At 63.2% G+C, this 114617-nt stretch carries 98 protein-coding genes and 2 tRNA genes (2 of these 100 running past the window's edge); 43 read left to right on the top strand and 57 right to left on the bottom strand.

The features are described from left to right. On the top strand, positions 1-391 hold the 3' end of the coding sequence (locus LZ538_RS06850; RefSeq protein ID WP_249831245.1) for a TonB-dependent receptor plug domain-containing protein. It extends 2672 nt beyond the left edge of the window; 391 of the gene's 3063 nt are visible here — the last part of the coding sequence; its start codon lies off the left edge, out of view; its stop codon occupies positions 389-391. A 55-nt stretch (positions 392-446) separates the two neighbouring features. Here the strand turns inward: LZ538_RS06850 and LZ538_RS06845 are convergent, their stop codons facing one another. After that, a complete protein-coding gene (locus LZ538_RS06845; protein ID WP_249831244.1) occupies positions 447-2303 on the bottom strand; it encodes a winged helix-turn-helix domain-containing protein in 1857 nt (618 codons plus the stop codon). A 127-nt stretch (positions 2304-2430) separates the two neighbouring features. Between LZ538_RS06845 and LZ538_RS06840 the strand changes: the two genes are divergently transcribed. Next, on the top strand, positions 2431-3702 hold the full coding sequence (locus tag LZ538_RS06840; RefSeq protein WP_249831243.1) for a calcium-binding protein: 1272 nt from the start codon (positions 2431-2433) through the stop codon (positions 3700-3702). Positions 3703-3959: 257 nt separating this feature from the next. Here LZ538_RS06840 and LZ538_RS06835 read toward each other — a convergent pair whose 3' ends face one another. The 3 genes from LZ538_RS06835 to LZ538_RS06825 form a co-directional block, all read right to left on the bottom strand. Next, positions 3960-4355 carry a DUF6632 domain-containing protein gene (locus LZ538_RS06835; RefSeq protein ID WP_249831242.1) on the bottom strand — a complete coding sequence of 132 codons (396 nt, stop codon included), beginning with the start codon at positions 4353-4355 and terminating at the stop codon, positions 3960-3962. A 31-nt stretch (positions 4356-4386) separates the two neighbouring features. Continuing rightward, complete coding sequence (locus LZ538_RS06830; RefSeq protein ID WP_249831241.1) at positions 4387-4983, bottom strand: carbonic anhydrase; 597 nt, start codon at positions 4981-4983, stop codon at positions 4387-4389. Positions 4984-5053: 70 nt separating this feature from the next. Further along, the gene (locus LZ538_RS06825; RefSeq protein WP_249831240.1) at positions 5054-5512 is read right to left on the bottom strand and encodes a MarR family winged helix-turn-helix transcriptional regulator; all 459 of its coding nucleotides are present in this window, start codon (positions 5510-5512) and stop codon (positions 5054-5056) included. Between the two features lie 121 nt (positions 5513-5633). Here LZ538_RS06825 and LZ538_RS06820 point away from each other — a divergent pair, with 121 nt between their 5' ends. Next, positions 5634-6656, top strand: a complete 1023-nt coding sequence (locus tag LZ538_RS06820) for a medium chain dehydrogenase/reductase family protein (protein ID WP_249831239.1) — start codon at positions 5634-5636, stop codon at positions 6654-6656. Positions 6657-7065: 409 nt separating this feature from the next. Here the strand turns inward: LZ538_RS06820 and LZ538_RS06815 are convergent, their stop codons facing one another. Then, entirely contained in the window at positions 7066-7971 is a 906-nt protein-coding gene (locus LZ538_RS06815) for a LysR family transcriptional regulator (protein ID WP_430741957.1), read from the bottom strand. Between the two features lie 105 nt (positions 7972-8076). Here LZ538_RS06815 and LZ538_RS06810 point away from each other — a divergent pair, with 105 nt between their 5' ends. Further along, the gene (locus LZ538_RS06810; RefSeq protein WP_249831237.1) at positions 8077-8628 is read left to right on the top strand and encodes a carboxymuconolactone decarboxylase family protein; all 552 of its coding nucleotides are present in this window, start codon (positions 8077-8079) and stop codon (positions 8626-8628) included. A gap of 68 nt (positions 8629-8696) precedes the next feature. Then, positions 8697-9458 (top strand): SDR family NAD(P)-dependent oxidoreductase, encoded by a 762-nt coding sequence (locus tag LZ538_RS06805; protein WP_249831236.1) that lies wholly within the window; start codon positions 8697-8699, stop codon positions 9456-9458. Positions 9459-9567: 109 nt separating this feature from the next. On the opposite strand, the gene LZ538_RS06800 is transcribed toward LZ538_RS06805, so the two are convergent. Genes LZ538_RS06800 through LZ538_RS06780 form a run of 5 tightly spaced genes read right to left on the bottom strand, consistent with a single transcriptional unit; the run spans position 9568 to position 12629 of the window. After that, positions 9568-10350 carry an isocitrate lyase/PEP mutase family protein gene (locus LZ538_RS06800; RefSeq protein ID WP_283937652.1) on the bottom strand — a complete coding sequence of 261 codons (783 nt, stop codon included), beginning with the start codon at positions 10348-10350 and terminating at the stop codon, positions 9568-9570. Positions 10351-10353: 3 nt separating this feature from the next. Beyond that, a complete protein-coding gene (locus tag LZ538_RS06795; protein WP_249831591.1) occupies positions 10354-10779 on the bottom strand; it encodes a DoxX family protein in 426 nt (141 codons plus the stop codon). Between the two features lie 29 nt (positions 10780-10808). Then, on the bottom strand, positions 10809-11531 hold the full coding sequence (locus LZ538_RS06790; RefSeq protein WP_249831234.1) for an HvfC/BufC N-terminal domain-containing protein: 723 nt from the start codon (positions 11529-11531) through the stop codon (positions 10809-10811). After that, positions 11521-12348 (bottom strand): MNIO family bufferin maturase, encoded by an 828-nt coding sequence (bufB, locus tag LZ538_RS06785; protein WP_249831233.1) that lies wholly within the window; start codon positions 12346-12348, stop codon positions 11521-11523. The genes LZ538_RS06790 and bufB overlap by 11 nt, the downstream gene beginning before the upstream one ends. A gap of 2 nt (positions 12349-12350) precedes the next feature. Beyond that, on the bottom strand, positions 12351-12629 hold the full coding sequence (locus tag LZ538_RS06780; protein ID WP_249831232.1) for a BufA1 family periplasmic bufferin-type metallophore: 279 nt from the start codon (positions 12627-12629) through the stop codon (positions 12351-12353). A 187-nt stretch (positions 12630-12816) separates the two neighbouring features. On the opposite strand from LZ538_RS06780, the gene LZ538_RS06775 reads away from it, so the two are divergent. Next, positions 12817-13767 carry a LysR family transcriptional regulator gene (locus LZ538_RS06775; protein WP_249831590.1) on the top strand — a complete coding sequence of 317 codons (951 nt, stop codon included), beginning with the start codon at positions 12817-12819 and terminating at the stop codon, positions 13765-13767. On the opposite strand, the gene LZ538_RS06770 is transcribed toward LZ538_RS06775, so the two are convergent. The 3 genes from LZ538_RS06770 to LZ538_RS06760 all read right to left on the bottom strand — a co-directional run bounded on the left by LZ538_RS06770 (position 13708) and on the right by LZ538_RS06760 (position 15831). Beyond that, positions 13708-14103 (bottom strand): carboxymuconolactone decarboxylase family protein, encoded by a 396-nt coding sequence (locus LZ538_RS06770; RefSeq protein WP_249831231.1) that lies wholly within the window; start codon positions 14101-14103, stop codon positions 13708-13710. The two genes, LZ538_RS06775 and LZ538_RS06770, sit on opposite strands and share 60 nt — an antisense overlap. Beyond that, positions 14100-15293: an MFS transporter gene (locus LZ538_RS06765; RefSeq protein ID WP_249831230.1), complete on the bottom strand. Its 1194-nt coding sequence runs from the start codon at positions 15291-15293 to the stop codon at positions 14100-14102. Before LZ538_RS06765 ends, LZ538_RS06770 begins: the two co-directional genes overlap by 4 nt. 88 nt (positions 15294-15381) lie before the next feature. Beyond that, the gene (locus LZ538_RS06760) at positions 15382-15831 is read right to left on the bottom strand and encodes a cupin domain-containing protein (RefSeq protein ID WP_249831229.1); all 450 of its coding nucleotides are present in this window, start codon (positions 15829-15831) and stop codon (positions 15382-15384) included. Between the two features lie 233 nt (positions 15832-16064). On the opposite strand from LZ538_RS06760, the gene LZ538_RS06755 reads away from it, so the two are divergent. The 6 genes from LZ538_RS06755 (at position 16065) to LZ538_RS06730 (ending at position 20922) form a co-directional block, all read left to right on the top strand. Next, a complete protein-coding gene (locus tag LZ538_RS06755) occupies positions 16065-16889 on the top strand; it encodes a 3-hydroxybutyrate dehydrogenase (protein ID WP_283937651.1) in 825 nt (274 codons plus the stop codon). 1 nt (position 16890) lies between these two features. Then, complete coding sequence (locus LZ538_RS06750) at positions 16891-18036, top strand: patatin-like phospholipase family protein (protein ID WP_249831228.1); 1146 nt, start codon at positions 16891-16893, stop codon at positions 18034-18036. A 2-nt stretch (positions 18037-18038) separates the two neighbouring features. Continuing rightward, positions 18039-18632 carry an NADPH-dependent FMN reductase gene (locus LZ538_RS06745; protein WP_249831227.1) on the top strand — a complete coding sequence of 198 codons (594 nt, stop codon included), beginning with the start codon at positions 18039-18041 and terminating at the stop codon, positions 18630-18632. Positions 18633-18731: 99 nt separating this feature from the next. After that, the gene (locus LZ538_RS06740) at positions 18732-19247 is read left to right on the top strand and encodes a DUF302 domain-containing protein (RefSeq protein ID WP_249831226.1); all 516 of its coding nucleotides are present in this window, start codon (positions 18732-18734) and stop codon (positions 19245-19247) included. Positions 19248-19249: 2 nt separating this feature from the next. Beyond that, a complete protein-coding gene (locus tag LZ538_RS06735) occupies positions 19250-19417 on the top strand; it encodes a hypothetical protein (protein ID WP_249831225.1) in 168 nt (55 codons plus the stop codon). Continuing rightward, positions 19414-20922, top strand: coding sequence for a hypothetical protein (locus LZ538_RS06730; protein WP_249831224.1), 1509 nt, complete (start codon positions 19414-19416; stop codon positions 20920-20922). Before LZ538_RS06735 ends, LZ538_RS06730 begins: the two co-directional genes overlap by 4 nt. A gap of 102 nt (positions 20923-21024) precedes the next feature. Here the strand turns inward: LZ538_RS06730 and LZ538_RS06725 are convergent, their stop codons facing one another. From LZ538_RS06725 to LZ538_RS06700, 6 genes are all read right to left on the bottom strand, one after another. After that, complete coding sequence (locus LZ538_RS06725; protein ID WP_249831223.1) at positions 21025-21240, bottom strand: hypothetical protein; 216 nt, start codon at positions 21238-21240, stop codon at positions 21025-21027. A gap of 108 nt (positions 21241-21348) precedes the next feature. Continuing rightward, entirely contained in the window at positions 21349-23424 is a 2076-nt protein-coding gene (locus LZ538_RS06720; protein WP_249831222.1) for a response regulator, read from the bottom strand. Positions 23425-23426: 2 nt separating this feature from the next. After that, the gene (locus LZ538_RS06715) at positions 23427-28802 is read right to left on the bottom strand and encodes a HAMP domain-containing protein (protein ID WP_249831221.1); all 5376 of its coding nucleotides are present in this window, start codon (positions 28800-28802) and stop codon (positions 23427-23429) included. Positions 28803-28925: 123 nt separating this feature from the next. Continuing rightward, on the bottom strand, positions 28926-29996 hold the full coding sequence (locus tag LZ538_RS06710; RefSeq protein WP_249831220.1) for a PrsW family glutamic-type intramembrane protease: 1071 nt from the start codon (positions 29994-29996) through the stop codon (positions 28926-28928). Between the two features lie 14 nt (positions 29997-30010). Then, positions 30011-33115: a hypothetical protein gene (locus tag LZ538_RS06705; protein ID WP_249831219.1), complete on the bottom strand. Its 3105-nt coding sequence runs from the start codon at positions 33113-33115 to the stop codon at positions 30011-30013. Between the two features lie 36 nt (positions 33116-33151). Next, the gene (locus LZ538_RS06700; protein ID WP_249831218.1) at positions 33152-34867 is read right to left on the bottom strand and encodes a hypothetical protein; all 1716 of its coding nucleotides are present in this window, start codon (positions 34865-34867) and stop codon (positions 33152-33154) included. A gap of 237 nt (positions 34868-35104) precedes the next feature. On the opposite strand from LZ538_RS06700, the gene LZ538_RS06695 reads away from it, so the two are divergent. After that, a complete protein-coding gene (locus tag LZ538_RS06695) occupies positions 35105-35368 on the top strand; it encodes a hypothetical protein (protein WP_249831217.1) in 264 nt (87 codons plus the stop codon). 9 nt (positions 35369-35377) lie between these two features. Here the strand turns inward: LZ538_RS06695 and LZ538_RS06690 are convergent, their stop codons facing one another. Genes LZ538_RS06690 through LZ538_RS06680 form a run of 3 tightly spaced genes read right to left on the bottom strand, consistent with a single transcriptional unit; the run spans position 35378 to position 48606 of the window. Then, entirely contained in the window at positions 35378-38449 is a 3072-nt protein-coding gene (locus LZ538_RS06690) for a CHAT domain-containing protein (protein ID WP_249831216.1), read from the bottom strand. Between the two features lie 12 nt (positions 38450-38461). Then, entirely contained in the window at positions 38462-46903 is an 8442-nt protein-coding gene (locus LZ538_RS06685; RefSeq protein WP_249831215.1) for a beta strand repeat-containing protein, read from the bottom strand. Continuing rightward, positions 46900-48606 (bottom strand): ShlB/FhaC/HecB family hemolysin secretion/activation protein, encoded by a 1707-nt coding sequence (locus LZ538_RS06680; protein ID WP_249831214.1) that lies wholly within the window; start codon positions 48604-48606, stop codon positions 46900-46902. The genes LZ538_RS06685 and LZ538_RS06680 overlap by 4 nt, the downstream gene beginning before the upstream one ends. Before the next feature lie 496 nt (positions 48607-49102). On the opposite strand from LZ538_RS06680, the gene LZ538_RS06675 reads away from it, so the two are divergent. From LZ538_RS06675 to LZ538_RS06660, 4 genes are all read left to right on the top strand, one after another. Continuing rightward, positions 49103-49906: a COG4705 family protein gene (locus tag LZ538_RS06675; RefSeq protein ID WP_249831588.1), complete on the top strand. Its 804-nt coding sequence runs from the start codon at positions 49103-49105 to the stop codon at positions 49904-49906. A gap of 108 nt (positions 49907-50014) precedes the next feature. After that, on the top strand, positions 50015-50149 hold the full coding sequence (locus LZ538_RS06670) for a KGG domain-containing protein (RefSeq protein WP_249831213.1): 135 nt from the start codon (positions 50015-50017) through the stop codon (positions 50147-50149). Positions 50150-50303: 154 nt separating this feature from the next. Continuing rightward, positions 50304-50996, top strand: a complete 693-nt coding sequence (locus LZ538_RS06665) for an energy transducer TonB (RefSeq protein ID WP_249831212.1) — start codon at positions 50304-50306, stop codon at positions 50994-50996. 15 nt (positions 50997-51011) lie between these two features. Beyond that, on the top strand, positions 51012-51713 hold the full coding sequence (locus tag LZ538_RS06660) for a 6-phosphogluconolactonase (protein ID WP_249831211.1): 702 nt from the start codon (positions 51012-51014) through the stop codon (positions 51711-51713). A gap of 1 nt (position 51714) precedes the next feature. On the opposite strand, the gene LZ538_RS06655 is transcribed toward LZ538_RS06660, so the two are convergent. Genes LZ538_RS06655 through LZ538_RS06620 form a run of 8 tightly spaced genes read right to left on the bottom strand, consistent with a single transcriptional unit; the run spans position 51715 to position 60139 of the window. Further along, on the bottom strand, positions 51715-53370 hold the full coding sequence (locus LZ538_RS06655) for an MFS transporter (RefSeq protein WP_249831210.1): 1656 nt from the start codon (positions 53368-53370) through the stop codon (positions 51715-51717). A 47-nt stretch (positions 53371-53417) separates the two neighbouring features. Continuing rightward, positions 53418-53873: a DUF3833 family protein gene (locus LZ538_RS06650; RefSeq protein ID WP_249831209.1), complete on the bottom strand. Its 456-nt coding sequence runs from the start codon at positions 53871-53873 to the stop codon at positions 53418-53420. Then, complete coding sequence (acs, locus tag LZ538_RS06645; RefSeq protein WP_249831208.1) at positions 53870-55792, bottom strand: acetate--CoA ligase; 1923 nt, start codon at positions 55790-55792, stop codon at positions 53870-53872. The genes LZ538_RS06650 and acs overlap by 4 nt, the downstream gene beginning before the upstream one ends. 56 nt (positions 55793-55848) lie before the next feature. Next, a complete protein-coding gene (locus LZ538_RS06640) occupies positions 55849-56676 on the bottom strand; it encodes an HpcH/HpaI aldolase/citrate lyase family protein (protein WP_249831207.1) in 828 nt (275 codons plus the stop codon). Further along, on the bottom strand, positions 56673-57125 hold the full coding sequence (locus LZ538_RS06635; protein ID WP_249831206.1) for a MaoC family dehydratase: 453 nt from the start codon (positions 57123-57125) through the stop codon (positions 56673-56675). Before LZ538_RS06635 ends, LZ538_RS06640 begins: the two co-directional genes overlap by 4 nt. Before the next feature lie 9 nt (positions 57126-57134). Then, entirely contained in the window at positions 57135-59447 is a 2313-nt protein-coding gene (locus LZ538_RS06630) for a transketolase (RefSeq protein ID WP_249831205.1), read from the bottom strand. A 57-nt stretch (positions 59448-59504) separates the two neighbouring features. Beyond that, positions 59505-59759: a YdeI/OmpD-associated family protein gene (locus LZ538_RS06625; protein ID WP_249831204.1), complete on the bottom strand. Its 255-nt coding sequence runs from the start codon at positions 59757-59759 to the stop codon at positions 59505-59507. 2 nt (positions 59760-59761) lie between these two features. Next, a complete protein-coding gene (locus LZ538_RS06620; RefSeq protein WP_249831203.1) occupies positions 59762-60139 on the bottom strand; it encodes a winged helix-turn-helix transcriptional regulator in 378 nt (125 codons plus the stop codon). A gap of 126 nt (positions 60140-60265) precedes the next feature. On the opposite strand from LZ538_RS06620, the gene LZ538_RS06615 reads away from it, so the two are divergent. Both LZ538_RS06615 and LZ538_RS06610 read left to right on the top strand, forming a co-directional pair. After that, the gene (locus tag LZ538_RS06615; protein WP_283937649.1) at positions 60266-60820 is read left to right on the top strand and encodes an FMN-dependent NADH-azoreductase; all 555 of its coding nucleotides are present in this window, start codon (positions 60266-60268) and stop codon (positions 60818-60820) included. A 143-nt stretch (positions 60821-60963) separates the two neighbouring features. Next, positions 60964-61206: a DUF6582 domain-containing protein gene (locus tag LZ538_RS06610; protein WP_249831202.1), complete on the top strand. Its 243-nt coding sequence runs from the start codon at positions 60964-60966 to the stop codon at positions 61204-61206. Between the two features lie 9 nt (positions 61207-61215). Here LZ538_RS06610 and LZ538_RS06605 read toward each other — a convergent pair whose 3' ends face one another. Genes LZ538_RS06605 through LZ538_RS06595 form a run of 3 tightly spaced genes read right to left on the bottom strand, consistent with a single transcriptional unit; the run spans position 61216 to position 64795 of the window. Continuing rightward, the gene (locus LZ538_RS06605) at positions 61216-62514 is read right to left on the bottom strand and encodes a dihydrolipoamide acetyltransferase family protein (RefSeq protein ID WP_249831201.1); all 1299 of its coding nucleotides are present in this window, start codon (positions 62512-62514) and stop codon (positions 61216-61218) included. Continuing rightward, entirely contained in the window at positions 62514-63518 is a 1005-nt protein-coding gene (locus LZ538_RS06600) for an alpha-ketoacid dehydrogenase subunit beta (RefSeq protein ID WP_283937714.1), read from the bottom strand. The genes LZ538_RS06605 and LZ538_RS06600 overlap by 1 nt, the downstream gene beginning before the upstream one ends. An 8-nt stretch (positions 63519-63526) precedes the next feature. Further along, complete coding sequence (locus LZ538_RS06595; RefSeq protein WP_249831199.1) at positions 63527-64795, bottom strand: thiamine pyrophosphate-dependent enzyme; 1269 nt, start codon at positions 64793-64795, stop codon at positions 63527-63529. 110 nt (positions 64796-64905) lie between these two features. Between LZ538_RS06595 and LZ538_RS06590 the strand changes: the two genes are divergently transcribed. Further along, the gene (locus tag LZ538_RS06590; protein WP_249831198.1) at positions 64906-65385 is read left to right on the top strand and encodes a phosphoglycerate mutase family protein; all 480 of its coding nucleotides are present in this window, start codon (positions 64906-64908) and stop codon (positions 65383-65385) included. On the opposite strand, the gene LZ538_RS06585 is transcribed toward LZ538_RS06590, so the two are convergent. Next, positions 65382-68768 carry an amidohydrolase family protein gene (locus tag LZ538_RS06585; RefSeq protein WP_249831197.1) on the bottom strand — a complete coding sequence of 1129 codons (3387 nt, stop codon included), beginning with the start codon at positions 68766-68768 and terminating at the stop codon, positions 65382-65384. The genes LZ538_RS06590 and LZ538_RS06585 overlap by 4 nt on opposite strands. A 130-nt stretch (positions 68769-68898) precedes the next feature. On the opposite strand from LZ538_RS06585, the gene LZ538_RS06580 reads away from it, so the two are divergent. The 6 genes from LZ538_RS06580 (at position 68899) to LZ538_RS06555 (ending at position 71586) form a co-directional block, all read left to right on the top strand. Then, positions 68899-69186 (top strand): DUF3297 family protein, encoded by a 288-nt coding sequence (locus LZ538_RS06580; protein WP_249831196.1) that lies wholly within the window; start codon positions 68899-68901, stop codon positions 69184-69186. A gap of 415 nt (positions 69187-69601) precedes the next feature. Further along, the gene (locus LZ538_RS06575) at positions 69602-69742 is read left to right on the top strand and encodes a hypothetical protein (RefSeq protein WP_249831195.1); all 141 of its coding nucleotides are present in this window, start codon (positions 69602-69604) and stop codon (positions 69740-69742) included. After that, positions 69735-70505: a PspA/IM30 family protein gene (locus tag LZ538_RS06570; RefSeq protein WP_283937648.1), complete on the top strand. Its 771-nt coding sequence runs from the start codon at positions 69735-69737 to the stop codon at positions 70503-70505. The genes LZ538_RS06575 and LZ538_RS06570 overlap by 8 nt, the downstream gene beginning before the upstream one ends. A 19-nt stretch (positions 70506-70524) precedes the next feature. Then, positions 70525-70920, top strand: coding sequence for a PspC domain-containing protein (locus LZ538_RS06565; RefSeq protein ID WP_249831194.1), 396 nt, complete (start codon positions 70525-70527; stop codon positions 70918-70920). Then, positions 70920-71150, top strand: coding sequence for a hypothetical protein (locus LZ538_RS06560; protein WP_430741956.1), 231 nt, complete (start codon positions 70920-70922; stop codon positions 71148-71150). Before LZ538_RS06565 ends, LZ538_RS06560 begins: the two co-directional genes overlap by 1 nt. 118 nt (positions 71151-71268) lie before the next feature. Then, positions 71269-71586: a hypothetical protein gene (locus LZ538_RS06555; protein ID WP_249831193.1), complete on the top strand. Its 318-nt coding sequence runs from the start codon at positions 71269-71271 to the stop codon at positions 71584-71586. On the opposite strand, the gene LZ538_RS06550 is transcribed toward LZ538_RS06555, so the two are convergent. After that, the gene (locus LZ538_RS06550) at positions 71583-73685 is read right to left on the bottom strand and encodes a TonB-dependent receptor (protein ID WP_283937647.1); all 2103 of its coding nucleotides are present in this window, start codon (positions 73683-73685) and stop codon (positions 71583-71585) included. The genes LZ538_RS06555 and LZ538_RS06550 overlap by 4 nt on opposite strands. A gap of 120 nt (positions 73686-73805) precedes the next feature. Here LZ538_RS06550 and LZ538_RS06540 point away from each other — a divergent pair, with 120 nt between their 5' ends. The 3 genes from LZ538_RS06540 to xth all read left to right on the top strand — a co-directional run bounded on the left by LZ538_RS06540 (position 73806) and on the right by xth (position 77059). Beyond that, complete coding sequence (locus tag LZ538_RS06540) at positions 73806-74711, top strand: cation diffusion facilitator family transporter (protein WP_249831192.1); 906 nt, start codon at positions 73806-73808, stop codon at positions 74709-74711. Beyond that, a complete protein-coding gene (locus tag LZ538_RS06535) occupies positions 74711-75910 on the top strand; it encodes a threonine synthase (RefSeq protein ID WP_249831191.1) in 1200 nt (399 codons plus the stop codon). Before LZ538_RS06540 ends, LZ538_RS06535 begins: the two co-directional genes overlap by 1 nt. 357 nt (positions 75911-76267) lie before the next feature. Further along, positions 76268-77059, top strand: coding sequence for an exodeoxyribonuclease III (gene xth, locus LZ538_RS06530; protein ID WP_249831190.1), 792 nt, complete (start codon positions 76268-76270; stop codon positions 77057-77059). Between the two features lie 3 nt (positions 77060-77062). Here the strand turns inward: xth and LZ538_RS06525 are convergent. From LZ538_RS06525 to LZ538_RS06510, 4 genes are all read right to left on the bottom strand, one after another. Next, positions 77063-77138: transfer RNA gene (locus tag LZ538_RS06525), tRNA-Thr, on the bottom strand. A gap of 17 nt (positions 77139-77155) precedes the next feature. Beyond that, entirely contained in the window at positions 77156-78010 is an 855-nt protein-coding gene (locus tag LZ538_RS06520) for a hypothetical protein (protein ID WP_249831189.1), read from the bottom strand. Next, complete coding sequence (locus LZ538_RS06515) at positions 78007-79305, bottom strand: mechanosensitive ion channel (RefSeq protein WP_249831188.1); 1299 nt, start codon at positions 79303-79305, stop codon at positions 78007-78009. The genes LZ538_RS06520 and LZ538_RS06515 overlap by 4 nt, the downstream gene beginning before the upstream one ends. A gap of 28 nt (positions 79306-79333) precedes the next feature. Next, on the bottom strand, positions 79334-80674 hold the full coding sequence (locus LZ538_RS06510) for a replication-associated recombination protein A (RefSeq protein WP_249831187.1): 1341 nt from the start codon (positions 80672-80674) through the stop codon (positions 79334-79336). 97 nt (positions 80675-80771) lie between these two features. Here LZ538_RS06510 and LZ538_RS06505 point away from each other — a divergent pair, with 97 nt between their 5' ends. Then, the gene (locus tag LZ538_RS06505; protein WP_249831186.1) at positions 80772-81404 is read left to right on the top strand and encodes a PadR family transcriptional regulator; all 633 of its coding nucleotides are present in this window, start codon (positions 80772-80774) and stop codon (positions 81402-81404) included. Between the two features lies 1 nt (position 81405). Here LZ538_RS06505 and LZ538_RS06500 read toward each other — a convergent pair whose 3' ends face one another. Further along, positions 81406-82575 (bottom strand): glycosyltransferase family 4 protein, encoded by a 1170-nt coding sequence (locus LZ538_RS06500; RefSeq protein ID WP_249831185.1) that lies wholly within the window; start codon positions 82573-82575, stop codon positions 81406-81408. 24 nt (positions 82576-82599) lie between these two features. Here LZ538_RS06500 and LZ538_RS06495 point away from each other — a divergent pair, with 24 nt between their 5' ends. The 9 genes from LZ538_RS06495 to LZ538_RS06460 all read left to right on the top strand — a co-directional run bounded on the left by LZ538_RS06495 (position 82600) and on the right by LZ538_RS06460 (position 86693). Then, the gene (locus LZ538_RS06495) at positions 82600-83097 is read left to right on the top strand and encodes a DNA-deoxyinosine glycosylase (RefSeq protein WP_249831184.1); all 498 of its coding nucleotides are present in this window, start codon (positions 82600-82602) and stop codon (positions 83095-83097) included. A 34-nt stretch (positions 83098-83131) separates the two neighbouring features. Further along, complete coding sequence (locus LZ538_RS06490; RefSeq protein WP_249831183.1) at positions 83132-83437, top strand: hypothetical protein; 306 nt, start codon at positions 83132-83134, stop codon at positions 83435-83437. A 72-nt stretch (positions 83438-83509) separates the two neighbouring features. Beyond that, positions 83510-83767 carry a DUF4396 domain-containing protein gene (locus tag LZ538_RS13230; RefSeq protein WP_283937645.1) on the top strand — a complete coding sequence of 86 codons (258 nt, stop codon included), beginning with the start codon at positions 83510-83512 and terminating at the stop codon, positions 83765-83767. Next, positions 83671-83982, top strand: coding sequence for a DUF4396 domain-containing protein (locus tag LZ538_RS06485; protein ID WP_283937644.1), 312 nt, complete (start codon positions 83671-83673; stop codon positions 83980-83982). The genes LZ538_RS13230 and LZ538_RS06485 overlap by 97 nt, the downstream gene beginning before the upstream one ends. A gap of 34 nt (positions 83983-84016) precedes the next feature. Continuing rightward, complete coding sequence (locus LZ538_RS06480) at positions 84017-84337, top strand: hypothetical protein (protein ID WP_249831182.1); 321 nt, start codon at positions 84017-84019, stop codon at positions 84335-84337. A gap of 35 nt (positions 84338-84372) precedes the next feature. After that, the gene (locus LZ538_RS06475; RefSeq protein WP_249831181.1) at positions 84373-84600 is read left to right on the top strand and encodes a hypothetical protein; all 228 of its coding nucleotides are present in this window, start codon (positions 84373-84375) and stop codon (positions 84598-84600) included. A gap of 60 nt (positions 84601-84660) precedes the next feature. Then, the gene (locus LZ538_RS06470; protein WP_249831180.1) at positions 84661-86097 is read left to right on the top strand and encodes a hypothetical protein; all 1437 of its coding nucleotides are present in this window, start codon (positions 84661-84663) and stop codon (positions 86095-86097) included. Between the two features lie 12 nt (positions 86098-86109). Beyond that, positions 86110-86571 carry a YybH family protein gene (locus LZ538_RS06465; RefSeq protein ID WP_249831179.1) on the top strand — a complete coding sequence of 154 codons (462 nt, stop codon included), beginning with the start codon at positions 86110-86112 and terminating at the stop codon, positions 86569-86571. Positions 86572-86617: 46 nt separating this feature from the next. Further along, positions 86618-86693 (top strand) — tRNA-Glu (locus LZ538_RS06460). Positions 86694-86792: 99 nt separating this feature from the next. On the opposite strand, the gene LZ538_RS06455 is transcribed toward LZ538_RS06460, so the two are convergent. The 7 genes from LZ538_RS06455 to LZ538_RS13360 form a co-directional block, all read right to left on the bottom strand. Continuing rightward, complete coding sequence (locus tag LZ538_RS06455; RefSeq protein WP_249831178.1) at positions 86793-89264, bottom strand: TonB-dependent receptor; 2472 nt, start codon at positions 89262-89264, stop codon at positions 86793-86795. 156 nt (positions 89265-89420) lie between these two features. Beyond that, positions 89421-91013 (bottom strand): long-chain fatty acid--CoA ligase, encoded by a 1593-nt coding sequence (locus LZ538_RS06450; protein WP_249831177.1) that lies wholly within the window; start codon positions 91011-91013, stop codon positions 89421-89423. 27 nt (positions 91014-91040) lie between these two features. Then, entirely contained in the window at positions 91041-92042 is a 1002-nt protein-coding gene (locus LZ538_RS06445; RefSeq protein ID WP_249831176.1) for a YeiH family protein, read from the bottom strand. A gap of 3 nt (positions 92043-92045) precedes the next feature. After that, positions 92046-93293, bottom strand: a complete 1248-nt coding sequence (locus LZ538_RS06440; protein WP_249831175.1) for an MFS transporter — start codon at positions 93291-93293, stop codon at positions 92046-92048. Continuing rightward, positions 93290-94342, bottom strand: coding sequence for a beta-keto acid cleavage family enzyme (locus tag LZ538_RS06435; RefSeq protein ID WP_249831174.1), 1053 nt, complete (start codon positions 94340-94342; stop codon positions 93290-93292). Before LZ538_RS06435 ends, LZ538_RS06440 begins: the two co-directional genes overlap by 4 nt. Before the next feature lie 12 nt (positions 94343-94354). After that, positions 94355-95203 carry a TauD/TfdA dioxygenase family protein gene (locus tag LZ538_RS06430; protein ID WP_249831173.1) on the bottom strand — a complete coding sequence of 283 codons (849 nt, stop codon included), beginning with the start codon at positions 95201-95203 and terminating at the stop codon, positions 94355-94357. Beyond that, a complete protein-coding gene (locus tag LZ538_RS13360; RefSeq protein ID WP_249831172.1) occupies positions 95200-96180 on the bottom strand; it encodes a quinone oxidoreductase family protein in 981 nt (326 codons plus the stop codon). The genes LZ538_RS06430 and LZ538_RS13360 overlap by 4 nt, the downstream gene beginning before the upstream one ends. Positions 96181-96285: 105 nt before the next feature. Here LZ538_RS13360 and LZ538_RS06420 point away from each other — a divergent pair, with 105 nt between their 5' ends. After that, positions 96286-97317, top strand: coding sequence for an AraC family transcriptional regulator (locus LZ538_RS06420; RefSeq protein ID WP_249831171.1), 1032 nt, complete (start codon positions 96286-96288; stop codon positions 97315-97317). Here the strand turns inward: LZ538_RS06420 and wecB are convergent. Next, positions 97314-98417, bottom strand: a complete 1104-nt coding sequence (wecB, locus tag LZ538_RS06415; RefSeq protein ID WP_283937708.1) for a non-hydrolyzing UDP-N-acetylglucosamine 2-epimerase — start codon at positions 98415-98417, stop codon at positions 97314-97316. The genes LZ538_RS06420 and wecB overlap by 4 nt on opposite strands. Before the next feature lie 71 nt (positions 98418-98488). After that, on the bottom strand, positions 98489-98770 hold the full coding sequence (locus tag LZ538_RS06410; RefSeq protein WP_249831170.1) for an NADH dehydrogenase ubiquinone Fe-S protein 4: 282 nt from the start codon (positions 98768-98770) through the stop codon (positions 98489-98491). A gap of 110 nt (positions 98771-98880) precedes the next feature. Between LZ538_RS06410 and LZ538_RS06405 the strand changes: the two genes are divergently transcribed. Beyond that, positions 98881-99483 (top strand): hypothetical protein, encoded by a 603-nt coding sequence (locus tag LZ538_RS06405; protein WP_249831169.1) that lies wholly within the window; start codon positions 98881-98883, stop codon positions 99481-99483. 50 nt (positions 99484-99533) lie between these two features. On the opposite strand, the gene LZ538_RS06400 is transcribed toward LZ538_RS06405, so the two are convergent. The 3 genes from LZ538_RS06400 to LZ538_RS06390 form a co-directional block, all read right to left on the bottom strand. Then, positions 99534-100547, bottom strand: a complete 1014-nt coding sequence (locus LZ538_RS06400) for a polyprenyl synthetase family protein (protein ID WP_249831168.1) — start codon at positions 100545-100547, stop codon at positions 99534-99536. Positions 100548-100580: 33 nt separating this feature from the next. Next, complete coding sequence (locus LZ538_RS06395; RefSeq protein ID WP_249831582.1) at positions 100581-101900, bottom strand: sensor histidine kinase; 1320 nt, start codon at positions 101898-101900, stop codon at positions 100581-100583. Positions 101901-101995: 95 nt separating this feature from the next. Continuing rightward, positions 101996-102673, bottom strand: coding sequence for a response regulator transcription factor (locus LZ538_RS06390; protein WP_249831167.1), 678 nt, complete (start codon positions 102671-102673; stop codon positions 101996-101998). A gap of 191 nt (positions 102674-102864) precedes the next feature. Between LZ538_RS06390 and LZ538_RS06385 the strand changes: the two genes are divergently transcribed. Continuing rightward, on the top strand, positions 102865-104217 hold the full coding sequence (locus LZ538_RS06385) for a S41 family peptidase (RefSeq protein WP_249831166.1): 1353 nt from the start codon (positions 102865-102867) through the stop codon (positions 104215-104217). Between the two features lie 9 nt (positions 104218-104226). Here LZ538_RS06385 and LZ538_RS06380 read toward each other — a convergent pair whose 3' ends face one another. Then, on the bottom strand, positions 104227-104526 hold the full coding sequence (locus LZ538_RS06380) for a hypothetical protein (RefSeq protein WP_249831165.1): 300 nt from the start codon (positions 104524-104526) through the stop codon (positions 104227-104229). A gap of 122 nt (positions 104527-104648) precedes the next feature. On the opposite strand from LZ538_RS06380, the gene LZ538_RS06375 reads away from it, so the two are divergent. After that, positions 104649-106448: an ABC-F family ATP-binding cassette domain-containing protein gene (locus LZ538_RS06375; protein WP_249831581.1), complete on the top strand. Its 1800-nt coding sequence runs from the start codon at positions 104649-104651 to the stop codon at positions 106446-106448. Here the strand turns inward: LZ538_RS06375 and LZ538_RS06370 are convergent, their stop codons facing one another. From LZ538_RS06370 to prsR, 4 genes are all read right to left on the bottom strand, one after another. Beyond that, the gene (locus tag LZ538_RS06370) at positions 106449-108224 is read right to left on the bottom strand and encodes a DUF885 domain-containing protein (protein ID WP_249831164.1); all 1776 of its coding nucleotides are present in this window, start codon (positions 108222-108224) and stop codon (positions 106449-106451) included. Positions 108225-108301: 77 nt separating this feature from the next. After that, entirely contained in the window at positions 108302-110119 is a 1818-nt protein-coding gene (locus LZ538_RS06365; RefSeq protein WP_249831163.1) for a DUF885 domain-containing protein, read from the bottom strand. A gap of 157 nt (positions 110120-110276) precedes the next feature. After that, on the bottom strand, positions 110277-114338 hold the full coding sequence (locus LZ538_RS06360) for a DUF11 domain-containing protein (protein ID WP_249831162.1): 4062 nt from the start codon (positions 114336-114338) through the stop codon (positions 110277-110279). A gap of 172 nt (positions 114339-114510) precedes the next feature. Then, on the bottom strand, positions 114511-114617 hold the 3' end of the coding sequence (prsR, locus tag LZ538_RS06355) for a PEP-CTERM-box response regulator transcription factor (RefSeq protein ID WP_249831161.1). Its footprint extends 1252 nt past the window's final position; 107 of the gene's 1359 nt are visible here — the last part of the coding sequence; its start codon lies beyond the right edge, outside the window; it ends in the stop codon at positions 114511-114513.

The following is a 114617-nucleotide window of genomic DNA, read 5'->3' as shown; positions in this document are numbered from 1 at the left end:
CTTTGGCTTTCCCTGTCCGACGCCGTTTCCCCGATGGCGACACACGGCTCGGGTGACTTGGGAGCCCGCGAGCCACTTCTCGCTTTCCCTCAACTGGCGCCACATAGCCGCGGTCGACCTCGCATCGATCAAGCTCCGGCCAGAGGAGCCTTTCTATCCGGGCGACGCGACCATTGGTGCGCAGAACTATCTCGATCTCGCGACGCTGTTCCGCATCACTCCGAATTATGAGCTTCGGTTGGGCGTCAATAATCTGCTCGATAGATCCCCACCGGTCCTCGGCGGAACCGCGAATACAGCGTCAGGGCAAGGCACCAACGGCAACACCTATCCCAGCCTCTACGATGCGTTAGGCCGTTATTTCTTCGTAGGCGTCGCCGTGAACCATTGAAGCATCTCGCGATGATCAATCTCGATCTCGGTGGCAAGCGGACGTTCGGATGCGTCTAGAGGGCCTTGGCCCGTCGCGGAGAAACCTTAGCAAGCTCTTCCTTGCAGTCGTAGGGTAGACCCGGCTCGAAACAAAAGTCCGGTAGTGTGCCACTCCGTCGCCAATAGTCTGCCACCCCGAAATTCTGGGCGATCTGCATGAAGCGACGGTCCCGCCGTACCTCTCGCAAGGAAGGCCGAAAGAGCATCTCGGCCCCGTCACCGGACTCACTGCCATACGGATAGTTCAGGAGCAGCTGGATCACATCGTTGGGGCGGCCGAACTCGCCAAGGGCCTGCGCCAGAAGGCCTGGTTCGAGGGGATCCGCCCGATATTGTGCCGTAAGCTCTGCGACGGCGCGATCGATGTTTTCCTTGGTTGGGTTCGCTTTCGCGTCGAGGAAGCTGATCATCGGCTTGTCGACCACCCAATCGCCGCTACGCGCCATCGCGAGCGCTCGTTTGGCATCACCGTAGCGCATTTCCAGACGCCACCGAGCTCCGATCAGGTTCGGCGCATCGGGTGAAATCCGCTCAGCCTTCGCAAGCACGGTCCGCGCTGCGTCGACCCGACCGGACTGTATCAACGAATTGACATATTCGGTGCTGGCCGCGGACGATCTCGGGTATAGTTCCGCTGCGTTCTGGGCAGCGGTCGCGGCCTCGTCCATGCGCCCTACCTGGCGAAGCATCCACGACCTGCCCATCAGATAGCCGATGTTTCGTGGATAGCGCGCAAGCGCCGCGTCGCTGAGGGCAATCCTTTCGAACCGCGCATTGGGAGGGAGCAGCGCGGCTCTTGCGCCGTAGATTTCGGGGATGTCGATGCCGTGAGCCAACGCGCTGCGTATATCTTTTCGAAGGCTCTCCTTCAGGTCGACAGGCGGATAACCCTCAATGGCTTCTGACTTGCTAATGAGCAGCTTGGCCCACGCTCCGCGCAATTTCGGCGCTTGCTCGGTCACGCGTTGGAAGGCCGCCACGAGCAGCTTAAGCTCCGCTCCTGACCAGCTTTCAAACTTGGCGCACGCATCAAGGTATAATTTTACTGTCATCTCGTCGGCGAGGGCGCGGCCGTTCGCCCGCGTCTCGGCGGCACAAACGACGACCATCGCTCCCCTGGTCTCGGCCGCTCGCTGAACTGGACCCGCACCATCCTGCGATTGGCGCGCGGACCAGTTCCAAAGCACGGATTTATCGACGTTAGATATCAATGTGAGATCCACGGTCGGATCGCCGGCGAGCACGCCTTCACGCACTCTCAGGACGAAATCGGCCGAGTGACGGTCGTGGTCGGCCTCATCTAACAGCCTAAAGTCGGTGTCGAACTCTGTCGCCTTTTCGGTAGCCGCAATGCCTATGCTGCGTGCCAAGGCGAGAGATCGAGGATCTGCCGCCGCGAAGGCGACGGTAGGCTCCTTCGGCCAGCGATCCATCAGGAAACAATATAGCCCGGTAAGCGCGAGCACGGCTGAGAGCGTCGCGGCGGTTATTACTCGTTTCTGGGACTCTGCGATGAGCCCGGACGAACACTCGTTGATCTCCTCGTGGACGACGAGCCGATAGCCGGTTCGGGGGATGCTTTCGATCGTGAAGGCGCCGGGTCCAACCTTCGCGGCGATGCGGCGCACCATCGTGATGACGCGGTTCAGGCTGTAGTCGCCGACATGCACCCCGCCCCAGCATTCATCATAGAGGTGGTTACGGGTCACGACTTGGCCCGCGGCGTCTGCAAGCACCACGAAGACCTGCATAGTTAAAGGCTCAACATGGATTTCGCCGGCAGGACCTCTAACCAACCGCCGAGCTGGGCTTACGAAGAGTGCCCCGAGTGAGAAGTCCTCCCGCATGGCGAGGTCGGCGAGTTTCAGCACGGACTCCCCCATTTGTCCCGTGTGATCAGCAGATCATAAGCTAATCATAAGCACATCCCAATCGCGGATGTGTCAGGAGGCCCCCTTTGATCGAATAGAAGCGTGCGCTGCGCGCGGGGGTACGACCATGCCGACGCTGACCTTCACTGATGGTGCGGATAACTATGTCTCTTCCGGCTCAACCAATCCGGATGATCCGCTGATACTCAATTTCCTTGGCGGCAATGACAGCCTCCGAATCATTTCAAACTACACGGTAGCGCACATGGGGGACGGCGATGATTATGCGCGATTTGACGCAGTCGCCGCCGCCTACGGCGACGCAGGGAGCGATCAATTCGACGTCTATGTGCCGTTCGGCACCTATGAAGGCGGGATCGGAAATGATGTCTTCAACTTCTATCGGAAAGGCATTTACCTCCATGTGAATGGGGATGCCGGAGATGACATCTTCAATTTCTCGGTGGACATGCCTTGGTTCGCGGATCTGTTCGGTGGGCGCCGCAACACCTTTTCCGGCGGCGATGGCAATGATACGTTCTACGCCAACGGACATGAAGTGGCATGGCTCAACGGGGGTGCCGGCGACGATTGCTTCATCGGCCTGATATGGCGAAGTTCGGAAGGTGCGGGCGCCATAGGCGGCACTGGCAATGACACCTATTATGTTGACCCCGCGTCTCCTTACCCCATCGTCGAGAACGCTGGGGAAGGGACAGATACAATCGTCTTGCTTTACGCCTCTGCGCTTTACGCAAAACCGGCGAACGTCGAAAACGTCATCGTTCAAGACTCTTCACCACCGCCCCCGCCCCCGCCTCCGCCGCCGCCGCCACCTCCAGGCACCATCACGGGAGACAATCTCGACAACGCATTGACAGGCACATCCAGTGCGGACGCGATCTACGGCCTCGGCGGAAACGACACGCTTCGCGGCTATGCCGGCGACGACCTCCTCGATGGTGGTACCGGCAATGACCGGTTGTTCGGAGGAACCGGCGCAGACAAACTCTATGGCGGCGACGGCGCGGACCTACTGCGCGGCGATGCTGGTCGCGATGAGATGTGGGGTGGAGCTGGCGCGGATAGCTTCATTTTTGATGATTCACACTTTGGAGGAGCCAGTGCCGCAACGTGCGACGTCATCCATGATTTCAGCGCGGCGCAGGGCGACAAGATTCGTCTGAACCTTGTTGACGCAAACAAGGGCTTGGTCGGCGACCAGGCCTTCGCCTTCATCGGCACGGCTGCCTTCGGCCACGTCGCCGGTCAGCTGCGTTACGAGCAGATCGGCGGGAATACCTACGTTCAGGGCGACGCGAATGGGGATGGGGCGGCGGACTTCTGGATCGGGTTGGACGGCGCTCAGAACCTTAGTGCATTGAACTTCGTCCTATAAGACCGTCCACGGACCCGCGCCTCGTAGCCGACCAATGTCCGAAATGGGTCGAAAGCGGACATTCGCGGTGAGGAAGCGCTAAGTTCAGATCTGCGGGTCCTGGGGAGGCGGACGCCCAAAATCGAGGTTGTCGTAAGCACCGGGCAACCATTCTTGCTTTCGAGTGATGATTTGCCCTGACTGTCCGCGGCACAGGGACAAAAAGAGGCTCGCCGTCCCCCGAGAACGGCGAATTCTCTCTCAACCAGCACCAGCCTTCACGCGATCGCTGGACGCCGAGCAGGCTCGCGCTTCATCAAAACGGCGAGCACGCCGGCAATGATCACAAGCGCCGGGACGTCGCCAATCAGGTGGCCGATCATCATGGGCGTCCGGAATGACTCCCAGCCCATGACCGCCGCATGGGCGAGGCTCGACCATATAACGAACCAAATCAGGGAGCTGTGAGCACTCGGATCCTTGGCTGCGCGGATCATGAAGATGCCAAGCGTAATGTAAACGAAGCAGATCATCATGAAATAGTCATTCGCGGCGGGACTGCCGTGGTGCCATGCCCAGCCCGAAGGCCAGATGAGCAGCATCGGATAAAGTAGGCAGTACAGAGCGCCGAAGACGATCAGGGCAACGGATAGAAGCGGATTGGTCTTGGACATGGGGAATTCCTTTCGATCGTAGTGCGGAATTTCATTTCGAGCGACGCGTACGACCGACATTCTCGGCAACCAGGGTCAGCACCCCGGTATCGATCTCGTAGAAATAGCCGAAGATGTTCGCGGACTTGGGCGTGCCGGGATGGTCGCGGATCAGGGCGACGTCGCTTTTCAGCGACTCCTCGTAATCGGCGATGCACAAAGCCTCGCGCGGGAAGGCATGCGAGATGTCGCTATGCTGCTCGTGGTGGAAGGCATCGATAATGCCGTCGGCGGTGAAGGTCGTCGCGCCGCACTGCGAATGGTGGACGACCACGATATTCTCGATGCCGAACAGGTGCTGGGCGACGGCGATCGAGCGTAGGGCGTCCAACGCTCGTCCACCTGCGACGACGATGGGGAATACGGTCGCGGTAGAGGCAACCTTCCGTCCCTCATCGTCCAGCAGAACCGTCCCTGGATAGGTATCGCCAAGCCGATCGGCGACGATTTCCGGAATCTGGGCGGCCCGCGGGTCGTAACAATAGACGACGACGGTTCGCAGCGGCACGGCATTGGCGAAGGCCTTGCGGATGGCCACCTCGTCAAAGCCGTCGGCGGCGCTGAATGCAAAAGTAGAAAAGCTATTCATGGTCATATCCAATCTAGTGTATATACACATAAGTCGACGCAGCACTGAGAGATATATGCGGCCGGCGACGTCAGCCCGCGGCTCGAGACGCGGATTTGGTGATTGCGGCGATTGCCTTGCGAACGGGTGCTACACCCACCGCACCCAGGCTTTGTTCGAGCGACGTCTGGGCTTGCTCCCATCGGTCTGCAGCCAAGCCAAGCATCGCCTCGCCGGCAGGCAACAAGCTCACAAGTCGGGTACGATGCCGACCTTCCGCAGAAACTGCCAGCAGCCGGCGATCCTCGAGGGGGCGGAGGTTGCGGGTGAGGGTGGTCCGATCCATTTCGAGCTCGTCAGAAAGCGCGCTGATCGACAGTTCACCTTTCGCGGCCACAGTGGCGAGTACGACCGCCTGCGTCGCCCGCAGACCGATCGACCGGAGCTCATTATCGTAAAGCCGAGTGACAGCGCGCGCCGCCGCCCGTGTGCGCTGGAACAAGCAGCGATCGAGCATTCCCTGGGCGGTACGGGACAGGTCGGAAGCCATATCATGTGCATATGCACTATTGCAAAAATTAGGTCAATTACAAATCCAGGGGGCGAAACTCGGCGCTTCGGCGTAAGCTACGCGCGTCTCCGGCTGGTCGCTCCGGAAAGGAGGACGGCAAATGGGCGAGCCACTCAACAGGGTTGTGCAGCTGAGCAAATACGGCGGCCCGGAATGTCTTCGGATCGTTGAACTGCCGACGCCAACCGCGGACGCCGGGGAAGTGCGAGTTCGCCTTCTCGCCTCGAGCATCAACTATACCGAAACTCTGATCAGGCGACATCTCTACCCACAGACGGCGGCCTATAGGGTGCCTTTCGTCATGGGATATGACATCGTTGGAGAAATCGACGAGATCGGCCCAGGGGTCAGTGGTTTTGCCATCGGCGACCGAGTTGCCGACATGACTGTGACCGGATCCAACGCGGCGTATCGCGTACTGAAGGCGAACGACCTTACTCACGTTCCTGCCGACGTTGATCCGGCCGAAGCAGCAACCCTGATCCTCAGCTGGACGACCGCCTATCAGATGCTTCACCGTTCGGGCCGGGCGGCACGCGGCCAGCGAGTGCTTATGCACGGTGCCGGTGGAGCTGTGGGTCAGGCGCTGCTGTCGCTGGCCAAGTTAGCCGGGATTGAGGCGTGGGGTGCGGCTCATGGGAGGTACGCGGCGCTGATCTGCGAGCTCGGTGGCCATCCGATCGACTATGACAAGGAAGACTTCGCGCGCGTTCTGCCGGGTGGATTCGATATCGTCTTCGACGGTATCGGCGAGGATGCGTATCGACATTCCTTCGCCGCACTCAAACCGGGCGGGCTTCTAGTCGCGATCGGATATTCGGCCGGCGCCGAGGCCAAGCAAGGGATGCTCCGCGCTCTTGCCAACATCGCGCGTATGTACCTCTGGGGTCTTATGCCGCGAGGCAAGCGCACTCGGTTCTACTCAATTAACGCCATGCGCGCCCGGCACCCTGAGTGGTTCAAGCAGGACCTCGGATACCTGTTTCAATTGTTGAGCGAGCGCCGAATTAGCCCGAGCGTGGCCAGGCGCATATCATTCGACGAAGTGCCCGAAGCCCATCGGCAGCTCGAGGCCGGCGGACTGCAAGGCAAGATCGTGCTCTGCCCCAAGGAACGGGAATAGCCCCGCTTTGGGTCGAAAGCGTCACCAGCTTTGGGGCTGCTAACGTCAGATCTGCCGGTCGCCAGAGCGGGGAGGCAACCCAATCGGATTGGAGTAATCACCGCGGAAGCACCGATCGTGAGTGCTCCCTGCTGTTTCCCTGCCAAGCGCCAAAAAATTCCCTGTTATGGACTTAGGGAATTCATCGCTGAAAATCGCAGAACTCCGGCGTTACGTAGCCGATTAAGCCGCCCAATACGCGCATGACCACACGCGCTACGCTGTAAATTCCCATAGAGCAGGGAAATTCATTCAGAGACTAGTTCGCGCATGACTGCGAGCACCGCCATTCAGTCTGCGGGCTCCGTCAGCTACGAGCCCCGTCTGCACGAGGACCGCGCGCGGAAAACGCTTGCAGCAGTCTGAACGATCAGACTTGCTCGCTCCACCGAGAGCGGTGGGTGTCCAGTGCCCTGAGGAATGCTCGCACTTTGATCGACAGCAGCCGCGTTGTTGGGAACACCGCCTGAATCGGCACCTCTGGAGAAGCGAATTGGTCGAGCAGCTCGACGAGCCGGCCGTCAGCGAGAGCAGATAATACATGATACCTGAAGACTGCCGCTATGCCGCCGCCGCGGATCGCATGTTCAATGGCTCCCTCGCCGCTGTTGGTCGAAAAGCGAGGGTTGAGAGGAACGCGAATTATGCCACGGCCCGGAAGGTCAAACTTCCATTCCCGGTCGGGAGCCGTCGTATGGAAGGCTATCAGTGAATGCGAAGCGAGATCCTCAGGTTTCGTCGGCACCCCTCGATTGGCAAGATACTTCGGGCTCGCCACCAACATGCGACGGGTCGTGCCGATGCGCCGCGCGATTAAGGCGGAGTCTGAAAGGCTTCCGATACGCACAGCAACATCGACACCTTCTTCAACCAAATTCACGAATCGATCGGAAAGGTTGAGCTCGATCTGAAGATCAGGATTCTCTTCCAACAGATCCGAGACCAGCGGAGCGACATGAATGCGGCCGAACATTAGTGGCGCTGAGATGATGAGACGACCGCGCGGCGACCCGCGTTCCTCCTGAGCCGCGAGTTCCGCTTCCGCCACGTCCGCCAAAATTCGCCTTGAGCGTTCGAGGAAGCGCGCACCGGCGTCCGTCAATTTGATTGAGCGGGTCGTGCGCTGAAGGAGCACCACGCCAAGGTCCATCTCGAGGCCCGCAATCAATCGGGTAACAACCGACGCAGCCACGCCCATTCGACGGGCGGCCGGCGCGAAGCCGCACGCGTCGCAGACAGCCACGAAGGCTCGGATTTCTCGCAAACGGTCTGCCATTGCCTTTTATTGCACATCCAGCAGCAGTGAATTGCAAATTGTAGGGATTATCCCTCGATTCGACAAATATTAGAAGCGGAGACCGAACCACACAAAGGATCACCAATGTCCCGCATTCCAGCTATCGATCTCGACCAGGCACCAGCTTCAGCGCGGCCCATATTAAGTGTTGTGCAGGCCAGTCTCGGCGCCATTCCAAATCTGTTTCGCGTGACGGCAAATTCGCCGGCGGCCCTCGATGCGCTCGTCGGCGCAATTGGCGCTCTTTCGAAAGGGACGATCGACGCGCCAGCACGCGAAGCCATCGCCCTGACGGTCGCGGAGGCGAACAATTGCGATTACTGCGTCTCTGCGCACGCGGTCCTGGGTACTGGTGCAGGGCTGTCCGAAATGGCCATTGAAGACGCGAGGCGCGGCTACGCTGACGATCCGAAGGTCAGTGCTATGCTGGCTTTCGCCCGAAGCCTCGTCAGCAACCGGGGCCGCGTTACAAATTCAGATGTGGAAAGATTGCGCGGCGCAGGTCTGGCGGACGGCGAGATCGTGGAAGTCGTGGCCAATGTCGCGCTCAACATCTTCACAAACTATCTCAACGGGGCCGCTGACACAGAGATCGACTTTCCTGTCGTGAGAGTGGGATTGCCGATCGCAGCCTGACGATATCGCGCGGTCGCTCGAGCGACACCGGGCCGCTGCTTACATCAAACCCGTCGAAAGGACAGACCATGAGTCTCCAGGGAAAGGTCGTCGTGATCAGTGGCGCCGGCACCGGCATCGGCGCGGACGCAGCGAGGGCAATGCGCTCGGCGGGGGCCAGCGTGGTTCTCAATGGAAGGCGGCCCGACAAGATCGAGCAAGTCGCTTCGAGCATCGATGCGACGGGAAAAAACGTTGAATGCGTCGCCGGAGACGTCGGAGACCCAAAGATCAGCGAGCGGATCGTGAAGACGGCAGTCGACCGGTTCGGCGCGATCGACGTACTGTTCAACAACGCAGGTATCTTCGAGCCGAAACCGTTCCTCGAGGTCTCTCAAAGCGATCTAAGCGGCTACTTCAATCTTATGGGTGGCTATTTCGCACTCACCCAAAACGCGGTTCGCCATATGAGGGCGCGCGGCGGAGGGGCAATCATCAGCATCGGCTCGATCTGGGCAATGCAGGGAATCGCGGCCACGCCATCCAGCGCGCCATCAATGGCCAAAGGAGGCATTCATTCACTGACGCGGGCCCTGGCGATCGAGCTCGCGCCGGACAGGATCCGTGTGAACGCGATTGCCCCGGGAGTCGTCGAAACGCCGCTCTTCGATCCACTCCTGACCTCTAACGAGCTGGCCTCCTTCAATGCATTTCACCCGCTGGGAAGAAACGGTCAGCCGAACGACATCACGTCGGCTTTGCTCTTCCTCGCGGATGATTCAGCATCGGCGTGGATCACTGGCGTTGTCCTCCCTGTGGACGGGGGAGTGATGGCCGGCCGCAACTCCTGATGCCCTCAAACGGGAATCTGATGCGAAAGCTGAGCGGCTCCAATATCGGTGCAAAGGCCTCCCGTACCGGAGCCGCAACCGTAATCGCGCCCGGAAGCCACAAACGCGGCTAGGCTATCTCTCGGGCCGCGCTCTCGAGCGCGCTCATTGCAATGAGGTACGGGTAGGGCCCGTGACTAATCCGCGCGACGCCCGCCGCGCTCAGGTCAGCGATCGAAGGCGTGGTCGAGACCCGCATGACATTCAGCGGCAGAGGGGACTGGCGGGCAAGCTGCCGGATCAACTCGAGATCGGTTACGAACGGTACGAACAATCCGTCCGCCCCGGCTTCGGCAAAGGCCTTAGCGCGGCGAAGCGCTTCTTCCACCATCGACGAGTCATGCTCGTCCGCTGGGCGCTGGGCAAACACGTCCGTCCGGGCATTGATGAAGTAGCCCGGGCAGGCGCCGTCCGCGGCGCGCCGGGCCGCCCTGTACCGTTCGGCGGCGTCCTCAATCGAGCGGAGGCCTCCGTCCGCCGGCTGGCTGTCCTCGAGATTGCAGCCGATTGCCCCCGCCTCGATGTTGAGGCGGACGGTTTCGCCGACGCCGACGGCCTCGGCGCTGTATCCGCTTTCCAAGTCGGCGGTGACCGGCACATCGACCGACTCAACAATGCTATGGACGATCTCGATGTTGGTCTCCCGCGGGATCTTCTCGCCGTCCTCAAACCCATGTGCTGCGGCAATGGACCAGCTGCCGGTTCCCACTGCTTTCGCTCCGCCCTTGACGACTGCCCGTGCACTGCCCGCGTCCCAGGCGTTGAACAGGGCCAACGGGGACCCTGCTCGATGCAGGGCCCGAAACTGGGCGGCTCTCTCTTGAATGGACACTGGCTCCGGCCCTTTCGACATCTGTCAGGGAATCTTGAGGAAGCGGTCTAGCGACAATTTCCCGCCGCCAAGCGCAATCAGGGGAAGTAGCAAGCCCGCCCAGCTGAGATGCGTCGGCCAGGCGTCGGGATACACAAAAATCTCAATGACGGCGGTCATCACGAGGAGCGCGCTTGCCGAGATCCGGGTGAATAGGCCGAGGGTCAGGAGGAAGGGAAACAAATGCTCGCTGTAGGCCGAGGCATATGCAGCGATCTCCGGCTTCACCAGCGGCAGTGCATATTCGGAGCGGAAAAGCTCAAAAGCGCTGTCATTCACCGTCAGCCAGCCGTCGACCTTCGTCCGGCCCGACATAAAGAAGACGGCGGCGATGCCGAGCCGCTGGACCAATAGCAGCAATGAGGGCGGCAGAAGCGTTCGAGCTGTCGATGCCATGAAATCGAAGGGCATCCGCCATTGGAGGGATCTGGCCACAGCGGTCATGCGAGATTCCTTTCAGCTGGCGCAACGAAAGCGCCCAAGTTGACGAGCGAGGAGAGTAAGGCGGGGCAGTCTTCGTCAGGATAAAGTCGCGACGCTGCCGCCATCGCCTGGGCCACAGTCTCGCTGAGGCGGATACCGAAGAGGATGCGATGCGCGGCCCGGCCGATCCGCGGCGAATGCATGACGTAGGCCGTGGGTCTCGCGAACAGCGCCCCCTCGGCCTTCCATTCGGGCGTAAGCGGCGATGCGAATGATCGTTGGTGGGCGAGCCAGATGCTCATCGCCGGTGTCGAAAGCCAGCCGAACCGCAGCGCGGGATGCAATGTCAGCCTGGCAAAATTCGCATTGCCGAGCTCCTCAGCCGAAAGAGGCAGGGCATCTGAGGCCATCAGGCTCTCGATGCGCAGCCTTTCCACCCGCGCGACATCCGCCAGATACGGGATATCCGCGATCCACTCCTGCGCTGCCAGCCAATCGGCAAAGCGCTCGCCGTACAGCGCCATGACCGGCCGGCGAGGCGGGCATTCGGACGCGAAGTCGACCGAAATCGCCTGGAACATCTCTGGTCCGACGATTTGTGCGACCACCGGAAAATTGGCGCGCAGCGCCTCGACCGCCCCGTGCACAACCGCGTTGCGATATACGGCGATCGCGCCTCGTGCTGGAGCGCCAAGCGCGGCCGCAAAGTCGCGCTGAAACTGGACGAGATCAAGCGGCAAGGGCCAGCTCTCCGGCCAGGATATTCTGTGCATAGTCCCGCTCGCGCATGAGATCCGCGAAGGGCGGGAGGTTGCCGTCGCGTTCGATCAGAGTGGGCCTGGGGCCGATCCGTGCTGCGAATTGCTCGTACAGGCGCCACACGTGCTCGCTGATCGGCTCGTCGTGGCTGTCGATGAGCAGCGTCCCTTCAGCGTCGAGAGAATGCCCGGCGAGATGCACTTCTCCGACGTGATCTGCGGGGATCGCTTGGAGCCAGCTTGCGGGATCGTAGCCAAGGTTGTGGGCACCGACTGCCACATTGTTGACGTCGATCAGCAAGCCGCATCCGCTGCGGCGTGCAAGTTCGGCGAGAAAGCTCGTCTCGCTCCAGCTGTGATCACTGAGCGCGAGATAATGGGTCGGATTTTCGATCAGGATCTGGCGTCCGAGCGCGTCCTGAACCCGGCCGATATTGGCTGCACACCGGGTCAGCACCTCGTTGGTGCGCGGCACCGGAAGCAGGTCCGGAAAGCAACGGCCATCGAGGCGAGACCAGGCGAGATGTTCGGAGACGAGTGCGGGCTCGAAGCGATCGACGAGGCGCTTCAACGCCCCGAGGTGCTCAGGATCGGGCTCCGCGGAACCGGCAAGCGACATGCCAACTCCATGGATCGAGAGTGGCCGGTGACGGCGAAGCGTTTCGAGCATGGCGATGCGGGGGCCGCCCGCGACCATGTAGTTTTCGGCATGAACCTCGAACCAGAGCCCCGCCGCCGGCGCGGCGAGCGCCTCTGCAAAATGCTCGGCCTTGAAGCCGACACCAGCGGCGGGAACCATGATCAGCGTCCCTTGATTTGGGTCAGCGAGCCTGGACCCTTGGGGGTGTTGATCGCCGTGCAGGTGCCCTTGGCGACATATTTCCAGGAATTGCCCTGGTAATCGCGCTTGGAGGTGCCGGCGCAGGTCGTTCCCGCTCCTGCCGCGCAATCGTTGCGGCCCGCGAGCGAAATCCCGAAGCATTTGTCCTTGTTGGGCTGCGGCTTGACCGGGCTCGCGACGCCTGCCGTCGAAGCGAAAGCCGCGACCGCACCCGCGAGGGCGAAGTTGCTAATCTTCATAATAAAACTCTCCTTGTCGGATCCGAGCCGACAAGACTCGTCGGCCGGTCCTGGATCATGTTCGGAGAAACGGGCGCGACAGTCTCAGACCGAGTGCGCATCGGTTCCATGCACACTGCGCATGACTGCTCTGCTGGCCTGTATCGTTGCGACCGTGTAATGGGCATGCAGCCCTAAACTGGTGGGGATGCTGCCTATGGAAATGCAGCAGGTTCGGTATTTCGTTGCGCTGGCCGGGACGCTGAATTTCACGCGTGCCGCGGAGCAGTGCAATGTCAGTCAGCCAGCGCTGACCCGGGCTATCCAGCAGCTCGAGCATGAACTAGGCGGCCCGCTGTTCCACCGGGAGCGCGGCAACACGCACCTCTCCGAGCTTGGCCGGATGATGTTGCCTTATCTGAAGTCGGTCGAAGAAAGCTGCCGTGCTGCCCGTGACCAGGCGCGCGCTGTGAAACGGCTGGAGCGGGCGACGCTGACCATCGGCACGATGTGCACGATCGGCCCGCAGCTCATCTCCGAGCTATTGGTTCAGTTTCGAACGCAGCACCCGGACGTCGAGGTTCAGATCGTTGACGCCGGCGGACCGCAGATGGTCGAGATGCTGGAGAAAGGCGAACTTGAAGTGGCCATCGTCGGGATCCCGGGAGAGTTGCCCGAATCCCTGCACCAGCTACCAATCTTCGAAGAGCGTTTCGTCATCCTATTACCGCCCAATCATCGGCTTGTGGCGTTCGATGAGATCCCGGCAGCGGAGCTCGATAAAGAGCCTTACGTCAGCCGCTCAAACTGCGAAGTATTCGAGCCGGTGCGCAAGGAGCTGAACAGTCGCGGCGTTTTCCTACGACAGGTATTCAGTTCGCCCCGAGACGATTGGGTGCAGGGAATGATCAAGGCGGGCCTGGGACTTGGCTTCTTTCCCGAGTTCAGCGTCACCGACCCGGATCTGGCTGTGCGTCCTCTCGTCAATCCCAGCTTCAATCGAACGATCTATCTGACGACGGTGAGAGGTCGGCCACATTCTCCTGCTGTCGGCGCTTTTGTCCAGGAAGCGCGCCGCTACCGCTGGCCCACGACCCGCCTACCCACAGGCACGAGTGAGACAATTGTCGTCGGTCAGCAGGTCATGGCAGTCGGCTAAGGCGTTCAAGGCCGCCGGAAAGCCGGAATAGAGCGCGACCTGCATCAGGATTTCCACTACTTCGGCCTTTTCGATTCCCACGCTCGAGGCGGATTCCACATGGACCCTGAGTTGCGGCCCGGCATGACCGCTCGCGGCGAGCGCGGCAATTGCGATCATCTCACGGCTTCTGAGGTCGAGTGACTCGCGGCTGTAGAGGTCGCCGAAGGCAAACTCGATTACCATCCTTGCGAAATCCGGTGCGATCTCGGCGACACCGCTCTTCACGAAATGTGCGAGCTTGTCGTTGGCAAGTTGCTCGGCAACGTCGAGGCCGCGGCGGTAGCGATCGCTCATTGGCTATCCTTCTGGCGCAACCCCCAGCCGAGGACCGCCGCCAAGGTTAGAGCGGCGAACACGCCGCCAATGGCCGCCGCCCAGCCGTAGCTGTCGAAAAGGATCCCGATCACCGCCGAGCCGGCAAGGCCGCCGCAATAATAGGACGAAAGATAGAGGCCGCTGGCCGCAGCCTTGTGGCCTTGCGCAATACGGCCGACGTGCCCCGTTGCGACGGCCTGGGCGAAGAAGGTGCCGACGCCCACCAGCGTCATTCCGATGATGATTGAGGGAAGGTGCGGCACCAAGAGAAGGATCAACCCGAATAAGGCAGCCGCCAGGCTGATCGAGCAGGCCGGTCCCGGACCTATCCTTCGCATTACCGTCCCGGCCGTCGGCGTGGTGATCATCGACGGCAGGAAGACAAGAAAGACGAGGCCGAGTGCCGTCATGGAGAGTGCGTGAGGAGGCCTCATCAGCACGAAGCCCACGTAAGTGAACACTCCAATGAACCCGAAGAGGATCAGGAAACCGATCGCAAAAGTTCGCCTCAGCGCGGGGTCGGCAAGTTGTTCCAGCCAAGGCGCCCAGAATCGGCCCATTCGAGTCACCGGTTCAGGCGCATTTCTGTGCAGAGTCATCGTTACGAGCGCCGCGCCCGCAAGGTTGAGCAAAGCGAAGAAGAGGAAGCTCTTTTCGGCTCCGATGACGCTCGCGACATACGCGGCTGTCAGGCGTCCAACGAGATTGCTCGCCACGATGCCGGTCACATAAGCGGCAAGGGCGTTGGCGGTGCGCACGGCACAGCGTTCGGCAAGGTGGGCCAGCGTCAGCGTGAAAGCCGCCGCCATGAACAGTCCTTGCGACACGCGCAGCAGCGCAAAAATGGTGAGATTTGGAGCGAAGGCCAGAAGCGCGGTCGGAAAGGACAGGAAGAACAGGCTCAGGCCGATGGCCCTCTTGCGCTCAAGCGCGCCGCTAACAACGCCCATCGCAAGGCCGGACACAGCCATCCCAAGGGTCGTCGCATTGGCGGCCAACCCAATCCTCGACGGCGTGACGCCGTATATTTGCGCGAGACTGGGAAGAATCGCCTGCGTCGCGAAAAGGTCGACGAGCGTAAGAAAGCCGATCGCCGCGATAAGCAAAGATTGCTGCAGCGCGAGGCCGGGCGACTTGGCCATTGGCGCAGGGCGAGCGATGTCAATCATGGTCGCTCCAAGCGTGGGGCGTCCCGCCCGGGGGCGAAGGCGGGACGCCTGGAGAGCCGGCGGAGGGGAGGGACGCCGGCGGGGAAGGTCACATGCCGTGGAACACGTCCGACGACAGCAGGACGGCGGGCACCTTGCCATGGTTGACCCAGTAATGGCTCAGCCCATCGGCCTCGCGGCTTATGTCGCCTGCCTTGTGCTGAATGGGCGCACCACAAGCCGAGCTGTACTCGGTGATCGAGCCGCTGACGGTGTAGATCAGCGCAGGCCGATCCTTGTGGCTGTGGAGGGGAACGATTCCGCCGGGCTGCACGACCAGACGGCGCGTCCGCAGCTGGCGGCCATCGACGCCGATCTCGGGCGCAAGGTTGATCGAACCGATCACCGTGTCGGTGACGCCCCTGGGCATCATCGGCGCATTGGCGAGCGCATTCATGCCGGGCTTGGCGCATTGGCTGGCCAGGGCGGGCGTTGCGAAATTGCCAGCCGCGGCAACGGCAATGGCCGCCGTCGCGATCATGGTCTTAAGATTGAACATTGCGGTCTCCTTAGGAAAATGAATCTGGGCGCCGCGAAGCCGGACTGCAGGATGCGAGGGACATCTCCCGTGCGCCATCGGCTGAGGAGCCGGTCTTCGCGACGCCTCATCAAAATGCCGGAGCAGGCCGCGCTGCGGAAATCGCAAGGCGGCATGGAGTTCATGCACGAAACGCATTTCCGAATTGATCCGCCCGCAAGCATCCTAAGCGCCGATTCAAAAGGAGCTTACGGATGGACATGCAGGTCCAGGATCAAATCGAGGTCGCGAGCCCGCTAGCGGGGCGCGTCGCGGTCATTACCGGTTCTACCAGCGGCATTGGCCTCGGGATCGCGCGTGCGCTTGCGCAGGCCGGAGCCGACATTGTCATCAACGGGCTTGGCGATCCGGACGAAATCGAGCGCGTCCTCGGCGAGCTCGAGCGCGAGCACCCGCGCCGCCGGGTCGTCTACAATGGCGCCAACCTCATGAATGGAAATGAGGCTGCCGGCCTCGTCGAGGATGCGATCGCGGGCTTCGGCTCCGTCGACATCCTGGTGAACAACGCCGGCATCCAGCACGTCAGCCCAATCGAGAGCTTTCCTCCAGAAAAATATGAGGCGATCATCGCGCTGAATCTGTCAGCTGCATGGTACACAACGCGTGCTGCGTTCGGGGCGATGAAGCAGAACGGTTACGGACGCATCATCAACGTCGCGTCCGCCCATGGGCTTGTCGCGTCGCCGTTCAAGAGCGCCTATGTCGCCGCCAAGCACGGCATCGTCGGCCTCACCAAAACGGTCGCGCTCGAGGGTGCAGAGCATAATGTCACCTGCAACGCGATTTGCCCTGGCTACGTCTGGACGCCCCTAGTCGAGAACCAGATCGACGACACGGCCAAGGCGCGCGGAATCACGCGAGATGAAGTGATCCGCGACGTGCTTCTCGCAGCGCAGCCCAACAAGCGCTTCGCCGGAGTCGATGAGCTGGGCGCCCTTGCGGCATTCCTTTGCGGTCCGGGAGGCACGTCGATTACCGGGACAGCACTTCCTGTCGACGGCGGCTGGACGGCCCACTGACATGGCCCGGCAGTCTCTCGCGAACGAGGTGGCGGCGCTCGGGCAGACCGTGCTCGTGCTACAGGGCGGCGGCGCACTCGGGGCCTACCAGGTCGGCGTCTACGAGGCGCTCCACGAGGCAGGAATCGCCCCTCAGTGGGTGATCGGCACGTCCATCGGCGCCATCAATGCGGCGCTCATTGTCGGCAACAAGCCCGAAGACCGGATGGAGAAGCTGAGCGAATTCTGGTCGCGCGTGCAGAACGACATGTTCGTGCCAGGCGGGCTCCCTGCCTGGCTCGCCACCGCGACGCGCAACATGCTCGCCGTCAGTGGCGGAGTCCCGTCTTTCTTCAGCCCGAACCCGCTCGCGTTCCTCAGTCCGCACAATAATCTCGGGCCAGAGGACGCCGGCTATTATTCCGTTTCCCCGCTTCGGCGGACGCTCGAAGAGCTGGTTGACCTCGACCAGTTGAACAGTGGCGGGACGCGGGTCACGGTTGGAGCCTCCTGCGTGCGGACCGCTGAGATGCGCTATTTCGACAGCCGCGAAATGCCGCTCTCGGTAGATCATATCATGGCGTCCGGCGCTCTTCCTCCTGGATTCCCGCCCGTTCGCATCGACGGCGAGCTGTATTGGGACGGCGGCATTCTATCGAACACGCCGGTTGAAGTGGTGTTCGACGATAATCCGCGCCGCAACAGCCTCGTTTTCGCCGTTCACATCTGGAATCCGCACGGACCTGAACCAGAGACCATCTGGGAGGTGATGAACCGCCAAAAGGATGTCCAATATTCGAGCCGAGCCGTGTCGCATATCCAGCGACAGCGGCAGATCCACCGCATGCGGCATATCATCGCCGAGCTGAGCAAGCTGGTCCCGGAGGACAAGCGCCGGAACAACATGTTCGCGGACCTGAAAAGCTACGGTTGCCTGACGCGCATGCACGTCGTCCGATTGCTCGCGCCCGCGCTGGATTACGAAGATCACAGCAAGGACATCGACTTCAGCGCGCACGGCATCCGCCGTCGTCGCGACGCGGGGTACAGCGACACGATGAAGACCCTGGAGAATGCACCCTGGCGTGCTCCAGTCGACGAGATCGAAGGGTTCATCCTTCACGAAGCAAGCGGCGGCCAGATGGTCGAGACCGCTGCGGCGCGCTGACCATGTTGCAGCTGACCAACGCGAAACGCTCGATCGCCGTCCTGCTCGGCTCTGTCCGACGGGACCGCATGGGCACTCGAGCTGCGGACCTGGTTGTCCGTGAGCTCAGGGACCGCGGACATGACGTGCACCTGGTTGATCCTCTGAAGCTTCAGCTTCCACTGCTCGATCGCATGTACAAGGAGCATCCGGCTGGCGAAGCGCCCGAGAAACTCGAAAGCCTCGCGCAGCTCTATCGAAGCGTCGATGGCTTCCTGATCGTCAGCGCGGAATATAATCATGGCATTCCGCCGGCGCTCAAGAACCTGCTGGATCACTTCCTGGAGGAGTATTTCTGGCGGCCGTCGGGCATCGTCTGTTACTCGGCCGGAGGGTTCGGCGGAGTGCGAGCTGCAATGCAGCTGCGCATGACCCTTGCGGAGCTTGGCATGCCCAGCATTCCCAGCATTCTGCCAATCCCGCGGATTGCCGAAACAATTGGCGAAGATGGCGTCGCAAGCGAGATCACCGTGCGATCGATGAACCGCTTCCTGGACGAATTCCTGTGGTACGCCGGTGCGCTCGCTCAGGCACGGATGGACGGCACACCTTACTGATCGCAATACGCGCGGCGCATGGACATCATGCCCAATCGCGATTTCACCTGACTCACTGGAAAAGCGACAATCGGCCGGTACTCGAAAAGGAGGCTGGCAATGCGCCGCAGATCGAAAAAACTGGACTCGAAGTTCCTCGCCGTCCTGCTCCTCGCCGGACCCGCGACGGTACTCTCACCGATCCTGGCGCCGGCGCACTCCGCCGTGCCGGTGGCTTCCGCTCCGGCTGAAGGCGTCATCAAGCAGCGCAGCGATTACGGTTTCGATGAAACGATCGCTCGCCTGAAGGGCGATATCGCGTCAAAAGGCATCAGGTTCTTCGACGAAATCGACCATACGAAGCTGGGCGCTAGCGCAGATCTGAAGATCAATCGCTCCACGTTGCTGCTTTTCGGTAACCCACCCCTCGGGGTGCAATTCCTGCAAGCGAACCCGGTGGCCGGTCTCGACTGGCCAGTGCGGATGCTCGTCACGCAGGACGACGACGGATCCGTCTGGGTCAGCTGGACGGACTTCCGCTTCGTCGCCGGGCGCTATCAGCTCACCAACCGTGAAATGCAGATCGCGATGGCGAGCGACGTCGCCGCCTCCATCGCTTCAGCCGCAAGGAAATAGCCATGAAAAGCTCCACGATCCGAAGCCTGTCCGACCCGCTTGCCCGTCGCGATATCGTCGCCATTTGCGTCTACCTGAACCGGACCCGGGGAACGAAAGCCGTCGACGCCTGCGTGACCAACCCCGGCGTTCATCTCGACAGATTGACCGCCGCTGCCCGCATGCAATGACGGAACAGACGCGCGCTGCCCCATTCGAGACCCGCCTGCCGCAACTCCGCGGCAGGTGGGTTTCTGCCTATCAGCTGTTGTGGGTAACTCTTGCGATCGTCGCTGCCGGCGTCATGACGGCCTCGATCTATCGCGGCGATGCCGAGCCGGCCGTCTTAATGTTGCGCCTCATCAAGACGGCGGTCCTGATCGCAGTTTGCGCAATCCTGCTACGGAACCGAAAGAGCGATCCTGTGGCGGCGCTGCTGTCACTCGCCTTCCTCAGCTGGGCGGTCACGAGCAATTTTGATTTTTCTTCGCCGGCTCTCGTTCCGATGCTGGCGGATCGCCTTCGATTTCTCCTTTTCGCCATCGCCTTGCTGCTTTTCCCGGACGGCAGCTGGCGACCTCGCTGGACGCGCAGCATCGCGGTCGCATCGATGCTCGTATTCGTGCTGGGCATTGCTGAAGGGACGGGCATCGCACCGTCGCGGCTTTTCCTCCCTGCCGCAGTTGCCTGCATCCTGATCGCAATCTTCAGTCTGATCGTTCGATTCCGGGATGCCCGATCCGAAGCCGTGCGGCAGCAGCTGAAATGGGTAGCGCTCGGGCTGGTCGCCGGCGTCGCTTTGATCCTGATTGCGAGAGCAGGGGCCTCATTGTCCCGTGTCATCCCGCAGCCCTACTCCATCCCGGTCCTTTGGGAGGGCGTTTTCCAGCTTGGCATAATCGTCGTCGCGCTCGGCTTTCTGACGTCCCTGCTACGCTACCGATTGTTCGATGCGGAAACCGCGATCAGCCGGTCTGCTGCCCTTGCCGTTTTGACGCTGGCTATTGTGGCCACGTTCGCTGGTACCGAGGCCAGCATCGAATGGATAGGGCAGCAATATTTCGGCATGGGTATCGGCAACATTTCGGCGGCAATGGCCGCGGCTGTCGCCGCAGTGATCCTTAATCCGCTTCACAACCGAATCAGCGACTGGGCCGAACATCGCTTCCAGCGCGATCTGGTTACGCTGAAGCGAGATCTGCCAGAGCTTCTAGTGGAGCTTTCGGGTCGAGCGTCGACCAGGGAACTCGGAACCATGGCGCTTCCTCGGATCCGCCGGGCAATGCACGCAAGCCGTGTCGCACTCATCGTCCATGGCAAGGTCGCGGCAGTCGACGGCATTGACCTACGATCCGTGAGATCCTGGGCCCGATCGGCGGTCACGCAGGAACCGCGGGTTCCCGGCGATGTGTTTCCCACCAGGATCGAGCTGAACGAGCCTAATGGCGAGATTTCGGCTTGCCTTGCACTCGGCCCTCGACCGGACGGGACGGTGCAAGCAAAGGACGAACTCGCGGCGATTGCTGCCATCGCGCCGAATCTGCGCAGGGCGATCGCTGCTGCCGGACATGTCGATCGGCATGCTGCTCATCAAGCGGCCGATCGCCGACTAATTGCAAAGCAGATTGACCTACTGTCTGCGCGACTTGCGGAACTGGAGCGGACTCGTTCGCGGCCCTTGATTGGCGGCGCGTGAGAACCGAGCAAGACCGGCGCGCCGCGCATCAAACACCACGATCAGCGGTACAGGCGACCGCGGCGGCGTGCCCTGGCGTCAGCCGGCGCTTTTGGCAGCCACTTAAAGCGGAATGCTGTCGGATTCGTCCGGCTCTTCCCCGGTGATCGAGATGTCGTCGTTGGCCGCGGCCGTTCGTTCGAAGTCGTTCGCGGCCTGGCGCCCGCCGATCATGCTTCGGTAGTTCTCGACTACCGATCGGCAGGTCTTCAGTCCTTCGCTGAGCTTGGCGCTCGCATCCTCGATCTGCGCTTCTTGCGAAGCGTTTGGGTCACTCACAATCCGTCCTCAATTGGCGAGATTCCGCCATTAAACTAGTAACATAGGTTTGGGTTGCACGGTTGGCCGCAACTGAGACGCGATCCGCTGTAAACCACCAGCACGTTGTTAAAGGGCAACGGCCGCCCTGCGGCATGCCTCTTCAATGGCCGCGTCGAGCGCGGTTTCCGTGAAGGGCTTGAGCAAAATGTGGACGCCCTCGGGCCGGTCGCTGATCGCATCGGCCTGCGCGTAGCCGGTGATGATGAGGCCCGGAATGGCGGGGCAGAGGGCCCGCGCCTCCCGGAGGAAATCGGTGCCTGACAGTTGCGGCATCGCATAATCGCTGATCAGCAGGTCGAAATTGCAACCGGCGTTTCGCATTGCGACCAGTGCGTCGGAACCGTTCGCCGCCTGCACCACGCGATGACCGCGATCTTCAAGCAACGCCGCTGTCGTGCTTCGGACCTGATCGTGGTCGTCGACGAGCAGGATCTGCAGCTTGCGGATCGAGGCGCGCCGCGCCTGCTTCGGCGGCGTGGCCGTCGTGGTCGAGGCATTTGCCGGCGCTCGCGGCAGCCAAAGCTCCGCGGTCGTTCCCCGCCCAAGCTCACTGCCGATATGGAAGAAGCCGTTCGATTGCTTGGCGAAGCCATAGACCATGCTGAGGCCCAGGCCGCTGCCCTTGCCGACCTCCTTGGTGGTGAAGAACGGCTCCATGACCTTTTCGAGGTCTTCCGGCGATATGCCGGTACCCGTGTCGGTGACGGCGAGGCGGACGAATTCCCCCGCCGCGATCCCGGGCAGTTCGTCGTCGGCGGCTTGTCGATTTTCCGCTGCAATCGTGACCGTGCCGCCGGCGGGCATTGCATCGCGCGCGTTGATGATCAGGTTGACGAGCGCGAGCTCAAGCTGCGTCTGATCGGCAAATGCGTCCCACACGTCCTCATCTATGCTCCACTCGATCTCCACCAGGCCGCCGAGCGTGTGGATCAGGAGGTCGGCAACGGCATCCTTAAGCGCGCGAAGGTTGATCGGGTGCGGTTCGAGGTTCTGGCGCCGGGCGAAGGCAAGCAGCCGCCGAACGAGCTCGGTCCCTTGCTCCGCCGCGCGCTTTGTCATGCCGAGGATCCGAAGTTGTTCCTCTTCGAGCACTGCGCGGCGCTCGATCAGGCTCAATCCGCCGATGACGGCCGCCAGCAGATTGTTGAAGTCGTGCGCGATGCCGCCGGTCAGCTTGCCGATCGCATCCATCTTCTGCGCCTGGACAAGCTGGCTCTCCAGCGAACGCTGCTCGCTGATGTCCGTCAGAGTCCCCGCGAACTCCAGCGGCCGGCCGTCTGCATCCTTGAGCAGCACCGCCTGATCCAGGAAATGCTTGTAGTTCCCGTCGCCACACAGCCAGCGATACTCGATCGAGGATCGGCCGCTGCGCCGCCGCGCTTCCATTCCCGCGAGAGTGCGGTCGCGATCGTCGGGGTGCAGGCGCTCGATCCAGACGTTGGGCTTTTCCGCAACCTCCTCGAGCTCGAACCCGGTAATGCCCTTGAAGTCGCCGCTGACGAAATGGGGGAGCCGGGGCCCGCCATCGTAGGGCTCAAGGTACAGCAGCATCGGGAGCGATTGAATGATCGCCGATTGCCTTTGTTCGGCGCGGCGCAATTCCTGCTCTGCTCGCAAGCGCTCGGCATTGGCGCGCAGATTCTCATCGAGCAGCGCCTGTTCCTGCTGCGCCTTGCGCTCGATCTCCTTCGTCTTCTCGAACAGATCGACAAACACGGTAACCTTGGAACGCAGGATCACGGGGTCGACCGGCTTGAAGACATAGTCGACCGCGCCCATCGAATAGCCGCGCAGCAGATGCTCGGCCTCCTTGTTCACGGCCGACAGGAAGACGATGGGAATGCCCTTGGTCTGGTCGCGATTGCGGATGATCTGGGCGGTCTCGTAGCCGTCCATTCCAGGCATGTAGACGTCGAGGAGAATGACCGCGAACTCGCCCTTGAGAAGATGCCGCAGGGCTTCTTCGCCGGAGCGCGCCAGCACGACTTCCCCAAGATCCTCGAGCACCGTTGCGACCGCGAGCAGGTTGCGCTCGTCGTCGTCGACGAGGAGGACGCGCGCACGCTCCGTCCCCTCGACGGTGGCGCGTTCAGGCTCCTCCGCCCGCCGCGGGACGGGGATTTCTCCCACCTCCCGGTTCATCGCTATTCCGCTGCCTCCAGCGGCGCGATCGGGACCGCTGCCGCGACCGCGGACTCACGCGCTCGCGCAACCCACACGCGCAGGAGCGCGAGCAGCAACTCGATGTCCACCGGCTTTGCGATATAGTCGGAGGCTCCCGCATCGAGGCACTTCTGCCGGTCGCCCTTCATGGCTTTCGCGGTCACGGCGATGAGCGGCAGATTGGCGAGCTCGTCCTGCTGCCGGATCTGCCTCATTGTCTCATAGCCGTCCATTTCGGGCATCATGATGTCGATCAGGGCGACATCGACGCCCGGTGTCTGCTCCAGAATCAGTATGCCGTCTCTCCCGCGCTCTGCGTGGAGAACCTCCACGTCGTGGCTTTCAAGAACGCTCGTAAGCGAGAAGATGTTGCGGATGTCGTCGTCGACGATGAGCACCTTCGACCCCGCGAGCTCCGGCATCGGCCGGGCAGCCGGCGACCCGTCCGCAGATTTGCGACGGCGCCGCGGCTTCTGCTTTTCGGCTTCCTGGCGAAGAGCGCCGAACACACCGACAAGCTCCTCGCGCTCGGCTGGCTTCTCGGTGACCCCAAAGGCGCCCATTGCCATGACCGAACTGCTGCGGTCCACGCCCGAGATGACGTGGATCGGAATATGGCTCGTTTCGGGGTCGTGCTTGAGGAGATCGAGAAGGACGAAGCCGTCGATGTCGGCGAGACCGAGATCCAGGGTGATCGCGGAGGGCTGAAGCTTCCTGGCCATCGCCAGGGTACCCGCGCCTGCTGTCGACACGACGCCCTTGATCCCGGACTCGTGCGCGGCATCCAGCAGGATCGACGCAAAGGTCGGATCGTCCTCGACGATCAGGACGAACGGCCCTTTCCCAAGCTCATCGCGGTCGTCGTTGACCTCGAAGCCCGTCGGGAGCGCGGTCGACACGATCGCGCCGCTGTTCTCAAGCCGCATCGGCGTACCTTCCGCGGCCGCGGACTCGGCGGCAAGCGGAACGTAGAGCGTGAAGGTCGAGCCTTCGCCGGGCTTCGACCGCACCTGCAGCTCGCCACCGAGCAGGCGCGCGATCTCGCGGCTGATCGAAAGGCCGAGTCCGGTGCCGCCATATTTGCGGCTGGTCGTGCCGTCGGCCTGCTGGAAGGCCTCGAAGATAAGCTTCTGCTTGTCCTCCGGGATACCGATACCCGTGTCCGTGACCGATATTTCGATCGCGCGGCTGGCATTGCGCAGAGCAGGATGGTTCGCGCTCCAACCCTTGTCGGCGCAGCGTACCCCCAAAGTGACGCTTCCCTTCGACGTGAACTTGAAGGCATTGGACAGGAGATTGAGGACGATCTGCTGCAGCCTCTTCTCGTCGGTGCGAATGGTCTCCGGAAGCTTGCCTTCGAACTTGACGTTGAAGTCGAGGCCCTTGTCGGCTGCGAGCTGACGGAATGTCCGCTCCATGTGCAGCTTGAGGTTCTGCATCGGCATTTCGCCGACCTCGATCGTGACCGTTCCGGATTCGACCTTCGAAAGGTCGAGGATGTCGTTGATGAGGTTGAGAAGATCGGAACCCGCCGAGTTGATCGTCTTCGCGAACTCGACCTGCTTCTCGTTGAGGTTGCCCTGCGCGTTATCCGACAGCAGCTTCGAAAGGATCAGCAGCGAGTTCAGCGGCGTCCGAAGCTCGTGCGACATGTTCGCCAGAAACTCGGACTTGTATTTCGAGGTGAGCGCCAGCTGTTCGGCCTTCTCCTCGAGCGCGCGCCGGGCCATTTCGATTTCGAGGTTCTTCGCCTCGACCTGCTTCTTCTCATTCTCCAGAAGCTGCGCTTTCTCCTGAAGCTCCTCGTTGGTCGCGTGCAGCTCTTCCTGCTTGCGGGTCAGCTCGGTCTGGCGGGCCTGCAATTCCTGGGTCAGCAGCTGAGACTGCTTGAGCAGGCCCTCGGTGCGCATGGTCGCCGCGATCGTGTTCAACACGATGCCGACGGATTCCATGAGCTGGTCGAGGAAGCTTTGGTGGGTCTCGTTGAACTCGTTGAACGAGGCGAGCTCGATCACCGCCTTCACCTCGTCCTCGAACAAGGCCGGCAGGATGTTCACGTTGGCGGGCTTGGCGTTGCCGAGGCCCGAGCCGATGCGGATGAAGTCGGTCGGCACGTCCTTTAGCAGGATCGGCCGCCGGTCCGCGGCCGCTTGCCCGATCAGCCCTTCGCGCAGATGGAACTGCTGCTTGAGCGCATCGGGACTGTCCGCGCCGTAGCTTGCAACCAGCTCGAGCTTGGTTTCGTCCTCTTCGCGCTTGGTGACGTAGAAGACGCCATACTGGGCGTTCACCAGAGGCGCGAGCTCGGACATGATGAGGTTGGAGACGGTCGCGAGATCGCGCTCACCCTGAAGCATGCGCGAGAAGCGGGCGAGGTTGGTCTTGAGCCAGTCCTGCTCGGCGTTCTTGAGCGTCTGTTCCTTCAGGTTCGAAATCATCTCGTTGATCGTGTCTTTGAGCGCGGCCATCTCGCCCGATGCCTGCACGGCGATGAAGCGGGTGAGGTCGCCCTTGGTGACGGCGGTGGCCACCTCGGCGATCGAGCGCACCTGGTTCGTCAGGTTCGCGGCGAGCTGGTTCACGTTGTCGGTGAGGTCGCGCCACAAGCCGGCGGCGCCCGGCACGCGGGCCTGGCCGCCTAGCTTGCCTTCGATACCGACCTCGCGGGCCATGTTGGTCACCTGGTCGCCGAAGGTCGACAGCGTATCGATCATGAAGTTGATGGTGTCGGCGAGGGCGGCAATCTCGCCCTTCGCGTCCACGGTCAGCTTCCGCTTCAAGTTGCCCTGCGCCACGGCGGTCACGACCTCGGCGATGCCGCGGACCTGGTTGGTGAGCCTCGTCGCCATCAGGTTCACGTTGTCCGTGAGGTCCTTCCACGTTCCGCCGACGCCGGGCACCTGCGCCTGTCCGCCGAGCTTGCCTTCGGTGCCCACCTCGCGCGCAACGCGGGTCACCTCGGACGCGAAGGCGTTGAGCTGGTCCACCATGACGTTGATGGTGTTCTTGAGGGCGAGGATCTCACCCTTCACGTCCACCGTGATCTTCCTCGAAAGGTCGCCCTTCGCCACCGCAGTGGTCACGTCGGCGATATTGCGCACCTGGCCGGTGAGGTTCGCGGCCATCAGGTTCACGTTGTCGGTCAGGTCCTTCCACGTGCCGGCTACGCCGCGCACCTGCGCCTGGCCGCCGAGCTTGCCTTCGGTGCCCACCTCGCGCGCAACGCGCGTCACCTCGGAGGCGAAGGAGTTGAGCTGGTCGACCATCGTGTTGATGGTGTTCTTGAGCTCGAGGATCTCGCCCTTCACGTCGACGGTGATCTTCTTGGAAAGGTCGCCCAAAGCCACGGCGGTCGTCACTTCGGCGATGTTGCGGACCTGGCCGGTCAGGTTCGCGGCCATGGCGTTCACGTTGTCGGTAAGGTCCTTCCACGTGCCGCCCACGCCAGGCACCTGAGCCTGCCCGCCCAATTTGCCTTCGGTGCCCACTTCGCGGGCGACGCGCGTCACCTCCGAGGCAAAGGCGTTGAGCTGGTCCACCATGACGTTGATGGTGTTCTTGAGCTCGAGGATCTCGCCCTTCACGTCGACGGTGATCTTCTTGGAAAGGTCGCCCTTCGCGACCGCCGTCGTCACTTCGGCGATGTTGCGGACCTGGCCGGTCAGGTTGCCGGCCATCAAGTTCACATTGTCCGTGAGGTCGGCCCAGGTGCCGGCGACGCCTTCCACGCGCGCCTGACCGCCCAATTTACCTTCGGTACCGACTTCGCGTGCAACGCGGGTCACCTCGGACGCGAAGCCGTTCAGCTGGTCGACCATGGTATTGATGGTGTTTTTGAGGGCGAGGATCTCGCCCTTCACGTCCACCGTGATCTTCTTCGAAAGGTCGCCCTTCGCGACCGCCGTGGTCACCTCGGCGATGTTGCGGACCTGGCCGGTGAGGTTCGCGGCCATCAGGTTCACGTTGTCGGTCAGGTCGGCCCAGGTGCCGGCAACGCCTTCGACCTGCGCCTGGCCGCCAAGCTTCCCGTCGGAACCGACCTCGCGCGCCACGCGGGTCACTTCCGAAGCGAAGGAGTTGAGCTGGTCCACCATCGTGTTGATGGTGTCCTTGAGCTCGAGGATCTCGCCCTTCACGTCGACGGTGATCTTCTTCGACAAGTCGCCGCGGGCCACGGCCGTGGTCACCTCGGCGATGTTGCGGACCTGGCCGGTGAGGTTTGCCGCCATCAGGTTCACGTTGTTGGTGAGGTCGGCCCAGGTCCCCGCGACGCCCGGCACCTGCGCCTGGCCGCCCAATTTGCCCTCGGTGCCCACCTCGCGGGCCACGCGGGTCACTTCTGACGCGAAGCCGTTGAGCTGGTCCACCATGACGTTGATGGTGTTCTTGAGCTCGAGGATTTCGCCCTTCACGTCGACGGTGATCTTCTTCGACAGGTCGCCGCGGGCGACGGCGGTCGTCACTTCGGCGATGTTGCGGACCTGGCCGGTCAGGTTGTCGGCCATCAGGTTCACGTTGTCGGTAAGGTCCTTCCATGTGCCGGCGACGCCTTCGACGCGCGCCTGGCCGCCGAGCTTGCCTTCCGTGCCGACCTCGCGGGCCACGCGGGTGACCTCTCCTGCGAAGGCGTTGAGCTGGTCGACCATCGTGTTGATGGTGTTCTTGAGTTCGAGGATCTCCCCCTTCACCTCGACGGTGATCTTCTTCGACAAGTCGCCGCGGGCAACGGCGGTGGTCACTTCAGCGATGTTGCGCACCTGACTGGTCAGGTTGGTCGCCATGGCGTTCACATTGTCGGTGAGGTCCTTCCACGTGCCGGCGACGCCCTTTACCTTCGCCTGGCCGCCCAATTTGCCCTCGGTGCCCACCTCGCGCGCCACGCGCGTCACTTCCGAGGCGAAGCCGTTCAGCTGGTCGACCATGGTGTTCACCACCTTGCCGATGCGCAGGAACTCGCCGCGGAGCGGGCGGCCGTCAATTTCGACGGTCATGCTTTGGGAAAGGTCGCCCTTCGCGACCGCGCCGATGACGCGGGAGACTTCCGCCGTCGGCTGGACCATGTCCTCGATGAGATCGTTCACCGAGCGAACCGCGGTTTCCCAACCGCCGCGGGCGTTCTTCACGCGGCCGCGCTGAGTGATCTTGCCTTCCTTGCCGACAACCTTGGAGAGTCGTTCGAACTCCTGCGTCATCTCCTCGTTGAGGGAGACGACCTCGTTGAAGAGGGCGGCGATCTCACCATCGACGCCATCGACCTCTTCGGGAAGGCGAACACTGAAATCGCCGCGGCGGAGAGCGCGAAGAGCGCTGACGAGCTGGCGGCGATCGATAAATTCGCGCGGGGCCTGGATGTTCACTTAGGTCTCCGTGTGGCTCTTCTCCCCCCACCCAGGTTGCACATCGGCGGCCCCCCGGCCGCCATCTCAAGTCGTTATATTCTAAGCGATTGGTTTCCGCTCGCTTAAAATTGCATCCGTTCTTTATATGTTTTTGCCGCGCGCCGCGTCGGATCGCAAGCGCTGGCGCAGTTCGTCAACTTCCCAATAGTCATTGCGGCTGAAGGGCAGGAGCCTCTTAAGCTCGGCATAGGTGCCGGCTCCGAGCGTTCCGCGAAGCTCGTCGAGCTCGGCGAAAGCCGCGCGTATTTCCGCGGGATCATATTCAGCGTCGCCGGCGGCTTCCTCCAGCAGCGTCTCCTCGGCTTCGCCAACGAGATAGGCCTGGAGCTCCCAATAGCGGCGGATGCGGGTCGTCGCGTCGGCACCAAGTCGCTCGCTCAGGGTCGCGATCTTCTTGCCATAGGTTGAGTCAGGCCACTTGCCCGCGCGCAGGGTTTCGAGCTGGGCCTTGTGCTCGGCGCGTTCCGCCACCAGCCATGACTGCGCCTCAGCCGTGCCGAAACTGAAGATCGCAACGATCGCGATCGGCGCGAACATCGCCGCGCCGAGCATGGCGAGAAGCGGGCGGTCGGGGAACTGGTTGAAGACCATGTGGATCGCGACCGCGAGGAAGAAGCCGGGCACGAACCACCATGGGCTGAAATCGAAGTCGCCCGCAGCCTCGCGCGTCTCGCGCTCCGCCAGCTCGTGCGCGATGGCAGCGAAGATCGCGAGCGTGGTCCCGTGCATGACCGCGGTGCCGAGACCGCGCACGAGCCAGGTGCTGGCTCCGTAATCCGGATAAATTGTCAGGTAGATGATGTTCTCGACGACGGAGAAGCCTGCGCCGATCGCGAAGCCGGAGATGACCGCGTCGAGCTTGTAGCCAATGCGGTTGAACCCGAAGAGCAGGATGATGCTCGCGGCCTTGAACGCTTCCTCGATCCAGGGCGCCAGGAACCGGCTGTAATTCGAAAAGCCGATCGGCAATGCATCGATCAGCCGGCCGCTGATCGGATAAACGGCGATGCCGGCGACGCCGCCGAGCGCCAGCAACAGGATGATCTCGCGGAAGCTCATCAGCTTGAACGCGTCGAACCACACGAACAGGACGAGGAGAATCAGGACGGGGACCAGAGCCAGTGCCCAGTGCGCGGCTTGAATAGCGAGCATCGACGACAGTTAAGCTACATGATCTTGAGAGACGCAAGCCACTCTGTCTTGCGGTAGTCGCCATCGGCCCAGCCGCCGGCGGCTCCGACGGAGAAAATCATCGGCAATCGCATCGCGACGTTGAAGTTCAGGTCGAGCTGCGCGCCAGCGCTCAAATAGGTATGGCCTTCGCCTTCGGGATCCTCGGTGAGCATTCCGCTGGCGAAAACTGCCGGACGTAAATGGCTCAGGTAAAATGCCGGGGTGCCGACCTCGGCGAAGCGGATCGGAGGCAGATTGATCTCGGCGGTCAGCTTGCCGAACCGGCGCGCTGCGATCTCGTCGATCTCGAAGCCGGGGAAGCTTTCTTCCTCCCGGTAGCGCTTCTCGGGACGCTCATCGACATAGTTGTTGCGGAAGGATCCGAAGTAGAAGGCGGCGAGCGGGCTGAGCTTCTGGCCCCAGGCAGCGCCCGCGTGCGCATAAATCCATGCGGAGCTGTTGGGGAATGGAAGCGGCACGCCATAATCGATGCCGCCGTGGATCTTCGGGTAGAAATGCTCCTCCGCGAAATCGAGGTTCGTTATCGCGCGCCAGGCAATGCCTTTTTCGTGATCGACGCCGCCGAGCGCCTTGCGGGTGTTGGTATATTTGGCGCCGGCCTCCAGCGAGAAAATATTCTCGGGGCTTGGAATGTTCTGGGCTGTCGGCAGCCGCTCTAGGCCAAGGAAAACAGCTCCGGTCGCGAACAGGTCGAGCTGCCGCGGCGGATCGTAGATCGTGGTCTTGTTGTACTCGGCGATGAGCGCATTGCCTTTGCGGCTCCGCTCGACCGGCCCGAAGATGTCGTAAAAATCCGCCGCATTGTGGAAATAGCGAAGGTTCCAGTTGAGCGTCTTGAACTGGAGCTTGGCGTGCAGGCGCTCCCCGTCGGGCATCTGGTCGAATGGGGAGACGGAAAGGTCGATATTGACCTGGCGGAACTGCAGCGGGTCTTCGAAATGAATGAAATATCCCGGTGAGACCGCGCCTTTGTAGCCTTGCACCATGGGATACATGCCGGCGAGCTTCATGCGGCGCGAGCTGTTGTACTTGCTCCGCGCGGTGATCATCGAATCCAGGTCGATCTTGGCGGGCGAACCGACGCCCCATTCCTTGAGCTCCGGCCGTTCCTTCACGACCTTGGTGCCGAGGAATTCGACAGTGGCGAGATCGTCGCGGACCTGCGGCGTGAAGCGGACGGGCTGTAGCCCCTGGCCGCTATATTCGTAGGCGATCAGCGAGCCGTCGGGTTGCGGCATCGGCCGGAAGAAACCGGTAGAGGCGTTGCTCAGCGCCTCAAACTTCTTCGTTTCGATGTCGAAGCGGAATACGTTGGAAACACCGGTATAATAGGACGTCCCGTAAAGCGACTTCCCGTCTGGAGCGAAGACGAAGCCCTCGGGGGTCGAGGGCGGCATATCGAGCCGGGAAATCTCCACCGGCTCGACTTCTGGCGCCAGGCTGGCGACGTCCCACACGCGGACCGACTGCGTCCCGTTTATCTCGCCAAAAGATGCCGAAAGCTTCGTGCCGTCGCGCGAGATGTCGAGATCGAACGGGACCTGGCCATAGTTGAACGTGTGCATCTGGTTGAAGCCAGCGTAGGGCGGCGGGATGCGGACGATCGTGGCCAGGCCGTTTTCGTGCCGGATGCCCCAGATCGACTTGTCCACGGGGTTCAGCACGAAATCGCCGATCCGCGCGTCCCTCAGCAGCATGCGCTTGCGGCCGGTGTCGACGTTGACGGCGATGATGTCGCGGAATGCGTAATTGTCTTCGGTGTAATAAGCGGTGCGGGCATCCGGATCGAAGGCGACGCTGGTCACCTTGTACAGCATCATGCCCTTGATTTCCTGGAGCTTCGTCAGCTTGCCCGTGGCAAGGTCCATCCGGCCGATGAATCCGATGGTCCCCGGATAACGAAAGGCCGCGATGAGGCTGTTGGTCTTCTCGTCGACATAGCCTCGCGACATCGACCCGAGACCCTTGGGGCTGAGCTTAACCGTTTCGGTCAGCGGATATTGGGCGAGCCTGGCGAGATTGGCCTTCTGATATTCGTGCTCGTACGCGATCCATTCGTTCCACACGTCGTTCAGGCGACGCCCGAACACATGCTTGAACTGCGTGGCGTAGAACGCCTTGCTGCCCTCCCTTCGGCTTTGCCATTCGACGAACTTGTCCGGCCCGAACTTGAGCGCGAGGTAGGACATGAACCGCGTACCGTAGAGATAGTCGTTCACGCCGACCTGGAAGTCGACCGCGGTCCCTTCGGATTCGAGTCCGAGCGGCGAGTAGAACTTGTCGTCGTCGCGAACCTTGGCGCGCCAGACCATTTCGTCATAGCCGCCCTGGCCGCGTCCGAGCCCGCCGGACATCCATGTTTCGAAGAAGACCGCGCCGCCTTCCAGATACCAGCGCGGCGTGTTCACGCGCGGGGTCACCAGATAGTTATAGAAAATGGATTCCGGGTGCTCCTGGATTGGCGAAACCTTGCCGTGGAAGAAACGGCGCCATGAGGCGTCGCGCTTGTTCCACACGTCCATCTGCGCGACGTGCGCCATCTCGTGGTTCACGATGGTGAAGAAGCGCTCGCCTGGACTGAACGTCTCCATGCTCAGCGACAACGGCGCGACATCGATCAGCACCGTGTTGTTCGGCGACGCGCGCGCGCCGGCATTCGCATAATCGCTGAAGTCCTTGAGCAGGGTAGTGGTCTTCTCCCACGGCTCCCACTGGAAGGTCTTCTTGTGGAAATTCAGCGCATTCTCATAAGCGCGCGCGATATACGGCGTCAGATAGGTCTGGACCGGGTCGAAATAGAGAAGATCGAGGTCTTTGGTTTCGAGGGTGGTGAGGTCAATCCCCGACGCATCCGGCGGAACGTGCGCCGGCCCTTCTTTCTTGGCCGTCTCTTTGGGGGCAGGCTCCTCGGATTCAGGCGTTCCCGGCTGGGGCTGCGGCTCGACGACCGTGGTTGTGTCGGGCTGAGGGGGAGGGGATTCCGGCGCCTGCTGCGCGAAAGCAGCTGAAGCAGAGCCGAGCAGCAGCGACGCAACGATGCTCGACACCGCCCGCCGCGGTTGCCCGTTCCCCCTCATCAGCCCCCCAAACACCGCCTAGCGGCGGCTTACGCGTCAGTTCGCCTGGTTCACCGCGTTCGCCACGTTGCCATAGCGAAGAGCCGCTCCGAACGCCGGATTGCCCGCCAGCGCGCGGAAGTTCGCATTGTTCGAGAGAGCCGAGAAGGCGCTCCCGTTGCGGGCGAGGGCCGACAGTGCCGCAGGGTTGTTGGCAAGCGCGGAGAAGGCCGCCGGGTTGGCCGATATGGCCGACAGGGCCGCCCCGTTCTGCTGCAATGCCGACAGCATCGCATTGTTCAGCTTACCCTGACCCTGAAGTGCCGACAGCCCTGCAGCGGAGTTGAACTTCGAAGCCGCCATCGCAGAGTTGGCGAGAGCCGAGCCATTCTTCGCGAAATTGGCGAAGGCCGACTGGTTCTTGCCGATAAGGCTCGCCGCCGACTGCAGGTTGCGGAAGGACGCCGCATTACTCGACAGCTGCCGGAACGCACTCGCGTTCGCACCGAGCGCCGACAGTGCCGCGCCATTGTTGGAGCTGAGCGCCGACATAGCCGCGGAGTCGTTGGCAAGCTTCGAGAAAGCCGCCGTATTGGCGGACATAGCGGGATCCTTGCCGCTCAATGCCGCGGTCTTAAAGCTCGCGACATTGCCGGCATATTTGGAGAATGCCGCCCCGTTTTGCGCCATTGCCGCGAAGGCTGCTGGATGGTTTGCCAAGGCACTGAATGCAGATGCGTTGCCGGCAAGCGCCGCAAGTGCGGCGGGATTACCCGACAGGGCCGAAAGCGCGCTCGCATTCGCCGATAGCGCCGACAGTGCCGAGGCATTCAGAGCGCCCACCGAGTTCAAGTGGGAACCGAGCTGGAATGCGGACTGAGCGGCCGCCTGCAGCGCGCTAGGATTGCTTGCAAGCGAGCGGAAGGCCGCTCCGTTCTGCGCCATCAGGCCGGACGCGACCTGCAGGTTGTGGAGCGACGCACCATTGGCCGACAGCGCCTTGAACGCCGCGGCGTTGGCGCCGAGCGCCGAGAAGGCGGACCCGTTGTTCGCGCTGAGCGCGGACAGCGCCGCGGAATCGTTCGCGAGCTTCGAAAATGCCGCCTGGTTGGCCGACATCGCGGGGTTCGCGCCATTTGCGGCGTCGACTTTGAATTGCGCGACGTTGCCGGCATATTTGCTGAACGCCGACGCGTTTTGCGCCATCGCCGCAAAGGCTGCCGGATGGTTGTTCAGCGCGTTGAACGCCGAGGCATTGCCGGCAAGTGCCGAGAATGCGCCGGGCGATTGCGCCAGCTTCGAAAACGCGCTCGAATTCTGGGCCATCGCTGCAAGCGCCGCGTTCTGGCCACCACCGAGCTGCGAGCCCGCAGCCGATAGCTGCGACGCTTGCTGAACCAGCGAATGGAACGCCGAAGGATCCTTGGCGAGCGCCGAGAACTGGGCGGGATTGGCGGCAATAGCCGACATCACGGCCGGATTGGACGCGAGCGCGGCAAATCCCGGGTCGTTCGCAAGCTGCCGGAAGTTGGCATCCTTGACCATGACCTGGAACGCGTCGGTCTGCATCAGCTGCGGAACCGATGTGTCGCCTAGCGTGACGTCGCCTTCGCCAACCTGGCTCGAGACGTACCGCTCCGCCGGAGCGACCGTACCGGCGCTAGGTCCGAGCGGCGGATAGACCCGACCGAGACCATAAGCGGCCACACCGACGACGAGCACGCCCGCAGTCGTAAGAAACATTTTCCGATTATTGGAAAGCGCAGTTGCCATGGATGCCCCCTGCTTTTTGAAAAAGCGCGTGAGTGTGACTCCGCGTTAACAAAGAGTCAATGAATGTCTTTTTGACGACACAGCCGTTAAGTCACTGTTGTTGGTACGTTATTACGCGTCCGCGAGGGTCTTCCGTTGGCCTCCTCAACATGGCTGAGGCGATTTTAACCAATTCCGCGAGGCAATTAGAAAGGCTGAGCGGCTTATTCCGGGTCATTCCTGACGGAGGGCCTGGCTATGTACAGCCGCTTGTCTCTGATCGGCGCCGTGACGCTGACGATCGCCGCGACGGCCATCGCCGAACCCGCGAAAACGGACATTCGGGCCGGTGCAAAGCCCGCGACTCGCACTCCCGAGCTCGTGCTCGCGTCGGCCGAACAAGCGCTGCCGGCCCCAGCCGCGACGCCGGAGCAGACGCAGGCTACGGTAGCGCAGCCGAAGAAGCGCGCGGCGCGGGTCACGTCCTGCCGCTGCGGGGACCAGGCAAATTCGGGTCAGTAAGCCAGGCTCCTAGCGGGCCTGGGCAACCTGCTGCGGCTTGCTCCTGATAACCGGAATTTCCCCGTCTCCAACGGCCGCGAACGCCGACCAGTAGAAGGGGTGGGATGTATTCGGGTCGTCCATCAACTGTCGCTGTGACATTCGCAGGGCGGTGACCGTCGGCGTCCCGGGCGGCGCGGAGAACATCCCCGTCATCAGCCGCTGGGTCGCATCGAAGTCGTCCGGCACGGGCCAATGGCTTGCGACGATCAGGCGCCCGCCGGCCCCGACGAATGCGCGGACGAGACCGTCGAGAGCGACCTCGCCTCCGGACGCCAGGCCGACCGCCTGCGTGGCCGCCGCGCTGGCAGTCCCGGCGGTGTCGCATGCCGACAGGATGATCAGGTCGGCGTCGAGGTTCAGGTCGAAGATCTCGCGGAAGGTCAGCAGACCGTCCGAACCTTCACCGCCGAAGCTCGTCAGCAACGCCGGCTGTGCAGCGCATTTCGGGGCGCGCGCCGTGACCACGCCGTGGGTCGCGAAATGGATCACGCGATACTGGTTGAGGTCCGAGCGTTGCTCGAGGCCCGTATCGGTGAACTGGTCGCCCGTCGCGATCTGCACGCCGTTGGGATCGACATTGGAGAGGATGCCACCGGCAACGCGCAGCTCTTTCGCGGAGATCGGCATCCCCCACGACGAGAGCGGAAGCACGCAGTCGCGATCAGCGGCAGCCGGGACTGCGGTGGTAGCCGACGGCTTACTGTTTTCGCCGAGGCCGAGGTACAGCTTCGGGCCGGCGGCCGGAGGCGCGCTCCGCAACTCCGCGAAACCGCGAGGCGAAACCGCGGTGCTGATGTCGCGGTCGCGGCCGAACCAGTTGATGCCGCGGAAGTCGAATTCCGCATCGCCGCCGGCCGCCGCGCGCTTCTGGTACGCATCGACGGAAGCCTGGTCCATGACCAGCAGGTTCGGCGGAAGGCGCAGCATGGCGCCGTCGGGCTCGAAGATCAGATGCTTAACGTTCGTAACGTCTCCGCTGAACGGACCGAAAAGCTCGCCGTAAAGCTGGTGGGAGAGGCCTACGTCGAAGGCATAGGTCATGCGCTGCCCGTTCTCGACCGTCGAGATGGTCTCGCGAAGCGCGCTGACCTGCTCCGCCAGCTGCTTGGCCGTGACGCCGAGCTTCACCGCCTTGGCGGAGACCGGCGTGACGAGCACCGCGTAGGCAGCGTCACCCACGATGGTCATACGGTAATAAGCCTCGCCCTGGCGAAGAGTCTTCTGCAGGTCGGCGAGCGGCATGACTTCGCCGGCCACCGCACGATAGCGCGGGAAGCTTGCGAGCGCCGCCTGGCTCGCGACCTGCTGCTTCTGCGCCTGGCCGATGGATGCCTTCAGCACCCGGGCCTTTGCGAGCTCTTCCGGCGCGGGCTGCGCAATGTCCTCGATCCGCGAGAGCTCGACGCGAGCACGCTCGATCTGCCGAGTGAGATTGGTCGACTGACGGAAGAGCCGCGAAGCCTCGTTGGTGCCGCCGCTAAGCTCGCGCGCGAGCACCGCCTGAGTCTGCGCCAGGCCCGGCCGAACCATCAGCTGGGTCGTGGCGAAGATCTCGGCGGTCGCCGCCGGATCGTTCTTCTTGAGCAGGATGTCGACATAGGGCCGCAGCACGTTCGCGAAGGACGGCGGAAGATTGCTTGTGTCCGGCTGCGAATGGACGATCTCGCTGAACATCGTTTCAGCGGTCGCGAGCTGCCCGGAGCGCGCCAGGTAACCTGCAAGCCTGGCCTTCGAATTGAGCAGCGCAGCAGAGCCGGGATAGGTCGCTTCGATCAACGCGATGCCCTGGCGATAAAGTTGGTCGGCTTCCGCCGCGTTGCCGGATTCCTCCGCGATCGCCGCAAGGTCGCCGAGGATCTGCGCGCGCATCCACAGGATCGAGACGACCTTGCCGCCGCGCACGCCCTGCAGCTTGGCGTCGGCCTGGCGCAGCGCGTTCGTCGCGCCCGCGACATTGCCGGTGAGCCGAAGCGCCGTGCCGCGCAGCTGGAGCGCCTGGCCGTCGAGGATTTCCGCTTTCTCCTCCGGCAGCAGCTCGTCCGAAGCGGCGCCGAGCTGCTTGCCGATTTTCGAGTCTGCGTTCAGCCGCTTTGCCGTAGCAGTGTCGATCTCGAGCGAGCGCACGGCTGCGTCCCCGCCAAGCTCCGCACCCTTGGGCAGAGGCTTGTCGAGCACCTCCAGTGCGTCTTTCGCGCGATCCTGGTTGAGCAAATGCATTGCCCGATAATTGCGCAAGCGCCTCGTCACGATGGCGTCGTTGCCGACGCTTTCCGTCGCGCGGGCGAACAACGCGTCAGCTTCGGCGTAGCGCCCGAGGTTCGACTTCTGAAGGGCTTCGTTTGCCAGGCCTTCGGCGCGGCTCAGCGGGGCGTCGCCGGAAGACGTGACCGCGGCGAAGAATTCCGCCGCCTCGGCATAGCTGCCGGCGTTGTTGCGGCGGTAGGCTTCGTTCAGCGCGCGGGTCGCGTCGAGCGTGCCCGCCTGAACGCGTGCGAAGGCCGAAGGATCGCCAAGTCCGGTCGTCGCAATTGAGACCTCACCAGGGATCTGGCGGTCGGCGACCAAATTGCGCAGGCCGAGCTGCAGGACGCTGTCGTAACCCGACAGCCCCTCGGCCACGTAGGTCAGCTTGCCCTTCTGCAAGCGGTAGACGCGATAGGCGACGTCCGCGTCCTTGAGCTTGCAGTCCATGATCTCGACATTGCCGAGATCGGTGACGGGACCCTCATGGGGCACGGAGCAGCTCACCTGTTGAGCCCGGGCGGCTGCGAGCCTATCCGCAGGGTCGGCCGAACTGCGCAACTTGTAGAGCTTGCCGACCGGCGCGGCAGCATCGCGACAAGTCACGGAATATCCGGTGTCGAACATGCTCGCGAGGCCCGGATCGGCCGCGAGGCTCTGGGCGGAACAGAAGATAGTCCCTGCGTTACCGATCCTGAAGCTGTCGCGAACGCTTAGGGGCGCGGAGCCCGCCGAGTTCGCGAGGCCCAAAATGGACACCGTGGTCGCAACTGCAATGGAAATGCCTGTGACGCGCATGTCCGCCTCCGATTAATTCGAGCCGCCGGGGCCGTCGCTGCCGCTCGTGACCGGCTCGTCGACCGGCTGGTCGATCGAGACCGGCCCGGTGTTGATGATTCCAACCGACGCGTCGGCGCCGGACTCGCTGTCGTCGCTTTGGTCGTCGTCCTCGTCGCCGTCGCCCTCTTCTCCGGCCAGCTGCTCGCCGCCCGGTCCGAAGATCTCGTCGTCGTCGTTGCCGGCGATCAAGTCGCTCGGGCTATTCATGAGACCGACCGGGCCGAGGATCGATTCAGCGCCGCCGATGGTGCCCGGCGGGACGTCGGGAGCGCAGCCGTTGCCGACGTCGCAGCCATTGACCGCGGAATTGCCGGTGAACCCGCCAGAGCCGCTGAATTCGACGCTGTCATAAAAAGCGTCTCCGCTGGTGACGGTGCCGCCGCTATTCTGCTGCCCAAACAGGATCACCGTCGCGGGATCGCTGCCGAGGTTGACGATGTGCAGACCGCCGTCGCCGACGGTCAGGCCGGCCGGAGCATCGGTCGTCCCGGTGTTCTGGACCAGGAAGCTGCTGCCAAGCATCGTGACGGTGATCCCGCCGGCGGTAACATAACCGTCAGGGTTCACTGGACCGTTGTTGATCCCGAGCGCATCCTCGAAGCCGGCAAAGTCGGGATTCGCGCTAAGCTGGTTGAGCAGCGCCTGATCGGCGACCCAGACATCGTGCGCGGTGAGGCCGAGCGATCCCGAGAGGCCGCCGGCGCTATCGGTCATCGAAATGCTGCCGGTATCGGTGACGACCTTGATCGCGTCGCCGGCCGACAGGTTGAGCGCGTCGGTGGCGGATGCGTTGACGAAGCTGACGTCGCCTTCGACGATGATGTCGCTCCCGGTGGACACGTTCACCGTCGACACTCCGCCGCCCGCCGTCTGGCTCCCTTCGATCGTCGCGTCGCGAACGAGTATGTTCGGAGCGGCACCATTGCCAGCGGATTGCGCGGTGAAGTTGACCGTGTCCGCAACGATGTCGCCGTCTTCGTCGAGGACATATTGGCCCGGCGCAACGCTGCCGCCGCTGCCGAGGATTACGGGGCTGTCGCTAACCGCGAGCAGGTTGATAACATTGGTCAACGACGAGCCGAGGCTCGCACCGTCCGCGATATTGATGTCGCCTGAAGTCACGTTGATCGTCGGGGCCGAGACCAGGCCGTAGAAGCCAGCGAGACCGCCGGCCGTGAAGCTCGCCGTCGACGTGGCGTCGACATCGCCGACCGACAGGTCGGTTCCGGCCGTCACGGAAACGCTGGACCCGCTGAGATCGCCAGTGGTGACACTCGCATCCGTCGACGAGAGAGCGATCGCGCCGCCGCTGACATCACCAACGTTCAGCGCCGCGCCGGAGTTAAGCGCGACAGCGCCGGCGGCGTTTACGCCGTCGACTTGCATTGCACCTCCGGCGGCAGCGCTGACGGTCGTGCCGTCAATCAGAAGCGCGTCCAGCGTCGTGCCTGCATTGAGTGCGACTGCCTGCCCGGAAACGTTACCGAGCTGCATGGAGCCGGCCGAAGTGGCGCTTACATCGCCTGCGGCGTCCAGATTGCCGGCAGTGATGTTGCCCGAGTTGGCGGCGAGACTGAGATCGCCCGAGGAGAGCAATATGTCGACGATCGAGATATCGCCTGCGGCGTTCAGCGCCAGCCCGGCGCCGTAGAAGATGCTTTCGAGCGCGCTGATGTCGCCGCCGGCGTTGATCGTCAGGCTGTTGCCCGCCACCGGAAGCGATCCGACCGCATAATCGCCAGGCAGGGTCAGCAAGATGTCCGCAGCCTGGATGTCGGCGGAGAACTGGATGTCGGCCCCGGCCAGGTCCAGCGTGTTCGACTGGAGGAGTGCGGCGCTGCCGTCTCCAACCAGGCGAATGACTGACGATGAATCTGCTTGCAGCGTGCCGGAAACCGTCATCTGGCCGCCCGAGAACAGCTCGAACAGGATGTCATCGGTGGAGGTGAGCTGAAGCTGACTTGCCGAGAGCGTGCCGAGCACACCGAACTCGATACCGTCTTCGCCGCTGCCCGGCGGGCTGGCGCCGTTGGCAGTGAACGAAGCATTTCCGAGCGCCATCGTGCTGGTCGCATCGACATCGACGGTGATGTCGCCCGCGTCCGCCGAGGCGCCGTTGGCTGTCGCATTCAGCGAGGCAAATGTGATGCTTCCGGCATTTATTGTAGATAGCGAAACATCGCCGCCATCGGTCGAGCCGTTCGCATGGATCGTTACCGCCCCGCCGCTCATGGCGCCGGCATCGGCTTGGATCTGCACGGCGCCGCCCGTGCCGGTGCCCGCGGTTGAGCCCGCGCCCCCCAGTCCATTCGCGTCGATCGAGGCAGCGCCGAATGTCAGCGGGCCCGAAACCGCATTCACGCCAATGGCTCCGCCGAGGCCGCTGCCGCCGACGCCGCCCGCGCCCGTGGCGTTGCCACCGGCGCCATTGGAAGTGATGATCGTCTGTCCAGTCAGCGCATAAGAGGCAGGACCCGCCGTCTGTACGACCGAGCCGCCGGAGCTGCCGACGAGCTGGCCGCCCGTCCCATCACCGCCATTGAAGCCGTCCCCACCGGTTCCGCTGGAATCGACGGTCAGATTGTGGACCGTTGCCGTTGCGCCATTGAAAGCAGTCGTTCGCGCATAGCCTCCGGTGCCATCGCCGCCCGTGCCGTTGGCCGAAGCGCCACCGGTGCCTGCGGCGCGTATCGAAACATCGCCTGAAAGATTGCTTGCACCGGCCAGGCGAACCGCTGCGTCACCGCCGAGCCCATCGCCTCCGCCGCTGGCGCCGTCGCCGCCTTCACCATCAGCGCTGACGAAGATTTCGCCGGTACCGGTGAAGTTGCCATGCGTCTCGGTGAGCGCGAACCCGGCGACTCCATCGCCACCTTGGCCGCCGGTAGAATTGCCGCCGAAGCCATCGGCATTCACGTCGAGAGATGAGACTGAGACTGTTCCGCCGTTGATTGCGAGCAGCTGTGCGCCGCCTTCATTGCCTGCAGTCCCCGGTCCAACACCGCCTGTGCCGGTGCCCCCGGTCCCTGTTGTCGCGTCGCCGCCATACCCAATGGAATGAATGCTATTGTTGCCGGTGAGCGTCAGGCTGCCGCCGTCGACGAGGACATTGGCGATCCCCGCCTGGCCATTTCCGCCATCGACGCCGCTGCCGGCGTGAGCATCCGCGGTTGCGTCGAGGTTAGCGAGCGTGGCCGTCGAGCCCGCTTCGATGCTTGCCAGCAGATCACCGCCAGTCGCGTTGCCGCCAGTCCCTGCGCTTGCCGCACCGGCCCATGCCTGGGAGTCGATGAGCGTCGTTCCGCTTACGGCTGCACTCGCGCCGAATTCTACGACCAACTGCGTGGTGCCGCCGGTCGCATCGCCGCCGCTGCTTGCGCCGTTGCCTCCGATCGCCTGCGAGCTCACCCAGGTGCTGGCCAGATTCAACGTTGAGCCAGTCCCGCTCGCTACCAGGGAAGCGCGTCCTCCCTGGGCATCTCCACCCTGGATGCCATCGCCGCCAGAAGATTGAGCTCCAATGACGAAGTTGCCCGCAAGCGTTCCGCCGTTGAAAGCATTGGCCGAACCATCGCCGCCCGTGCCATTGCCGCCCGTTCCGTTCGAGCTGTCGCCCCCGTTGCCGCTGGCGTTTATGGTGGAATCGACGCCACCGAAGCTGATGCTGCCACCATTGTCGGCCGTCGCTTCAGCTGTGCCCCCGAAACCGTCGCCGCCGGCTGTGAAACCGCTTCCGCCATTTCCGTTCGCCAGGACAAGCGCCTGCCCGGTCACAGCGATATTCCCGCCGTCCGCAGAAACGGTGGCGTCTCCGGAGTTACCAATTCCGCCTGTTCCCGCCGTGCTCGTTCCGCCTTGGGCAGAGCCGTGGACGGTGAGGGCTGCCAAGCTTGCGCTGCCAGTCACGTCAAGCAACGCATCGCCGCCCTGGGCTGCTCCGCCGCTGGCCGCTCCGTTGCCGCCTACCGCATTCGCACGAACGACAACGTTGCCGCCGGTCGCCGTACCGCTTACGCGCAGGTCCGCGGCCCCGGCAGTTGCGTCACCGCCAATGCCAGCCGTGCCGGTGCCGCCGAAAGCCTGCGCGAGGACATTCGAGTTGCCGAGCGCGGCAGTGCCGTCGACGTTGATTTCCGCCGCGCCGGCCGTCGCTGTGCCCCCGTCCGTGGAGCCGTTGCCGCCCGTGCTCGTCGAAGAAACGATCAGTCTCGCGGCGTTGAGTTGGCCGCCGGCGTCGACGTTGACCTGCGCCAGGCTGTCTACGGCCGATGCCGAGCCGCCTGCGCCCGCCGTCGCGTTGCCGGCAGTGGCGTCAGCGCGCACTGCATTTTCCTCGCTGGAGGCAGGAGTCGCGAAGGTTGCAGTTCCGCCACTCTGAATCGTCAGGCTCGCCGAGCCCGCCTGGGCATTGCCGCCCGACGTCGTGCCGTCGCCGCCCAGGCCATTGGCGTGGACGATCCCGAAGCCCCCGTCGTCCGTAAGTGTTCCCGAGACGGTTACCGATGCGCTTCCGCCGGTTCCATCTCCGCCGGCACCTGCGTTGCCGACACCGGCAAGGCCGCTGGCAACGACGTTGAGGTTGCCGTTTGCACTGCCGCTGAGATCGAGCGTCGACGAGCCGCCTTGAGCGGATCCGCCGCTGCTTCCAACTCCGCCGAACGCGGTCGAGGAAGCGCCGAAGATATAGGCACTTTGCGTATTGAATTGGCCTGTGGCGATGAATTGCCCGGCCACGTCCATGGTCGACGTTCCCGCGAACGCGTCACCGCCCGCTCCGTCCAGCGTGGCGCCGTCACCGCCGGCTCCTCCGAAGGCGCGCGCGAGCCCGAAATAGCCGTTGGCCTGCAGCGTCCCGTTCAATGTCAATGAATCGGAATTGGCTGCCAGCCCGGCGCCGCCAGCGCCTCCGTTGCCGTTGACACCGGCACCGCCTGCGCCGCCCGTGCTGTTGACGTTGATGATTGCATCGACGGCCACGGTGACGTCGCCGTCGATCGTCATCGACCCGCTGCCGCCCTGGCCGTCACCGCCGGCGCCGCCATCGGTCGAGCCCTGGCCGCCGTCCCCGGCATTGCCTTGCGCGAGCACGAACAGGTTTCCTCCGATATCGGCGGTCGCGGTCGTCGAGAGAATATCGAACGTGGATGTGCCGCCGAAGGCATCACCGCCGTCGCCGCCTACTCCCGCGCCATTGGCCAGGCCTGCGCCCCCGACACCGCGAGCCACCAGCGATACGTCGCCACCGCTGGCGAACGAGCCGCCGTCAGCGGTGATCGTGAAGGTCGCCAGGCCGCCCGTGCCGGTGCCACCAGTCCCGGTAGCACCGCCACCGCTTCCATTAGCAAGGGCAGTCAGGCCTCCGACGCTCATTGAAGCCGCGTCGATCAGGATTTCCGCGATTCCACCTTTTCCTGAACCGCCGGTGCTACCCGTGCCGCCCTGGCCGACGACGTTCATCGTCACCCACCCGGTCACGTTGACGCTTGCGGGATCGAGCGAGGCCACTGACTCAAGCGAGCCAAAGCCGGCGTAACCGCCAACCGCATTGCCGCCGACTGCACCTCCGCCGCCTTGCGAGTAGCTGACGAGGTCTAGATTGCCGTTGATCGTGAGGTCGCTGCTTGAATCGGCCCACGACACAACCTGTACGCTGCCGCCAAACGAATCGCCGCCGATAGCACCCTGACCGCCGATCGCCTGCGCGACAAGCATTGCGCTATTCATCGTGACATCGCCGAATGTGTCGATGCGTGCGCCGCCCCAATTGTCGTTGCCGGGTGTCTGCGGATCGTCATAGCCGCCGCCCGTCGCCGCGCCGCCGTTGCCTTGCCCGGCGCCTCCGGTGCCGCCAGCGCCGCCTTGCGCCGTTACGTCCATTGTCACGGCGCCATAGGTTGCGACGCTCGCCGTTCCCTGGGGGCCGTAAACGCCGGCTCCCGCCGAACCGCCGATGGCCGCGCCGCCGACGCCGCCGCTCTGCAGGCCTGAACCTGCTCCGCCGGCACCTCCGGTGCCCTGTGCCTTCAGCGTGACGTTGCCGAGATGGATCTCAGACCCGTTTTCCGATGCCGCAAATGCGCCGCCGGTGCCGAGTTCGCCAGTGTAGAGGCCGCCCGCGCCGATGCCGCCGGTTCCGCCGGGGGCACTGTCGCCATTGCTTGTGCCGCCGACACCGCCGATGCCTCCGGCGTCGATGGTGACATTGCCGCCGTTGATGACCGAGGTCGCGAGAACGATGATGTCGGTGGAATCGGCGAGCGTGGCTCGCGCCTCGACATAGCCAGTTCCGCCATCCCCGCGACCGCCGGTGCCGCCGAACGCGACATTGGCGTCGCCGCCGGTGCCGACGACGTCGATGGTCACCGACGGGCCGATGTCCAGGGTTCCGTCGATCGCGGTGAAGCCGGCGATGCCGCCTTCGCCCGCGCCGCCGGTGACGGCGTCGCCGCCGGTTCCGTTCGCGGTAAGGGCCACCGCGCCCTGGAACGTGATCGTTCCGTTCCCACTAAGGAAGACGCTGGGATTGCCGCCCAAGCCGAAGCCTCCGGTGACGTCCCCGGGGAAGGGCAGGGCGCCGGTGTAGCTGCCGCCTACGCCGATGGCCTTGAGCAGAGTGGCGCCGTGCACGGTGATGTCGCCATCCTGCGACGTGATGTGAATGTCTCCGCCGCGACCGTTTCCGCCGACCGCCGGATTGATTCCGTCGACTCCTTCGACATCGCCGCCGATTCCGTCGCTGGTGGCCGTAAGATTGCCGTTGATGTCGATAGAGCCGCCGCCATTGGCGGAGATCGAGACGTTGCCACCGATGCCGTCGCCGCCATTGTTGGTCTGGCTGCCGAGCGCCTTTTCGCCATTGGCGCTGACGTCGACCGTCAGGGCGTTGAGGCTGATCTGGCCGTTGCTATTGGCTGTGATGTCGACGTCGCCGCCGAAATTGTCGCGGCCTTCGATGTCGCTGTCCGGGGAGACGGACGCGCCGATGTTGGCGTAGATCTGCGTGTCGCCGAGCACGCTGAAAGTGCCGCTGTTGCGCGCGGCGATGTCGACATCCGAGGCGCTGCCGTCCTGGGCTGGTGCCGCGGTTATCATGAGGTTCCCGCCAACGGACAGATCGCTTCCGTCCGCACTGATATCGACCAGCGACAGGAAGGTGGAATTGAACGTCGAGGCGGTGAGGTCGCCGGCAATCGCAAGGGCGTTGCCACCGCTCGCGCTCATTGTGATGTTGCCGTTGGCGCCCGCGTTCTGGCTGCGGAGGATGACGTCGCCACCGAATGCGATCGAGCCGCTGTCGGCAAGCACCGAAATGTCGCCATTGGCGACCGCCTCGACATGGCCATTGTAATTGCCGGGATCGATCGTGAGGTCGGCGTCCGTGCCCGAGAGAGCGCTGTAACTGCGGAACGACTGACCGATTTCTTTCACGCTCCCGCCCGCGGAAAGGACGATCACGCCATTGTCGAATGACGCTGCGCCAGCGTCGGCGAAACCGACATTCCCGCCAAGCAACATGTTTAGTGCCTGAGCCTGAGGAACGGCGACCATGTAGACGCGTGGCGTCCCGGTCGCATCGACCGGCCAATATGTTGTGCCCGTGTGGACCACGCCTTGAGCGTCGTCCGTGCCGCCCGTGCCGAGATCGACCTGGATGTCGAACAGGCCCTGGTTCATGCTCATCGTGAGGCTGGTTGCGGCCACGTAGGCTGCGCTTCCGCGGACGACGACGTCGCCGCCCTGCTCAACGCGCGGCGCGATCATGGCGACATAGCTATTCGGCTGGAGCGCGTTGATCTTCGCGCCGGGGTCGATCTGGATCTTCGTGCCGGAAAGCGCGGAACTCGTGCTGAAGGAGAAGCTGGTGTTGTCGGCGCTGAAGTCGGAGAAGCCGTCATCCGTCGTGTCGGGGATGTCAGCCGTGGTCAGCAGGAGGCCGCCGACGTCGAACACGGCGGTCGAGCCCACGACGATGCCGTTCGGGCTGTAGAACCAGACCTTGCCGCCGGTCGCTCCGCCGTCGACCTTCGAAAGAACGGTTCCGTTCAGGCCGATCGCACGGCTTGCGTCGGGGACCACGCGATTGAGGACGGTATAGTCCGAAACGCCCGTCGCGCCCTGGAACGTTGCGACGTTGCCATTAGGCAGGAAGTCGATCGTGCCGGTACCGCTAAGATCGGGAGACCAGTTGATCACGGCCTTCGAGCCCGTGACGGTGATCGTCTCCGTGCCGGTACCAGTCGCGGTCTGCGATGCATTGAGGCTCGACGAAATCGAGCCGTTGAAGGCTTGTGCCTCCGCCCTCTGTGGGTGGAGCGCACCTGCAGCGACGGCTGCTGCAGCGCAGGACAGCATCAGCGTCCGACGGTTGGAGGTGAGATTACGCGAAGACGCGATAACTACTGATCGGGTCATTTGTAGCTCCATGGCCACAGGCGGGTTGAAAGGGAGACGAGCAGCCGCGGATCCGGCTTTTCGTCGAGGAGGCCGACATGGGTGAGGGGGATCGCAAGCGCGGTATCGAGCGCGAAGCGGTCGAAGCTGACGCGCGCGCCGGCGCCCACGGAATTCAGATGGTTGGAGACGTCGAGCTCGACCAGGTGGTCGAGATTCTTGACGCGCGCGTGGTCCCAAAATGCATAGGCTTCGATCGCAGCGCTTTTGGCGGTGCGCGGGACGCGGCTGCCAAACCGGATCTCGCTCTGCAGGCCGTAACCGCGGTCGCCGAGCAGGGCACCGGGATCGTAGCCGCGCCCAACGGTGTAATTGCCGGCCGAGAATTCCTCGAAGCTCAGAAGCGGCTTCCACGCATATTGCGCCCGGGCTCCGAGAGCGAGGGTCAGCCGCGGAACGGGACGCACCTCGCCGTACGACACCAGCCGAACAACTCCCGCCGTCGCGCGTCCCTCGATGCGGCTGGGCGGAACGTCGTTGGGGCCAAGGCAATCGGCGCCGTTCGGGCCGCAGGGATCGCTTGCATCGAAAATGTCGAGCCCCTTGCGAAGCTCCAGCAAAGCCGTGGCCCGCCACAGCGGCTCGGCAAGCGAACGGCCGTTGCCGAAATTCGTGCTAACCGCATCCCAACCGAGGCGTGCGAAGCCGACCCGGAGCCGGTCGCGGGTCAGGTCGATATTGTCGAGGTCGACGTCCTGGTTGACGAAATCGAAACCGGCCGAGCCGCGCAACGTGCGCGCCTGGCGACGTACGAACGGATAGCCGACCTCGAGCGTGCTGAGCAGAGTGCGCGCCTCAACGTCAGCATCCTCGATGCCGGGCCGCGCCCAGGCATAGGTGAAGTTGCCGGAAACGGTCAGGCCCTCCGGCCCAACCCGAAAATCATGGCCGAGCTGGACGGTCTGCTGCTCTTCGAAATCGGCGGTCGTGAAGACGGACAGCGTCGTCCGATCGCCCAAACCTGTGAGGCCGAAGAGCTGGCCGCGCACGAGCCCGCCCCAGCGGCCCAGGTCTTCCGACCCCATGTTCTGGACGTTGAGGTCTGCATAGGCGCCGATGTGCTGGACGGTGACGTCGCCCACGACTTCTCCCGGCGCCGTTCCGGCCGGACGCAAGGTCATCCGCGTGCTGTAGCCGGGGATATCGCTGGCGAGCAGCAGGTAGCGCTCGGCTTCGAACCGGTTGAACACCGGCTGCTCGGTCAATTGGTCGAGATAGCCCGCGATGACCTTTTCGGCGCCGGCGGCGTCGCCGCGCACGCGAACCTGGGTGAGCTTGGCCATCAGGACCCGAAAGTGCACTACGCCGTCAGCGATGCGCTGCTCCGGGACCTGGACAGCGGCGATGTAGCCGGCGTCGCGGAGGAGAGCTGCAGCGCGGTCGCGCACGTCGCAGACGACCGAGATCGGCTGGTCGGTGCCAACATATTGCGCGTAGGAGGGCGCGAGCTGCTCCGGCGTTAGTCCCTGAAGCCCATCGAATTGCACGTCGCGCAGGGTCACGCGGATGTCGCGGAAATCGGGATTGTCGAGCGCGCACGGCGTCCGCTCGACCGCGCCTTCCACGTCGATACGCGGGCGGCGAACGGGTGGGGGAGGCGTTTCCTGTCGGGTTACTTCTTCGCGGGTCGGCGGCAACAGCGGGCCAGCCGTCTGCGCGGCCACGGCCGACGGAATGAACAACACAGACGCTGCGAATGTTGAAATCGAGCGCGCACGATGCCCGCCCGAGAGTGTGTACGCGTTACTCCAACGACCCATGTGGGGCGCCCCCTTCCCCTCGATTCGACTCGCGGACCCCGCGAAGAATCCCCGGTTTAGAGCAGCTTAACTCGATGTCATCAAGGAGAATTAACCGCCGTTAAACATTGAGGAAAATCACCGACGTCCTGAATTGGGACCAACATGGGTATCTGGACCCCTGACGCCGCCTCGTGCACATGAGATGGCATGGCGAAGCGGGACCCGACCGAGAAATTGTCGTGGCCCTGGGTCCGGAGGGGTCGCCGGAATCGAAGGCGGTGCCGATTGTGTGCGGAGCGCGTTTCGACGATCGCTTACCGGCTTCGCCAATCGTCTCCGCAATGCAATCGCCAACGTCACGCTCGGCGAGGTCCGGGCATCTTTCGCCGCGCACCGCGTGGATAGGCCTAAGTCTACGATGACGACCGACGAAAGAATAGAAGCGTTCGCGAAGGTGCCCGCGGTCACGCTCGGCTTCTGGATCATCAAGATCCTCGCGACGACATTGGGCGAAACCGGCGGAGATACGGTCAGCATGACCTGGCTCGGGGAGACGACCCCGGAAGCGGGTGCCGGCGGGCTGAACGGCTATCTGGTCGGCACCGCAATCTTCGGCGTCGCACTTGTGATCCTCGTGTGGGCGCAAATCCGCGCCCGGCAGTTCAATCCCTGGCTTTACTGGGCAACCATCGTTGCTTCGACGACATGCGGGACGACGCTTGCGGACTTCTGCACGCGCTCGCTCGGCATCGGCTATCCGGGAGGATCGCTCCTTCTGCTCGCCTGCGTGCTTTTCTCGCTGTTCGCCTGGCACAAGACGCTTGGAACCGTCGACGTGAGCAGTATCGTCACATCCAAGTCCGAAGCCTTCTATTGGGTGACCATTACCTTCTCGCAGACACTTGGCACAGCGCTGGGGGATTGGGTGGCTGATTCAGGCCTGGGATATTCAGGCGGCGCGCTGCTGTTCGGTGCCGCACTCGCGCTGCTCGCCGGGCTCTATCTCGGCACGCGGGTGAGCCATGTCCTGTTGTTCTGGGCAGCCTTCATTCTGACCCGGCCCCTCGGAGCGACAGTCGGAGATTTTCTCGACAAGCCTGTTGCGAAGGGTGGCCTCGAGCTGAGCCGCCCGCTGGCAACCGCCGCACTCGTGATCGTGATCGTGGCGCTAATCATGTTCCTGCCTCAGCGAGCCGGACAGCATCCGCCCGAGCAAGGCTGAAGCCGGTCCAACAACAAAGGTTACGGCCGTTTCCTAACCTCCATCAGCATTGTGAACGCGCTTGGAATGCGGGCGTTACGGATGCGCAATTCACAAGGGAGGAAGAGCATGCCGACGACGACATCTGGTGGATCCAAGCGCGGCTTCGCTGCGATGGATCCCGCGAAGCAGCGGGAGATCGCGAGCAAGGGCGGCAAGGCCAGCCACGGCGGCGGACGCAAGGCAGCAAGCGCCAGCCGCTAGACATCCCGACCCTGAAGCGCCGGACGCGCGTAAACCGCACCCGGCGCTTTTCATTTGATACGGAGCCGCAACCGCTGCAGCCGAAACGGCGTTCATCCGCAGCATGTACCGGTCCGACCTGAAGCCCAGAGATAGGGGAGGCGCCATCGCTGGCGTGGTCGCGATCCACGCGGCGCTGCTCTTCGCCTTCCTCCACCTGTCCGGCCGCGTCGATCTGACAGACCCGCAAAGCGTGATGCGCGTGTTCGACGTGAACGAAGTCCCGCCCCCGCCAGAGCCGCCGCCGCCGCCGCAGGAGCAGCAAACCAGGCCCAAAGAGGAGGAGGGCGGTTCGTCGCCCGAGAACATCAGGAGCCAGGCGACGGCGGTGGTCGCTCCAAAGCCGAAGATTGAGACGCCCCCGGTTCAGAAGATCGCCACGTCCGAAACGCCGCGGCAGGGAACGCAGCCGACGCAGGGCGCCTCCGACGTGCGCGGGCCAGGAACCGGCGCCGGCGGAGTTGGCACCGGTACGGGAAGCGGTCTCGGTGGAAGCGGGAGCGGCGGCGGAGGAGATGGAGGAGTCGCGGAACCGCCGCATCTCGTCACCCCGGTACTCCGCGGACGCGACATTCCGCGGGACCTGCTGGACCAGTGGCCCTCCCGGGCGACGGTTTTCTTGCGCTTACGGGTAGACGCGCGAGGTTATGTGAGCGAGTGCACCGTCGACCGGGGCACCGGCGTCGCCGCAATCGATTCGGCCCTTTGCAATTTGGCGCACGACCGGCTGCGGTTCCGTCCAGCGTTGAATCGCGCAGGCCAACCGGTTGCAGGCTGGTTCGGGTACGCCCAGCCGGCCCCGCGCTAAGACAGAAGGAAGCACATGATCGAAGCCGAATGGTGGGAATATGACTCGGTCGACGAGCTGGCCGATGCCGTGGCCGGGGATGTCGGCTTCATCATCGAAAGCGCGGTTGATGCACGCAACGCGTCGCTGATCGCGGTGCCAGGCGGCGATGCGGCGGCTATCTTCCCCAAGCTGGCCAAGCAAAAGTTGCCGTGGAAGCGGGTGACGATCATCCCGACCGACGATCGGCTCGTTCCTGTCGATAACGATCAGTCGAACGCGAAGGGGATCGCGAAGGCCTTCCTTCCGGCCGGCGCGCGGGTGATGCCGATCGTCAGCGGCGCCGCTGAGGACTATCGCCTTGCAGGCAATGCGGCCGACGCGCGGCTCCAGGACCTCCCGTGGCCGCCCGACCTCGTTTGGCTCGGCATGGGCGAAGATGGACATACTGCGTCGATCTTCTCCGGGCCGGACCTGCAGGCCGCCCTCGATGCGCCCAAGGCGAGGCGCGCCGTCGGGGTCATGCCCGACCCGATGCCGGAGGATGCGGCCGTCGCTCGCGTCACGCTGACGCGGGCAGCGATCCTGTCGGCACGAACGATCCTGATCACCCTGACCGGCCAGGACAAGCGGGAGCTTCTGGAAGGAGCAATCGCCGACGGGCACAGCTCAAAGCTTCCGATCGGCCGCGTCCTCGCCGAAGTGGACCAGCCGATCGACATCCACTGGGCGCCCTAGGCTAAACCTCTTCGAGCCTGCGCCCGGCGGTTTCCTTCAGGAACAGGAATGAGACCACTACGGAGATCGCAGTGAAGACGACGGCGTACCAAAGCCCCTCGTAGATATTCCCGGTGATCGCCACGAGCGCGAAGCTGGTGACGGGCAGGAAGCCTCCGACCCATCCGGTGCCGACATGGTAGGGGAAGGACATGGCGGTGTAGCGGACTCTTGTCGGGAACATCTCCACCAGCGCCGCCGCCTGTGGCCCGTAGAGCGCGGTTGAGGCAACGACGAACAGCAGGAGCACAATGACCAGCAGGGTCATGTTCGCCTTCGCCGGGTCGGCAGTCTTAGGGTAGCCCGCGGCTTCGAGCTCCGCGGCGATCGCATCGCCCGTCTTCGTCTTCAGAGCTTTGAGGTCGGGGCCGGCGAGACCCTCGCCACCCTGAATCGGAACTGCTTCGGTTCCCACGACCACGCGCGTGAGGCCGTCGGCGCTCGGCTGCGTGCCGAACGAAATGCCCCTGGTGACGAGGATGCTCTTGGAGATGTCGCAGGCGCTGACGAACTTCGCAGTGCCCACCGGATCGAACTGGACCGAGCAGGTCGCCGGATCGGTTTCGACGACTATCGGTGTTGCATGCTGTGCGGCGATCAGGTCCGGGTTCGCGGCGTTCGCGATCCAGTGCGAGGCAGGGAAATAGAGAGCCAGCGCCAGCAGCATTCCGCCGAGCATGACGGGCTTCCGGCCCATCCGATCGGAAAGCCAGCCGAAGAACACGTAAAGCGGCGCGCTGACCAAGGTCATGACAATCAGCAGGAAATCCTTGGTCTGGCTGGGAAGGCCGAGCGAACGTTCCAGGAAGACCTGCATGTAGAAGAAGGTGAAGTACCAGACCGCCCCTTGCGCGCACATGATCCCGAAGAATGCGATCAGCACGCGTTTCACGTTGCGCGAATTGCCGAACGCTTCGGCAAGCGGAGCCTTGGCGACCTCGCCCTCTTCGCGCAGCTTGGCGAAGTGCGGGCTCTCGGCGAGCTTGGCGCGCATCCAGACCGAAACCGCGAGGAGCAAGGCGGAGACCAGGAACGGCACGCGCCAGCCCCAGGCAAGGAAGGCGTCCTCGCCAATTGCGGTCCGCGTCCCGACGATGACCAGGAGGGCGGCGAGGAGTCCGAACGAGGCCGAAGACTGGATCCATCCCGTGGCGCTGCCTCGGCTGGCGTTGGGGGCATGCTCCGCGACGTAGATGGCTGCACCGCCATATTCGCCGCCGAGGGCGACACCCTGCAGGATTCGAAGCAGAATCAGCAGCGTCGGGCCGAGCGCCCCGGCCTGCACGTAGGTCGGGAGCAGGCCGATCAGGAACGTCGCTGCGCCCATCAGGCTTACGGTAATCAGGAATGCGCCCTTGCGGCCGAGCCGGTCGCCGACGACGCCGAAGATGAGGGCTCCGAGCGGGCGGAAGGCGAATCCGGCCGCGAACAATGCGAGGGCCGCAATCAGCGCCGGGGTAGGGTCGAGCCCGGCGAAGAAGACTTTGGATATGACCGGCGCGAGGCTGCCGAAAATGAAGAAATCGTACCATTCGAACGCCGTTCCGGCCGACGACGCGACAATCACGCGCTTCATCGACCAGGGTGAATGGTGGTGCGTTTCCGCGATGCTCGCCATGCTTCCTAATGCTCCCCCTTGGACGGAGGGATAGCATCGCCGCGACATCAGTCCAGCTTGCGAATGACCTCGTCGAAATGGGCGACGGTGATGCCGAAGCGCTTCACGCGCATCGTGTTCGTAACCTCCTTCGGGCCTCGTGCTGCAAGCCACTGATCGAAGTCGAGATTGTCCTTGCCCTTGTAGCGGATGCGTACTCGTTCCCTGACGACGTCCACCCGCACGGCGCTTGCAGCATCGGTCAGGGTTCCCTCGAAGCGGTTCGGGCCAGTCTGACGCAGCCGCCAGTAGCGCGTCCTCGGCGGCTTCTGCGGTTCATGGATTGTCTGTTTCAGGACGAGCGAGCCGTCTTTTTCCATGCTGCCCTGACTGTCGACCGACATGCGTTTCGGTGACTGGAAGATGATCTTCAGCGTGCCGTCGCCGTGGGTCTGGCCCTGGAAGAATTCTACGGGATTGAAGGTGGTGGTGGCTGCCGCAGCCAGCATCGCCAGCGCTGTCATTGGCGCCCCGCCAGCAGTGCATCCACGACAGTGGGATCGGCCAGCGTCGACGTGTCCCCAAATCCGTCCGTGGCCCCTTCCGCGATCTTGCGGAGGATCCGACGCATTATCTTGCCCGAGCGCGTCTTCGGTAGCGCGGGTGTGAAATGGATTTTCTCAGGCGCGGAGAAAGCGCCGATATCGTGGCGAACTTCCTGGATCAGTTCCTTGCGGAGGTCCTCATCGCCTTCTTCACCGGCGTTCAAGGTCACGTACGCGTAGATGGCCTGGCCCTTGATGTCGTGCGGGTAGCCGACGACGGCCGCCTCGGCGACCTTGCGATGCGACACCAGCGAGCTTTCGACCTCCGCGCTTCCGATCCTGTGCCCCGAAACATTGATGACGTCGTCCACCCGGCCGGTGATCCAATAATAGCCGTCCTCGTCGCGCCGGCAGCCGTCCCCGGTAAAGTAGAGTCCCGGGTAGGCCTTGAAGTAGGTCTCGAAGAAGCGGCCGTGATCCTGCCAGACGGTGCGCATCTGTCCCGGCCATGAGCTGGCAATGCATAGATTTCCGCTCGTCGCGCCCTCCAGCACATTGTGCTGGGCATCGACCAGAAGCGGCTTGATTCCCGGCAGCGGCTTGGTCGCGGAGCCGGGCTTCATGTCCGTCGCGCCCGGGAAAGGCGAGATCAGGATGCCGCCGGTCTCGGTCTGCCACCATGTGTCGACGACCGGACAGCGACTATCCCCGACGACGCGGTAATACCATTCCCAGGCATCGGGATTGATCGGCTCTCCGACGGTGCCGAGCAGGCGCAGCGACCTACGCGAGTATCTGGTGACCCAGTCGTCGCCCTCTCGCTCGAGAGCCCGGATTGCGGTGGGCGCAGTGTAGAAGATCGTCACGCCTAGGCGGTCCACGGTTTCCCAGAAACGTCCGAAGTCCGGGTAATTGGGAACGCCGTCGAACATCACGCTCGTCGCACGGTTCAACAGCGGGCCGTAGACCACGTAGCTGTGACCGGTCACCCAGCCGATGTCGGCGGTGCACCAGAAGATATCCTCTGAACGATAATCGAACACCCAGTCGAACGTCGTCGCGACCCAAACGGCGTAGCCCCCGGTGGTGTGGACCACGCCCTTGGGCTTGCCCGTCGATCCCGAGGTGTAGAGGATGAACAATGGGTCCTCGGCATTCATGACCTCGGGCTCGCACTCGGTGGCGAGCGCGTCGCGCCAATCCGAATAGAAGATATCGCGGCCGCGCTTCATCGGAACGTCGGCGCCGGTTCGCTTGACGACGATCACCGTGGGCACGTCACCTTCCTCGAGCGCAGCGTCGACGTTGCGCTTGAGGGGGATGTACTTGCTGCCGCGGACGCCCTCGTCGGCGGTGATCACCGCGCAGGCGTCGCAATCGTCTATGCGGCCGGCAAGGCTCTCCGGCGAAAAGCCGCCGAACACCACCGAGTGTATCGCGCCGATGCGTGCACAAGCCAGCATCGCCGCCGCCGCTTCGGGGATCATCGGCATGTAGATCATCACGCGGTCGCCGCGCTTGACACCTCGCTGCTTCAGCAAGTTCGCGAACCGGCAGGTCTCTTCATAGAGCTCCCGGTAGGTCATCGATCGTCCTTGTCCCGGCTCGTCGGCTTCGAAGATCAGCGCCACGCGGTCGCCATGCGCCGGCAGGTGACGGTCCAGGCAATTGACCGAAAGGTTGAGCTCGCCGTCCGCGAACCAGCGGATGCCGAACGTGTCTTCGTCGAAGGACCAGTCCCCCGCCTCCGTTGGGGACTTGTTCCATGTCAGCCGCTTCGCCTGGTCCAGCCAGAAGCGGTCCGGCTGGGCATCAGCGAGGGCGTTGAGCTCGGCGAGCTCGCGCGGTCCGATCCGCGCACCAAATCCGTCGGGAACCCGATGGACCGTCTCACTCATAGGCCGCGGCTCATGTCGATGACGGAGCGGGCTGCGGTCGTGGCCATCGGACTCTCCTACCTTGATCGATCCAGTACGCGCCGGGCTTGCAGGAGATGCGGCCGGTCGACCATTCGGCCGCCCACGGACAGGACGCCTGCGTTGGGATGTGCTTCGAACGCGGCGACAATTTCCGCAGCGTGCTTCAGGTCTTCGGCCGAGGGCGTGAATGCCGCGTTGATGATCGGAACCTGGGCGGGATGGATGGCAAGCTTCCCGGTGAAGCCTTCGCGCGCGGCTGCCTCCGCCTCTGCGCGCAGCCCATCCGCGTCACGAAAATCGGCATAGACGCCGTCAACCGGCTGGACACCAGCGGCGACGGCCCCGGCAAGGCACAGCGAGCGCGCCATCTTGTAGGTGAAGCTCAGCCCACCGTCCGCGTCATATTTCGATGCGGCGCCCAATGCCGCCGACAGGTCCTCGGCCCCCCAGCTCATCGCAACCAGCGGCGATCCCGGGTTCAGGTAGGTCATCAGGCCGAACAGGCTGGCCGCTGTCTCCGTTACTATCGCGTGGATCGGGACGTTCCCCGTGCGATGCGCAAGCTGGATGACGTCGGCGCCGCTCTCGGCCTTGGGAAGCACGATACCGTGGACGTAGGCGCTACGGAGCAGGCTGAGGTCGTCCTTATGGAACTCGCTTCCCAGCGGATTTACGCGGACCCACCATTGCGGCCCGTTGGAGCGCTTCGGCAGCTCCTTCAATATCTTGCGCGCGGCCGCCTTGCGGTCCGGAACCACGCTGTCCTCGAGATCGAAGATGACCGCGTCGGCATCGGTTTCGAGCGCCTTCAAGACCTTCTTTTCGCTGTCCGCGGGGACGAACAGCCAGCTTCGCGGCGTCATGACGGCGTCTTGAGCAGCATTGCCGTGCGCGTGCACTCGCACACGAGCTCGTCGCGCTGGTTGAAGCTGCGATGGGCCCAGGTCACGATCCCCGCGGTCGGCCGCGACTTGCTATCCCGCAGGGACAGGCATTCCGTCTCGCTGCGAAGCGTGTCGCCGATGAAGACCGGAGCCGGGAACTTGAGCTGGTCGTAGCCGAGATTGGCGACAAGCGTGCCGAGCGTCGTGTCCTCGACGCTGACGCCGATCATCAGCCCGAAGGTGAAGATGGAGTTGACGATCGGCTGCCCGAACTCTGACTTCGCCGCATATTCGCGGTCGATATGCATTGGCTGCGGATTGTGAGTGAGCGTCGATATGAGGAGGTTGTCGGCTTCGGTCACAGTCCTCGTGATCGCATGCGCGATACGGTCGCCGACCTGCCACTCGTCGAAATAACGCCCGGCCATCGCCGCTTCCTAGGCAGGCAATAGCAACTCGGCAACGGCCTCGGTGATCGCCGAGCCGTCGAGCCGATAGGCGGCATAGAGGTCCGCAAGGCTGCCCGTCTGGCCGAAACGATCGACACCTAGCGGCGCCACGCGCTGTCCGAGAACCCCGCCGAGCCAGGAAAGGCTTGCCGGCGCGGCGTCTGCGATCGTCACCAGCCCGGAATTGTGGCCCAGTCGTGAAAGAAGCTGTTCCACATGGCTCGGTTCGCGCCTGCCAGCCCAGCGCGCAGCCTGCGCCTCCGTCCACCCACGATGGAGCAAGTCGGGAGAAGTGACGGCGAGCAGGCCAAGGCCCGGGATGTCCTCGCGAAGCTCGTCCCACGCCGCCAGCGCTTCCGGCATCACGGCGCCCATGGCGACGATTGCCGCCTCCGATCCGTAGCCAGGCTCGCGCAGCCAATATCCGCCCGAAAGCGCGCCGTCGCGCCAGCCATCGTCCTCTCGCGATTCCTGGATGATGCTTCGCGTCGATAAACGCAGGTAAGTGCTTTCGCCGGCCGGATCGTCGATCAGCCGAAACGCTTCCTCTATCATCGCCGCGAGCTCATCGGCGTAGGCCGGCTCGTAATGTCGCAGGCCGGGCTGTCCGAGCGCGATCAGCGGCGGGTTGATCGACTGATGCGCGCCACCTTCCGGCCCGAGCGTGATCCCGCTCGGCGTCGCGACAAGCAGGAAGCGCGCGTCCTGGTAGCAGGCGTAGTTCAGCGCATCGAGGCCTCGGGCGATGAAAGGATCGTAGAGGGTGCCGATCGGGAATAGCCGCTCGCCGAACAAATCACCGGACAGGCCGGCGGCCGCCAACATCAGGAAAAGATTGGATTCCGCGATACCCAGCTCGATATGCTGGCCATTGTTTGTGAACGACCATTTTTGTGCAGATGCAATCTTTTCTCTAGCGAAAGTATCAGCGATCCCGTTGCGTCGGAAGAGTCCGCGCTGGTTCACCCAGGCGCCCAGGTTCGTGGACACGGTGACGTCGGGCGAGGTGGTGACGATGCGGTCGGCGAGATCGCCTCCGGCTTTCGACAATTCGAGCAGGATGCGCCCGAAAGCGGCCTGGGTGGACTGCTCGTCGCCGCTTGGCGCAGCAATCGCCGGCACGGTCATGTTCCCGAAGGCGCGGCTACGTTTCCCGCGTGCGATACGCGATCTTTCGATCAAAGCCTCGACCGCGGGCCGAGCATTGTCGCCGACGCTCGCGAGCTTTTCCCATTCCTGGCCTTCCGCGACGCCCATCGCCTCGCGCCAGGCCGTCATCTGCGTGGGGTTCATCAGACCGGCGTGATTGTCCTTGTGACCCGCGAAGGGGAGGCCGAAGCCTTTGATCGTCCAGGCGATGAACAGGGTCGGGACGTCGTCCTGGGCGGCGTCGAACGCCTCGACCAGCGATTCCATGCAATGGCCGCCGAGGTCGGTGAACAGGCTGGCCAAGGTCGCATCGTCTCTGCCCTTGAGGAAAGCTGCCGCCGGCTTGCCGACCTCGGCCTCGATGCGTTTCCGCCACGCTGCACCGCCCTGATAGTGGAGCGCGGACAGCTCGGCGTTGGGAAGCTTCTCGAACCAGCCCTTGAGCTTCGGGTTCGCGTCGAGCGCTGCGTTCAACTTCTTGCCGCAGCGCAGTTCGACCACGCGCCAGCCGCAGCTGCGAAAGATCTCGTCGAACCGCTCGAACATACGGTCGGCGCTGGTCGCGTCGAGGCTCTGCCGATTGTAATCGATGATCCACCACAGGTTGCGGACATCGTGCTTGGCGCCCTCGATTAGCGCCTCGTAGATATTGCCTTCGTCCAGCTCGGCATCGCCGATCAAAGCAACGAAGCGGCCGCGTTCGGAATCCGTCATTCGAGCATGGGCAGTGAGATAATCCTGCACCAGGCTTGCGAAGAGGGTGATCGCAACGCCAAGGCCCACAGAGCCGGTGGAGAAATCGACCGGGATCTTGTCCTTGGTCCGGCTCGGGTAGCTCTGGGCGCCGCCGAAACCGCGGAAGTTCTCGAGCGCTTCCCGGCTCTGGCTGCCGAGCAGATAATGGATCGCATGCAGCACGGGCCCGGCGTGCGGTTTCACCGCGACGCGATCATTCTCGCCCAAAGCATGGAAATAGAGTGCCGCCATGATCGCCGTCATCGACGCGCAGCTCGCCTGGTGACCTCCGACCTTAAGTCCGTCGTCGCTTTCGCGGATGTGATTGGCATGATGGATCGTCCACGCGGACAGCCAGCGCAGGCGCTCCTCCAAGGTTTTCAGTGTTTCGATGTCGGTGGCGACGGGCTTTAGCATTCCTGCGGCCTAGACCAGCGGAACGGCCTCGAAAAGCGACACGTCAGTCAGGCAAGCTCACCGATGCTTGCAACCGGGCCAACAGCAGGGACGACGCTTGCCCTCGCTTAGGTTCTCGCGGCCCCAATTGATGCGCTTCTCCCGCGTCTCCGCTTTCTTCGCATCCTCGACCCAGCAGATCCATTCATTGCGAGCCAGCGGAGTGATGGCCCGCCAGGTCGCGAGGGCGGCCGGATCGCCCCTGATTGCGGTCCCGAAGTCGCTCGGCAAATCGTGGACCACACCGCCCGGTAAAACTTGCGTGGAAGGCATGACTAAGCCGCCTCCGCTTTCGCGTCCTGCTCCGCATCGAACCGCGCCTGGGCGCCATGGATCGCCTCGACATTATCCAAGGCCCACGTCGCCAGCCCGCAGATCGGCTTTTGCAGCGACTGACCGAGCTCCGTCAGCTCATAATCGACGCGCGGAGGGATGGTGGGCGTTACGGTGCGGCTGACCAGACCGTCGCGCTCAAGGTTGCGCAACGTAAGCGTCAGCATGCGCTGAGACACGCTCGGGATCTCCCGCCGGAGCTGATTGAAGCGCTTGGGGCCGTCGCCGAGCGTCTGCACGACAAGCACGGTCCACTTGTCCCCAATCCGCGACAGCAAGGTGCTGATCGTCCGGCAAACGGGATTGGTTGGGTCTTTCATCGCCTGGTTACCTCGCTGTTCCCGCGTCACAAACTTGTTCGTTCGTCACAAAAAAGTGCGTTCTTGCAGGTGATTCTATGGTGGTTATTTAGGGTGCCTCAGTAACAAATCCATACTTAGGAGGCAATGGTGACCATCCTGCATATCGATAGCAGCATCAGCGGCGAGAATAGCGCCAGCCGTCCAATCAGCCAGTCGATCGTCGACAGGCTGCGTCAGTCCAGCCCGGCAGACGCACTCGTCACGCGGGATCTGGTCAGTGACCCGCTTCCTCACCTGACGCTCGACGCATTCGCGGACACTTCGGTGCTCGATGAGTTCCTCGCGTCGGACACGGTGGTGATCGGGGCCCCAATGTACAACTTCACCTTGCCCACACAGCTTAAGGCCTGGCTCGACCGCATTCTCGTCGCTGGTCAGACCTTCCGCTACACGGAGGATGGGCCGGAAGGCCTCGCCGGCGGCAAGCGTGTGGTCATCGCGCTCGCCCGCGGCGGATTCTACGATCAGGGATCGCCCGCAAGCGCGTTAGAGCATCTCGAGAGCTATTTGCGCGGTGTCTTCAACTTCATCGGCATCGAGCCTGAGTTCGTCGCTGCCGACGGGTTGGCGGTCAGCCCCGAGCAGCGCGACACGTCGATCAAGCAAGCGCTTGGAGAGACAATCCGTCTCGCTGCCTGATTTGCCCGGCGGCGGCCATCGCCCCCATCCGCCGCCCAAGAGCCTCGGCGCTTCGGACTTTCCCCTCGCGAAGCGGCCGGGGCTCTTACTTTTCCCGTCACTCTCCCGACCTTCAAGCGTTGAAGCGCCGAAAGGAGCAACGCATGGCCGAACTCAAGGAAGAGCAGCGCGACCATATCGACAGCGACAAGTTTGCGTTCCCCAAGGAACGAAAGGAGCCGATCCACGACGCGACGCACGTTCGCAACGCGATCGCCCGGTTCAACCAGGTGGAGGGAGTCAGTGACGACGAGCGCGATGCGGCTTGGCGTCGGATCAAGAAAGCCGCCGACAAGCATGGCGTCGAGGTGAACGAGAAGAGCTGGCGCGAGCTCGGTAAGAGCTAGGCGAACCGACTAAGCCGAGAGCAGGCGCAGCGGATTCTCGATGTAGGCCTTGAGCGCCTGCATGAAGCTCGCGGCGTCCCAGCCGTCGACGACGCGATGGTCGCAGCTGAGCGACAGGTTCATGCGCTTGCGGACCTCGATGTCGCCGCCGACTGGCGCGATCTTATCCTCGATCTTGTTGACGGCCACGATCGCGACCTGAGGCGGATTCACCACGGGGGTCGACGTGATCCCGCCCATCGGGCCGAGGCTGGAAATCGTGAAGGTCGCGCCGCTCAACTCCTCGCGCGTTGCTTTGCCGGATCGCGCCGCTTCCGAAAGACGGACGATCTCGGAGGCGAGCTGCCAGATCGACTTGGATTGAGCGTCGCGGATGGTGGCCACCATCAGCCCATTTGACGTCTGCGTCGCCATCCCCATGTGCACTGGCCCGTGGCGAGTAACGACCATCGCATCGTCGTCGAAAGTTGCGTTCAGCATCGGCCAGTCGGCAAGCGTTTGCGACATTGCGGTAATCAGGAACGGGAGAAGCGTCAGCTTCGGATTGTCGCCGCGGTCGCGATTCATCATCTGCCGCGCTTCTTCGAGCGCGCTGACGTCATATTCCTCGACTAGAGTGAAGTGCTGGATGCGGCGGTTCGCCTCAGCCATATTCTCTGCGATCTTGCGGCGCAGGCCCACGATCTTGATCGTCTCATCCTTGCGCGGAGCGGCCGTCCCGCGGCTCGACACGCTGCCTCCATTGTAGAGCAGATAAGCGTCGAGGTCGGCGTGTCGAATGCGGTCTGAAGTCGTCTTCACTTCTGCAAGATCGATGCCGAGATCGCGGGCGCGGGCACGCACCGCCGGCGAGGCCAGAACGTGGGCGCCGCCGCTTTCCTTCTTTGCTACCTCCGGCTCCACGCGCGGTTCGGGAGCAGGCGTCGGCGGTGTTGCGGGCTTATCCTCGATGGCCGTGACGGGAATTTCAGCCGCCTGCTCCGGAGTCGGCTCGATCGCACCGTCGCCCAGAGGACGCTCCTCACCTTTTTCCGGCGACGGGGCGGCTTCGACCGGGGCGTCGGCGCCTTCGGTCTCGATCACCGCAAGTACGGAGCCGATGGGAATCTGGTCCCCGACTTCTCCAGCAAGCTGGACGACCTTCCCCGCGACAGGCGATTCCATCTCCACCGTCGCCTTGTCGGTCATCATGTCGGCGATTTGCTGGTCCTCGGCGATCGTGTCGCCGACCTTCACGTGCCAGGCGACGATCTCGGCCTCGGCAATGCCTTCGCCAATGTCCGGCAGCTTGAATTCATATTTCGCCATCAGTCGGCCATCACTTTCTCAAGCGCCTTCTTCATGCGCTTCGGACCTGGAAAATATGCCCATTCGTACGCGTGCGGGTAGGGCGTGTCCCAGCCGGTCACGCGCTCGACCGGAGCTTCGAGATGATAGAAGCAGCGCTCCTGCGCCAGAGCGCTGAGCTCGGCGGCGAAACCGGAGGTGCGCGGCGCTTCCTGAGCGATCAGACAGCGGCCGGTCTTCTCGACCGATTTCTCGATCGTTTCGATGTCGAGCGGCACGAGCGTACGAAGATCGATCACTTCGGCGTCGAGACCCTGATCCTGCACCGCTGCCAGCGCGACGTGGACCATCGTACCGTAAGCCAGAACCGTAAGCTCATTCCCTTCCCTTACGACCGCCGCCTTGCCCAGCGGAACGGTGTAATGCCCTTCAGGAACGTCGCTCGCAGGATGCTTCGACCAGGGCGTCACCGGGCGATCGTGATGACCGTCGAAAGGACCGTTGTAGATGCGCTTCGGCTCGAAGAAGACCACCGGGTCGGGATCCTCGATGGCCGCGATCAGCAGGCCCTTCGCGTCATAAGGGGTTGAGGGCACTACGACCTTCAGCCCCGCGATGTGCGTGAAGAGGCTCTCAGGAGACTGGCTGTGCGTCTGGCCGCCGAAAATGCCGCCGCCGTAAGGCGTGCGGATAACCATCGGCATCGTCCATTCGCCCGCCGTGCGATAGCGCATCTTCGCGACTTCGCTGACGATCTGGTCGTAGCCTGGATAGATATAGTCGGCGAACTGGATCTCGATCACCGGCTTGATGCCGTAAGCGGCCATTCCAACCGCCGTCGCAACGATGCCGCCTTCGCTGATCGGAGCGTCGAACGTCCGCGCCTTGCCGAACTCCTTCTGAAGCCCCTCCGTTACGCGGAAGACGCCGCCGAAGAAGCCGATGTCTTCGCCGAACACGACGATATCGTCGTCGCGGCGCATCATCACCTTGTGGGCGTCGTTCAGCGCCTGGATCATGTTCATCGTCGGCATCAGCGCATCTCGTCCACGGCCTGGTCGCGCTGCTCGGCAATGTGCCACGGGACGTCGGCATAGACGTCCTCGAACATGCTTCCGACATTGTCCTTGCCCTGCTGCGGAAGGATGCCGTTGGCCTCGGCTTCCTTCTGCGCGGCACGAACCGCGGCGTCGGCTTCGGCAGTCATCGCCGCGTGGCGATCTTCATCCCATTCGCCGAGGGCAATCAGGTGCGACTTCAGACGTTCGACGGGGTCGCCAAGCGGCCAGGCCTTCGCTTCGTCGCTCGGACGATAGCCCGAGGGATCGTCGGAGGTCGAATGGCCTTCAGCGCGATAGGTGAAGAACTCGATCAACGTCGGTCCGCCGTTGGATCGCGCGCGTTCGGCCGCCCATTTGACCGCGGCGAAAACGGCCAGCGCATCGTTTCCGTCGACGCGCAGCCCGGCAATGCCATAGCCGACGGCACGCTGGGCAAAGGTCGCGCGCTCGGCGCCCGCGATTCCCGAGAAGCTGGAGATCGCCCACTGGTTGTTCACCACGGCGAGGATGACGGGCACGTTATAGACAGCAGCGAATGTCATCGCGCTGTGGAAGTCGCCTTCGGCCGTCGCCCCGTCGCCGATCCACCCCATGGCGATCCGGCTGTCGCCCTTGATCGCAGCGCCCATCGCCCAGCCGACGGCTTGCGGGAATTGCGTGCCGAGGTTGCCGGAAATCGAGAAGAAGCCGTACGCCTTGTCCGAATACATAATCGGCAGCTGGCGGCCCTTCAGGGGATCGCCCTTGTTCGAGTAGATCTGGTTCATCATCGTCACGAGCGGATAGCCGCGCGAGACGAGCAGGCCCTGCTGCCGGTAGGTCGGGAAGTGCATGTCCTCTCGGTCGAGCGCGGCGGCAGTCGCTGTCGCGATCGCCTCCTCGCCGGTGCACTTCATGTAGAAGCTCGTCTTGCCCTGGCGCTGGGAGCGATACATGCGATCGTCGAAGACGCGCACCGTCACCATGTCCTTCAGGATCTTCCGCAGCGTCTCCGGGTCGAGCTTCGGATCCCAAGGCCCGACGGCTTTGTGATCGTCGCCGAGGACCCGGACGAGATCCGTCGTCAGCGCATGCGTCTCGACGGCCTGCACGCTCGTGTCGGGTCGCGTCGCACTGCCGGCTGCGGGAATCTTGATGGAGCTGAAATCGGGCTTGTCGCCAGGCCGGAAGGGCGGCTCGGGCACATGCAGCGCGAGCTTCGGCCGGTTGGCCCCGCGCACCTTCGGATCCTTGTCGCTCATGATTAGTGCGAGCGCTTAATCCGGACTCGGCCACGCGGCAACTCTCGGCGTAAAGGAAACTTTACAGCGTGCACTTTGCCTTCGTTGCGAAAGGCTGCGACAGGACAGGAATGCGGAAGCTTCTTTTGATTTTCATAGCCGGTTTGGCTGCCGCGTTAGCGACTCAACCGGCCTTTGCGGGCGAAACGGTCTATGTGATCCGTCACCTGGAAAAAGCGACCGGGGACGACCCCGCGCTCACGGCCCGGGGCGCGGAGCGGGCCGATCAGCTCGCCCAGCTGCTGGCGAAAGCAAATATCAAAGCCGTTTTCGTCACACCGACAAGACGCGCGCGGGAAACGGCAACGCCGTTGGCAAATCGGCTCGGCCTTCCTGTCTCTGAATATAATCCACGTGACGTCGAGGCTCTCGCAGCCGCCGTATCCGCGGCAGCTGGACCTGTGCTGATCGTCGGCCACAGCAACACCGTTGCCGCCCTCGTCGCACGCTTCGGTGGCGACAGGCCGGCTGAGCTCACCGAACAGGATTATGGGACTTTGTTCGTGGTTCACTCGGGCACGAAGCAGGTGAACCGCATCCGGCTGAACTAATCCGCGTCGGGCGTGCCGAGGGTTGCTCCCGCCGTGTAATTTCCGCCCGCCGACTGCTCAAACCAGAACGCCTGGCGGCGACGTGCCCCACCCGCGACCTGGTCCATGTTGCTGTCATAAACGGTCCCGTTGAGCACGGTGTAACGGATGCTCGCCGTGTTCCGGATGTTCTCCAGCGGATTGCTGTCGAGCACCACGAGATCGGCGAGCTTGCCCGGCTCGATAGATCCGAGATCCTTGTCCAGGCCGTGCGCCCGCGCAGGGTTGATCGTCGCGGTAGCGAGCGCCTGCAGCGGGCTCATTCCGCCAAGCGCGAAGCACCAGATGTCCCAGTGAGCGCCGAGACCCTCGCGCTGCCCGTGCGCACCGATCATGGTCGGGACACCAAGGTCGTTGATGCGTTTCGCCGTCTTCGCGACGGAGAGCATGTTCTCCTCTTCGGCGGGGATCATCGTCCGGCGACGCGACCTCGAATCCAGGATCCGCCGTGGCACCCAGCGCGACAGGATCGGCTCTTCCCAGACGTTGCTGTGCTCATACCAATAATTTTCGCCGAAGCGCCCGCCGTACGCGACGATCAAGGTCGGGTTGTAGGCCGTCTTCGAACCGCGCCAATATTGCAGCACGTCATCGTAGACGTTGGCAACCGGTAGCGCATGTTCGATGGTCGTGTGGCCGTCGGCGATCTCGGTCATGTTGTGCATGAACAGGGAGCCGCCTTCCGGGACCACTTCGAGCCCGAGCTCGCGCGCGGCCTCGATGATCTGCTGGCGCTGCTCGCGCCGGGGCTGGTTGTAGCTTTTCACCGACCACGCGCCGGATGCCTTGAGGCGCCTCAGATGGGAGCGCGCGTCATCGATTCCGTCGATGGTCACCGTGAAAGGAGTCGTGGCGCCATAGAGGATGGTGCCGGTCGAGAAGATGCGCGGCCCAATGATCTCGCCCGCCTTCTGCAGTTCGGACGCGGCGAAGACCTCGCTGGTGTCGTTGGACGGGTCATGGACGGTAGTCACGCCGTAGGCGAGGCCAGCGTAGAGCACCCAATTCTGCTGCGGGATGATCTCCTCGGATCCCATCGAGCCGTGCCAGTGCGCGTCGATGAGACCGGGAATGATGGTCTTGCCCGAAGCGTCGATGGTACGCGTGCCCGCGGGATAAGAGACGGCGGCGGTCGGCCCCACCGCGGCGATGCGGTTGCCGTCGATCAGGATAGTGCCGTTCTCGATCACCTGATCGCCGTTCATGGTGACGATGCGGGCTCCGGTGATCGCAAGCATTCCGGCCGGTTTCGCTGCACGCTCCACGAAGCCGAGCGGGATGCGGGCGGCAGGGGCCGGCTCCTGAGCTGCCGGGGCAAATGCGTTGGCGAAGCTGAGGTCGCGGCGGAAGAGATCCGGGCCCTGCGTCCAGTAGAGGCTGCGGCCGTTGCCGGACCAATGCACCCAGTCGCCGGCGTCGCTGCTGACGCGGGCCTGCGGCACGGCCTTGCCCTTTGCCGAGATGTCGAGGGTTCGGCCGGACAGCGTGAAAGGCATCACATAGGCCTGGTAGCGCTCCGTCCACGCCACGAATTGCTCATCAGGCGAGATCGCGAATTCGGCTGCATTCTCACCCATGAGGTGGGTGAGCTCATGCGCTCCGCTAAGGTCGACCGACCGGAAGGACTTCTTGTCCTCGGCCTCGCTGGCAATGAAGAAGATGCGGTCGTTGGACGCCCCGAATTGAGGGAGCGCGCCATTCTTGACCACCTTGGTCGGCGTACCGCCGCGGGCAGGGACGACGTAGATGCCGGGATCGCGACCCCACAAGGGAGTGGTGAGATAGCCGTCGCTGGTTTTGCGATAAGCGATCGTCTGTCCATTGGGAGAAAAAACCGGCTCAACATAGTGGCCGGGCTCCGCGGTCACCGCACGGCCGGCTTCGCCTGCGGCGGAAACGACTTTGACGCGGCCTGCATTCTGGTCGTTCCAGCTGACGTAGACGATCTGCCGACCGTCGCGCGACCATGAGGGATAGGCTTCGAATTCATCCGTCGCGCGCGTCAGACGCCGCGGCGCTCCCCCGGCGCTGTCCTTGATCCACAGATGGCCGAGCGCCTCATAGACGACGCGGCGGCCGTCCGGGCTCGCATGCGCGAAGCGGACCATCTTCACGTCGAAGCTGTCGGGCGCGACGTCGTGCTGGAAATGGAGGGCGTCCTCGACCCAGCGAGAGCCGCTCACGTGAAACGGCACATCGCTCACGTCGTGAGACGAGACGTCGACGCGGCGGATCTTGCCTCCGCCCCAGAAGACGATCGAGCGATTGTCCGGAGTCCAGCTGATTCCCGGGTAGACGCCGTGGACTGCCCAGGTCTCCTGCATGTCGCGGTCGAGCGCGTCGGTGAGCGGCGTTTCGCGGCCCGAAGCGATGTCGAGCAGATAGAGGGTCGATTTGTACCGGTCGCGCCGGATGAAGGCCAAGCTCTTGCCGTCCGGCGACGGGGTCGGGCGGATCGCGCCGCCCGGACCGGTGACATATGGCTCGACCTCGTTCGTTTGCCGGTCGAGGCGCTGGATCACGTAGATCTGGCCGTTCGGGTCCTTCGAATATTCGAAGATGTCGCCCGGCGTCGCGTCGTCCGAGAAGTAGAGGTAGCGGCCGTCGGGAGAGAAGGCCGGCTCGTTCGTATCCTTCTGCTTGGTGCGCGCCTTGGTCATCTGCACGCCCTCGGTCACGCCCGAGCGGTGGTAGAGCCACATCTCACCGGCGCCCAGGGATCGCGTGCCGGTGAAATGCTTGCGCGCGACGATGAATGCTCCGTCCGGAGTCCATTCCGGCTGGTTGAGAAGGCGGAAGCTCTCTTTCGTGATCGCTCGCGGGCTGGAACCGTCGCGGTTCATCACCCAGATGTTATCGCCGCCGCCGCGGTCCGACGTGAAGGCGATTTCCATGCCACTCGGCGAATATCGCGGCTGCATGTCCCAGGCATTGCCGCTGGTCAGCGCGCGCGCCTCCCCGCCGCCGATCGGCATGGCGTAGATGTCGCCGAGCATGTCGAACACGATCTCGCGGCCGTCGGGAGAGACGTCGAGCGACATCCAGGTGCCTTCGCGCGTGTCGATCGGAACTTCGTGACCGGGACCATGGCGAGCCGAAACGTCCCAGGCCTTGGGATCGGCCGGAACCGCGCTGGGCGTGCCCGGCCCACCCTGGACCGCCTGTTTCTGGAGCTCCTGCTGCACGGGGCGCGGTTCCTGCTCCGCCTTATGGGGCTGCAGCGGGTCGGCCTTCTTGTCGGTCTCGGAGGGGGGCGGAGAGACAGGCGGCGTGGGGGCAGGCTGCGCAAATGCTCCAGCGGCGAACAAAGCGGTAGCGGCAAGCAGAATCGAACGGCGATACATTGAGTCCCTCCCAGAAGCCGCGCAGCCTTGGACAGGCTTTCAGGGCAAGGCAATGGATTGAGGGGCCGTTCGTCGAAGCGAGAGCGCCGCTGGTTGACCCGAACGGCCGCTCTCCGGTAGCCGCTCCCGCATGGCCGAAGAAACCAAAGCTCCCGACTCTCCTCCGGACCGCCTGTCACTCGACCCGCGCAGCGACTATTTCGACGAGGCTCTGCTGAGCCGCGGCGTGGGCATCAAGTTCAACGGCCAGGAAAAGACGAACGTGATCGAATATTCCATCTCGGAAGGATGGATTCGGGTCGCCGCCGGCAAAAGCCGCGACCGTTATGGCCAGCCGATGACCCTAAAGCTCAACGGTAAGGTCGAGCCTTATTTCGAGAACCCGCCTCAGGACGAAGGCGCGGCGTCCGAAGGATAAGAGGGCGAGCGGCGAGCGCGTCGCTCCCGCAACTTTTTGAACGCCCAGCCTCCTAGCGCCAGCGCGCCAAGCGCGGGAACGCTCCGTCGGGCCAGCGCGGCCGCGCCATAGCCGAGCAACGCCCCGCGCGCTCCGCGGTTCTCACCAACCACCTTGCTGCCCAACCATGCACCGGCAAGCTTCCCAAACATCGCATCAACTCCCTTGAAACCGTTCGCGTCATCGACGCGCCGGGGTTGGCGAATGTTCCCAACCAGCAGTTCGCAAAATCCGCCAAGGCTTGGTTGGCGAAATCCACCAAATCGCACCGCCCACGACTATTTTTCGCAGTTTTCGGCGATTGGCACGCTCCTTGATTAGGATTGGGCATGAACCCGCACAGTCAAATCGGCGGGCACAAAAAGGGAGAGTGAAAATGCAGCAGTCCCAGTCGCAGATTACTCGCACGCTTATCGCCATCGCGGCGGCGCTCCTGACGAGCACGGTCGCGGTCACTGCAGCCGTTGGTCCGGCCCAGGCCGTCGCCAACCCAATCGCGGTCAACATCAATGCCTGAACTAGAAGTCCTCGAAGCCAAGGTTCCTACCCGCACGCCCCGGCTGGCGCCGGTCGAGCAAAGCGCTCCGGCGCGGCTCGCTCCCGTCGCCACCTGGCTGAGCGGGCCAGTGTTCAGCCGCGCCCGTGACATTTTCGCGGCGAACATGGCCGACCTTCTCGACCGGGCCGAAGACCCGGCGCGGATGATCCGGATGATCATCCTGGAGATGGAAGAGACCCTGGTCGAAGTCCGCTCCTGCGCGGCTCGGCAGATCGCCGACATCAAGGAGATGCGGCGGGCTTGCCAGCGGCTCCAGGAGATCCAGGAGAATTGGACGGCCAAGGCGGAGCTGGCGCTGTCGAAGGACCGCGAGGACCTTGCCAAGGCGGCGCTGGTGGAACGCCAGAAGGCTGCCGACATCGCCGACGGTCTCCGCGAAGAGATGGACCAGATCGAGCAGGTGCTTCGCGGCTACGAGGCGGATATCGCCAAGCTGCAGGGCAAATTGCGCGAGGCCCGGGCCCGCCAGAATGCGATCAGCGCCCGGTTCGAGAGCGCGTTGACCCGCGCCAAGGCGCGTGAAGTGATGCATGGCAGCCGTACCGAAGAAGCGTTCGCCAAGTTCGAGTTGCTCGAGCGGCGCGCCGATTTCGCGGAAGGCCGCGCCGAGGCGCTTGGAATCAGCAGCCTCGAAGACGAGATACATGAGCTCCAGGCCAGCCGAGCGGTCGACCGCGAGCTCGAGGCAATGAAAGCCGCGCTCAAGGCGCGCGTGAACTAAAAGGAAGGGGAAAATGGAAATGGCTCGCAAGATCTACCCGTACTCGCTGAACCGCAAGGACGCGAAGATCGCCGGGGTCTGCTCGACCATCGGTGAGATCACGGGGATCGATCCAACCTTCGTGCGGATTGCGTTCGTCGCGTCCGCGATCTTCGGAAGCTTCGCCTGGACGTTCGTGGCCTATGCCGCGATCGGCATCTACCTCGCGGTGCAGAAGAAGAAGTCGATGACGAGCGACAGGCGGATGAGCGACTTCGACCGAATGGGCGAAGTTTCGCGCCGCCGGCCCACCGTCCACGCGATGGTCAACGATCTCGACGAAACCGACCGCCGCCTGATGGCGATCGATCACCACATCAACACCCAGAATGACGAGCTGGCGCGCGAAATCGAGGCGCTCCGGGAGGACAAGTGATGGATCCGCTGACGATTGCAGTGCTGTCCGCAAGCATGATCACCGGCCTTGGAGCCGCGGGTTGGGCAGGGCTCAGAGCATGGAATGGCTGGCTGGAGTTGAAGCGCTTCGAACTTAGCCAGACGGTCGGCGACCGTAACCTTCCGCCGGCGACGGGCCGGATCGAGATGGCGGACCTTCGCGAACGTGTCCGCAAGCTCGAAGCGATCGCCGCAGGCATCGACATCTAGGACCCCCGCGCGCTCGACTCCCCGGAGTGCGCTAGCCAGAGGCGGTTCGGCACCCCTTCGCCGAGCCGCCTCTTCAGTTTAGTAATCCACCTTCACTGGCGCTCAAGGAGCATCCGCGATGGACGAATCCCGGCAACCACCCGTGCGAAGCGATCGCGGAAGCGTACTCATCGCCGCGTCGATAATTGGAGGCGCGCTGGTCCTGTCGTGGGGCCTGTCGAGCAGCCAGCCGCGCTACCAGATCGCCGCAGCAGGCGACACGGTGGTTCGGATGGACACGGACAGCGGGGAGATCATCGCCTGCAACCAGCAGCGCTGCGCACGTGTCGAGCCGCCGGATCGCGCCAAGACTTTCGGGCCGCTGACGATCCAGTACCAGTCGAAACCCGAGCCGGCGCTGCCGGCGCCAGAGCCAACGCAGAACCAGGGCCGCTAGAAGGCGATCCGCGCGCTCAGCCGGATATCGCGGCCCGCAAGCGGAGCGTAATCTTTAAGCTCGCTCGAATGACGCCGCGCCTCCACGTCGAACAGATTGTTGCCGGTCAGGGAGAGAGTCAGCTCCGGATTGGCCGCGAACGGGTGCCAGTCGAGTGAAGCATTGACCATTGTATAGCCAGCGGTCGGGGTTTCCTCAGGTGCGGTCCTATGCTGCGGGCTGGCTCGCTCGACCTCGATCCTGCCGTCGACCTGACCCCTCGTGCCGGTCAGGCCAGCCAATACGCGGAATGGCGGGATCTCGGGGGCGTCGCCGAAGTCCCGGATTTTTGCGCGGACCGCGTCCGCGGTGATCTCGCCGCCCCAGTCAATACCAAGTGCCTGACCGAGCTTCAGGTCGCTCTCGACCTCGAAGCCGTAATAATCGGCCTTGCCTTGGCGATATTCGTAGATTGGCAGGCCATCCTCGATCACGCCTGTCGGCGCTTCGAAAATGTAATTGGAATAGCGGTTGTAGTAGACGTTCGCCTGAACGTGGACCGGGCCCCTGGTGCGGTGGATGCTGAGCTCGGCGCCGTTGCTCTTTTGGAGGCCGAGGTCCGGATCGCCGACGAGGAATTGTTGGCTGCCGCCGTGCGGGCCGTTCGAGAACAATTCGTTGACCGTGGGCGCGCGCTCGCTGTGGGAGAGCGAGAGGCCGATGCGCCAGTCGCTGACCAGGTTGTAGTTGGCGCCTGCCGACGCCGAGACAGGCGTGAACGACCGTGACTCTTGCGGTGTGCCAAGACCAAGATCTTCGTCGGCTTGGAGGCGCGAGAATTCGATGCGAGCGCCAGCTTCGATGCGGAGCGGCCCGTTTTCAATCGTCTGCAGGGTGAACACGCCAATCCGACGGTTGTCGCTGTCGGGAAGATATTTCTCATCGCCCCGGATCTTGAAGTCCTGGTTCAGATATTGGATGCCGCTCGTTCCGCCCCAACCGCCGCGCTCGCTTTGCACGACATCGGCGCGAAGTTCGCCGCCGTCCGAATAGAATTTCGACCCGACGGCGCCGTTGGGTTCGATCTCCGCATGGTGATATCTCGAGAGCCCGCCGCGAAACTCGAAAATCTTGAAAAAACCCCCGATCGGTACGTTCGCCCGAAGGTCACCGCGGTTTTGGTGGGCGTCGATCGTCGGCGCTTCGGGGACAATGGCTGGGTCGAGTGAGAAGCGGATGGGCACACCGTACCGCGCATCGTGGTGGCTGAAGGAGACGCCGAGATTAAGATCGCCGTCTACGTAAGCGACACCTGCCGCCGCGTCGTCGGAACGCCCAGCGGTGTTGGGCAGCTTATCCTTAAGGTCCGCCAGGGCACGGATGTCAGGATCCGGGCTCGCCAACGCCTGCTCACGAAGGTCTTTCGACAGCAAGTAGCCGCCGACGTGGAGGTCGTCATATTTTGAATATGCGCCGTCGGCGTGGAGGACGAAATGCCCGCCGATCGGCGCGTCGACGCCAAGATTTCCGGAGCGCTCGTCGGCAGCGCTGCCGTAATTGAGCAGAAGATCGGCAGCCACGTGGTCTCCGACATGGCGAGGGATGCGATCGTCGATGACGTTCACCACGCCGCCGATGACCGACGAATTGTAGAGAAGGGCGCCGGGGCCACGAAGGACTTCGATACGCTCGGCGGTCAGCGGATTGATCGACACTGCGTGATCGGGGTCCGACGACGACAGGTCGAGGCTGGTCAGCCCGTCGATCAGGATGGGCGCGTCTTCGCCCGAAAGGCCGCGAAGGATCGGTCGTGAGGAGGATGGCCCGAAGCTCGACGAGGTGACTCCGGGCAAGTCGGCGAGCGTGTCGCCCAGGCTGGGCTTCAAGTCGTGCGCCAGTTCCGCGGTGTCGACAACTGAGACGCCGCCAAGCACGTCTCCGGCCGGCCGTTTGCTGCCCGTGATGACGATCGCCTGATCCTCGTCCGGATGCGCAGTCGCCGCATCGCCTGGGACTGGCTCGGAAGCCTCGGCCGCCTCCGCAGCGTCGGCCGCACGAGCCGGAGTTACATGAAGGGCAAATGCGGCAACGGCCGCGAGCAGGAACGATTTCGATGTCATGAGCGAGCCGCTCGTAAAGGGCATGATATATTATCGCAAGCGCAGTTCCGGGCGAACGTCTCGGCTCGTTCGACGAACGGAGGTTTGAATGTAGCGCCCACGCTCGGCTAGGGGCGCGACATGGGTGGGTTTCACTCTCACGCTTCCGATGATCACGGCCATGCGCACGACCACGACTATGGACGCGCGTTTGCAATCGGGATCGCGCTCAACCTCGGGTTCGTTGCGGCCGAGACGGTGTTCGGGTTCCTTGCAAATTCGATGGCCCTGCTCGCAGACGCTGGCCATAATCTTTCGGACGTCCTTGGCCTGGTCGTCGCCTGGGCTGGCGCGGTCATGGCGAAGCGGGCGGCTTCCCCGCGCTTCACCTACGGGTTGAAGAAGGCCCCGATCCTTGCCGCCCTGGCCAATGCGCTGTTCCTGCTCGTCGCGGTTGGTGCGATCGGAGCCGAGGCGGTGCGGAGGCTGTTCAATCCTTCGGTAACCGAGGGCGGGACGGTCATGATCGTGGCCGGAATCGGAATCGTTATTAACGGCGCTACGGCGTTATTGTTCGCACAGGGCCGCCACGACGATATCAACATTCGCGGGGCCTATCTCCACATGGCTGCCGATGCGGCAGTCTCGGCTGCAGTCGTGCTCGCGGGACTGATGATCCTATGGACCGGCCGGCAGTGGATCGATGCGGTCATGAGCCTGGCGGTCGCCGCGGTGATCCTGTGGAGCAGCATCGGCCTTCTCAAGGAATCCGTTTGGATGTCCCTGGCAGGCGTGCCGAGCGGCATCGATATCGATGCGGTGGAGGCCGCGCTGTCGCGCCTCGAGGGTGTCGAAACGGTTCATGACCTTCATGTCTGGCCGCTGAGCACGACGGAGACAGCCCTGACCGCTCACCTCGTGGCGCCGGATGTCGCATCGACGGACGCCTTGGTGAAAGCGGCGCAGGCCATGCTGCACGACCGCTTCCACATCGAGCATTGCACGCTGCAGATCGAGCGCACGCATCTCGAAGACACGACCTGCTGATGACGAACGCGACACACCTCGAATGCTCGCTAACGGGCGAGCGTTATGCGGCCGGACAGGTCCACAATCTGAGCCGCGCGGGAAAGCCTTTGCTGGTCCGCTACGACCTGGAGGCAGCGAGGCGAACGCTGACCCGCGAAGCTCTCGCGGCGCGCGAGCCCGGCATGTGGAAGTGGCGTGAACTGCTTCCGAACGAAGGAGGGCCGGTCAGCCTAGGTGAGATCGAAACCCCGATCGTGCCGCTCACGCGGACCGGAGGAGCGAATCTCCTGGTGAAAGACGAGGGTCGCCTTCCGACCGGCTCATTCAAGGCCCGCGGACTGGCGATGGCCGTCACGATGGCGCGGGAGTTCGGGATCGAGCGGATTGCCATGCCGACCAATGGCAATGCGGGCGCCGCGCTCGCGGCGTACGGAGCCCGAGCCGGTATCGATACGATCGTGATCTGCCCGTCGGAGACGCCGGAAATCAACGTGACCGAGACGGCGGCTTATGGCGCGCACGTCTATGTCGCCGATGGACAGATCGACGAATGCGGCGCGCTCGTCGGGAAGGGTGCAGTGCAAGGGCTGTGGTTCGATTGCTCGACCCTGAAGGAGCCCTACCGTCTCGAGGGCAAGAAGGTGATGGGGTTCGAGCTCGCCGAGCAGCTCGGTTGGGAGCTCCCCGACGCGATCTTCTATCCGACGGGTGGCGGGACCGGTCTTATCGGCATGTGGAAGGCGTTCGATGAACTGGAGGCCATCGGCCTGATTGGGTCGAAGCGCCCGCGCATGTACGCCGTGCAGGCCGAAGGATGCGCCCCTATCGTGCGCGCATTTGAAAATGGCGAGGAGTTCGCGGAGCGTTGGGAAGGAGCCGCGACCGTCGCGACGGGGATCCGCGTCCCGAAAGCCGTGGGCGATTTCCTCATCCTTCGTGCCGTTCGCGAGAGCGGCGGCGGAGCGATCGCCGTGTCCGAGCAGGCAATCCTTCAAGCTGTCGAAGACACTGCCCGGGACGACGGCCTCCTGTTCTGCCCGGAAGGTGGCGCAGTCCTGGCGGCCTGGCGCCTTGCGCGCGATCAGGGATTGGTCGGCAGCGATGAGACGGTGCTGCTTTTCAATTGCGCGAACGGCAACAAGTACCCGCTGGCGGATCGATCGAAGAGGCTGGAGCTGGCTGAGGCGGAGCCGGAAGCGCTCGCGCGCGGCACATAAAAGTAAACCCCGGCAACCGAAGTTGCCGGGGCTCCATGCTTCGTTTCTCTTTCGAGCTCCGAAGCACAAAGCAACAATAGCTGAAGCCGCCGGATGGTCCAGCCCAAATCGTTGGAGCTAAACAGATTCTGGGGGATGAATCGGTGCGTAAAGCTGTGGATAAACCGCGACTCGGAGCGCCTAGTAGAAAGCCCCGGCAGGCGCTTGCCTGTCGGGGCTTCATCCTTCCTATCCAGCGATCCGCCTAGACGGCGCGAACCGCAAACTTGCATCCGCCGTCCGCATCCGAGAATGCGCATCTTCGGATCCGAAGCACGCCGATAGAACGGATCGTCCCCCCATGTGTTCCGACGACTGATGGCGAAGACAAACGAGCTCAAGATCGCGAGCTACAACATCAATGGGATCAACTCGCGGCTGCATGTGCTCACCCGCTGGCTGGCCGAATTCCAGCCCGACGTCGTCGGGCTCCAGGAGCTCAAGTGCACGGATGAAGCCTTCCCAGCGCAAGCGATCGAAGCGCTTGGCTATTCCGCAATCTGGCACGGCCAGCGCAGCTGGAACGGCGTCGCGATCCTAAGCCGCGTCGGCGAGCCGGTCGAAACGCGACGGGCGCTACCCAACGATCCAAAGCTCGAGCAGAGCCGGTATATCGAAGCGGCCGTCCGCGGGCTCCTGATCGGCAATTTGTACGCGCCCAACGGCAACCCATGGCCAGGGCCGAAATTCGACTACAAGCTCGAGTGGATGGATCGTTTGTGTGAGCATGCGCGCAACCTGCTCGACAGCGGCCTGCCCGCGATGCTCATCGGCGACTTCAACGTGATCCCAACCGATCAGGACGTCTACAAGCCCGAGCGCTGGGCCAAGGACGCTCTCTTCTCGCCCGACGCCCGGGAGAAGTTCCGGGACCTGGTGGGCCAGGGATGGATCGACGCGCTTCGTTCCCTGCACCCTGACGCGCGAATATATACCTTCTGGCATTATTGGCGGAATTCGTTCCAGCGCGACGCCGGCATCCGCATCGATCATGCTTTGCTCAGCCCTGCCTTGGCCAAGGCACTCAGAGCGGCTGGCGTCGACCGCGAGCCGCGCAGTTGGGAAAAGACCAGCGATCATGCGCCGATGTGGGTGAAGGTGCGGGTCTGAAGCTGGTGCCGGATGCAGGATTCGAACCCGCGACCTTCGGTTTACAAAACCGCTGCTCTACCAACTGAGCTAATCCGGCGCTGGGGGGCATTTGGGTCAAAGAACGCCGAAGGTCCAGCCTTCGGTGAGTGCGATTTGAGCGGTCAGTCCTTCAGGGTCGAAAGCGCGCGCTTCTCCGCGGGCGAGCGCCCGCATCCCGGCAGCAGTCACAAGCGCATCGGTCTGGTGGTCGTTCGGCTCGAACCGGAGCCGTGCGGGCGGGCTTCCAAGGCCTTTCAGCGCTCGGTTCAGTTCGGCGCGGCTTCGCAGCTTGGTGCCAGACAGGCCTGAGCGCCGAATATAGATGCGCGTGTAGATCTCGACGATGGCGCTGCCCCGCTCGGGCAGCGGGTCCATGGGCCAGATCGCAACTCTACCGTGTAGGCGGTTCAGCAGGCGCATTCCGGAAAAACTGGCCTTGGCGACTTGAGCAGCGCCGATGGCGTCATACGCGCTTGCGGTCTTTCGGCCGCCCTGTGCGTTCAGCCGTGCATCGCACTGGCGAAATCGCACGAATTCGGCCTTCACCCCATCCGCGATCCCGAAATAGAAGTGGCGCCGATGGACTAGCTCGAGGAAGCTTGCTGCGCCGAGGTCCTCGTCGGTGCTTTTATCGTCAACGTAGGCCCAGAACTCGCGCGCGGTGCCCGGTACGCCCGGCTCGCCTGGGAGATACTCGCCTTTTTCGATGAGTGGCGGCGCGAAGCTGAAGTCGAAACCGAATAAGGTCGGCTCGCGCGCCGCGCGCCTGGCCAGCCATTGCAGCACTTCCTGCCTGGACCAGACGTGGGTTGGGCGAACGAGACGGGGAGGGCCATCGCCGGATGCTTCGGCGATGGCGATACCCCGATGACGGCTTCCCTTCGCGCCCGACCAGTCGATCGCGACGTAGGCCGCGAAGCGATCCGTCACACAAGGGGCGGCTGGCTGTCGTCAGAACCGCCGGACGTCGGCGCGCGCGGCGTCCTTCGCGGCGCCGGAGGCGTTCCAGCGCCGTCCGCGTGCCGTTCGAGGACACGTGCCGCTGCATCTCGTCCGCCGAGCCCAAAGGCGAGAGCGGTCGCGACCGCTGCCGAGCCCAGGATGAGGCCGAAGGCGAGCATCACGATCTGATCGGCGAGACCCATGAAGGTGAGGCCGATCGCGGTGAACAGTGCGATGATCGCGTAGCGGACGATCGTCTGAGCATAGCCCCCTTCGCCCGTGCCGCTGCCGACAAGGTTGGCGACGATGCGGGCAAGGAAGATGCCGACGACGATGATCAGAGTGCCGAAGATCACCTTTCCGCCGAGCTCGGTCACCTGCGCGAGGAAGATCGCGATCTGGTCGCCGCCCAGCTGCTTGGCCGCTTCGATGGAGGCCACCAGGATGATTGCGATCATTGCGATGTTGGCGACGACACGCGACGGCGTCGTCGAAGCCGGGACAACGCCCGTCGACTTGATCGCCTGGTCGAAACCGGTCGGGGGCAGGATCGCTTCGATGATCGTCTTCATGAAGCGGGCCGCAATGAAGGCGATCCCGATCCACAAGGCTGCCGCGAGCACGCGCGGGATCGCGGTCAGGATCTGGTTCAGCATCGCGATCGCAGGCCCGGAGATTGCGTCGATTCCGAGCACCTGCAAAGCCGCGATTGCGACGGGGATGATGATCAGCGCGTAGACGAGCACTCCCGCCGCGCGGGCAAGGCTAGCGCGCGTGGAGGGCGATCCCGCGGCTGCATCCGTGCTGCTCGGTGCGGATCCGTCGGTAGCGGCGATACCGATGCGGCTGAGCAGGCCATCGACGTGCGCGGCATTCAGCACCGTTTCGACCAGCTGGCGCACTATTCGCGCCACGATCAGGCCGACGAAGAAAATGAGGCCCGCGCCGATGAGTCGCGGAAGGAACTCGAAGATCTGCAAGGTCAGCGCATTGATCGGAGCCAGGATCTGGCCAATGCCCAGGAACTGCAGCGCGGCCATGATGCCGACCAGCCAGATGATCAGCTTGGCGATGGTGCCCAGCTGATGCCCCACGGTTTCACCCGGCTTGCCCGGCGCGTGCTTGCGCAGCGCTGGCGTGCGGTCGACCATCTTCTGGATTGCCCATTTGACGGCCCGCGCAACGATCCATGTCGCGACGATGATGAGTAGGGCAATGAGCACCTTTGGCGCCCAGTAAGTCGCCTGCGCCTGCCAATAGGCGCCCTGGTCCACTTGATACATTGACAGCTCCCTGTTCCCGGACGGTCGATTAACCCGCCGCGCCGCCCGATTGTTTCAACTCGCGTCGACGCTGCTCCCAAAATTCCAGGCGTTCCCGCACCCGCGCCTCGAAGCCTCGGTCGGTGGGCTCATAGAAGCTTTGGGCCTCCATCTCTTCCGGCCAATAATCCTGACCGGAAAAACCCTCGTCGGCATCATGATCATAGGCGTAACCCTTTCCGTAGCCGACGCTCTTCATCAGCTTCGTCGGCGCGTTAAGGATGTGCATGGGCGGCATCAAAGAGCCGGTTTCCTTCGCGCTGCGCCAAGCGGCCTTCTGGGCCATGTAGGCCGCATTCGATTTGGGCGCTGTGGCCAGGTAAAGGCAAGCCTGGACGATCCCGATCTCACCCTCGGGCGATCCGAGGAAATCGTACATCTCCTTCGCGGCCAGACACTGCAGCAGGGCGTTCGGGTCCGCCATGCCGATATCCTCGACGGCGGCGCGCGTGAGGCGGCGGAGCACGTAAAGCGGCTCCTCACCGGCGACGAGCATACGAGCGAGGTAATAGAGCGCCGCCTGCGCATCCGATCCGCGAATGCTTTTGTGAAGCGCGGAGATCAGGTTGTAATGGCCCTCGCGATCCTTGTCGTAGACGGGGAGCCGGCGATGAAGGAGGTCGCTCAGCTCGGCCGGGCCTAGAGGCCGATCGATGTCCACCGAGAAGAGCGTCTCGACCTGATTGAGCAGGAAGCGCCCGTCGCCATCGGCGCTGGCGATCAGGGCGTCGCGGGCTTCCTCGGTCACCGGCAGCGGCCGCCGGTCGAGCCCTTCTGCACGGCGCACCAATTCGTCCAGAGCGTCGTGGTCCAGCCGTCTCAGGATCAGGACCTGGCAGCGCGACAGGAGGGCGGCATTGAGCTCGAAACTCGGATTTTCCGTCGTGGCCCCGACCAACGTGACGGTCCCATCCTCGACGTAGGGCAGGAATCCGTCCTGCTGGGCACGATTGAAGCGATGGATTTCGTCCACGAACAGCAATGTCTGCTGACCAGAGCGGGCCGCGGTGCGCGCCTCCGCGAAGACCTTCTTGAGGTCCGCGACACCCGAAAAGACCGCGGAGATGTTGACGAAGCGCATGCCCACTGCATCCGCGAGCAAGCGAGCGATGCTCGTTTTCCCGGTCCCCGGGGGTCCCCACAGGATCATCGAGGCAAGCTTTCCGGCAGCGACCATGCGGCCAATGGCGCCGTCGGCGCCGGTCAAATGCTCCTGACCTACAACCTCTGAGAGCGTCCGCGGTCTCAGACGGTCGGCAAGAGGAGCAGAGTCCGGCGGGGCCTCGCGGCTCGCGGTCGGCAATTCCTGGTCTGCAAACAGATCCGACATCGTTGACAGACCATAGAACGCGCGATCCAAAATGCACGATCCGGCTTGATGTAGAAAGAACTAAGATATATCTTAGACACATCGAAAGGAGTCTTTAATGGGACATAAGCATCGCCACGGCTGCGGACCCCGCGGCAGTTTCGAAATCGACCTTCCCGAAGGCCTGCTCGCCATGGCTGGCACCCGCGGGTGGCAGGGCAGCTGGGGTCCCTTCCATTTTGACTTCGGAGATGAGGGCTGGAGCGGCGGTCGCCGCGGCCGGCGCGGCCGGCGGATGTTCGAGTCCGGCGAGCTAAGGCTCGTCCTTCTGAAGCTCATCGCCGATGAGCCACGGCATGGTTATGACCTCATCCGAGCGATCGAGGAGCTGACCGGCGGCGAATATGCGCCAAGCCCGGGCGTTGTCTATCCGACCCTTACCTTGCTGCAGGACATGGGCCTGATCGAGGAGGCGGCCGGCGAAGGATCACGCCGACCGTTCCAGGTTACCGATGACGGCCGCAAGCATCTTGAGGAGCGTCAGGACGAGGTGGACGGGCTGCTCGAACGGCTAGCAGACCTTAAACCGGAAGAGCGGACCAGCGCCGGGCCCGTGCTGGGCCGTGCGGTGAAGAATGTCATGACGGCGCTAAGCCACCGGATCGGTCGGGACGGCCTTCACGACGAGCTGCTGCATGAGATCGCGGCAATCCTCGACGAGGCTGCGCAGCGGATCGAGCGCATCAAATAACCTAGCTGCCGGTGAGCCTTGCGAGCCGCTCGCGCTTGACGATCGCGCGCTGGTAGGCACGGATCACCGCGGAATTGATGCGGTCCCAGTCGCGCGTCTTCGCCACGGCGAGGCCAGCTTCGCCGTGCTGTCGCCGCATCTCGGGATCTCGGGCATAGGCTTCGAGCGCATCGGCAAAGCCGTCGATGTCCGATGAATCGACGAGTACGCCCGTTTCGCCGTCTCGGACGAGATTGTTTGTTCCAGTCGCAACCGCCGCCACGACAGGCAAAGCGCAGCCCATCGCTTCAAGCGTTACGTTGCCGAACGCCTCTGTAACGGAGGGGTTGAGCAGGACGTCACCGCTCGCGAGCGCGCGGGCAAGGTCGGTGCCGGTCTGCTGGCCGATGAAAACGCCTTGGGGCAACTGCTCTTCGAACCACTGGCCGGCTGGTCCGTCGCCGATGACCAATACTCGATATTTAACACCCCGGTCAGCCAGTGCGTGGATCGCGTCGGCGAAAACATCGAGGCCCTTTTCCATCACGATGCGGCCGAGGAAGACGATCACGAATTCGTCGTCCGCGATGCCGAGCGACCGCCGCCAGTCCATGTCGCGGCGTTCGGGTTTGAACTGCTCCCGGTCGATCCCACGCGACCAGATAGTGATGTCGCGGTTCATGCGCTGGGCGCGGAGGATTGCGGCAGTCGATTCCGCAGGCGCCATCACGACTTCACAGCGGTGGTAGAAACGGCGGAGGATCGCACGAACCTCAGGCTCGATCCATTCGAGGTGGTAATAGGAAAGATAGGTTTCGAAGCGCGTGTGGACAGAGGCGACCGCAGCGATCTTATGCCGTCGCGCCCATGTGACAGCGCGATGGGCCACGATATCGGGGCTGGCCACGTGCACGACGTTGGGGTCGAACTCCGCGAGGTCGCGCTTCACCCGCGCCGGGATCGCGATTGGCAAGCGGTACTCGGCGCGGCCCGGGATGGGGATCGCCGGAATGCTGATCAGGTCGCCCGTCGGCGGGAAGGCCGGGTTCTCTACCGTAGGCGAATAGATCCTGACCTTGACGCCCTGGCGCAGCAGGTAGTCGACGAGGCGATTCAGCGACTGGTTGGCCCCGTCGCGCACGTAATTGTAATTGCCCGAGAAGAGGGCGACACGGATATCGCTCGGCTGCACCGGCAGCGCTGTAGGGGTTTCTCAGTGGTCGTCAAAGTGGGACTGCCGCCCGTCGCGCGCAGCGATGCACGGCTGTTCATACTCGGCAGCCTGCCCGGCGAAGCGTCGCTGGCCGCCAAGCGCTACTATGCGCACCCGACCAATCAGTTCTGGCGGCTGCTGGGAACCGCGATCGGGGAGGAGCTTCAGCCGCTCCCCTACGAGCAACGCCTTGTTCGCCTGGCGGAGCGAAGGGTGGGACTCTGGGACGTAATCGCCTCGGCGGCCCGCGAGGGCAGCCTCGATCAGGCGATCCGCAACGCCGAGCACAATCGGGTCGAGCATCTGCTGCGCGATTTTCCGCATTTGCGCGCGATAGCGTTCAACGGTTCGACAGCAGCGCGCATCGGTCGAGCGCTGATAGGGAAGCCGCCCCCGGGTCTCCAGCTGCTCGACCTTCCGTCTTCAAGCGCGGCGAATACTCGGGCCTTTGTGGAAAAGGCGGAAGCGTGGGCATTGCTGGCGCAATTCCTGCAGCCGTAGGACCCTTTCACTTGCGCTGAGCGTAGAGCACGGCATGATTGCCGTGATGATCCCGACCGACGAAGAATTGGATGACAGCGACAAGAGACTGTCGATGGTGGACGAAGCGCTGGTGGCTGGGACGATCGCCAACACCAACGGGCTTCTGGTGATACTTGCGAAGCTAGTGGCCAGAGGCGTTTTCGACCGGGCCGACCTGCAGTCCTTCTCCGACAGCTATTCGAAGCCGCTCGACCATGTCGGCATGCGCGAGAATGAGCTCGTGACGCAGATGCAGGACCAGATGGAGAGCACGCTCGCGGAGCTGATGCGGTACCTGAGCGAGCGAGATAAGGACTGATCGCGGCGCCTTGACACCGTACTATGGTACGGACCCTATATCGTTGCCGACTGCAAAATCCGGAGAAACTGGATGTCGGACATGAACCACCATCACCATCACCATCACCATCATTCCGGCCATGGAGAAGGCGCGTTCACGACTTCGGCGCATGCGACGTTGCACTGCCTAACCGGCTGCATCATCGGCGAGCTCGCGGGGTTAATGATTGGCGTGAGCCTTGGGATGGCGGCATGGCCGACCATTATTCTGGCGACGGCCCTGTCTTATTTTTCGGGAATCACGCTCGGGCTCGTCCCCATCATGCGAGAGCAGAGAGTCGGATTATAGCGTTTCGAATCATCTGGATTGGCGAAGTCACGTCCATCGGCGTGATGGAGATCGTTATGAACTTTATCGACTATCAGTTGGGTGGAATGGGCGCGCCATCGATCGTCCATTGGAGCTTCTGGCGGGGTCTTCTGTTCGCTGTGCCAGCTGGTTTCCTGGCCGCCTGGCCGGTCAATTACTGGCTGATCAAGCGCGAGCTAAAGGCCTGTCATTGATCATCGAATCCCATAAGCTTATTCGGTCGTCGCGATGATCAGCGCCTTTATAAAGCTGCTGGTGCTGCTTGCAGCGCTGTTGATGCCATTAGGCATGGCGGTCCCTGCCGCGGCAGCGCCTCATCATGAAATGGCGTCGATGCCGATGCAGCACTGTCCCGAGCAGGCGCCGGAGCAGAAGGGAAAACTGGGTTTTGCCGATTGCACGATGGCATGCGCCGCTGCGCTTCCTGCCGTTGGCGCATCGCCTGACAATGAGCGATCGGCCGAGCGTTCGCTCGCGATCGCATTGCCTGTGCACCAGTTGCACGGACTCCACCCCGAAATAGCCACCCCACCTCCGAAGCGCTCCTGACACTTCGACCCAATTCGAATTTAGGAGCGAATATCATGATCACGACTTTGATTGCCGCGGCCGTCGCGGCTGCACAGCCCGTTGCGGACAATTCCCCGGCTCAGGCTGCGACTCCGGCTCAGCCAATGGAGCACCAGCCCGGCCAGATGCATGAGCATGGGCAGATGGGGAAAATGAGCGCTGAGGACTGCGCCAAGTGCTGTGAGGAGATGATGGCCAAAATGCATTCTGGCCACTCCGACACCAACGAACACAAGCACTAAAATCGGAATGTGAGCGCGGGGCGCCGTTGTTCTCGGCGCCCCGTCGTACGGAGATAAATTGTGACAACGAAGTTGCTTTCGGCGGCAAGCGCTTTTGCGCTTGCTGTCACCACGACTCCCGCACTAGCTCAGCATGAGCAGATGCCAGGCATGGAAATGCCGTCTCCCAAGCAGAAAACCCCTCCGGCGACCGAGCATGAGCACATGCCAGGCATGCAGATGCCGCCCGCGGACGCACCCCAGCCAGCGCCCGCGACCCCAGTCATCGATCATGCCACGATGGATCATTCCCGGATGGAGCACGGCGCGGCCGCCGGCATTCACGGCGGCATGCGGGGAGCATTGGGCGCGTACCCGATGACGCGCGAGGCGTCGGGAACGGCCTGGGCTCCAGATACGTCCGAGCACATGGGACTGATGAGCTCGTCAGGCAGCTGGCAGCTGATGGCGCACGGAATCCTCAACCTGGTCTATGATGATCAAGGCGGACGCCGAGGCGACGACAAGATCTTCGCGTCGGGCATGCTGATGGGCATGGCGCGGCGGCCGCTCGGCAATGGGACCCTGCAGTTCAAGGCGATGGTCAGCCCGGACCCGATCATGGGCAAAAGCGGCTATCCGCTTCTGCTAGCTAGCGGAGAAACGGCGAACGGGGTCGACAGGCTGATCGATCGCCAGCATCCGCACGACTTCTTCATGGAGCTGTCCGGATCGATCTCACAGAACCTGGGAACGAAAGGCAGCGCCTTCCTGTATGCGGGGCTTCCCGGGGAGCCGGCATTCGGACCGCCCGCCTTCATGCATCGCGAAGCGATCCTCGACTCCCCCGAGGCGCCGATCAGTCATCATTGGCTGGATTCGACGCACATCACCTTCGGCGTGGTGACGGCTGGCGTTGTGCTGGATCGCGTGAAGATCGAGACGAGCCGTTTCAACGCGCGCGAGCCCGACCAGCATCGGTGGAACATCGAGACGGGTCCGCTGGATTCGACTGCAGTACGCATTTCGTGGAACCCGACGCGAGCGCTCGCGCTGCAGGGAAGCTGGGGCCATTTCCAGGACCCGGAGCAACTCGAGCCTGGCGTGGATCAAAAGCGCTGGTCGGCGAGCCTCCTCCATGCCCGCGACATTGGGTCGGGGTGGAAATTGGCAAGCACGCTCGCCTGGGGCCGCAAGACCGTGGATCATCATGGCGAAGCCCTGAAAGACGATGCCTATGTCGCTGAGGCTTCGCTCAAGAAGGGACCGTGGACGATTTTCGGGCGTGGCGAGATGACGGAGAACCGCGAGCTGATCGACGTCGATGAGCACGGGCCGGCTTTCGACGTGGGCAAAATTTCGCTCGGCGCGGTGCGCGACCTTCAGGTTGCCGAGCATCTATCGCTTGGCGCCGGCGCGCTCGTTGCATTGAATTTCGTGCCGGACGAACTGGCACCGCTCTACGGTGGGCATAATCCGGTCGGGGCGATGGGCTTCTTCAGGCTGAAGCTGGATTGAGGGGGAACATGAATGCGTGGATTACTAGGTGTTGCAGCGCTTGTGCTGGCTGTGGGATCCGAGGCCGGGGCAGCTGACGTCTACGGGCCTGAGCAGACCGTCGACGCGTTCCATGCAGCTCTTGCCATGGGTGACACGAAAGCGGTCGCGGCTTTGCTCACCGACAAGGCGGTTATCTTCGAGGAAGGCGGGGTCGAACGGACCAAGGCGGAATATTCCGCGCATCATCTGCCGGCGGATGCGGCTTTCGCCAAAGTGGTTCGCATGTCGACCGCACGCCGGTTCGGGGATCACGGGAGCGGGCTGGCCTGGGTCGCGAGCGAGGGACGGATGAAGGGCAGCTACAAGGGCAAGCGGATCGATCGGCTGACGACGGAAACGATGGTACTCCAGGAAACGTCCGCCGGCTGGAAGATCGTCCATATCCACTGGTCGTCGGCAGAGGCTCCCAAGCATGCCATTCCCGCTGATTGACTAGCGCGTGATCAACCCACATATGGCCGCCTCACCCGAAAGGTGTGGCCCCTTCGTCTAGCGGTCTAGGACGTCGCCCTCTCACGGCGAAAACACGGGTTCGAGTCCCGTAGGGGTCACCAGCAGCGGACGAGCGGCCATGTCAGCCGCGCAATCTCCCCACTAAAAGTCGAAGCCCCGGCGCCAGTGGAGAAAGCGCCGGGGCTTCTGCTTCCGGAACGTTAGTAGCGGAAGGTCAGTGATGCTCCGACCGTCCGCGGGTCGGCATGAAGGCGGCGAACCGCCGTGCTCCCGTTGAACTCGCCGTTGCGGAACAGCGCCGCGAGCGCGCCCGAGCCCTCCAGGAACTGATACAGGTTCCCGGCCTCATATTGCTTGTCGAGCAGGTTGTTGCCGAACAGCGATAGCGTCCACCGATCACCCGGGCCGTTGAGCGAGGCGCGCGCGCCGAGCAACGCATAACCATCGACGATCGTCTGCGGGTTCGCGTCGTTGACGAGGCCGCCGTAGAACTTGGACGTGAATGCGAGGTTGGAATTGAAGTTCCAGCTATATCCGCCCGATCCAATGTCGCCGTTCACATCGAAGCCAAGGCGTCCGCTCCACTTCGGGGCGAAGGTTGCCGGCTTGCCCTTCAGGTCTTGCGTAAGCGGTGAGCCTGGAATGCTTCCGAAGCCCGGCCAGTTGGACGCGTCCGGATAGTCGGTGAATTCCGAATCGAGATAGGCGACGCTGGCGAAGAGCGACACGTTGCGCCAAGGCTTGGCGACGCCGTCGAACTCGAAGCCCTGGTGGCGCAAATTGCCGGCGTTGCGAACGGTAAAGCTCGTCCCGTTGAACGAACGATCCTGGAAGCCCTTGATGTTCATCCGGTACAAGGTGAGGTTCAGCGTCAGCTTGTGGTCGAGCCAGCTGGTCTTGGCGCCGAGCTCCCAGTCGCCGGTCGTCTCGCGATCGAAGACGCGCCTTTCGGGGAACACTGGAGTGCCTGCTCCACCCGGCTGGGTGATCGAGGGGAAACCAGCCCCGGAATTGTAACCCGCCGACTTGTAGCCGGTCGAGTAGGTGCCGAAGAACAGCATGTCGTTGTTGGGCTCGTAATTCAGGCCCAGGCGATAAGTGAACCGGCTGTCGTCGATATCCGGAAGCGTGAGCGATTCAGGCGCGCGAACCGTCGTCCTCAGCAGGACATTGGCCTGCTGATCGTACGAGCCTTCCTTTTGATCCTTGCTGTACCGCCCGCCGAGCGTGGCGAAGAACTGATCGGTGAAATGGAAGTTGGCCTGCGCGTAAGCGGCGTAGCTGTCGGTCGTCTGGTGAACGTCCTGGACGGCCGCGTCCTCAACCGTTCCACCACTTGCCGCGAGAAGCTGGTTGCAGAGCATCTTCTGCGTCGAGCCCGGCGGGAATGGCGGCGATGGAAGCGCGGAGTTGGGCACGATTTTGCAGAACTGCGAGTTCAGGCGCAGCCGCTCTCCCTGCTCGTACTTCTCGTGGAAATAATAGAGGCCTGCGACCAGGTCGAAGCGGCCGTCGAGCCACTGGTTGGTTGGCGAGATGAACTGCAGCTCATGATTCTGGCTCTTTGAATCATAGGGCGCCGTACGCGATACCAACTTGCTCGGCATGAAGACGACGTCCCCGTCGAGCTGCGTGTTCTGCCAGTCGCGATAGGCATTGATCAGGCGAACCGTCGATCCACCACCGACATCCCACGACAAAGTGCTGTTCAGACCCCACTGCTCGTCATTGACGTGAGCCGTGAGAAACTGGTTCATGTGCTTGTCGTTGAGATTGGTGTCCGGGGCTCCGAAAAATGCGGTGATCCCGGCAAATTGCTTTTCGCTGACGCTGCTGCGATCGAAGTCGATGTTGGTCGCGGCGTCGCCCTTGATCTTGGCGTAGTCCGCCCGGAACACCCACTCGACCGGGCCAACGTCCGCGCGGAAGCTGCCGCGAAGGATAGAATCGTCGGTGCCGCCGACCTGCTTGTCGTCGAAGTCGTTGTGCCAATAGCCCTTGAACCACTGTTGCGAGCCGGCAAAGCGGAACGCTGCCTTGTCGCCGATCGGGACGTTGACGACGCCCGTCAGCTTGTAGCGGTCGCCGTTGCCGATCTCTGCCGTGACGTCGCCGGAGACGTTATCGCCGAATTTCGGCCGGGCAGTATGGAACGATACGGCGCCGACGCTGGCGTTACGTCCGAACAACGTACCCTGCGGACCGCGGAGGACTTCGACGCTTTCCATGTCGAGCATCGAGCTGATGACTGCGCCGACGCGTGGCACATAGGCGCCGTCCAGGAATGCGGCGACGCTGGGCTCGACCGTCGTGTTGCTGGCCGCGCCGATGCCGCGGATCGCCAGACGCACATAAGACGTTTGCGCGCCCTTCGCGACGTTGAGGTTAGGCGTAACCTTGGCCAGTCCCTCGATGTTGACGACGTTCATCTTCTCCAGCGTCGCGCCCGAGAAGGCAGCGACGGAGATCGGCACGTCCTGGACGTTCTCGGAGCGCTTTTGCGCGGTGATTACGATCTGCGTGTCGTCGGCTGGAGCAGCCGGCGCTTCGGTCTGGGCCGGCGCCTCGGGTTCAGCCGCTGACAGATTCGCGGCGGGAGCATTTTCCGCCGGAGTTGCTGACGCAGCCGCGTCCTGCGCCGCAGCTGGAACTGAACACAGCCCGTAGGCCAAGGACGCGGCACTAGCGCACGCGAGCAAACGATTTCGAAAAAACACTCCGGACTCCCCTCCCAAGTAAGCCGCGGAGCCATAAAGAAATCGCCGTGGGCATTTTGTCCGTCGGCGTCAGAAACTTTCGCATCCGTGCCAGAATGCGCCGATCCGAAGCTACCGTTCGACCGCCGATGCGAAACGATAGCCAGAGTAGGAATCGCGCAACATCTTCTTCGATATCTTGCCGGTCGCGGTGTGAGGCAACTCCTGCACGAACTCGATCGCGTCGGGCTGCCACCAACGCGGAATCCGCGCTGACAGATGGTCGCGGATGGCTTGTTCGGAGACGTCGAAACCATTCGAGCGGACGACGAGGAGAAGTGGCCTCTCGTCCCATTTCGGATGCGGAATTCCGATCGCCGCGGCCTCGCCTACGCCGGGACAGCCGACGGCGGCATTCTCAAGGTCGATCGAGCTGATCCACTCGCCGCCCGACTTGATGACGTCCTTGGCTCGATCGGTGATCTGAATCGACCCGTCCGAGTGAATCGTGGCGACATCGCCCGTGTCGAACCAGCCGTTTGCATCGACGCAATCCACATCCTGGCCGAAGTAACGGCGCACGACTGCCGCGCCCCTGGCCTGAAGGCGTCCTGAGCCAACTCCGTCACGCGGGAGCGTTGTCCCATCATCATTTACGGTGCGGAGTTCCACGCCGAACAGAGCGCGGCCGGCGCGGCAAGTGTAGGCGATCTGCTCGTCTTCGCTCATCGCCTCCCATTCGGGCGGTCGCGCGCCTACGCTGCCGACTGGGGACAGTTCGGTCATTCCCCACAAATGATTGACGTTGATTCCGCGATCGCGAAGCCAACGGATCGTGGCGGGCGGAGCTGCCGCGCCCCCGACCACCACCATCTCGAGCTTGCCGATCGAAGAGCCGGTGCGTTCTACATGATCGATGATGCCAAGCCAGATCGTGGGTACGCCTGCGGAATGGGTTACGCCTTCTTCCTCGAACAGTCCGCACAGACGTTCCGGCTGGTTGTCCGCGCACATAACAAGCTTGAAACCCGCAATGGCCGCCGCATAGGGAATGCACCAGCTGTTCGCGTGGAACATGGGCACGATCGGAAGCATGACTGATCGCGCGGAGACGTTGAACACGTCGGGCACCATGACGGACATCGCGTGCAGAACGGTCGAGCGGTGCTCGTACGCCACGCCCTTCGGGTTGCCCGTGGTACCGCTCGTGTAGCAAAGGCCGCAGGGGTCCCGCTCATCGCCTTCGAACCAGCGGTAATCGCCATCCTCGGCGTCCAGCCAAGCGTCGAATTCCGTGTCGAAACAGACGTAATGTTCGATTGTCGGCCAGCTTGATTTCATGCGCTCAACCAACGGAGCGAAGGCGGCATCGTAGATCAGCACCCGGTCTTCGGCATCGTTGACGATGAAGTGCAGCTGATCCTCGAACAATCGCGGGTTCAGCGTGTGCAGCACCGCTCCCGACCCGACCGTCCCGAACCATGACACCAGATGGCGGTCATGGTTCATCGCGAGCGTTGCAACGCGATCGCCGGGACGCACGCCAACGCGTTCGAGCGCCTGCGCCATCCGCCGCGCATCATGCGAGACCTGCTTCCAGTTCGTTCGGAAGATCGTACCATCCGCGCGTGCGGATACGATTTCGCGCGCCGCGTGCTCGCGTTCGGCGTGATCGATGAGTCGCGTTACGCGGAGCGGCCAATCCTGCATTGCGCCAAAGTTCATCGGCACGATCCCTTCTAATTTGTGCCGTCAGACCCAATGGGCCTCGATCGCGACGAGGGCGATTGCGGCGACGAATGCCGTTTCGAAGAGCATCAGGACGACAGGACGCCAACCGGCATCCAGTATGTCCTTGAAGCGGGTCTTCATGCCCAGCGCGGCGATCGATGCGACGAGGCAGAAGCGTGAAGCGCCATTGCCGATGTCGCGGATCCAGGCTTCGATCGGGACGAAGGCCTGGAAGATGACGAGGCCGGCAAAAACGGTTGCGAACCAGGGCAGCAGCGGCGGCCGGTCCTCCGCCGGCAGGTCCTTTGGCCGCGTCAGAAACCCTACGGTCAGAATCACGGGCAACAGCATCGCAACGCGCGCCAGCTTGACTATAGTGGCAGTGTCGCCCGTTTCCGGTGAGATCGCATAGCCCGCGCCGACGACCTGCGCGACATCGTGGATCGTGGCGCCAATGAAAATGCCCGCATGTTGGCTATCGAGGCCCAGAATGCGGACAATCGCGGGGTAGAGAAGCATCGCGATCGTCGACAAGGTCGACACCCCGACGACCGTGTAGAGAGTCGCGCGCTCCTTGTTCGGATGGTTCGGAAGCGCAGCCGACAAGGCCATCGCCGCGGATGCTCCGCAGATGGCTGTCGCACCGCCCGAAAGAACACCGAACCGCGGATCGAAGCCCATCCACCGGGCGACCGCAGTCGCGGAAAGAATGGTCAGCGAGATGGCTGCAACGACGAGCAAGAGCGGCGCCCAGCCAAGCGAGATCACTTCGCCAAGCGTGATCTTCAGGCCGAGCAAGGCGACGCCCAACCGCAGCACGAATTTCGACGTGAAGGAGATTCCGCCGTTGAAGCGGTCGATCTTTCCCAGGAAGTTCACGGCAATTCCGAGCAGCAATGCGAACAGCATGATCGGGCCGCTGGTCCATGTGGCGAGCAAGCCGGCCGCGCCCGCAACTATCGCGGACGCAAACAGCCCGGGACCGACGCCGCTCAGCGGCGCCCACAGCTTCGATTTCAGCATGTCTTATCCCGCTCTTGCGGTTGCCAGCTCAGGCTGGGGGTTCCTGGCTGCCGCGACGAAAACCAGAGCCGCGCACATGCTGGCGACCGGCAGCCATTGCATTGCACCAAGCAAGCCGATGCGGTCGGCCAGCCAGCCCGTGACGATAGGGCCGGGGGCGAGACCGAACGCATTATTCGCAAGGGTCAAAACTGCGAATGCGGTGCCGTGAAGCGCGGCTGGGGTGAGGTTCGCGACCATCGCTCCCGACGGGCCTGCGGTAGATCCCGCGAGGAACATTGCTGCGGCGAGCAGTACCAGCTGCGCGCTGCCCGGCCCGAAGCTCAGCGCGGCGGTGACCAGCACCGCGCAACCGAGACAATAGCAAGCGGCCAGGACAGCCCGGCGTGCAGAGCCGGCGACCAGCCTGTCGCTGATTATTCCGCATACGATCATTCCCGCGCCGCCGATCGCAAGAAAGATTGCGGCGATCGAAGTCGCTTCCTTCAGCGGCATGTCGTAGTAGCGGACGAAGTAAGTCGGCAGCCATGCTGGAAGCGCGCCTGCGACGAACAGTTGGAGGCCGCTGCCGACATAAGCGCATTTGAGGTTGCGCCCCGCAAACAGCAGACGAATGTTCGCCCAGCTCACTTGCGCGCGCTCGATCGGCCCTTCGCCCGCCAGCTTGGATTCGCGGACGATCAACGGATAGGCGAGCGCAAGCACGAGGCCGCCCAAGCCAATCGCTAGGAAGGCGAGGCGCCATCCGTGCGACGCAGCGACTGCACCGCCGACGCCGACGCCGAGCACCTGGCCGGCAAGTCCGCCCGCCATGAAAGCCGCCGTGAGCGTTGCGCGCAGATGACGCGGAAACACGCTGATGATCACGGCAATGCCGACGCTGCCGTAAGCGGCTTCTCCGACGCCAACGAGCACCCTGGCCGCGAGCATCTGGCCATAGCTTTGAGCGAGGCCGCAGAGCAAAGTCGCGACGCTCCACATGATCGCCATTGCAGCGATGCTTTTCACTCGCCCGACGCGGTCCGCGAGCAGCGAGATGGGGCAGGTGAGCAGCCCCACCATCACCGCGACAATCCCGGACAAAAGGCCGAGCTGGCCGTCGGACAAGGCCCATTCCGCCTTCAGCAGCGGGAACACGGCGTTCAGGACCTGCCGCGCCATATAATCGGAAATCAGCAGCCCGAAGGTCAGCGCAAAGACCACCCAGGCATAAGCCGGGATCGCCGGCTTGCTGACATTCGAGTGGATCACGCGGCCTGACGCTGCGCGACCGGGGTCGCCTTGCGGTTGGGCAGCCAGCCGTTCTTCTCGAGCGTCTCGTCAATGCTCGAATAGAAGGTGCCGATCTTGTAGATCTCGTGCGCCTGCTCGGCGGTCGCGATGGGTCGCCACAGTTCGCTGGAAATCTTCACCATCTTCTCGATCTGCTGGACCGAGGTCGCCCGCTCGCCGCGGCGGCCGTAGAGATTGTCCTCCTGCCCGACGCGCACATGGAGGCCCATGGCGATCCCCATCGTGCACAAAGGGTAGACGTGGCGCATCAGGCCCTCGACGGTCAGCACCGCATTTTGCGGAACGCGATTGATGAATTCCATCAGGTTGCGCGGGTTCGGTCCATCGTGGCCACCCCCGATAGAGACCCAATTCAATACGTATGGACCCATATACTGGCCCTGGCGAACGATGCGCTCGACCGTCTCCAGGTCCTTGATCGAACCGATCATGAAGTGCGGCTGGATGCCGGCTGCGACCAGGCGCTTGAGATGCTCTTTCACGAAGCCGGGACCGGACTCGTAGTACATCTCGGTATAGGCGTGCTTATAGTCGGGCTCGCCCATCGAGGTCCCCGCGGCATCCTCGTCGGTAATCAGTTCCATCACGTTCATCTGGTTGGTGTTGATCGCAATGGTGACCTGGTCCGGCTTCGGATTGAGCTCGGCCAGCATGTGGCGCGTGTCGTCGCTCAGCCACTTGGCGGCCTCGCCTTCATCCTTGGGCGCGAAGCTGATCGACCCGCCGACCTGCAAAATCATCTTCGGAACCGCTGTCCGAAGCCGATCGAGCATTTCGTTGAACATTTCGAGGCGCTTTGAGCCTTTGCCGGTGTCCGGTTCGCGAACGTGCACGTGCAGCAGCGTTGCGCCGGCATTGTAACAATCCACCGCCTTCTGGACCTGCTCGGCCATGGTTAGCGGAATGTCGTCCGAATCCCGTGGGAAGAAACTCGGCGCGTAAGGCGCGACTTGAATGACCAGTGGATCCTGGTTTTCGGGCAGCAGGCTATCGTCCATGAACTGCATGGCTCTTCTCCGTTAGTAAGGCTTGTCGCCGATGATGCCCGCGCGCTCCATTTTCCGGACGGCGGGCCAATAATCCATGACCGCGTAATGCTGGGTGCAGCGATTATCCCAGATGGCGACGCTGTTCGGCTTCCACCGCCAGCGGGCCTGATATTCGGGGATCGCCGCACGCGCGATCAGGTAGTTGAGCAGGCTCGATCCGCCGGGCGAATAATCTTGGCCGTAGCGAACATTCTGAGCCGTGTGGAAATTGGTGAAGTGGGTGGTGAAACTGTTGACGAACAGCACCTTCTCGCCGGTCTCCGGATGCTGTCGAACCACTGGATGCTCGGCGTCCGGAAATTGCTGTTTCAAGGCGTGGCGCTTCTCGATCGGCATGCGCGCGCCGAAAGTCGATTCAATCGAATGGCGCGCGTACAACCCGTCGATGGTTTCCTTGATGTGATCCGGAAGGTCCTCATAGGCACGGCCCATATTCGCCCACACCGTGTCTCCACCCACCGGGGGGCATTCCAGGCAGCGGAGGACGGCTCCAAGCGGGGGCTTCTCGCGCCAGGTCGCATCACAATGCCACGCATTCTCGTAATGGTCGGGCGGTGAATCCAGATCCTTGTAGATGCAGACGAGGCCCGGATAATCGGGGTCGCTGCCGGCCACCGGATGGTCCTCGAGGTCGCCGAAGCGCTGCGCGAATGCTACGTGCTCGGCCTTGCTGATCTGCTGGTCGCGAGCGAACAGGACCTTGTGCTGAAGCAGAGCGTCCTTGATCGCTCCGAACAGGTCGTCATTGCCCACCGCTTCGGCGAGGCTGACGCCGCTCAGTTCCGCACCGATATGCGTGGTGAGCTTCTCGATTTTCATGGGATTACGAAGATCGACGAGCCCGTCGTCTTCCCTGCTTCGAGATCGCGGTGCGCCTGGATGGCGTCGTCGAGCTCGTAACGCTGGTTGATCTCGATCTTGATCCGCCCGCTCGCGACATGATCGAAAAGCGCGCTCGAAAGCTCAGCGCGTTCGGCGGGATCAGCAAGATAGTCCGCCAGCGCGGGCCGGGTGAAATAGACCGATCCCTGGATTGCCAGCTGCAGCGCATCGATCGGTGGGAACGACCCCGACGCGGTTCCGCAGCCGACGAGCACGCCGCGCCGCTTGAGCGATTTCAGCGAGCCTTCATAAGTGTCCTTGCCAACGGTGTCGTAAACCGTCGCAACGCCCTTGCCGTCGGTCAGCTCTTTGACCCGCGCCGGCACATCTTCGCGACGGTAATAGATGATCTCGTCGCAGCCATGCGCCTTGGCTAGATCGGCCTTCTGCTCAGTCGAAACCGTGCCGATCACTCGCAGGCCCAGCAGCTTTGCCCATTGCGAGGCGATCAGGCCGACGCCGCCGGCCGCGGCGTGCAGGAGGATCGTGTCGCCGGGCTTCATCCACGGGTTGGTTTTCAGCAGCCAGTAAGCGGCGCTCAGGCCGCGCATGGTCATGGCGGCAGCAGTCTGATGGTCGATGTCGACCGGAAGCTTGAACAGCGATCCGATGGGCATGACCCGCTCGGTCGAATATGCGCCAAGCGGGCTGCCCGTATATGTTACGCGGTCGCCGACCCTGAAGCCGTTCGTGCCTGGGCCGATTTCCTCGATCACGCCCGATGCCTCGACGCCCATGCCATTCGGCAGCGGCACGGGATAATATCCCTGGCGGAAATAGGTGTCGGCGAAGTTCAGGCCGACCGCTACGTGGCGGACACGAACCTCACCTTCGCCGGGCTTTCCGACGGGAACATCTTCGAGGCGGAGCACGTCGGCGCCGCCTGCTTCGTAGAAACGTACAGCTTTTGCCACGGGGACTTTCCGGATTGAATAAGGCGGCGCAAATAACCCTTGTGCGGCCGTGGCATTTCATGGATCGCGACATTTGTTGATTACCTCGCGACAGGCGGAGGTACCGTGGAACTGGTGAGAGCCGCGTCGCTGACCGGCTATTTCGCAGTAGCTGAGGAGCTCGGGCTCAATACGCCGCGCTTGCTGAGGAACGCCGGGCTTTCGCGCAGCTCGATGAGCAATCCGGAGCAGATGCTGCCCGCGCGTGCTGTCGTCGATCTTCTGGAGAGCAGCGCCGCGGCGTCCGGATGCCTGACTTTGGGTCTGAGGATGGCGGACCGGCGCCAGCTATCCGACATCGGCATGGTGAGCCTTCTGATCGTGCATCAGCCGACGCTCGGTGAGGCGCTGGATGTTCTTTCTGAATATCGCAACCGCATAAATTCGAACCTGACGCTGCAGATCGAGCGTCACGAAAGGGACGTTTTCCTGCGCGAGCATTTTGCGCTGACCCCGCCGATTTATACGCGGCAGGTAAGCGACCTGGCACTCGCCGTTCTATACAAGACATGCCGCGCGATCATGCCGGACAATTGGCGCCCTCAATGCGTTTGCTTCAGCTACCAACGGCCTGGTCCGGTCGACCGCCGGCTGTACGACACGCTGTTCGATTGCGCATTGCATTTCGGGTCTGACTTCGATGGCATCGTGATCGACGCCAACGATCTGGATAGCGTCAATCCGCGCTTCGACGCAGCACTAGCGTCACATGCGCGCGAACTGGTTGCAGGAGCGCTGACTCCGGAAACGCGAACCGTAGCCGAAGAGGTGGAACAATCGATCAGGATTCTCATGCCCGCCGGGCGCGCTTCGATTGGCGAAGTCGCGCATGCGCTCGGCTCGAACGTGAGAACGCTGCAGCGCCGGCTGGAACGGGAAGGTTTCGCGTTCAGCGATCTTCTCGATCGCGTTCGTGTTCAACAGGTCAGCCAGCATTTCGCCGCTCGTCATCTCAGGCTGACCGACGTTGCGCACCTGCTCGGATATTCAAGCCTGGCTTCGTTCAGCACCTGGTACCGCAACCGTTTCAATCGCACGCCGTCGGCCGGACGGCGCGAGGTCCAGTCGGGCACAGCAGGCGCAAGCGTCGGTCATTAAGCTGAACGGCCCGTCGCAGGCCGCTGGGTCAGTTCTGACCGTTTTGCCAACCACTGAGCTATCACCGCAGCAATACGCGGCGCGGCATGACCGTCTCCATAAGGAAACGCCGGCTTCGCCATGGCCGCCAATGTCGCTGGATCGGACAGCAGAAGGCGTGTCTCGCTCAGGATATTCTCCGCCGCGGTTCCGACGAGCCGCATGTTGCCGGTTTCAAGTCCTTCGGGCCGCTCGGTCTTATCTCGAAGGACAAGTAGCGGGACGCCAAGAGCTGGCGCTTCCTCCTGGATGCCCCCGGAATCGCTGAGAATGATATCTGCCTCGCGCATCAGCCCAATCAGGGCAGCATGACTGCAGGGCTTGCGCAGGACGATATTGGATCTGCGATCCAGCAAATCCGCCATGCGATTTGCGACATTGGGATTCGGGTGGAGAACGAAGTCGATGTGGACCTTTGGGTCGCTGGCAAGAGTGACAAGCGCCGAGGCAATTTCGGTCAGGCCGTCACCCCAGCTTTCGCGGCGATGACAAGTCACCAGAATCTTTGAGAGCGATCTATCCTTGGGTCGCGGCATAGGAAGCATGGCGACCCTTGCGAGCAACGCATCAATGCCGGTGTTGCCGGTCACGTGAATTTCGCCGGGGGCGCCTTCGCGAGCGATGTTTTTCGCTGCATGGTCGGTTGGGGCGAAAAGCAGGTCCGCCTGCGCGTCAACCGCTATTCGATACCCTTCTTCCGGCCAAGGTTGCGACGGGTCGTGGGTGCGCAAGCCTGCTTCGACATGCGCTACTGGCACCCCAGCCATGAAGCCGGCTAATGCGGCCCCCAAGGCGCTCGACGTATCGCCCTGCACGACCAGCAAGGGCGGAGGGTCTCCCAACCACGGAACCAGTGCTGCGGTGACTTTTCGCACGTGGCTGTCGGGATCTTCCTCGCCCGGACAGCCCAGGTGGAGGACGGGGGTGCGGTTCAGCCCCCACTCCTCCGGCGCAAGCGGATGTTGCCCCGTGAGTATGATGGCCGGTGCTAGGCCCTGTTTCGAGAGGGCTTCCGCAACAGGCTTGAGTTTGATCGCTTCAGGCCTGGTCCCAACGACCAGCCAGATGTGCGCAGAAAGCAGCCATCCCCCTAGCTCGGCGGAAGCAGTCTAGCCTCCGTCAGGGATCAAGCTCAACGAAAATTGTCTGCGTAAGCCTGCAAGCGCATGCGGACGGGCGACGCGGCTACGACATGATATTCGAGGCCATATTTGTCGCAGTAGGCAACCGCCGCTTCTTTCGTAGCGAATGTCATGCGCACCTGCGGCTTGGTGTCACCCGACCCGTTCCACCCTGTAAGAGGGTCCGGGCGAAGGGGCTCCTGCCGCTCGAACTCCAGTAGCCAGCGGCCGGCATTAGCCTTGCCGGACTGCGTGGTCTTGCGGTCAAGCTCAGAGATACGGGCGATCGTCATGCAGCCGGCGTTGGCAAACCAGTGCATCCAAATCAAGTCTGCTGAACGGCTGTCGTGGATTCGAATTTGTGGTAAGTCGCTCGTCCTCCCGACTACGAACGGAGGGGCTCATGACAGCATTGAGATCGAAGGCGCTTCTTTGGGCGGCGGCAGCGACTGCGCTCGCTGCGTGCAACAAGGCCCCGGCGCCAGCCGAGAATAACGCGGCGGGTGAGGTTACCGAGACATCGGCGGCGGCTTCGAACGATCCTGTGGCCAGCGCGGAAGCCGCCGCTCCCGCTTCGATCGCCAAGGATGCGGCCGTGATCACCGTCGACGCCAAGGGTGCCATGAACATGCTTCGCCAGGGCAACAATGGCTGGACCTGCATGCCGGATAATCCGGCAACGCCGGGCAAGGACCCAATGTGCATGGACGCCAATGGCATGAAGTGGGCACAGGCCTGGATGGGGCATAAGCCGCCGCCCGCGGATAATGTCGGCCTGATGTACATGCTTCAGGGCGGAAGCGACGCCAGCAACATCGATCCGTGGGGTGAGAAGCCCGCTAACGGTAAATGGGTCGAGACCGGGCCTCACGTGATGGTCGTAGGAGCGGATTCCCTCAACAAGCTCTATCCGACCAGCGCCGATCCGGACACGAGCAAGCCCTATGTGATGTTCGGCGGCACGCCCTATGCGCACCTGATGATTCCCGTCTCGGATACGAAATAGGGGGAGGTGTCTCGATCTTCACGGGTGATGTTCGCGAAGCTTGGGAAGTTTTAGTAAGCGCGCGCGATCGCGAACTCGACGGTCTCGATAAGCGCAGCCTTGGCCTTGCTAGCTGGGAACATGGCGAGGGCATCGATCGCCCGGCGACCGTAATGGCGTGCGCGCTCGACCGTTTCCGATAGCGCGTCAGTCTCGCGAAGGAGACCGATGGCATGCGCCAGATCGGCATCGCCGATGCGTTCGCCGCCGATGGCGGAGCGCCAGAAGGCGCGATCGGATTCGCTGCCACGCGCATATGCGAGGATCACGGGCAGGGTCATCTTGCCATCGCGAAAATCGTCGCCAACGCCCTTGCCCATCGTTGCGGCGTCCGACGCATAGTCGATCACATCGTCGGTGAGCTGGAAGGCGATGCCCAGGTTCTTGCCGTAACTTTCAAGCGCGAGCTCGGCATCTTCGCTATGTTCGGCGACGACGGGTGCGACGCGGCAGGCCGCAGCGAACAGCGCCGCCGTCTTCGCGCTGATGATCGTCAGATACTGCTCTTCGCCGGTCTCGATCTGCCGCTGGGCAGTGAGTTGCTCGACCTCGCCCTCGGCGATCACAGCGGATGCATGGCTTAGGATGCGGAGCACCTTCAGGCTTCCGTCCTCGACCATTAGCTCGAACGCCCGGCTGAAGAGGAAGTCTCCGACAAGCACGCTTGCCGGATTGCCCCAGATCAGGTTTGCCGTCCGCTTTCCGCGGCGCATCCCCGAACCGTCGACGACGTCGTCATGGAGCAGGGTTGCGGTGTGGATGAACTCGACTGCTGCCGCGAGCTTGTGATGGCGGTTGCCGGGATAGCCGAGCAGGCTCGCACAGGCGAGCGTGAGCATCGGCCGCATCCGCTTGCCGCCGCCAGCGATCAGATGCCCCGCGAGTTCGGGTATCAGCGCCACCTTGCTCTGCATCCGCTCGAGGATGACGGCGTTGACGCCGTTCATGTCGTTGGCGACCAGCGCAAGGAGTGGGCTCAGCGACGGCTCGCGGCTGGTGCCCAGGGAATGAACGGTTGCAGTCACGGCCGAAGCCCTAGCTGTTAGGAGTCAGATTTCCTAGCCGGCGGGGAGCGTCAGCCGCGCAAGGACACCCCCAAGATCCTCGCTTTCCTCGAGGTGGATGGAGCCCCCGTAAATTTCGGCAACATCGCGCACGATCGCCAATCCAAGCCCAGTGCCGGGCTTGCCGGTCGTATCGAGCCGTGCGCCGCGCGCGAAGAGGGAGCTTCGATCCGCTTCCGGGATGCCGGGCCCGTCATCCTCAACCAGGATGTCGACGTTCGGCCCCTTGGGCTCGACCGTCACAAACACGCGTCCGCCGCCATATTTGGCGGCATTCTCGACGAGATTGCCGAGCATCTCGTCCAGATCCTGCCGCTCGACGCGGACCTGGGCATGTTGGTCCCCGGCGATGTCGATGGTGACTTCTTCATGGAGACGCTCGACTGCCCGCTGAACGGCCTCCAGGCTTTCCCAAACGGTGGCTCGGGCCTGCGCCGAAGCGCGCCTGCCGATGGCCCGCGCGCGGGCGAGATGGTGGTCGACCTGCCGCCGCATGACCTGCGCCTCTCGGCAGACGGTGTCCGCCAGGTCAGATGTCCGCGCAGTGGCGGCGTTCGTGATCACTGTGAGCGGAGTCTTCAGCGCGTGGGCGAGGTTGCCGGCGTGGCGCCGCGCTTCTTCCGCCTGGGATTCACTGTGCGCAAGAAGCTGGTTGATCTCTTCCGTAAGCGGTCGGATCTCGGTCGGGAAATCGGATCCTATTCGATGTTTTTCGCCCGATCGAATCGAAGCGACCTCGCGCCGGACCCGTCGCAGCGGCCACAGGCCGTAAAATGTCTGGAGCGCGGCCAGGACGAGCAAGCCGACGCCCAGGGCTGTAAAGCTCCAGATGAGTGTCGAGCGCAGCTTGCGGATCTGCTCATCGATCGTCTCGCGGGACTGGGCGACCTGGAAGCGCCACCGAACGTCGGATCCCGGAAGGATTGCGTCTCTCTCCGCGATGCGCAGCGGCTCGGAATGGCCGACGCTCGAGAATTCGTCGCTGTCGTAAAGGTGCGGATCGACATCCGCATGCTCATCGACCACGCGAAGGCGCCTGTCCCACAGGGATCGCGACGCAAACGTGTCCGCGCCTTCGCCGCTGATCTGGAAATAAAGCCCGGAATAAGGCTCGATGAAGCGTTGGTCTGCCGGCGCGCGGTTGAACCGCACTTCACCGTCCGGGCCGATCTCCGATGCCGCGATCATCGAATTGAGCACGAACGTCAGCTGGTTGTCGAAACTGTCGACGATCGATCTTGAAAGCACGCGATCCAGCGCAAATCCGCCGATCAGCAGCAGGGCAGCGATCCATATCGCAGCCATGCCGATCATGCGGCTGGTCAGCGAGCCGATGCGTCGGCGATGCGGCCGTTCGGAGGCGGCGGAGTCAGCCTCGGGCGCCGCCGTCACGGGGGCGGCTTCCCTATTCAACTAGTCCGAACCTCCGCTGGCTCTTCAAGGCTGTAGCCGAGTCCTCGGATGGTCGTGATCACGTCAGCGCCCAGCTTCTTGCGGATGCGCGTCACGAAGACCTCGATCGTGTTGGAATCGCGATCGAAATCCTGGTCGTAGATGTGCTCGATCAGCTCAGTGCGGCTTACCACCTTGCCCTTGTGGTGCATCAAATAGCTCAGCAGCTTGTATTCCTGCGCCGTCAGTTTCACCGGCTCGCCGCTCTTCGTCACCTTGCCTGAGCGGGTGTCGAGACGAATGTCGCCCGCGATCAGCTCGGACGACGCGTTGCCGGACGAGCGGCGGATCAGCGCCCGCAGCCGCGCGATCAGCTCTTCGGTTTGGAATGGCTTGGCCAGATAGTCGTCGGCGCCCGCATCGAGGCCGGCGACCTTGTCCGACCAGCTGTCGCGGGCGGTCAGCACCAACACCGGCATCTTGCGGCCTTCCCGGCGCCAGCGGTCCAGCACGGTCAGGCCGTCAATCTCGGGCAGGCCGAGATCGAGGATCACCGCATCATAGCTCTCGGTGGAGCCGAGATAATGGCCGTCTTCGCCGTCGGTGGCGAGATCCACGGCGTAGCCGGCGCCCTCCAGCGTAGAGCGGAGCTGCCGGCCCAGGTTGGGTTCGTCTTCGACGATCAAAACGCGCATTTCAGTGTCCAGATGATGTTCATGTTCGCTCCGTCAACCCGCGTTGCGGCAATCGGTTGCTTTACCGGAACGAAACAGCGGGTGCTGGCAAAATGTCAATCGGCTCAACTTCACAATGCCGTTCGTCGATTCCGGCTTGCCCCACCGATAGCCGACCATTCATCCACCGGTTCCCTTCGGAGGTCTCCAGAATGCGCGTACGTCCCGGTTTCGCCCGTCCGCTTTTGATCGGTCTTGCCGTGGCGCTGGCGGCGCCCGCGTTCGGGGCTGCCTCCGCGCCCCCGGCTCCGTCGACCTATGACGAGCTCGAACGCTTCATGAGCGTCTTCGAAAGGGTGAAGAAAAATTATGTGAAGCCCGTCGACGACCATACCCTCATCAACGGCGCGATCGATGGAATGCTAGCGGCGCTCGACCCTCACTCCAGCTATGCCGAGGGACAGGATTTCGAAAACCTGCAGACAATCGCAGACGGCAATTACGGCGGGCTAGGCCTGGTCACCACAATCGAGGATGGACTGCTTAAGGTTGTCTCGACGACCGAAGACACTCCCGCCTGGCGCGCGGGCATAAAGTCGGGCGACTATATAACCCACATCAACGGTGAGCTGATGTTCGGCTCGACCCTCGATGAATCCGTCAACAAGATGCGCGGCGAGCCCGGCACGAAGGTCGAATTGCGGATCCGCCGCGAAGGCAATCCCAAGCCGATCGAGCTCAGCCTGGTGCGCGGCGTGATCGACGTGAATCCCGTGAAGTGGGAGGTCCGGAACCGCGTCGGGATCATCAACCTCAACATCTTCAACGGGAAAAGCGGTCAGGCGACCCGCGAGGCCATTCAGAAAATCAACGCCGCGACGAACAATAATGCGGTCGGTTATGTCCTGGATCTTCGCTCGAACGGCGGCGGCATCGTCGACGAGGCCGTCGAGATCGCCGACATGTTCCTCGATCAAGGCGAGATCGTTTCCCAGAGGGGCCGTTCCAACGACACCATCCGCCGTTTCTATGCGCATCCCGGCGACCTCACCAACGGCAAGCCGCTGATCGTCCTGGTCGATGCGGGCAGCGCTTCAGCTTCCGAGATCGTCGCCGGAGCGCTCCAGGACCATCACCGCGGGCTCGTCATCGGTGAGCTGAGCTTTGGCAAGGGCTCGGTCCAGTCGGTCTTCCGCATGGGTGCCGACCGCGCGCTGAAGCTCACGACGGACCTCTATTACCTTCCGTCGGGCAAGTCCGTGCAGGGGGGAGGGATCGATCCCGACATCGTCGTTCCGCAACTTTCCGACGAAGGCCGCGTGTCACGCCTAAAGGTTCGCGAATCCGACTTGAAACGGCATCTCATCACCGAGGCGGGCGACGAAGACGCGCTGCTGAAGCGCGAAGATCCGCCAAGCGCGCGCTTCACCGTCACGGCTGCGGATCTCAAGAAGAAGGGCATCGACGATTACCAGCTCGACTACGCGATCAAGGTCCTGCAGCGCGTCAGTCCCGTGAACATCGCTAGCGAGCCTCATAGGGGCAGCGAGCGAACGACAAGCTAGGTTAGGGGACTATTTGTCGCGGGAGCGGCGGACGATGCGGCCCTGGCCATCGACGTCCACCCAGATGACGCGGCCATTGCGCATGAACTTCATGCGGGTGGTGCTGCCATTGAGCTCGGGCCCCAGATAGTCCGCGCCGCCCATGAACGGCATGACGCGGCGCTCCAGTTGCGGAAGGGGCATCGAGCGGCCCTGCTGGGTCGCCTCAAAGGCCTTGTCGGCATCGCGCGGCTTCTCGGCCAGCGCCGGGGCGCTGCTGAAACCTGCAGCGAGCGCGGCTGCGGCGAGGAGGGTACGAACCAGGATCATTACGCGACTCTTATGAAGCGCTTTCTATCACAGTGCATTGAATGCGCTATGAATGTGCATGAACGGCGGCGTTCAGGTCGCCGGGAGTGGCGCGAATGCAACGTGGCCGCCATATGGCCGTCATGGCGGCGCCCATTCTCTCCTATGAAAAGCTGGGCCTGATACAGGGCGAAGGCTGGTTGTTTCGCGACCTCGACATCTACATCGGGGAACGCGATCGTCTTGCGCTGATCGGCCGCAACGGCGCCGGAAAGACCACGCTCCTGAAGTGCCTCGCGGGTCTGATCGATCCGGACGAAGGCAAGCGTACGATCGTCCCCGGCGCGCACGTCGTCCTGCTCGAGCAGGATCCGAAGATGGACGGACACGAGACACTTCGCGACTGGGTGCTTCATGGCCGGGACGCGCCGCAGCCGCACGAAGCCGACGCCATCGCCCATCAGCTCGGGATCGATCTCGAAAGGCCCGTCGCGACTGCGAGCGGAGGCGAGCGGCGCCGCGCAGCGATCTCTCGCGCGCTGGCGCAGCAACCCGATGTCCTGATGCTCGATGAGCCGACCAACCATCTCGACCTCGGCGCCATCGAATGGCTGGAGGAGTGGCTCAAGCGGTTCAAGGGCGCCTTCATCGCCATCAGCCACGACCGCACGTTCCTTGCGCGGCTGACTCGCAGCTGCCTTTGGCTCGACCGGGCGCAGCTGCGGCGCGCAGAAATAGGATTCGGCGGTTTCGAGGCGTGGACCGAGAAAGTCTATGAGGAGGAGGCGCGCGCGGCCGAGAAACTGGACGCCAAGCTGAAGATCGAGCTTCACTGGCTGCAGCGCGGGGTGACGGCGCGGCGGCGGCGCAACCAGGGCCGGCTCGCCAAGCTCAACGATATGCGCGCCCAGCGCGCGGCGATGCTCGGAAGCGCCGGCGCGGCCAAGCTCGCGCTTGTTAAGGACGACGTGCGGTCCAAGACCGTGATCGACGCCGACCAGGTCAACAAGGCCTATGGCGACCGGCCGATCATCCGCGACTTCACATTGCGCGTGCAGCGCGGTGATCGCATCGGCATCGTCGGACCGAACGGCGCGGGAAAGACGACATTGCTGAAGCTTCTGACGGGAGAGCTTGCGCCCGACAGCGGCTCCGTGACCCTCGCCAAGACGCTGAGCGGCATCGTCATCGACCAGCAGCGCAGGCTGATGGATCCCGGGAAGCGTGTGCGCGACGTGCTCGCCAACGGCGGAGAGTGGATCGAGGTCCGCGGCTCGAAGAAGCACATCAAAGGCTATCTCAAAGAATTCCTGTTCGATCCGACGCTGGCTGACGCGCCGATAGCCTCCCTTTCAGGCGGCGAACGATCGCGACTGCTGCTGGCGCGAGAGTTCGCACGTGCGGCGAACCTGCTGGTGCTGGACGAGCCGACAAACGATCTCGACCTGGAGACCTTGGACCTGCTTCAGGAGGTCATCGCCGATTATGAAGGCACGGTCCTGATCGTGAGCCATGATCGCGACTTTCTCGACCGGACCGTGACGGTGACTCTCGGACTCGACGGGTCGGGCAAGGTGGACGTCGTCGCGGGTGGGTACGAGGACTGGATCCGCAAGCGCTACGAAGACCATCGGCCGCGCTCGGCAACGAAAGCTTCCGCGCCGAAGACCGTCGATGCTGCCCCGCGCCCCTCGCAGCCGAACCGCAAGCTCTCTTACAAAGACCAGCGCGATTACGACCGATTGCCGGACGAGATCGAACGTCTTCAGGCAGATGTCGCAAAGGATGAAGCCGCGCTCGGCGATCCGGACCTCTTTCTCCGGGAGCCAGATCGGTTTGCGCGGATCACAGAGCGCATCGCTCGTAATCGGGCCGAGATCGAAGCCGCGGAGTTTCGCTGGCTGGAGGTCGCCGAAATGGCTGAGGGACTGGCGCGCGCCTGATCAGCGTATCGGTTCGCCGAGCTCCAGCGCGCGGATCATCCGGACGGGTGGCGAACCGTGGCTGAGCGCTCCGTCGTGGAATTTGCGCAAGGTGAATCCCGGCTTCTTTTCGGCGGCCGCGCGGAAGTCCTTCCACTCCTGGTATCCGACGAAATAGGTCGGCAGCTGCGCGGAGCTCAGCTGTAGGCGGGTCCATTTGCCGGCTGCCTCGCGCTCTTCTTGGAAAGCAGTCTTGGTCATCAGCTCCATGGCCTGTTCGCGAGTCATTGTGCCGGCATGGAAGTCCTGGTCGAGGATTGCATTCACCGGCATGCGCATCTGAAACTTGTAGTGCGCGAGGAGATAGCGCGGATCGCGATTGAGATAGCCGGCGTCCGCCATCACGTCCTGCCCGTAGCAGGCCCATCCTTCGACCATCGGGCCGGATTGAAGAAAGGCGCGAAGCCGCGACTTGTACTGGTTTGCATGGGTAAGCTGCAGCAGGTGGCCGGGCACGCCTTCATGCAGCGTCAGCTCTTGGATCACCCACTTGTTATACTCACGCAGGAAGGATGCGGTTTGCTGATCGGTCCAGTCTTTGGGGATCGGCATGACCGTGAAATAGCCGCTCTGGTCCTTTTCGAACGCGCCCGGCATGTCGGCATAGGCGGCGGACGAACCGCGGGCATATTCGGGCATCTCGATCACGCGGAAATTGGCGTCGGGAAAGCCCACGATATCCTTCGCCTTGGCGAATGCGGTTGCCTCGTCGAGCGCCTTGCGCGCAAATGTCAGGACTTCGTCGCGCGGCGGAGCATCGGCATTGACGATCGCGAGCCCCGCCTCGATCACCGCTTGCTGCTGCTCCGGTGTCGGGTTCGCCGGAGCGGGCGGAGCGCCGGCGCGGCCTTTGAGCATTCCGGCCGCAACATCGTACATCTTCGAGCGCAGCGACTGCAGCTCTCGGTCGGCGCGCTCACGAATCTCCTTGCGGCTCAGCGTGGATTCGAGCGCGAGACGAAGCTTTTCGTCGTATAAGGCCGCTCCGATCCGCTCATTGCCCTTGGCGTTGGGCACGAGTTCCTTGTCCAGCCAGTTCTGGTAGCTCGCCATCGCTGCCTTGGCCTGCGCACCGGCTGCCTCCAGTCGCGTGCGGTCCGCTCCGGAAAGCGCGTCCTTCTGCGCCAGGATTCCGTCAATCAGTCCGCTCAGGCCGGCGTTCTGCTTGGCGACTGTTTCGGCGTGCACGCGCGGGACGCGTGCCGGCACCAGTGCGGCCTTCGATTGCTCGAGGAATCGCGGCAGCGCTTCGAGCCGGCCAGTAGCCGCGCGCAAGCGCACAGGCAGTGGCGCGAACTCGCGTGCTCCGACGAGCCCGAACAGGCCCGCTCCTAGCGTTCCGGAGTAGGTCTGCGGATCCCACGCCCAGTCCTGCAATCGCTGGTCGCTGAAAATGGCGTAATCGAGCTGATCCTTGAGGACGATCGCGTCGACCTGATTTTCGCGGCTCAGGCGCGAGTGATCGAAAGTCGCAAGTTCCCGCAACGACCGTTCGGCAAAGCCACGCATCTGCGCGCGCCCCGCAGCCGACATGTCGGGAAGGGCATCGTCAAAGCGATGGTCCCCGACCTGCGTCGCAAGAACCGGCTGGAGCTTGAGTAGCTCATCCACCATGCGCTCGCCGAAGGCTTCAAAGCGCGCGTCTTCGCTGACGGCGGGAGCGGCTATTGCGGGCGTAATCGTCGCGGGCGCCGCAACGGCAGCGACGCCGACCAGAAGTGCAACCAGAACGCGCATGGAAATCCCCCCGATGAAGCAGCCGGAGAAGGCTGCGCGACAGCGAGGGGATTGTCCAGACCCGGCTGGGCTGCGGCCTAGCCGGCCATCTGCGCCGCGGTGCGCTCGCGGATGCGTCGTTCGAGGATCGACAGCGGCATCGCGCCCTCGCGCAGGATCTCGTGGAACTGGCGGATGTCGAACTTCGACCCGAGCGTGCGTTTCGCTTCTTCGCGGGCGCGCAGCCAGGCAAGGTGCCCGATCTTGTAGCTGCAGGCCTGGCCGGGCGAGGCGCAGTAGCGCTCGATCTCGCGCTGCGCGCGGCCGCGCGCGAAGCCGGTCGTGGCGATCATATGCTCGATTGCCTGCTCGCGGGTCCACTTCTTGTGGTTCATCCCAGTGTCCACGATCAATCGCTCGGCGCGGAACAGGAACGACTGCAGGTAGCCCGCGCGCTCGTTGCCCTTGTAGCCTCCGAGCTCGTCGGCGAGCTGTTCGGCGTAAAGAGCCCAGCCTTCGCCGTAGGCCGAATAGAAGGCGATGCGCCGTAGCATCGGCAGGTCCTTCGACAGCTGTGCGATGCTGAGCTGCAGGTGATGGCCCGGAACGCCTTCGTGATAGGTGAGCGAAGGCAGGGTATATTTGGGCCAGTCAGCAGTGGACTTGAGGTTGATGAAGTAAATCGCGGGCCGTGAGCCATCGAGGGTCGCCTGGCGATAATAGCCGTTGGACGCGCCATCCTGAATCTCTGGGGGCACGCGCCGGATTTCGAGCGGCTGCTTGGGCAGCGTCGCGAACGCCTGCGGAAGCTTCGCGTACATCGCATTCACGCCGGCGTTGAGGTCGTCGATCAGCTGGGCGCGGCCGGTGTCGGTGTTAGGGTAGAGCTGCTCCGGCATCTGGTTGAAGGCGGTCAGCCGCTCGCCCACTGTGCCGCTGGTCAGTCCCGCCGAGCGCAGGATCTTGTCCAGCTCGGCGCTGATCTCGGCGACCTGCTGAAGCCCGATCTGGTGGATCTCGTCCGCCGAATAATTGGTGGTCGTCGCTTCGGCGAGCGCCGCGGCATAGACGGCATCGCCGTTCGGAACGCGCCACACGCCGTCGCCCGCAGGCGTGGTCGGGCGCAACGCGGCAATCGCGGCAATCTGGCGATCGAGCGCCGGATAGACCTGATCGGCGACGATCTTGGCCGCGCGCTCGCGCCACTCGCCCGGGATCTTCTTCGCCGCGGCGCGGCTCGCAACGGATTCCGCCATCGTGCTCTGGTCGGCAGCGGGCGCTCGGAGCTCTCGCATCTGCTTGAGCGCAAGGTCGAGGGACCAACCGGGCGCCAGATATCCGCGGGCAGCCTGCCGCTTCTGCTCCGCAGTCTCATTGTCGAGCTCGGTGGCGAATTGCGCGAGGCGTGAAAGATAGGCCTCGGCGTCGCTCTTCGTGTCGATCGGGTGAGTGCTGTGCAGGAAGTCGGGCCGGGAGAAATAGGCGCCGTCCTGCTGGCTGATCACGTACGGGCTTTGCGGGTTCGAGATGTCGAAGCGTTCCGGACCGACGTTGCCGGTCTTGAGGTCCCAGATGACGACTTCGCGGTTGAGCTTGGCGCTTTCGGAAAGGCCTGCCTCCGGAACAGCCTCGAGCCAGCCGATGAACTTGTTCGTGCGCGCGATTTCTTCCGCCCGCGCCCGTTGCACGGGCCTCACGTCCAGCTTGGCGCGGAGCGGCGCCAGCTTGCCCTTGTCCAGGCCGAGCGAGGTCGCGAAGCCGGGGAATGTCCGTACCTGCTCCTGGAAGATGCGCTCGAAAACAGCGTCGAGATTTGCGTCGCCCGAGGCGGCCGGCGCAGCGAACGCCTTGCTGGAAAGAAACGGAGCGGAAAGCGCGGCGGCACCGCTGGTGCAAAGGAATTGGCGACGGTCCATGAGAATCCCCGAGTGAATGTTTGTCGCGGACGATAGCGGCGGTGCAGCCGCGAGCAACTTTACTCGTCGAAAAGCGAGCTACGTTCGCAGAGGATTCTGGGCAAAAAAAAGGCCGGGAGCGTCGAACGCTCCCGGCCCTTTCTCTCAAAGTCGAGGCTCAGCCGTGCGCCGTCTCATAAATGCCGAGCGCTGTAATGAACTCGTTCGTGCAGCAGTTTGCATAATGCGTTCCGCCCGGCTCCGTCTGGCCGGTATTGTTGTAGTAATCGAGCGCGGAATGCATCTGGGACGCGCTGTGATCGAAGCCGGACTGGATTGTGTTCCACTTCGGGTCGCTCGTCTTGATCACGGCGGTGCTTAGCTTGAACTTGTCCCACGTCTCGGTCGTGCCGCCGCTGTTGGTTCCGGAGTAGATCTGCATCCAGTCGATCGCGTCGTTCAGATAATGCGCGGGACTGTGCGTATCGCTGGCATCGGCCGGATCCCCGAAGCCGGAGCCTTGCAGGTAGTTCAGCCAGGACGCGACCATGTCGCGACCAAGCATGAACTTTCCGTCGCCGCTTTGGCCGTTGAGTTGCTTGTTCGACGCGTTGATCAGCTGACGGGCATCGGCATAGCTGACGTACAGCACGTCTTCCTGGAAATCGTCGCCGGTACCGGCGATGCCGTCGAGGCCAAGGTTATCTGCGATGCCGTTCTTGTTGTAATCGCCGATCAGCAAGCCCCAGACATTGCTGTCGCTGCTATTGACCACGCCGTTGCCGTCGCTGTCGACCTTGTACAGCAGGTCACCGTCCGGGAAGCCATCCTGGCCGGCATGCTTCTCACCACCCTGCTGGTCCCAGAACTGGCCGCCATTCTTCATGTTCTGCCAGAAGCCGGGTGTGCGTGGGCACAGGCCGGTGTCGACCAGGCTGAAATAGTAGGCCGAATCTTCGTCCGTCGCGCCCTCAGCGGTGTTCACATCGGCAGTGTTGAGGTGCGATCCCGGAGATACTGACAGCGGATCGAACGCCTCGGTGTAGGTGATCGTCCAGGTTTCGCCCACCTGGAGGATCCCATCCGCGACGAGACCATTGCCGGCATCGCCGTCGTTGTCGTCACCCGTAAGGACTGCATTATGCGCGATCGCATAGGCAGTCAGCACGCCGTCATCTACCAGAAGGTTGGCGGGGCCTGATGCGCCACCCGAGTGGTAGGTGTCGGTGATGTCGACGTCCGTCAGCGTGACCGGCCCGGTGTTTTCGACGGTGATCTTGAAATTCACGTCGCCGCCGACGTTGACGTTGTTCGGTCCAGGCCCGGTGTTCGCGTCGTCCCAGCCGAAGCCGACGTCGACATATTTGATCAGCTCGACCGATGGGGCGCAAACGACCGCGGTGTCGACCGAGTTGCCCTTGGGGCCGACCGTTTCGCCGTCGAACACGAAGCTCGCCGCCAGCGTGTTGGTGATCTTCTCGTCGTCTGCGCACGCTTCATCGATCACGTCCTGGGTAACCGTCTCGGTGAAGTTGTAGGTCCAGGTCTCGCCGACATCGAGAATGCCGTCGCCGTTGGTCCCGGTGCCGCCCGTCTCGGTGAAGTCCGCCGCCGTCAGTCCACTACCCGTGCCCTCGAGCGTGTCGGTGATTGTCTCGCCGTCGAGCGTGACGTTGCCGGTGTTCACGATCGTGATGCGATAGTTGATCTTGTCGCCCACGCTGTCGACCGCGTCGTCCGCAGTCGTCAGCGGATCGCCGCCGAGGAGCTCGACGCCGCCCTCCACCGAGACGATCGATTTGACCGCCGTGAAGTCGGGGCTGCACACCACGGACGTGTTGACCGTGTTGCCCTTGGGCCCGAGCGTTTCGCCGTCGAACACGAAGCTCGCCGCCAGCGTGTTCGTGATCGTCTCGTCGTCCGCGCACAGTGCATCGAGCTCGGTCTGGGTGACGGTCTCGGTGAAGTTGTAGGTCCACGTCTCGCCGACATCGAGCTGCCCGTTGCCGTTCAGGGCGGCATTGCCGCCGGTCTCGGTGAAGTCCGCCGCCGTCAGTCCACTACCCGTGCCCTCGAGCGTGTCGGTGATCGTCTCGCCGTCGAGCGTGACGTTGCCGGTGTTCACGATCGTGAGGCGGTAGTTGATCTTGTCGCCGGCGCTGTTGACCGCGTCGTCCGCGGTCGTCGAGGGATCGCCGCCGAGAAGCTCGACGCCGCCCTCCACAGAGACGATTGATTTGACCGCCGTGAAGTCGGGACTGCACACGACGGACGTGTTGACCGTGTTGCCCTTGGGCCCGAGCGTCTCACCGTCGAACACGAAGCTCGCCGCAAGCGTATTCGTGATCGTCTCGTCGTCCGCGCACAGCGCATCGAGCTCGGTCTGGGTGACGGTCTCGGTGAAGTTGTAGGTCCACGTCTCGCCGACATCGAGCTGGCCGTTACCGTTCAGGGCGGCATTGCCGCCGGTCTCGGTGAAGTCCGCCGCCGTCAGCCCGCTTGCCGCGCCCTCGAACGTGTCGGTGATCGTCTCGCCGTCGAGCGTGACGTTGCCGGTGTTCACGATCGTGAGGCGGTAGTTGATCTTGTCGCCGGCGCTGTTGACCGCGTCGTCCGCAGTCGTCGAGGGATCGCCGCCGAGAAGCTCTACGCCGCCCTCCACAGAGACGATCGATTTGACCGCCGTGAAGTCGGGGCTGCACACCACGGACGTGTTGACCGTGTCGCTCTTGGGACCGATGTCCGTGCCGTTATAATTGAACGTAGCGGTGACTGTGTTGGTGATCGTCTCGTCATCGGCACACAGTGCGTCGAGCTCGGTCTGGCTGACGGTTTCCGTCCAGTTCCAGGTCCAGGTTTCGCCGATGTCGAGAATGTTGTTGTTGGTGCCGGATTCCGTGAAGCTGTCCGCATTGACGGTGACGCCGACGCCCTCGAGCGCATCCGAAATGCTCGTCAGCGCTAGTGCCAGTTCACCGGTGTTCACGATCGTGATCCGGTAGTTGATCTGGTCGCCGGCACTGTTGACGGCATTGTCCGCCGTCGTGTTCGGATCGCCGCCCTGAAGCTCGACCCCACCAACGACGGACACGATCGACTTGTCGATCGTGAAGTTCGGGACCTTCACGTGGTTACCGACGAGCATGGTGGCGGTGCCCGTCGTGACGTTCACAATCTGATCGCCGTCGTTCAGCGGATCCGTGGTCTGCTCCCACGCTCCGGCCGGCGGATCGTAATCCGAGAAGTTGAGGCCAACACCGACGTCCGCGGCCGTGAGGACCTCGCGGACCGTGTAGCTCGTATTCGGAAGCAGGCTGTAGAATGTGAAGTGGCCGTTGGCATCCGTCAGCGCCGTCTGCTCGCCGACGTCGAGCTTGTTGTTGCCATTGAGGTCGATGTACATCGTGAAGCCGGCGAGCGGGACTTCGTCGTCGCCATTCCCGAGGATGTTATCGATGCCGTTGACGTCGCGAGTGCCGTCGCCGTTCACGTCGTTGAACTTGGTGCCCTCGATCTTGGCGGCAGTCAGCACGTTCCATTCGGCAAAGCCGGCGTCATCGGGCGGCTCCGGTCCGAATTGGGAGAATAGTGTGAGGTAGTCGGTGGGTGACGATCCCGAGAACATGCTGACCGGGAAATAGAAGGTATAGTCGAGCTTGCCCTGGCCGGCGCCGTCATCCTCCAGAAGCAGCTTGTTGTTCGTATTTGCATCGAGGTCGAAGCGAAGCGTGAACCCGTCGGCCGGGAGGAATGCGGTGCCGCCCCCGGAATGATATTGCGAAAGCACTGCGGGGTTAGCCGAAGTGAAGAGCTGCAGCTCCTCCAACGAGACGTCCTTGTTTACGTTCTCGTTGATGTCGAGATTGATGACGTAATAGCCTTCGAGCGACCCGTTTCCGTCGAGATCCTTGTAGACGATTGGAATATCGCCGAGCTGGATTGCGTCGGTGTTCGGATCCGAGATCGTAAGGCCGGCGTCAGTATAGGGCTTCTTGATGTCCTCGTTGGTGTTGAAGCCGAGCAGCGTACTGCCGCCGTTCATGTTGAGGAACGGATTGAAGAGTCCGGTGCCGGTCGCGCCGATCTCCTGCGACTCATCGAAATTGTAGTGCTTCAGATAGAAGGGAAAGGTCGCGCCCGTGAAATACGAGGGTCGGAACCAGCCTTCGTCGGTCGATGTAAAATCGTTGCTGTGATCCGTGCCGTCGTCGTCGAACCCTTTGACGTTATAATCGGCCATAGCGTTTACTCCCGCAACGGCGTGCGCGCTGTCCCTGCGACCCCGCTCGCCAGGCTTGTGCCGGTCGGCGGGAATATTGCGGTTAACGGGAGTTTAACAGTTACCCAAAGGTAAGGGTCAGGCAATCATTTCAACTCGTTAACGAGTCTGAACGCTGTGGATAACTGCTGTATCAGTTGCTCAGCTGATATTGCTTCAGGAGGTCGTACAGCGTTGGCCTGCTGATCCCGAGCAGCTTGGCGGCGCCCGAGATATTGTTGTCCGTGCGGCTCATCGCCT

The sequence above is a fragment of the Sphingomonas hankyongi genome (genome assembly GCF_023516575.1).
GTDB lineage: Bacteria > Pseudomonadota > Alphaproteobacteria > Sphingomonadales > Sphingomonadaceae > Sphingomicrobium > Sphingomicrobium hankyongi.
The sequence above is the reverse complement of the archived record's forward strand: the minus strand, read 5'-3'. Positions and strand labels throughout refer to the sequence as shown.

What these genes read in the sequence shown, in the direction of transcription:
- LZ538_RS06840 (WP_249831243.1), top strand. Translation starts at nt 2,431, where the DNA reads ATGCCGACGCTGACCTTCACTGATGGTGCGGATAACTATGTCTCTTCC.
- LZ538_RS06835 (WP_249831242.1), bottom strand. Translation starts at nt 4,355, where the DNA reads ATGTCCAAGACCAATCCGCTTCTATCCGTTGCCCTGATCGTCTTCGGC.
- LZ538_RS06830 (WP_249831241.1), bottom strand. Translation starts at nt 4,983, where the DNA reads ATGAATAGCTTTTCTACTTTTGCATTCAGCGCCGCCGACGGCTTTGAC.
- LZ538_RS06825 (WP_249831240.1), bottom strand. Translation starts at nt 5,512, where the DNA reads ATGGCTTCCGACCTGTCCCGTACCGCCCAGGGAATGCTCGATCGCTGC.
- LZ538_RS06820 (WP_249831239.1), top strand. Translation starts at nt 5,634, where the DNA reads ATGGGCGAGCCACTCAACAGGGTTGTGCAGCTGAGCAAATACGGCGGC.
- LZ538_RS06815 (WP_430741957.1), bottom strand. Translation starts at nt 7,971, where the DNA reads ATGGCAGACCGTTTGCGAGAAATCCGAGCCTTCGTGGCTGTCTGCGAC.
- LZ538_RS06810 (WP_249831237.1), top strand. Translation starts at nt 8,077, where the DNA reads ATGTCCCGCATTCCAGCTATCGATCTCGACCAGGCACCAGCTTCAGCG.
- LZ538_RS06805 (WP_249831236.1), top strand. Translation starts at nt 8,697, where the DNA reads ATGAGTCTCCAGGGAAAGGTCGTCGTGATCAGTGGCGCCGGCACCGGC.
- LZ538_RS06800 (WP_283937652.1), bottom strand. Translation starts at nt 10,350, where the DNA reads ATGTCGAAAGGGCCGGAGCCAGTGTCCATTCAAGAGAGAGCCGCCCAG.
- LZ538_RS06795 (WP_249831591.1), bottom strand. Translation starts at nt 10,779, where the DNA reads ATGCCCTTCGATTTCATGGCATCGACAGCTCGAACGCTTCTGCCGCCC.
- bufB (WP_249831233.1), bottom strand. Translation starts at nt 12,348, where the DNA reads ATGGTTCCCGCCGCTGGTGTCGGCTTCAAGGCCGAGCATTTTGCAGAG.
- LZ538_RS06780 (WP_249831232.1), bottom strand. Translation starts at nt 12,629, where the DNA reads ATGAAGATTAGCAACTTCGCCCTCGCGGGTGCGGTCGCGGCTTTCGCT.
- LZ538_RS06775 (WP_249831590.1), top strand. Translation starts at nt 12,817, where the DNA reads ATGCTGCCTATGGAAATGCAGCAGGTTCGGTATTTCGTTGCGCTGGCC.
- LZ538_RS06770 (WP_249831231.1), bottom strand. Translation starts at nt 14,103, where the DNA reads ATGAGCGATCGCTACCGCCGCGGCCTCGACGTTGCCGAGCAACTTGCC.
- LZ538_RS06765 (WP_249831230.1), bottom strand. Translation starts at nt 15,293, where the DNA reads ATGATTGACATCGCTCGCCCTGCGCCAATGGCCAAGTCGCCCGGCCTC.
- LZ538_RS06760 (WP_249831229.1), bottom strand. Translation starts at nt 15,831, where the DNA reads ATGTTCAATCTTAAGACCATGATCGCGACGGCGGCCATTGCCGTTGCC.
- LZ538_RS06755 (WP_283937651.1), top strand. Translation starts at nt 16,065, where the DNA reads ATGGACATGCAGGTCCAGGATCAAATCGAGGTCGCGAGCCCGCTAGCG.
- LZ538_RS06750 (WP_249831228.1), top strand. Translation starts at nt 16,891, where the DNA reads ATGGCCCGGCAGTCTCTCGCGAACGAGGTGGCGGCGCTCGGGCAGACC.
- LZ538_RS06745 (WP_249831227.1), top strand. Translation starts at nt 18,039, where the DNA reads ATGTTGCAGCTGACCAACGCGAAACGCTCGATCGCCGTCCTGCTCGGC.
- LZ538_RS06740 (WP_249831226.1), top strand. Translation starts at nt 18,732, where the DNA reads ATGCGCCGCAGATCGAAAAAACTGGACTCGAAGTTCCTCGCCGTCCTG.
- LZ538_RS06735 (WP_249831225.1), top strand. Translation starts at nt 19,250, where the DNA reads ATGAAAAGCTCCACGATCCGAAGCCTGTCCGACCCGCTTGCCCGTCGC.
- LZ538_RS06730 (WP_249831224.1), top strand. Translation starts at nt 19,414, where the DNA reads ATGACGGAACAGACGCGCGCTGCCCCATTCGAGACCCGCCTGCCGCAA.
- LZ538_RS06720 (WP_249831222.1), bottom strand. Translation starts at nt 23,424, where the DNA reads ATGAACCGGGAGGTGGGAGAAATCCCCGTCCCGCGGCGGGCGGAGGAG.
- LZ538_RS06710 (WP_249831220.1), bottom strand. Translation starts at nt 29,996, where the DNA reads ATGCTCGCTATTCAAGCCGCGCACTGGGCACTGGCTCTGGTCCCCGTC.
- LZ538_RS06705 (WP_249831219.1), bottom strand. Translation starts at nt 33,115, where the DNA reads ATGAGGGGGAACGGGCAACCGCGGCGGGCGGTGTCGAGCATCGTTGCG.
- LZ538_RS06700 (WP_249831218.1), bottom strand. Translation starts at nt 34,867, where the DNA reads ATGGCAACTGCGCTTTCCAATAATCGGAAAATGTTTCTTACGACTGCG.
- LZ538_RS06695 (WP_249831217.1), top strand. Translation starts at nt 35,105, where the DNA reads ATGTACAGCCGCTTGTCTCTGATCGGCGCCGTGACGCTGACGATCGCC.
- LZ538_RS06690 (WP_249831216.1), bottom strand. Translation starts at nt 38,449, where the DNA reads ATGCGCGTCACAGGCATTTCCATTGCAGTTGCGACCACGGTGTCCATT.
- LZ538_RS06685 (WP_249831215.1), bottom strand. Translation starts at nt 46,903, where the DNA reads ATGACCCGATCAGTAGTTATCGCGTCTTCGCGTAATCTCACCTCCAAC.
- LZ538_RS06675 (WP_249831588.1), top strand. Translation starts at nt 49,103, where the DNA reads ATGACGACCGACGAAAGAATAGAAGCGTTCGCGAAGGTGCCCGCGGTC.
- LZ538_RS06670 (WP_249831213.1), top strand. Translation starts at nt 50,015, where the DNA reads ATGCCGACGACGACATCTGGTGGATCCAAGCGCGGCTTCGCTGCGATG.
- LZ538_RS06660 (WP_249831211.1), top strand. Translation starts at nt 51,012, where the DNA reads ATGATCGAAGCCGAATGGTGGGAATATGACTCGGTCGACGAGCTGGCC.
- LZ538_RS06655 (WP_249831210.1), bottom strand. Translation starts at nt 53,370, where the DNA reads ATGGCGAGCATCGCGGAAACGCACCACCATTCACCCTGGTCGATGAAG.
- LZ538_RS06650 (WP_249831209.1), bottom strand. Translation starts at nt 53,873, where the DNA reads ATGACAGCGCTGGCGATGCTGGCTGCGGCAGCCACCACCACCTTCAAT.
- acs (WP_249831208.1), bottom strand. Translation starts at nt 55,792, where the DNA reads ATGAGTGAGACGGTCCATCGGGTTCCCGACGGATTTGGTGCGCGGATC.
- LZ538_RS06640 (WP_249831207.1), bottom strand. Translation starts at nt 56,676, where the DNA reads ATGACGCCGCGAAGCTGGCTGTTCGTCCCCGCGGACAGCGAAAAGAAG.
- LZ538_RS06635 (WP_249831206.1), bottom strand. Translation starts at nt 57,125, where the DNA reads ATGGCCGGGCGTTATTTCGACGAGTGGCAGGTCGGCGACCGTATCGCG.
- LZ538_RS06630 (WP_249831205.1), bottom strand. Translation starts at nt 59,447, where the DNA reads ATGCTAAAGCCCGTCGCCACCGACATCGAAACACTGAAAACCTTGGAG.
- LZ538_RS06625 (WP_249831204.1), bottom strand. Translation starts at nt 59,759, where the DNA reads ATGCCTTCCACGCAAGTTTTACCGGGCGGTGTGGTCCACGATTTGCCG.
- LZ538_RS06620 (WP_249831203.1), bottom strand. Translation starts at nt 60,139, where the DNA reads ATGAAAGACCCAACCAATCCCGTTTGCCGGACGATCAGCACCTTGCTG.
- LZ538_RS06615 (WP_283937649.1), top strand. Translation starts at nt 60,266, where the DNA reads ATGGTGACCATCCTGCATATCGATAGCAGCATCAGCGGCGAGAATAGC.
- LZ538_RS06610 (WP_249831202.1), top strand. Translation starts at nt 60,964, where the DNA reads ATGGCCGAACTCAAGGAAGAGCAGCGCGACCATATCGACAGCGACAAG.
- LZ538_RS06605 (WP_249831201.1), bottom strand. Translation starts at nt 62,514, where the DNA reads ATGGCGAAATATGAATTCAAGCTGCCGGACATTGGCGAAGGCATTGCC.
- LZ538_RS06600 (WP_283937714.1), bottom strand. Translation starts at nt 63,518, where the DNA reads ATGAACATGATCCAGGCGCTGAACGACGCCCACAAGGTGATGATGCGC.
- LZ538_RS06595 (WP_249831199.1), bottom strand. Translation starts at nt 64,795, where the DNA reads ATGAGCGACAAGGATCCGAAGGTGCGCGGGGCCAACCGGCCGAAGCTC.
- LZ538_RS06590 (WP_249831198.1), top strand. Translation starts at nt 64,906, where the DNA reads ATGCGGAAGCTTCTTTTGATTTTCATAGCCGGTTTGGCTGCCGCGTTA.
- LZ538_RS06585 (WP_249831197.1), bottom strand. Translation starts at nt 68,768, where the DNA reads ATGTATCGCCGTTCGATTCTGCTTGCCGCTACCGCTTTGTTCGCCGCT.
- LZ538_RS06580 (WP_249831196.1), top strand. Translation starts at nt 68,899, where the DNA reads ATGGCCGAAGAAACCAAAGCTCCCGACTCTCCTCCGGACCGCCTGTCA.
- LZ538_RS06575 (WP_249831195.1), top strand. Translation starts at nt 69,602, where the DNA reads ATGCAGCAGTCCCAGTCGCAGATTACTCGCACGCTTATCGCCATCGCG.
- LZ538_RS06570 (WP_283937648.1), top strand. Translation starts at nt 69,735, where the DNA reads ATGCCTGAACTAGAAGTCCTCGAAGCCAAGGTTCCTACCCGCACGCCC.
- LZ538_RS06565 (WP_249831194.1), top strand. Translation starts at nt 70,525, where the DNA reads ATGGCTCGCAAGATCTACCCGTACTCGCTGAACCGCAAGGACGCGAAG.
- LZ538_RS06560 (WP_430741956.1), top strand. Translation starts at nt 70,920, where the DNA reads ATGGATCCGCTGACGATTGCAGTGCTGTCCGCAAGCATGATCACCGGC.
- LZ538_RS06555 (WP_249831193.1), top strand. Translation starts at nt 71,269, where the DNA reads ATGGACGAATCCCGGCAACCACCCGTGCGAAGCGATCGCGGAAGCGTA.
- LZ538_RS06550 (WP_283937647.1), bottom strand. Translation starts at nt 73,685, where the DNA reads ATGACATCGAAATCGTTCCTGCTCGCGGCCGTTGCCGCATTTGCCCTT.
- LZ538_RS06540 (WP_249831192.1), top strand. Translation starts at nt 73,806, where the DNA reads ATGGGTGGGTTTCACTCTCACGCTTCCGATGATCACGGCCATGCGCAC.
- LZ538_RS06535 (WP_249831191.1), top strand. Translation starts at nt 74,711, where the DNA reads ATGACGAACGCGACACACCTCGAATGCTCGCTAACGGGCGAGCGTTAT.
- xth (WP_249831190.1), top strand. Translation starts at nt 76,268, where the DNA reads ATGGCGAAGACAAACGAGCTCAAGATCGCGAGCTACAACATCAATGGG.
- LZ538_RS06515 (WP_249831188.1), bottom strand. Translation starts at nt 79,305, where the DNA reads ATGTATCAAGTGGACCAGGGCGCCTATTGGCAGGCGCAGGCGACTTAC.
- LZ538_RS06510 (WP_249831187.1), bottom strand. Translation starts at nt 80,674, where the DNA reads ATGTCGGATCTGTTTGCAGACCAGGAATTGCCGACCGCGAGCCGCGAG.
- LZ538_RS06505 (WP_249831186.1), top strand. Translation starts at nt 80,772, where the DNA reads ATGGGACATAAGCATCGCCACGGCTGCGGACCCCGCGGCAGTTTCGAA.
- LZ538_RS06490 (WP_249831183.1), top strand. Translation starts at nt 83,132, where the DNA reads ATGATTGCCGTGATGATCCCGACCGACGAAGAATTGGATGACAGCGAC.
- LZ538_RS13230 (WP_283937645.1), top strand. Translation starts at nt 83,510, where the DNA reads ATGTCGGACATGAACCACCATCACCATCACCATCACCATCATTCCGGC.
- LZ538_RS06485 (WP_283937644.1), top strand. Translation starts at nt 83,671, where the DNA reads ATGGCCGACCATTATTCTGGCGACGGCCCTGTCTTATTTTTCGGGAAT.
- LZ538_RS06480 (WP_249831182.1), top strand. Translation starts at nt 84,017, where the DNA reads ATGATCAGCGCCTTTATAAAGCTGCTGGTGCTGCTTGCAGCGCTGTTG.
- LZ538_RS06475 (WP_249831181.1), top strand. Translation starts at nt 84,373, where the DNA reads ATGATCACGACTTTGATTGCCGCGGCCGTCGCGGCTGCACAGCCCGTT.
- LZ538_RS06465 (WP_249831179.1), top strand. Translation starts at nt 86,110, where the DNA reads ATGCGTGGATTACTAGGTGTTGCAGCGCTTGTGCTGGCTGTGGGATCC.
- LZ538_RS06450 (WP_249831177.1), bottom strand. Translation starts at nt 91,013, where the DNA reads ATGAACTTTGGCGCAATGCAGGATTGGCCGCTCCGCGTAACGCGACTC.
- LZ538_RS06445 (WP_249831176.1), bottom strand. Translation starts at nt 92,042, where the DNA reads ATGCTGAAATCGAAGCTGTGGGCGCCGCTGAGCGGCGTCGGTCCCGGG.
- LZ538_RS06435 (WP_249831174.1), bottom strand. Translation starts at nt 94,342, where the DNA reads ATGCAGTTCATGGACGATAGCCTGCTGCCCGAAAACCAGGATCCACTG.
- LZ538_RS06430 (WP_249831173.1), bottom strand. Translation starts at nt 95,203, where the DNA reads ATGAAAATCGAGAAGCTCACCACGCATATCGGTGCGGAACTGAGCGGC.
- LZ538_RS06410 (WP_249831170.1), bottom strand. Translation starts at nt 98,770, where the DNA reads ATGACGATCGCCCGTATCTCTGAGCTTGACCGCAAGACCACGCAGTCC.
- LZ538_RS06405 (WP_249831169.1), top strand. Translation starts at nt 98,881, where the DNA reads ATGACAGCATTGAGATCGAAGGCGCTTCTTTGGGCGGCGGCAGCGACT.
- LZ538_RS06395 (WP_249831582.1), bottom strand. Translation starts at nt 101,900, where the DNA reads ATGATCGGCATGGCTGCGATATGGATCGCTGCCCTGCTGCTGATCGGC.
- LZ538_RS06390 (WP_249831167.1), bottom strand. Translation starts at nt 102,673, where the DNA reads ATGCGCGTTTTGATCGTCGAAGACGAACCCAACCTGGGCCGGCAGCTC.
- LZ538_RS06385 (WP_249831166.1), top strand. Translation starts at nt 102,865, where the DNA reads ATGCGCGTACGTCCCGGTTTCGCCCGTCCGCTTTTGATCGGTCTTGCC.
- LZ538_RS06380 (WP_249831165.1), bottom strand. Translation starts at nt 104,526, where the DNA reads ATGATCCTGGTTCGTACCCTCCTCGCCGCAGCCGCGCTCGCTGCAGGT.
- LZ538_RS06375 (WP_249831581.1), top strand. Translation starts at nt 104,649, where the DNA reads ATGGCGGCGCCCATTCTCTCCTATGAAAAGCTGGGCCTGATACAGGGC.
- LZ538_RS06370 (WP_249831164.1), bottom strand. Translation starts at nt 108,224, where the DNA reads ATGCGCGTTCTGGTTGCACTTCTGGTCGGCGTCGCTGCCGTTGCGGCG.
- LZ538_RS06365 (WP_249831163.1), bottom strand. Translation starts at nt 110,119, where the DNA reads ATGGACCGTCGCCAATTCCTTTGCACCAGCGGTGCCGCCGCGCTTTCC.
- LZ538_RS06360 (WP_249831162.1), bottom strand. Translation starts at nt 114,338, where the DNA reads ATGGCCGATTATAACGTCAAAGGGTTCGACGACGACGGCACGGATCAC.